The organism is Paenibacillus sp. MT124, assembly GCF_058792755.1.
Genome location: NZ_CM179500.1, coordinates 1,610,175 through 1,725,517 on the forward strand (window position 1 = coordinate 1,610,175; position 115,343 = coordinate 1,725,517).

Annotated in this window: 125 protein-coding genes and 2 pseudogenes (2 of these 127 cut by a window edge); 110 read left to right on the plus strand and 17 right to left on the minus strand. The window is 43.5% G+C overall.

What is annotated here, in order from left to right; translation table 11 throughout:
- From AC3RCI_RS07435 to AC3RCI_RS07450, 4 genes are all read left to right on the plus strand, one after another.
- A protein-coding gene (locus tag AC3RCI_RS07435) for an extracellular solute-binding protein (RefSeq protein ID WP_492528287.1) crosses the window boundary here: on the plus strand, positions 1-916 show its 3' portion. The gene continues 647 nt to the left of window position 1, outside the view; the window shows 916 of its 1,563 coding nt (coding positions 648-1,563); its start codon lies off the left edge, out of view; it ends in the stop codon at positions 914-916.
- A gap of 84 nt (positions 917-1,000) precedes the next feature.
- A complete protein-coding gene (locus AC3RCI_RS07440; protein WP_236414948.1) occupies positions 1,001-1,900 on the plus strand; it encodes an ABC transporter permease in 900 nt (299 codons plus the stop codon).
- Between the two features lie 19 nt (positions 1,901-1,919).
- On the plus strand, positions 1,920-2,789 hold the full coding sequence (locus AC3RCI_RS07445) for a carbohydrate ABC transporter permease (protein ID WP_183522861.1): 870 nt from the start codon (positions 1,920-1,922) through the stop codon (positions 2,787-2,789).
- A gap of 51 nt (positions 2,790-2,840) precedes the next feature.
- Complete coding sequence (locus AC3RCI_RS07450; RefSeq protein ID WP_492528288.1) at positions 2,841-7,349, plus strand: Ig-like domain-containing protein; 4,509 nt, start codon at positions 2,841-2,843, stop codon at positions 7,347-7,349.
- Positions 7,350-7,416: 67 nt separating this feature from the next.
- Here AC3RCI_RS07450 and AC3RCI_RS07455 read toward each other — a convergent pair whose 3' ends face one another.
- The 5 genes from AC3RCI_RS07455 to AC3RCI_RS07475 form a co-directional block, all read right to left on the minus strand.
- Positions 7,417-8,253, minus strand: coding sequence for an IS3 family transposase (locus AC3RCI_RS07455; RefSeq protein WP_492528290.1), 837 nt, complete (start codon positions 8,251-8,253; stop codon positions 7,417-7,419).
- A 52-nt stretch (positions 8,254-8,305) separates the two neighbouring features.
- Positions 8,306-8,566 carry a helix-turn-helix domain-containing protein gene (locus tag AC3RCI_RS07460; protein ID WP_492528292.1) on the minus strand — a complete coding sequence of 87 codons (261 nt, stop codon included), beginning with the start codon at positions 8,564-8,566 and terminating at the stop codon, positions 8,306-8,308.
- Between the two features lie 105 nt (positions 8,567-8,671).
- Entirely contained in the window at positions 8,672-9,643 is a 972-nt protein-coding gene (locus AC3RCI_RS07465; RefSeq protein ID WP_492528294.1) for an alginate lyase family protein, read from the minus strand.
- Positions 9,644-9,715: 72 nt separating this feature from the next.
- Positions 9,716-13,708 (minus strand): glycoside hydrolase family 2 protein, encoded by a 3,993-nt coding sequence (locus AC3RCI_RS07470; RefSeq protein ID WP_492528296.1) that lies wholly within the window; start codon positions 13,706-13,708, stop codon positions 9,716-9,718.
- A gap of 30 nt (positions 13,709-13,738) precedes the next feature.
- Positions 13,739-14,401: a hypothetical protein gene (locus AC3RCI_RS07475; protein WP_492528298.1), complete on the minus strand. Its 663-nt coding sequence runs from the start codon at positions 14,399-14,401 to the stop codon at positions 13,739-13,741.
- Positions 14,402-14,477: 76 nt separating this feature from the next.
- Between AC3RCI_RS07475 and AC3RCI_RS07480 the strand changes: the two genes are divergently transcribed.
- Positions 14,478-15,338 (plus strand): helix-turn-helix domain-containing protein, encoded by an 861-nt coding sequence (locus tag AC3RCI_RS07480; protein ID WP_492528300.1) that lies wholly within the window; start codon positions 14,478-14,480, stop codon positions 15,336-15,338.
- A 112-nt stretch (positions 15,339-15,450) separates the two neighbouring features.
- Here the strand turns inward: AC3RCI_RS07480 and AC3RCI_RS07485 are convergent, their stop codons facing one another.
- Positions 15,451-16,320: a helix-turn-helix transcriptional regulator gene (locus AC3RCI_RS07485; protein ID WP_492528302.1), complete on the minus strand. Its 870-nt coding sequence runs from the start codon at positions 16,318-16,320 to the stop codon at positions 15,451-15,453.
- 158 nt (positions 16,321-16,478) lie between these two features.
- Here AC3RCI_RS07485 and AC3RCI_RS07490 point away from each other — a divergent pair, with 158 nt between their 5' ends.
- The 34 genes and pseudogenes from AC3RCI_RS07490 (at position 16,479) to AC3RCI_RS07655 (ending at position 52,729) form a co-directional block, all read left to right on the plus strand.
- A complete protein-coding gene (locus AC3RCI_RS07490) occupies positions 16,479-18,452 on the plus strand; it encodes a beta-galactosidase trimerization domain-containing protein (protein WP_492528304.1) in 1,974 nt (657 codons plus the stop codon).
- Between the two features lie 26 nt (positions 18,453-18,478).
- Positions 18,479-19,621 carry a serine hydrolase domain-containing protein gene (locus AC3RCI_RS07495; RefSeq protein ID WP_492528306.1) on the plus strand — a complete coding sequence of 381 codons (1,143 nt, stop codon included), beginning with the start codon at positions 18,479-18,481 and terminating at the stop codon, positions 19,619-19,621.
- Positions 19,622-19,632: 11 nt separating this feature from the next.
- Entirely contained in the window at positions 19,633-20,436 is an 804-nt protein-coding gene (locus tag AC3RCI_RS07500) for a polysaccharide deacetylase family protein (RefSeq protein ID WP_492528308.1), read from the plus strand.
- A 63-nt stretch (positions 20,437-20,499) separates the two neighbouring features.
- Positions 20,500-21,687, plus strand: coding sequence for a glycoside hydrolase family 88 protein (locus tag AC3RCI_RS07505; protein WP_492528310.1), 1,188 nt, complete (start codon positions 20,500-20,502; stop codon positions 21,685-21,687).
- 412 nt (positions 21,688-22,099) lie between these two features.
- Positions 22,100-22,720, plus strand: coding sequence for a serine hydrolase domain-containing protein (locus AC3RCI_RS07510; RefSeq protein ID WP_492528312.1), 621 nt, complete (start codon positions 22,100-22,102; stop codon positions 22,718-22,720).
- Positions 22,645-23,898: a serine hydrolase domain-containing protein gene (locus AC3RCI_RS07515; protein WP_492528314.1), complete on the plus strand. Its 1,254-nt coding sequence runs from the start codon at positions 22,645-22,647 to the stop codon at positions 23,896-23,898. The genes AC3RCI_RS07510 and AC3RCI_RS07515 overlap by 76 nt, the downstream gene beginning before the upstream one ends.
- 138 nt (positions 23,899-24,036) lie before the next feature.
- Entirely contained in the window at positions 24,037-24,417 is a 381-nt protein-coding gene (locus AC3RCI_RS07520) for a hypothetical protein (protein WP_492528316.1), read from the plus strand.
- Positions 24,414-24,497: pseudogene (locus AC3RCI_RS07525) on the plus strand (hypothetical protein); the annotation flags it as partial. The gene AC3RCI_RS07520 and the pseudogene AC3RCI_RS07525, both read left to right, overlap by 4 nt.
- A gap of 12 nt (positions 24,498-24,509) precedes the next feature.
- Entirely contained in the window at positions 24,510-25,286 is a 777-nt protein-coding gene (locus AC3RCI_RS07530; protein ID WP_492529842.1) for a tyrosine-type recombinase/integrase, read from the plus strand.
- Between the two features lie 34 nt (positions 25,287-25,320).
- On the plus strand, positions 25,321-25,986 hold the full coding sequence (locus tag AC3RCI_RS07535; RefSeq protein ID WP_492528318.1) for a hypothetical protein: 666 nt from the start codon (positions 25,321-25,323) through the stop codon (positions 25,984-25,986).
- Positions 25,987-26,142: 156 nt separating this feature from the next.
- Positions 26,143-26,676: a hypothetical protein gene (locus tag AC3RCI_RS07540; RefSeq protein WP_492528320.1), complete on the plus strand. Its 534-nt coding sequence runs from the start codon at positions 26,143-26,145 to the stop codon at positions 26,674-26,676.
- A gap of 222 nt (positions 26,677-26,898) precedes the next feature.
- On the plus strand, positions 26,899-27,603 hold the full coding sequence (locus AC3RCI_RS07545; RefSeq protein ID WP_492528322.1) for a hypothetical protein: 705 nt from the start codon (positions 26,899-26,901) through the stop codon (positions 27,601-27,603).
- A 227-nt stretch (positions 27,604-27,830) separates the two neighbouring features.
- On the plus strand, positions 27,831-28,859 hold the full coding sequence (locus tag AC3RCI_RS07550) for an RES family NAD+ phosphorylase (protein ID WP_492528324.1): 1,029 nt from the start codon (positions 27,831-27,833) through the stop codon (positions 28,857-28,859).
- A gap of 198 nt (positions 28,860-29,057) precedes the next feature.
- Positions 29,058-29,756, plus strand: coding sequence for an HNH endonuclease (locus tag AC3RCI_RS07555; protein WP_492528326.1), 699 nt, complete (start codon positions 29,058-29,060; stop codon positions 29,754-29,756).
- 160 nt (positions 29,757-29,916) lie between these two features.
- Positions 29,917-30,264, plus strand: a complete 348-nt coding sequence (locus tag AC3RCI_RS07560) for an NIPSNAP family protein (protein WP_492528328.1) — start codon at positions 29,917-29,919, stop codon at positions 30,262-30,264.
- Positions 30,265-30,548: 284 nt separating this feature from the next.
- Positions 30,549-31,238 (plus strand): hypothetical protein, encoded by a 690-nt coding sequence (locus AC3RCI_RS07565; protein ID WP_492528330.1) that lies wholly within the window; start codon positions 30,549-30,551, stop codon positions 31,236-31,238.
- A gap of 163 nt (positions 31,239-31,401) precedes the next feature.
- Complete coding sequence (locus AC3RCI_RS07570; protein ID WP_492528332.1) at positions 31,402-32,154, plus strand: nucleotidyltransferase domain-containing protein; 753 nt, start codon at positions 31,402-31,404, stop codon at positions 32,152-32,154.
- A gap of 366 nt (positions 32,155-32,520) precedes the next feature.
- Entirely contained in the window at positions 32,521-34,050 is a 1,530-nt protein-coding gene (locus AC3RCI_RS07575; protein ID WP_492528334.1) for a PucR family transcriptional regulator, read from the plus strand.
- 130 nt (positions 34,051-34,180) lie between these two features.
- Positions 34,181-35,446 carry a cytosine permease gene (locus tag AC3RCI_RS07580; protein WP_492528336.1) on the plus strand — a complete coding sequence of 422 codons (1,266 nt, stop codon included), beginning with the start codon at positions 34,181-34,183 and terminating at the stop codon, positions 35,444-35,446.
- Positions 35,447-36,550: an S-methyl thiohydantoin desulfurase family protein gene (locus AC3RCI_RS07585; RefSeq protein ID WP_492528338.1), complete on the plus strand. Its 1,104-nt coding sequence runs from the start codon at positions 35,447-35,449 to the stop codon at positions 36,548-36,550.
- The gene (locus AC3RCI_RS07590) at positions 36,543-38,093 is read left to right on the plus strand and encodes a hydantoinase/oxoprolinase family protein (RefSeq protein ID WP_492528340.1); all 1,551 of its coding nucleotides are present in this window, start codon (positions 36,543-36,545) and stop codon (positions 38,091-38,093) included. Before AC3RCI_RS07585 ends, AC3RCI_RS07590 begins: the two co-directional genes overlap by 8 nt.
- Before the next feature lie 421 nt (positions 38,094-38,514).
- A complete protein-coding gene (locus AC3RCI_RS07595; protein ID WP_492529844.1) occupies positions 38,515-38,766 on the plus strand; it encodes a tyrosine-type recombinase/integrase in 252 nt (83 codons plus the stop codon).
- A gap of 176 nt (positions 38,767-38,942) precedes the next feature.
- Positions 38,943-39,836, plus strand: coding sequence for a TIR domain-containing protein (locus AC3RCI_RS07600; RefSeq protein ID WP_492528342.1), 894 nt, complete (start codon positions 38,943-38,945; stop codon positions 39,834-39,836).
- Between the two features lie 673 nt (positions 39,837-40,509).
- Positions 40,510-41,106, plus strand: coding sequence for a toll/interleukin-1 receptor domain-containing protein (locus AC3RCI_RS07605; protein WP_492528344.1), 597 nt, complete (start codon positions 40,510-40,512; stop codon positions 41,104-41,106).
- A 345-nt stretch (positions 41,107-41,451) separates the two neighbouring features.
- Positions 41,452-42,540 carry a hypothetical protein gene (locus tag AC3RCI_RS07610; RefSeq protein WP_492528346.1) on the plus strand — a complete coding sequence of 363 codons (1,089 nt, stop codon included), beginning with the start codon at positions 41,452-41,454 and terminating at the stop codon, positions 42,538-42,540.
- 445 nt (positions 42,541-42,985) lie between these two features.
- Positions 42,986-43,558: pseudogene (locus AC3RCI_RS07615) on the plus strand (nucleoside/nucleotide kinase family protein).
- Positions 43,559-44,258: 700 nt separating this feature from the next.
- Positions 44,259-44,795 (plus strand): serine/threonine protein kinase, encoded by a 537-nt coding sequence (locus AC3RCI_RS07620; protein ID WP_492528348.1) that lies wholly within the window; start codon positions 44,259-44,261, stop codon positions 44,793-44,795.
- Positions 44,796-45,152: 357 nt separating this feature from the next.
- Positions 45,153-45,344: a hypothetical protein gene (locus AC3RCI_RS07625; RefSeq protein ID WP_492528350.1), complete on the plus strand. Its 192-nt coding sequence runs from the start codon at positions 45,153-45,155 to the stop codon at positions 45,342-45,344.
- A 345-nt stretch (positions 45,345-45,689) separates the two neighbouring features.
- Positions 45,690-46,256 (plus strand): hypothetical protein, encoded by a 567-nt coding sequence (locus tag AC3RCI_RS07630; protein WP_492528352.1) that lies wholly within the window; start codon positions 45,690-45,692, stop codon positions 46,254-46,256.
- Between the two features lie 917 nt (positions 46,257-47,173).
- The gene (locus AC3RCI_RS07635; RefSeq protein ID WP_492528354.1) at positions 47,174-47,632 is read left to right on the plus strand and encodes a hypothetical protein; all 459 of its coding nucleotides are present in this window, start codon (positions 47,174-47,176) and stop codon (positions 47,630-47,632) included.
- The gene (locus AC3RCI_RS07640; protein WP_492528356.1) at positions 47,620-48,180 is read left to right on the plus strand and encodes a TIR domain-containing protein; all 561 of its coding nucleotides are present in this window, start codon (positions 47,620-47,622) and stop codon (positions 48,178-48,180) included. Before AC3RCI_RS07635 ends, AC3RCI_RS07640 begins: the two co-directional genes overlap by 13 nt.
- 108 nt (positions 48,181-48,288) lie before the next feature.
- Complete coding sequence (locus AC3RCI_RS07645) at positions 48,289-49,317, plus strand: toll/interleukin-1 receptor domain-containing protein (protein WP_492528358.1); 1,029 nt, start codon at positions 48,289-48,291, stop codon at positions 49,315-49,317.
- A gap of 137 nt (positions 49,318-49,454) precedes the next feature.
- On the plus strand, positions 49,455-51,473 hold the full coding sequence (locus AC3RCI_RS07650; RefSeq protein WP_492528360.1) for a TIR domain-containing protein: 2,019 nt from the start codon (positions 49,455-49,457) through the stop codon (positions 51,471-51,473).
- 425 nt (positions 51,474-51,898) lie between these two features.
- On the plus strand, positions 51,899-52,729 hold the full coding sequence (locus tag AC3RCI_RS07655) for a toll/interleukin-1 receptor domain-containing protein (protein ID WP_492528363.1): 831 nt from the start codon (positions 51,899-51,901) through the stop codon (positions 52,727-52,729).
- Positions 52,730-53,496: 767 nt separating this feature from the next.
- On the opposite strand, the gene AC3RCI_RS07660 is transcribed toward AC3RCI_RS07655, so the two are convergent.
- Positions 53,497-53,748 carry a helix-turn-helix domain-containing protein gene (locus AC3RCI_RS07660; protein WP_492528365.1) on the minus strand — a complete coding sequence of 84 codons (252 nt, stop codon included), beginning with the start codon at positions 53,746-53,748 and terminating at the stop codon, positions 53,497-53,499.
- A 164-nt stretch (positions 53,749-53,912) separates the two neighbouring features.
- On the opposite strand from AC3RCI_RS07660, the gene AC3RCI_RS07665 reads away from it, so the two are divergent.
- Positions 53,913-54,098, plus strand: coding sequence for an aspartyl-phosphate phosphatase Spo0E family protein (locus tag AC3RCI_RS07665; RefSeq protein WP_492528367.1), 186 nt, complete (start codon positions 53,913-53,915; stop codon positions 54,096-54,098).
- Between the two features lie 36 nt (positions 54,099-54,134).
- The gene (locus AC3RCI_RS07670) at positions 54,135-54,446 is read left to right on the plus strand and encodes a hypothetical protein (RefSeq protein ID WP_492528369.1); all 312 of its coding nucleotides are present in this window, start codon (positions 54,135-54,137) and stop codon (positions 54,444-54,446) included.
- Between the two features lie 130 nt (positions 54,447-54,576).
- On the opposite strand, the gene AC3RCI_RS07675 is transcribed toward AC3RCI_RS07670, so the two are convergent.
- The 3 genes from AC3RCI_RS07675 to AC3RCI_RS07685 form a co-directional block, all read right to left on the minus strand.
- A complete protein-coding gene (locus AC3RCI_RS07675; protein WP_492528371.1) occupies positions 54,577-56,256 on the minus strand; it encodes a type 2 periplasmic-binding domain-containing protein in 1,680 nt (559 codons plus the stop codon).
- 108 nt (positions 56,257-56,364) lie between these two features.
- Positions 56,365-57,972: a response regulator transcription factor gene (locus AC3RCI_RS07680; protein WP_492528373.1), complete on the minus strand. Its 1,608-nt coding sequence runs from the start codon at positions 57,970-57,972 to the stop codon at positions 56,365-56,367.
- 225 nt (positions 57,973-58,197) lie between these two features.
- Positions 58,198-59,988, minus strand: a complete 1,791-nt coding sequence (locus tag AC3RCI_RS07685) for a cache domain-containing sensor histidine kinase (RefSeq protein ID WP_492528375.1) — start codon at positions 59,986-59,988, stop codon at positions 58,198-58,200.
- Positions 59,989-60,266: 278 nt separating this feature from the next.
- Between AC3RCI_RS07685 and AC3RCI_RS07690 the strand changes: the two genes are divergently transcribed.
- The 5 genes from AC3RCI_RS07690 to AC3RCI_RS07710 all read left to right on the plus strand — a co-directional run bounded on the left by AC3RCI_RS07690 (position 60,267) and on the right by AC3RCI_RS07710 (position 64,398).
- Positions 60,267-61,124, plus strand: coding sequence for an ABC transporter permease (locus AC3RCI_RS07690; protein ID WP_236146791.1), 858 nt, complete (start codon positions 60,267-60,269; stop codon positions 61,122-61,124).
- Positions 61,125-61,142: 18 nt separating this feature from the next.
- The gene (locus tag AC3RCI_RS07695; RefSeq protein ID WP_492473941.1) at positions 61,143-62,015 is read left to right on the plus strand and encodes a carbohydrate ABC transporter permease; all 873 of its coding nucleotides are present in this window, start codon (positions 61,143-61,145) and stop codon (positions 62,013-62,015) included.
- Between the two features lie 177 nt (positions 62,016-62,192).
- Positions 62,193-62,849, plus strand: a complete 657-nt coding sequence (locus tag AC3RCI_RS07700) for a hypothetical protein (RefSeq protein ID WP_492528377.1) — start codon at positions 62,193-62,195, stop codon at positions 62,847-62,849.
- 138 nt (positions 62,850-62,987) lie between these two features.
- Positions 62,988-63,473 (plus strand): stalk domain-containing protein, encoded by a 486-nt coding sequence (locus AC3RCI_RS07705; RefSeq protein ID WP_492528379.1) that lies wholly within the window; start codon positions 62,988-62,990, stop codon positions 63,471-63,473.
- 283 nt (positions 63,474-63,756) lie between these two features.
- A complete protein-coding gene (locus tag AC3RCI_RS07710; RefSeq protein ID WP_492528381.1) occupies positions 63,757-64,398 on the plus strand; it encodes a FusB/FusC family EF-G-binding protein in 642 nt (213 codons plus the stop codon).
- Positions 64,399-64,489: 91 nt separating this feature from the next.
- Here AC3RCI_RS07710 and AC3RCI_RS07715 read toward each other — a convergent pair whose 3' ends face one another.
- Complete coding sequence (locus tag AC3RCI_RS07715; protein ID WP_492528383.1) at positions 64,490-65,071, minus strand: NAD(P)H oxidoreductase; 582 nt, start codon at positions 65,069-65,071, stop codon at positions 64,490-64,492.
- 335 nt (positions 65,072-65,406) lie between these two features.
- Between AC3RCI_RS07715 and AC3RCI_RS07720 the strand changes: the two genes are divergently transcribed.
- The 27 genes from AC3RCI_RS07720 to AC3RCI_RS07850 all read left to right on the plus strand — a co-directional run bounded on the left by AC3RCI_RS07720 (position 65,407) and on the right by AC3RCI_RS07850 (position 82,676).
- Positions 65,407-65,709, plus strand: a complete 303-nt coding sequence (locus AC3RCI_RS07720; protein WP_164764330.1) for a winged helix-turn-helix transcriptional regulator — start codon at positions 65,407-65,409, stop codon at positions 65,707-65,709.
- 96 nt (positions 65,710-65,805) lie between these two features.
- Positions 65,806-66,111, plus strand: a complete 306-nt coding sequence (locus AC3RCI_RS07725) for a hypothetical protein (protein ID WP_492528385.1) — start codon at positions 65,806-65,808, stop codon at positions 66,109-66,111.
- Positions 66,112-66,397: 286 nt separating this feature from the next.
- Positions 66,398-67,147, plus strand: coding sequence for a class I SAM-dependent methyltransferase (locus tag AC3RCI_RS07730; protein WP_492528387.1), 750 nt, complete (start codon positions 66,398-66,400; stop codon positions 67,145-67,147).
- 61 nt (positions 67,148-67,208) lie between these two features.
- A complete protein-coding gene (locus tag AC3RCI_RS07735; protein ID WP_492528389.1) occupies positions 67,209-67,739 on the plus strand; it encodes a hypothetical protein in 531 nt (176 codons plus the stop codon).
- Positions 67,740-67,826: 87 nt separating this feature from the next.
- Positions 67,827-68,249 carry an NUDIX hydrolase gene (locus AC3RCI_RS07740; RefSeq protein ID WP_492528391.1) on the plus strand — a complete coding sequence of 141 codons (423 nt, stop codon included), beginning with the start codon at positions 67,827-67,829 and terminating at the stop codon, positions 68,247-68,249.
- Positions 68,250-68,283: 34 nt separating this feature from the next.
- Positions 68,284-68,826, plus strand: a complete 543-nt coding sequence (locus AC3RCI_RS07745; RefSeq protein WP_492528393.1) for an AAA family ATPase — start codon at positions 68,284-68,286, stop codon at positions 68,824-68,826.
- A 42-nt stretch (positions 68,827-68,868) separates the two neighbouring features.
- Positions 68,869-69,864: a serine hydrolase domain-containing protein gene (locus tag AC3RCI_RS07750; protein ID WP_492528395.1), complete on the plus strand. Its 996-nt coding sequence runs from the start codon at positions 68,869-68,871 to the stop codon at positions 69,862-69,864.
- A gap of 71 nt (positions 69,865-69,935) precedes the next feature.
- Positions 69,936-70,310, plus strand: coding sequence for a hypothetical protein (locus tag AC3RCI_RS07755; protein WP_492528397.1), 375 nt, complete (start codon positions 69,936-69,938; stop codon positions 70,308-70,310).
- Entirely contained in the window at positions 70,307-71,071 is a 765-nt protein-coding gene (locus tag AC3RCI_RS07760) for a class I SAM-dependent methyltransferase (RefSeq protein ID WP_492528399.1), read from the plus strand. The genes AC3RCI_RS07755 and AC3RCI_RS07760 overlap by 4 nt, the downstream gene beginning before the upstream one ends.
- 158 nt (positions 71,072-71,229) lie before the next feature.
- Entirely contained in the window at positions 71,230-71,673 is a 444-nt protein-coding gene (locus tag AC3RCI_RS07765; RefSeq protein WP_492528401.1) for a GNAT family N-acetyltransferase, read from the plus strand.
- Positions 71,674-71,837: 164 nt separating this feature from the next.
- Positions 71,838-72,368, plus strand: coding sequence for a P-loop nucleotide/nucleoside kinase family protein (locus AC3RCI_RS07770; protein WP_492528403.1), 531 nt, complete (start codon positions 71,838-71,840; stop codon positions 72,366-72,368).
- 39 nt (positions 72,369-72,407) lie between these two features.
- Positions 72,408-72,929, plus strand: coding sequence for a GNAT family N-acetyltransferase (locus AC3RCI_RS07775; protein WP_492528405.1), 522 nt, complete (start codon positions 72,408-72,410; stop codon positions 72,927-72,929).
- A complete protein-coding gene (locus AC3RCI_RS07780) occupies positions 72,892-73,392 on the plus strand; it encodes a GNAT family N-acetyltransferase (RefSeq protein ID WP_492528407.1) in 501 nt (166 codons plus the stop codon). Before AC3RCI_RS07775 ends, AC3RCI_RS07780 begins: the two co-directional genes overlap by 38 nt.
- A 37-nt stretch (positions 73,393-73,429) precedes the next feature.
- Entirely contained in the window at positions 73,430-73,825 is a 396-nt protein-coding gene (locus AC3RCI_RS07785; protein WP_492528409.1) for a GNAT family N-acetyltransferase, read from the plus strand.
- Between the two features lie 39 nt (positions 73,826-73,864).
- Entirely contained in the window at positions 73,865-74,287 is a 423-nt protein-coding gene (locus AC3RCI_RS07790) for an NUDIX hydrolase (RefSeq protein ID WP_492528411.1), read from the plus strand.
- Between the two features lie 70 nt (positions 74,288-74,357).
- Positions 74,358-74,975 carry a DUF5071 domain-containing protein gene (locus AC3RCI_RS07795; protein ID WP_492528413.1) on the plus strand — a complete coding sequence of 206 codons (618 nt, stop codon included), beginning with the start codon at positions 74,358-74,360 and terminating at the stop codon, positions 74,973-74,975.
- Positions 74,976-75,241: 266 nt separating this feature from the next.
- Entirely contained in the window at positions 75,242-75,691 is a 450-nt protein-coding gene (locus AC3RCI_RS07800) for a GNAT family N-acetyltransferase (protein ID WP_492528415.1), read from the plus strand.
- Positions 75,692-75,839: 148 nt separating this feature from the next.
- Complete coding sequence (yqeK, locus tag AC3RCI_RS07805) at positions 75,840-76,460, plus strand: bis(5'-nucleosyl)-tetraphosphatase (symmetrical) YqeK (RefSeq protein WP_492528417.1); 621 nt, start codon at positions 75,840-75,842, stop codon at positions 76,458-76,460.
- A gap of 15 nt (positions 76,461-76,475) precedes the next feature.
- A complete protein-coding gene (locus AC3RCI_RS07810) occupies positions 76,476-77,024 on the plus strand; it encodes a GNAT family N-acetyltransferase (RefSeq protein WP_492473927.1) in 549 nt (182 codons plus the stop codon).
- Between the two features lie 101 nt (positions 77,025-77,125).
- On the plus strand, positions 77,126-77,668 hold the full coding sequence (locus AC3RCI_RS07815; protein ID WP_492528419.1) for an HAD-IIIA family hydrolase: 543 nt from the start codon (positions 77,126-77,128) through the stop codon (positions 77,666-77,668).
- 45 nt (positions 77,669-77,713) lie between these two features.
- Positions 77,714-78,181: an NUDIX hydrolase gene (locus AC3RCI_RS07820; protein WP_492528421.1), complete on the plus strand. Its 468-nt coding sequence runs from the start codon at positions 77,714-77,716 to the stop codon at positions 78,179-78,181.
- 79 nt (positions 78,182-78,260) lie between these two features.
- Positions 78,261-79,124, plus strand: a complete 864-nt coding sequence (locus AC3RCI_RS07825; protein WP_492528423.1) for a DUF4085 family protein — start codon at positions 78,261-78,263, stop codon at positions 79,122-79,124.
- A gap of 71 nt (positions 79,125-79,195) precedes the next feature.
- Positions 79,196-79,669 (plus strand): NUDIX domain-containing protein, encoded by a 474-nt coding sequence (locus AC3RCI_RS07830; RefSeq protein ID WP_492528425.1) that lies wholly within the window; start codon positions 79,196-79,198, stop codon positions 79,667-79,669.
- Between the two features lie 384 nt (positions 79,670-80,053).
- Positions 80,054-80,434 (plus strand): hypothetical protein, encoded by a 381-nt coding sequence (locus tag AC3RCI_RS07835; RefSeq protein ID WP_492528427.1) that lies wholly within the window; start codon positions 80,054-80,056, stop codon positions 80,432-80,434.
- Between the two features lie 130 nt (positions 80,435-80,564).
- Entirely contained in the window at positions 80,565-81,605 is a 1,041-nt protein-coding gene (locus AC3RCI_RS07840; RefSeq protein WP_492528429.1) for a UCP032817 domain-containing protein, read from the plus strand.
- A 15-nt stretch (positions 81,606-81,620) separates the two neighbouring features.
- Entirely contained in the window at positions 81,621-82,121 is a 501-nt protein-coding gene (locus AC3RCI_RS07845) for a DUF6985 domain-containing protein (RefSeq protein WP_492528431.1), read from the plus strand.
- 42 nt (positions 82,122-82,163) lie between these two features.
- A complete protein-coding gene (locus AC3RCI_RS07850) occupies positions 82,164-82,676 on the plus strand; it encodes a hypothetical protein (protein WP_492528433.1) in 513 nt (170 codons plus the stop codon).
- 530 nt (positions 82,677-83,206) lie between these two features.
- On the opposite strand, the gene AC3RCI_RS07855 is transcribed toward AC3RCI_RS07850, so the two are convergent.
- On the minus strand, positions 83,207-84,175 hold the full coding sequence (locus AC3RCI_RS07855) for a cation diffusion facilitator family transporter (protein ID WP_430198699.1): 969 nt from the start codon (positions 84,173-84,175) through the stop codon (positions 83,207-83,209).
- A 342-nt stretch (positions 84,176-84,517) separates the two neighbouring features.
- Here AC3RCI_RS07855 and AC3RCI_RS07860 point away from each other — a divergent pair, with 342 nt between their 5' ends.
- The 9 genes from AC3RCI_RS07860 to AC3RCI_RS07900 all read left to right on the plus strand — a co-directional run bounded on the left by AC3RCI_RS07860 (position 84,518) and on the right by AC3RCI_RS07900 (position 92,050).
- Positions 84,518-85,195 (plus strand): response regulator transcription factor, encoded by a 678-nt coding sequence (locus tag AC3RCI_RS07860; protein WP_095360412.1) that lies wholly within the window; start codon positions 84,518-84,520, stop codon positions 85,193-85,195.
- Positions 85,192-86,568, plus strand: coding sequence for a sensor histidine kinase (locus AC3RCI_RS07865; RefSeq protein ID WP_492528435.1), 1,377 nt, complete (start codon positions 85,192-85,194; stop codon positions 86,566-86,568). Before AC3RCI_RS07860 ends, AC3RCI_RS07865 begins: the two co-directional genes overlap by 4 nt.
- A gap of 65 nt (positions 86,569-86,633) precedes the next feature.
- Entirely contained in the window at positions 86,634-87,758 is a 1,125-nt protein-coding gene (locus AC3RCI_RS07870) for an ABC transporter permease (RefSeq protein ID WP_492528437.1), read from the plus strand.
- A complete protein-coding gene (locus AC3RCI_RS07875) occupies positions 87,755-88,432 on the plus strand; it encodes an ABC transporter ATP-binding protein (protein WP_492528439.1) in 678 nt (225 codons plus the stop codon). Before AC3RCI_RS07870 ends, AC3RCI_RS07875 begins: the two co-directional genes overlap by 4 nt.
- A 155-nt stretch (positions 88,433-88,587) precedes the next feature.
- A complete protein-coding gene (locus tag AC3RCI_RS07880) occupies positions 88,588-89,127 on the plus strand; it encodes an NUDIX hydrolase (protein WP_492528441.1) in 540 nt (179 codons plus the stop codon).
- 60 nt (positions 89,128-89,187) lie between these two features.
- Positions 89,188-89,700: a DUF4275 family protein gene (locus AC3RCI_RS07885; RefSeq protein ID WP_492528443.1), complete on the plus strand. Its 513-nt coding sequence runs from the start codon at positions 89,188-89,190 to the stop codon at positions 89,698-89,700.
- 226 nt (positions 89,701-89,926) lie between these two features.
- The gene (locus AC3RCI_RS07890; protein ID WP_492528445.1) at positions 89,927-90,661 is read left to right on the plus strand and encodes an alpha/beta hydrolase family protein; all 735 of its coding nucleotides are present in this window, start codon (positions 89,927-89,929) and stop codon (positions 90,659-90,661) included.
- A gap of 70 nt (positions 90,662-90,731) precedes the next feature.
- Positions 90,732-91,739 carry a phosphotransferase gene (locus AC3RCI_RS07895; RefSeq protein WP_492528447.1) on the plus strand — a complete coding sequence of 336 codons (1,008 nt, stop codon included), beginning with the start codon at positions 90,732-90,734 and terminating at the stop codon, positions 91,737-91,739.
- Between the two features lie 20 nt (positions 91,740-91,759).
- Complete coding sequence (locus AC3RCI_RS07900; RefSeq protein WP_492528449.1) at positions 91,760-92,050, plus strand: RNA polymerase alpha subunit C-terminal domain-containing protein; 291 nt, start codon at positions 91,760-91,762, stop codon at positions 92,048-92,050.
- A gap of 23 nt (positions 92,051-92,073) precedes the next feature.
- Here the strand turns inward: AC3RCI_RS07900 and AC3RCI_RS07905 are convergent, their stop codons facing one another.
- A complete protein-coding gene (locus tag AC3RCI_RS07905) occupies positions 92,074-92,346 on the minus strand; it encodes a hypothetical protein (RefSeq protein ID WP_492528451.1) in 273 nt (90 codons plus the stop codon).
- A 17-nt stretch (positions 92,347-92,363) separates the two neighbouring features.
- Positions 92,364-93,011: a hypothetical protein gene (locus tag AC3RCI_RS07910; protein WP_492528453.1), complete on the minus strand. Its 648-nt coding sequence runs from the start codon at positions 93,009-93,011 to the stop codon at positions 92,364-92,366.
- A gap of 357 nt (positions 93,012-93,368) precedes the next feature.
- Here AC3RCI_RS07910 and AC3RCI_RS07915 point away from each other — a divergent pair, with 357 nt between their 5' ends.
- The 8 genes from AC3RCI_RS07915 (at position 93,369) to AC3RCI_RS07950 (ending at position 100,469) form a co-directional block, all read left to right on the plus strand.
- A complete protein-coding gene (locus tag AC3RCI_RS07915; RefSeq protein ID WP_492528455.1) occupies positions 93,369-93,875 on the plus strand; it encodes a DUF2569 domain-containing protein in 507 nt (168 codons plus the stop codon).
- Positions 93,876-94,039: 164 nt separating this feature from the next.
- Complete coding sequence (locus tag AC3RCI_RS07920; RefSeq protein WP_492528457.1) at positions 94,040-94,648, plus strand: histidine phosphatase family protein; 609 nt, start codon at positions 94,040-94,042, stop codon at positions 94,646-94,648.
- A gap of 452 nt (positions 94,649-95,100) precedes the next feature.
- Positions 95,101-95,757, plus strand: coding sequence for a pyridoxine/pyridoxamine 5'-phosphate oxidase (locus AC3RCI_RS07925; protein WP_492528459.1), 657 nt, complete (start codon positions 95,101-95,103; stop codon positions 95,755-95,757).
- A gap of 81 nt (positions 95,758-95,838) precedes the next feature.
- Complete coding sequence (locus AC3RCI_RS07930) at positions 95,839-96,408, plus strand: GNAT family N-acetyltransferase (protein ID WP_492528461.1); 570 nt, start codon at positions 95,839-95,841, stop codon at positions 96,406-96,408.
- 31 nt (positions 96,409-96,439) lie between these two features.
- Positions 96,440-97,069 (plus strand): hypothetical protein, encoded by a 630-nt coding sequence (locus tag AC3RCI_RS07935; RefSeq protein WP_492528463.1) that lies wholly within the window; start codon positions 96,440-96,442, stop codon positions 97,067-97,069.
- Positions 97,070-97,316: 247 nt separating this feature from the next.
- Positions 97,317-98,279: a radical SAM protein gene (locus AC3RCI_RS07940; protein ID WP_492528465.1), complete on the plus strand. Its 963-nt coding sequence runs from the start codon at positions 97,317-97,319 to the stop codon at positions 98,277-98,279.
- Between the two features lie 178 nt (positions 98,280-98,457).
- The gene (locus AC3RCI_RS07945; protein WP_492528467.1) at positions 98,458-99,453 is read left to right on the plus strand and encodes a phosphodiester glycosidase family protein; all 996 of its coding nucleotides are present in this window, start codon (positions 98,458-98,460) and stop codon (positions 99,451-99,453) included.
- A gap of 2 nt (positions 99,454-99,455) precedes the next feature.
- Positions 99,456-100,469 carry a GtrA family protein gene (locus AC3RCI_RS07950; RefSeq protein WP_492528470.1) on the plus strand — a complete coding sequence of 338 codons (1,014 nt, stop codon included), beginning with the start codon at positions 99,456-99,458 and terminating at the stop codon, positions 100,467-100,469.
- Positions 100,470-100,620: 151 nt separating this feature from the next.
- On the opposite strand, the gene AC3RCI_RS07955 is transcribed toward AC3RCI_RS07950, so the two are convergent.
- From AC3RCI_RS07955 to AC3RCI_RS07965, 3 genes are read right to left on the minus strand one after another with little or no spacing between them, the layout of a single operon-like run.
- The gene (locus AC3RCI_RS07955; protein ID WP_492528472.1) at positions 100,621-102,078 is read right to left on the minus strand and encodes a PTS transporter subunit EIIC; all 1,458 of its coding nucleotides are present in this window, start codon (positions 102,076-102,078) and stop codon (positions 100,621-100,623) included.
- Positions 102,079-102,108: 30 nt separating this feature from the next.
- Complete coding sequence (locus AC3RCI_RS07960; protein WP_154892355.1) at positions 102,109-102,615, minus strand: PTS glucose transporter subunit IIA; 507 nt, start codon at positions 102,613-102,615, stop codon at positions 102,109-102,111.
- Positions 102,612-103,496 (minus strand): PRD domain-containing protein, encoded by an 885-nt coding sequence (locus tag AC3RCI_RS07965; protein ID WP_492528474.1) that lies wholly within the window; start codon positions 103,494-103,496, stop codon positions 102,612-102,614. The genes AC3RCI_RS07960 and AC3RCI_RS07965 overlap by 4 nt, the downstream gene beginning before the upstream one ends.
- Before the next feature lie 369 nt (positions 103,497-103,865).
- On the opposite strand from AC3RCI_RS07965, the gene AC3RCI_RS07970 reads away from it, so the two are divergent.
- The 20 genes from AC3RCI_RS07970 to AC3RCI_RS08065 form a co-directional block, all read left to right on the plus strand.
- Complete coding sequence (locus AC3RCI_RS07970) at positions 103,866-104,573, plus strand: AAA family ATPase (RefSeq protein ID WP_154892354.1); 708 nt, start codon at positions 103,866-103,868, stop codon at positions 104,571-104,573.
- A 39-nt stretch (positions 104,574-104,612) separates the two neighbouring features.
- On the plus strand, positions 104,613-105,353 hold the full coding sequence (locus AC3RCI_RS07975; protein WP_492528476.1) for a metallophosphoesterase family protein: 741 nt from the start codon (positions 104,613-104,615) through the stop codon (positions 105,351-105,353).
- A gap of 68 nt (positions 105,354-105,421) precedes the next feature.
- Positions 105,422-105,904 (plus strand): DinB family protein, encoded by a 483-nt coding sequence (locus tag AC3RCI_RS07980; RefSeq protein ID WP_492473899.1) that lies wholly within the window; start codon positions 105,422-105,424, stop codon positions 105,902-105,904.
- Between the two features lie 119 nt (positions 105,905-106,023).
- Entirely contained in the window at positions 106,024-106,512 is a 489-nt protein-coding gene (locus AC3RCI_RS07985; protein ID WP_154892351.1) for an isochorismatase family protein, read from the plus strand.
- A 98-nt stretch (positions 106,513-106,610) separates the two neighbouring features.
- Positions 106,611-107,072 (plus strand): NUDIX domain-containing protein, encoded by a 462-nt coding sequence (locus tag AC3RCI_RS07990; protein WP_492528478.1) that lies wholly within the window; start codon positions 106,611-106,613, stop codon positions 107,070-107,072.
- Between the two features lie 31 nt (positions 107,073-107,103).
- Positions 107,104-107,745 carry a hypothetical protein gene (locus tag AC3RCI_RS07995; protein WP_492528480.1) on the plus strand — a complete coding sequence of 214 codons (642 nt, stop codon included), beginning with the start codon at positions 107,104-107,106 and terminating at the stop codon, positions 107,743-107,745.
- A 363-nt stretch (positions 107,746-108,108) separates the two neighbouring features.
- Positions 108,109-108,591 carry a GNAT family N-acetyltransferase gene (locus AC3RCI_RS08000; protein WP_336780871.1) on the plus strand — a complete coding sequence of 161 codons (483 nt, stop codon included), beginning with the start codon at positions 108,109-108,111 and terminating at the stop codon, positions 108,589-108,591.
- A 55-nt stretch (positions 108,592-108,646) separates the two neighbouring features.
- Positions 108,647-109,156, plus strand: coding sequence for a hypothetical protein (locus tag AC3RCI_RS08005; protein WP_492528482.1), 510 nt, complete (start codon positions 108,647-108,649; stop codon positions 109,154-109,156).
- Between the two features lie 12 nt (positions 109,157-109,168).
- Positions 109,169-109,513 (plus strand): hypothetical protein, encoded by a 345-nt coding sequence (locus tag AC3RCI_RS08010; protein WP_492528484.1) that lies wholly within the window; start codon positions 109,169-109,171, stop codon positions 109,511-109,513.
- A gap of 215 nt (positions 109,514-109,728) precedes the next feature.
- Positions 109,729-110,175 carry a LytTR family DNA-binding domain-containing protein gene (locus AC3RCI_RS08015; protein ID WP_492528486.1) on the plus strand — a complete coding sequence of 149 codons (447 nt, stop codon included), beginning with the start codon at positions 109,729-109,731 and terminating at the stop codon, positions 110,173-110,175.
- On the plus strand, positions 110,172-110,582 hold the full coding sequence (locus AC3RCI_RS08020) for a hypothetical protein (RefSeq protein ID WP_492528488.1): 411 nt from the start codon (positions 110,172-110,174) through the stop codon (positions 110,580-110,582). The genes AC3RCI_RS08015 and AC3RCI_RS08020 overlap by 4 nt, the downstream gene beginning before the upstream one ends.
- Before the next feature lie 15 nt (positions 110,583-110,597).
- Positions 110,598-110,759: a hypothetical protein gene (locus AC3RCI_RS08025; protein ID WP_492528490.1), complete on the plus strand. Its 162-nt coding sequence runs from the start codon at positions 110,598-110,600 to the stop codon at positions 110,757-110,759.
- On the plus strand, positions 110,735-111,004 hold the full coding sequence (locus AC3RCI_RS08030) for a hypothetical protein (RefSeq protein ID WP_492528492.1): 270 nt from the start codon (positions 110,735-110,737) through the stop codon (positions 111,002-111,004). The genes AC3RCI_RS08025 and AC3RCI_RS08030 overlap by 25 nt, the downstream gene beginning before the upstream one ends.
- 34 nt (positions 111,005-111,038) lie before the next feature.
- A complete protein-coding gene (locus tag AC3RCI_RS08035; protein WP_492528494.1) occupies positions 111,039-111,542 on the plus strand; it encodes a GNAT family N-acetyltransferase in 504 nt (167 codons plus the stop codon).
- A 173-nt stretch (positions 111,543-111,715) separates the two neighbouring features.
- Positions 111,716-112,381 (plus strand): HAD family hydrolase, encoded by a 666-nt coding sequence (locus AC3RCI_RS08040; RefSeq protein WP_492528496.1) that lies wholly within the window; start codon positions 111,716-111,718, stop codon positions 112,379-112,381.
- Positions 112,382-112,426: 45 nt separating this feature from the next.
- Complete coding sequence (locus AC3RCI_RS08045) at positions 112,427-113,146, plus strand: class I SAM-dependent methyltransferase (protein WP_492528498.1); 720 nt, start codon at positions 112,427-112,429, stop codon at positions 113,144-113,146.
- Between the two features lie 26 nt (positions 113,147-113,172).
- Positions 113,173-113,679: a hypothetical protein gene (locus tag AC3RCI_RS08050; RefSeq protein ID WP_492528500.1), complete on the plus strand. Its 507-nt coding sequence runs from the start codon at positions 113,173-113,175 to the stop codon at positions 113,677-113,679.
- 57 nt (positions 113,680-113,736) lie between these two features.
- Entirely contained in the window at positions 113,737-114,603 is an 867-nt protein-coding gene (locus tag AC3RCI_RS08055; protein WP_492528502.1) for an adenylyl-sulfate kinase, read from the plus strand.
- Between the two features lie 127 nt (positions 114,604-114,730).
- The gene (locus tag AC3RCI_RS08060) at positions 114,731-115,222 is read left to right on the plus strand and encodes an NUDIX hydrolase (protein WP_492528504.1); all 492 of its coding nucleotides are present in this window, start codon (positions 114,731-114,733) and stop codon (positions 115,220-115,222) included.
- Between the two features lie 8 nt (positions 115,223-115,230).
- Positions 115,231-115,343 carry the start of a histidine phosphatase family protein gene (locus tag AC3RCI_RS08065; protein WP_492473885.1) on the plus strand. It continues 454 nt past the right edge of the window, so 113 of the gene's 567 nt are visible here — the first part of the coding sequence; its start codon is at positions 115,231-115,233; the stop codon falls past the right edge of the window.

Below are 115,343 nucleotides of genomic sequence, written 5' to 3' on the forward strand. Positions count from 1 at the left end.
TACGTCCACGTGGTCATCCGGGTTCTATTCCATCTTCGGTGCATTCGGTGTCGAGCCGACCATGTGGATGGAGAGGGATGGTCAGATTGTAAATGGATCGATCATGCCTGAGACCAAGGAAGCCTTGGCGAAGCTGCGTAAATGGTACGCGGATGGGGTCATCGATCCGGAATTTATTACAGATACACAGGATTCCTATCGTAAGAAACTGTATAACAATCGGATCGGTGTCATTGAAGAGCAGATCAGCAAAGGCGCCCTGCCGGAATCGGCAACAGTCAAGGAAATGCTGGCATTGAATCCGGATGCCAAGATGGCATTCTCCAAAAATCCGAAGGGACCTGGCGGTGACGGCTCATGGGATTGGGGAATCAAGAGCAATTTCTTGGTTATCGGCAGCAAAGTCAAGGATCAGCCAGAGAAGCTTGAGAAGCTGTTCGAAATTCTACAGGCCCAGAGCAATGATGAAGAGACCATCAATATGACCAGCCTTGGTGTAAAGGGGGAGCAATGGGATTTTACTGAAAGCGGTGCTACCTCGGGGGCGACGACATTCCTGCCTGGATTCGATAAGCAGGAGCAGCGTGATCAACTGGGAATCCGTCTGTTCTCTTTTGGTAACATTACCACTCAGGCTTATCGGGACAAATATTCCGATCCGAAGCTGAATGAGGCGGTCAAAACATATTCATCTGCTCCAAGATGGACCGATGCGCTGTTATTCTCTGTGCTGCCTTCGGACGGAAAATACAAACAGGAATTGACGTCACTCATGCAAAAATATTTTGCACAAATCATCAGCGGCGAAATTCCTCTGACTGATTTTGATACATTCGTAACGGAATGGAAGGCAAAAGGCGGCGATGAACTAACGAAGGAAGCCAATGAAATGTACCAAGCACAATTCAAAAAATAACTCGGACTTGGTCTGGACACCCGTGAGGGATTAATGATCCCTTGCGGAAGGTCTTCCAGGTTCGGTTTAACAAGGAAGTGCGTCATGAAAACAATAAAAAAACACGGAGAGCTGCTTTTATTATTTCTATTCGCCTTCGCATTCTTCGTCGTATTTAAATACGGCCCTTTATATGGCGTCGTCATTGCCTTCAAGGATTTCCGGGTAGTCGACGGGATATGGGGAAGTCCGTGGGTGGGATTCCGCCATTTCCAGGAATTATTTCAGAATGGGGACTTTTATCGATTACTTAAAAATACGCTGCTCCTGAATTTGTATCAGATGATCTTTGCTTTTCCCGCACCAATCATACTGGCGATTTTGCTTAATGAGGTGAGGTCAAGGTATTTCCAGCGGTTCATCCAGACGACCATGTACTTGCCTCATTTCGTATCGTGGGTCGTCATGTCCGGGCTGATTATTTATTTTCTCTCTCCAACGTCCGGCGTTGTAGGGGAAATTGTGAAGTGGTTTGGAGGGGAACCTGTCTTTTATATGGGAAAGAAGGAATATTTCCGCCCGATTGTGGTCATTTCTTCGATCCTCAAGGATATCGGCTGGGGCTCGATTATTTACTTTGCTGCTTTGGCGGCGATCAACCCGGAGCTGCATGAATCCGCCGTTATTGACGGAGCCAATCGGTGGCAGCGAATCATTCGAATTAATATCCCTTCCATTATGCCAACCGTCGCGATTATGTTCATCCTCAGTCTTGGTGGTTTCTTAAGCGCAAACTTCGAACAAATCATCAATCTGTTAAACCCGGTCAATTACGAAACGGGTGACGTCATCGATACTTATGTCTACCGGGTAGGTCTGCAGCAGTTTCAGTACAGCTACACGGCGGCCATAGGCTTGTTTAAATCGCTGGTAGGGCTCCTGCTAATTCTGGGGGCTAATCTGACCGTGCGAAAATTGAGCCGCGGCGAGAGCGGTCTATGGTAAAGGCAGGAGGAAGACAGTCATGAAAATAAAAAGATGGCAAGAGCTTATTGCACCCGCCATGATCTATCTTATTTTGTCCATCCTGGCACTCATCGTTGTGTACCCTTTCATTCATGTCCTGTCCGTCTCCTTTAGCGGTAGGGGAGAAGCACTTCGAAGCGGATTTCATTTTTATCCTCGGGATTTCGAGTGGGAAGCATACCGCGGGCTTCTGGACTATCCATTAATCTGGTCAGGATATGCGAATACGCTGTTTCGGATGGTCGTAGGCACGACCTTAACACTTCTCGTTACCGTCTGCGCCGCTTATCCGCTCTCCCGTCCCGATCTGCCCATGAAGCGGCTGTTGATCATGCTGCTGTTGTTCACGATGATCTTCGATGGCGGGATTGTCCCGCAATATCTATTAATCAAAGAACTGCATCTGCTTAACACGCACTGGGTCTATGTGCTGCCATCCGCTGCCAATGCTTTTCATGTACTTGTGATGATCTCGTTTTTCCGCTCCGTTCCGGATGCGCTGATCGAAGCAGCTCGTATCGACGGGGCAAGAGACTTGCGGATTCTGTTCCGCATCCTTCTCCCGCTGTCCATTCCGTCTCTTGTGACGATCGGGCTCTGGAATCTGGTTTATCACATTAATGCGTTTATGGATAATCTGCTTTACGTCACGGATTCATCCAAATTCGTGCTGCAGCAGGTTGTCCGCCAGATCCTCATCGAGAGCAAGCTCGACCCGTTTACTACGGCGACGCTTGCAACACCACCTGCTCCGGAGAGCTTGAAAATGGCGGCTGTCATTGTCAGCTCCTTGCCGGTAATCGTAATGTATCCTTTCCTGCTTCGATATTTCGAAAAAGGAACCATGATTGGGTCTGTAAAAGGCTAGTGATTGTGCACATTTTATCTGATTGATCTTATAAGGGAGGTATTTCCGAAGATGATGAGGAGACGGATCATTATTGCATTAATCCTGGTGTTGTTGGTGGGATGTCTGCCGGTTACGGGAGTGAATGCGGAAGATACGGTGGACCCTGGTGCTGTCTTTTATATTTCAAATGATGGTGATGATTCGAATCCGGGAACGGAAGCCGATCCATTCCGTACACTTGAGAAGGCCAGGGATGCAATCCGGCAATTGAAGAAGGGTTCCGGGCTGCCTGAAGGCGGTGTGACGGTCTATTTAAGGGGCGGCACCTATAATAGAAGCGAAAGCTTTCTGCTGGAGGAGCAGGACTCCGGTACGGAGAATAAGCGGATAACCTACAAGGCTTATCCCGGAGAAAGCGTACGGTTAAACGGCGGTCTGGAACTTCAGAAAAGCTGGTTCTCTCCGGTAACGGACACGAATGTCCTGGACCGAATCATCAGTGCGGATGCCAGAACGAAGGTTCTGCAGGCAGACCTGAAAGCTCAAGGCATCACGGATTACGGTGTAATGAGCCGGCATGGTTATTACAAAGCCAATGACGTCAGCCAAGTTCCGCCGATGGAGCTGTATGTCGAAGGTCAAGGCATGACCCTTGCTCGCTGGCCAAACAATGGAACGGTCCAGATGGGCACCATTACCGATCCCGGACCAACCCGCAGCGACCGGGATTTGCAGACACGCGGCGGGACCTTTACCTACAATTACGAAAGACCGGATCTCTGGGAAGAAGCCGATGACATCTGGTTGGATGGCATATTCGGTTACAGCTGGGAATGGTCGTACAACCAAGTCGCATCCATCGATACAAGTAACAAGACGATTACCTTGGCATACGGAGAGATGAGCGGTCTGTTTACCAACTGGTACCCGGACTTCCATTTTGCCCAAAACCTGCTTGAGGAGATCGATATGCCAGGTGAATATTATATCGACCGGAAGCAGGGTAAACTCTACTTTATGCCTACGGCTGCCTTTGAAAGTGATCACCCTGAGATCATGGTTACAATGCTTAAAACACCGATGATTAACGCGAATAATCTTTCGCATGTGACCTTTGAGGACCTGATCCTGGAGAATGGCCGGGACTCCGCAGCGGTTATTATGGGCGGTGACAGCGTCCGATTAGAGCACTGCGAAATACGTAATTTCTCCAATGGCGGTGTCTTAATTAATACGCAGAGCCGCTGGTTGTATAACGACTTTGCCAAAGTGGACGGAGTGAATCATGCGGTGATCAGCTCCCATATTCATCACATCGGAGGGACCGGGGTGATTCTGAATGGTGGAGATAAGAAGACGCTTGAGCCAGGAAACAATGTCGTGGAGAACAGCCATATCCATGATTTTGCTTACTACCATAAAGCCTATAATCCGAGCATCTTCCTGACCGGTGCGGGGAACAAGGTTTCACACAACGAAATTCATGACGCTCCCCATCCGGGAATGCTGATCTTCGGCAATGACCATCTCGTGGAATACAACAATATTTATGACGTCTGCAAAACCTTCTCGGATCTCGGTGCCATCTATATGAATCTGGGCGAGTCACCTCAGGAACGGGGATCGGTAATCCGCCGGAATTATTTCCACAATATCGGGGAAGGCAAGGCAGGGGTTCAAGGGGTATATCCGGATAACTTTACGATGGGCATTACCATTGAAGAGAACATATTTAAGGGTATGGGTAACGATGCCATTCTCAATAACGGCGGTGCCCATATCAAGACCCGGAACAATATTTTTATTGATGCAAAGGTACCGTATGAATATTCGGACATGTATCTAGGCGATCAACCGGATCAGCAAATCTCCAAAAACTATATGCCCAAATGGAAGGCGTTGTTTGAAAAGAACAACAATTTCGAAGGCACGCCGCATATGGAGAAATACCCGGAACTGGCGGATTTTTTCACGGAGAACCGGTATTATCCGGATACCAACACGTTTCAGAACAATGTGATCTATAACCCGACGAGGAAATTAAGCGGCACCAATAATCAGGGAGCAAATGACAAACGAAACCTGCTCCAATATGCGAACAACTGGATTACGGATCATGATCCTGGCTTCGTTAATCTCGCGAATGGGGATCTGAATTTGAAGGCGGATGCGGAAGTGTTCCAAAAGATCCCTGGTTTCCCGGCCATCCCTTTCAGTGAGATGGGAATCCAGGGGAAAGCCGGTCCATACCTGGCTCCGGATCATATTGCTGTAGATCGAATCCAATTGTATGACGAGAGCGTAACCATCGGGATTGGGAAGTCATTCGCTCTATATTCCGCAGTCATTCCCTGGAACGCAACGAACCCCGCTATTCAGTACACGTCGAGCGACCCTTCAATTGTTAAGGTGGATTCAAGCGGCAAGCTGAAGGGTGTTAGTATAGGGAACGCAACGATTACAGCCGTTTCTGCTGACAACCCGGCCTTAAAAGATGAGGTCCAGGTTACCGTTGAAGTTGGGGATGGCATTATCGATTATACCGATTTCGAAAACGGCAGGAACAGCTGGCCGACAGACCCGAACCGAAGCATTGTCGAGGTTGAAGGCGGCAACCATATGTATAAGCTTGTTAAAGGAGCAACAACGTTAAATGAGAACGAGTTTAATCATTATGAGCTGACTTTTAAGATGAAGACGCCGAAAATCATTGCAAATGATGCCACATTCTATGTGTTTGACCGGCTGAACTCTGGCGGAAGCGGCGGCAGGATTGGTTACCGGAAGTATGCAAACGGAACATCTGCCTGGCTCCTGTATAATGCGGCCTGGGCGGCAGTGAAGCAGAATACGCTGGCTGCTCCTGATCTGCAGCCGGATACGGTCTATAACATGAAAGTCATCGTTAAGGGTCCGGAGATTAGTGTTTACGTGGATAACAAATTGAAGCTAAAGGCGAGCGATTCGACATTCAATGCATCCGGCCAGGTTGGGTTCTATGCCGGCGGCTTCAGTGAGCTTCTGTTTGATGACATCAAATTTACCGTTCCAAGCAGGGAAGTATCGGGTTTGCTGCTGGGTGAGAGCCATGTCAACATGGTCAAGGGGGAACAAAAGCAGCTGCAAGTTCAATTTGATCCCCTTGACGCCGAGAATAAGGAGGTCATCTTTCATACCTCCCAACCGGGAATTTCCGCTGTGGATGAACATGGATTGGTAACTGCTTTGGCGGAAGGGGAGGCTGAAATCACCGTAACATCAGTCGCCAACCCGGAAGCTTCAGCATCCGTACGCATTCAGGTATCTGATGTGATGCACTTTACGGATTTCGATTCGGGAGCGAACGGATGGCCGGTGGACCCGAACCGCAGTATCACAACTGTAGATGGCAACAAAAAGTATAAAATTCTCAAAGGTGCCTCGGCCCTTCATTCAAAGACATATACCGACTATGACCTTACCTTCACGCTGAAGACGCCGGCGGTCATGCCGGATACGGGAACACTTTATGTATATGATCGTTCCGTCTCCAGCACATCCGGGAAAATTGCATACAAGAAGCTGGGAGACGGCACTTCACAGTGGATTCTTTACAATGGGGCATGGACAGCTCTGAAAACGACAAATCTTCCTGATCAGGACCTGAAGCCTAATACCGAGTATACCATCCGCATCCGGGCCGAAGGTGCCGACATCCGCGTGTACGTAAACGGGGAACTTCGACTTGAAGGTTCGGATACCAAGCACAATTCATCGGGAACGGTAGGCTTCTATGTAGGCGGGTTCAGCGAAATGTGGTTTGATGATATCAAGTTTTCCCTAATTGATACGGATCGAACTGCTCCTGAGACCACGGCCGTGATGAGTCCGGCAGAACCGGACGGCATGAATGGATGGTATACACAGCCTGTAACCCTTGCCTTGTCTTCTGAAGGTTCTGCATCCGCATCGACAGAATATAGTCTGGATGGAGGGGATACCTGGCTGGCCTATCAGGACTCCCTAACTTTCAGTCAGGATGGCCGTTATTCCATTCTATACCGATCACTGGATTCATCCGGAAACGCGGAGGAAGCGAAATCTCTGGAGTTTAATCTGGATGCCTCGGCTCCCATCATTTCGGTGGCAGAGCCGCTTGCTGGAGATTATACAAGTGCAGACTCCCTGAATCTGTCTTGGACAGCTGTCGATGAGGTATCCGGGGTTGATGAATTGAAGAGTACAGCAAGGCTCAATGATCAGCAGATCGAGCAGGGAGCGGCGGTGCTTCTCTATACGCTGCCCCTGGGAACTCACACCTTCACAGTAACCGCCACAGACGAAGCGGGGAATGAACAGGAAGCGGTTGTGACATTCTCAACTTCTGCAGACATCAGCTCACTGAAAGCGTTGGTAGCACTTTTTCAGGAAAAGTCCTGGATTGACAATAGCGGGATCGCTAACAGCCTGCTCAAGAAACTAGATAATGGGAATACGGAAGCGTTTCTCCATGAGGTTCAAGCCCAGAGCGGCAAACATATTACGGAGGAAGCGGCAGCCTACCTGCTTCGGGATGTGCAGGCTGTAACAACAGAATAGACGACAGAAAAAAAGCCTTTCCGATCATATGGTCAATACCCCATTTTCTAGACATTATAAAAAGACCCTAGGCTGCAAACTGGCGTCGGTACTCTACCGGCGTCAGTTTTTTTAGTTTCCGTTGTGGCCGCCTTCGGTTATAAAAACGGATGTATTTTTCGATTTTGCTTTGTGCTTCGGTAAGCGTTCGGATATGATAAGGATAGAGTCCTTCCGTTTTGAGATGCGAGAAGAAACTCTCCATAGAGGCATTGTCATAACAATTTCCTCGGCGAGACATGCTGATTCGGGCGCCAACCTTTGGCAGCATGTCGTGATAAGCATGAGACGTGTACTGGAACCCTTGGTCGCTGTGAACGACCAGTCCGGTCACGTCTTTTTGCTTCGCAAACGCTTTTCTGAATGTGCTGAGCACCAGTTCATTGTCGTTGCGTTCGCCTATTTCGTAAGCTACAATTTCGTTATTAAACAGATCCTTTATGGCTGAAAGATATACCCAGCGCTCGCCCACACGATACTGGGTAATGTCAGTTACCCACTTCTGATTGGGTTTTTCTGCACTAAAGTCCCGCTTCAAGTGATTCTCTGCTACGCGCTGAGCAGGTGCATACGAACTGCTGGAGCGCCGTTTACGACGAATTCGAGATTGGATACCGAGCATTTGCATGAGGCGGAGCACCTTCTTGTGGTTCATCCAAATGCCTTGATCTTGCCAAAGGAACAACTGGAGCTGTCGATAGCCATACTTGCCTTCATATCGTTGATACGTTTGAAGGACCTGTCTCTTTGCCTTTGCATCGCGATCGAATCGTTTGCGTTTTACATAGGCATAAAATCCACTCCGAGACACGCCAAACACATGGCAGAGTTTCTTGATGTCACCGTATCCGGCTACCTTTTCCATAATTTGAAATCTTTCTTGTTTGCTTCCTCCTTCCAGATGACCAAGCACTTTTTTAGCAACTCATTCTCCGTTTCAGTTTGTGCACATAGCGTTCTTGATCCAAGTATTCTTTCCGTCGACCTCGCTGATCCAACAGTCCAAACTCGCCTTGTTCCCGGTGTTTTCGCATCCAGCGCTTCATTCGTCCCGGGTCATGAATTCCCAAATGTTCATTGATCTTTCGGTAAGTCCACCCCTCAACGGTATGCAGACGAATAGCCTCTTTTTTTATCTTCTCCGAATACGTTTTATACTTTTGTCCTTTAATCGCCATAAAAAAATGCACCCCCTAGAATTTCATCGGTTAAACCCAGGGGTTTTTCCAATGTCTATTCTAAGGGGTGCACTTCACATATTCGGAAAGGCTCTTTTCTTATAGCTAACGTTGAAATTGCAGCTCGGGATAGATCCAGGCATAAGCATGATAATGGCCGCTATTGATATTAATATTGCCTGTGATCGGGCGGTAAGGGGCGACAAAACGTTCAAAGTCCGGATTCTTATAGATGTTCGCCATCGCCTCAACCAGATCGAGGGGCCATGTTCCGCCAGAGAGCTGTGCCGGGAAGATCGGATTATCGTCGTATGGCCATTCTTTCAGATGTCCGTTGACATAATGGAAGAATTGTTCGACGGCACAATGGAGGCTTTTGCCGCCCGGTGAGACCCAGCGGAACAAATCCTCTCCCGTTGTATCCAGGACGAGCTTGGCGGCGGCCGTTACCGGAGCGAGAGCGAAATAATGATACCACAGGGAATGCTTGCCTCTGGACGCTTCTTCCGGAATGAATCCTTCGATGGAGAGGGAGTGGTCGAGATGTTCTTTGAGCGCGGTCACCTCTTCTGCCAAACCAAGCTTATCATCCATAAAACGATACAGCGCTAACTGGGCATACAGACTCCAGCTCCACCAGTTGTTGCGGAGGGGGATTCGATCCCACTCCGGCAGGCACACCCGGGTCATCCATTGGGTGAACATTTCTCGCTCCTTTTCGCTCCAGTCCACGTATTCTTTGATTTCATTTGCCGCCAGAAGGAGTCCAACCCCCAGATAGGCGGATACCAATGGTCCGTCCGCACCTGTAATCTCCCGATTAACCACTGCCCAGCCCATGATGATTTCCTTCGCTTTGTCTGCATAAGCAGCTGTTCCTGTCAGCCGGTGGGCCAGTGCAGTCGTAAAGGCCGCTTGGGCATCCTTCTCCATCCGCTGCTTCGCGAGCGTGTGCCCCTCAGTATCCTGGTAAAAGCCGGGAATACCCCAAGTGGCAATCGCATGGCTGTTCGCAGATAGACTCCCGTTTGCTTGATCAAGAAGAACTTCAAGTGCAGTCGGATGATTCATATGCATGCAGCCCACCTCTTCTGAAATGGAATGATTCATTAATATCCTTGTTGTAGTAACAGATACAGAAAAGCAAACCTACTTGGGCTCTACATCATCCAAGGTCAGACAATAACGAAGATGCCTCATGTATGAACTGTCTGCGTTCCTAAATACCATACCGAACCGGATGTCCTCCCCGGCTCCTTGCACGATAGCGATCAGACGATTAATACCGGCACGCAGCTCGATATGTCTTACCGGATCGGGAACATGACTCCCGTTTATATAAATCTCATATTCGCAGTTTGTGTTGACTTGAAGCTTACCTCGAAGGATACCATCGACCGGATTACATGAAGGGTCCAAACCATGAACGAAACAGCTCAGGAACCAGTGCTCATCACCGGGATCCTGGATAAGAAAGGCACCGTCCGAAGAACTTCGTTCTTTCTTGAGCATCCAGCCGTAGAGCCCCTCGCCCAGATTGTTCAGCGAGAATTCCGGATCCGTATAGTAGGCCTTCATTTCCTCGTAATTGACCCAAGGCTTGCAAGGCAGAGCCATGACCTTTTCAACGGACCAGTGCGCGTCTGTTTTGGAGCTGTGAAGAAGACCGTCGTCTATGGCAGCCCCGAGATTGGCCAAGAGCCGGCTATATAAGCGTATGGACTTGGCGGAATCCGGTTCAAGGAGCAGTTGAGATAAAATGATACTTCCTTGTTCCTGTTCCGCTTGAAGTACGAAACTCCCGGCAGGACGCTGATGATCCCGGTTTAGCTCCACCAATGCCAGCCTGCTGTATTCCGACGTATGCCCATGCACAAAATAATCCTTCCATGCGGTCCCTTCTACGCTTGCACATAGTACTGCTGCATCGGTCGTATCCAGACTGTAAGAAGCCAAAGGACGATTAACGACTTCTCTGGGCGAGAGAAAAACCTTGTCGAAACCGAATAGGTCAACCGGACTTAATCCTTGTACCGCAGGCATATCGTAATTCGCCTGCAAGTGGTACGTTTCATGCTTCAGGATCGAGACAGGACGCTTCAACAGAGCAGATAGGGCGGCTTCATGACCTGGAGCAGCGGGAAGGATGACGAGTTGACCGCCATGCCGAACATATTCATGTAACAGGGCTGCGGAATCCGTACCCAAAAGGAGGTTTGGCTCCACGACAAGCAGTTGATATGTCCCGAGAAGGCTGCTCGTGATATTCTCGAGCACGTCGAAGGAAAGGCCAAGGGACCGCAGGAAATGCGCTGCTGCTCCTCCCGGTTCGACCCATGCAGCCGTTCGGATCGCTATCGTTTCGACGTTTCCTGCATAAGCGAGCATGTTGCGCAGCAAGCAGCAGGCCGCCGGGACGGTATCGAAGTGCTCCATGAGCTGCAATTGATTAGCGATGAAGAGGCCGCTGCCTTCGCGGTATTCCAGAAGAGGTGACCACAGATCGCCGCCGTCTCCAAAGTCCCCTGCGCTGCATTCCAAGATCATATTGAAGTTGCCCTTGATCGGTTTCTCGAAAGCGGCGTGGATGATAGGAGGGGGGCCATCCTCACGGATCTTTTCGTGCCAATACATCAAATCATCATTGTCCAAGCCCTGAAGGATGGGATGGGTATAGCTGCCCGCGTGGGCACGGATGAAATCCTGCCGCGACATCGTCAATTGACCCAGAGACAGATGAAGCTGTTCCAACAGCAGAAGACGCCCGCCCCTCCGCACATAATTTTGGAGCACAATCTCCAGTTGACCGCCCTCATCCTCCAGCCCGCTGCCTGCAACGACGAGGTGATTGGGTGAAAGCTCACCAAGCTGTTCAAGCGGGATTCGCCTGCATTCCGGGACAAGGCTGTTCAACAAATGGAAGTCTTCTTCCCGACCTATGTAGGCCACAGGTCGGCCTATAGAGACAGGGGTGGTTTTATAATGTGAGGGATACAGTTTGTACTGCAAATTCAGCTCATGAACGAGCTTGTCATCATGAAACATTACGGCATGAAAGTGTATAGCGGTTACGTCCGTGACAGGCTCAGGCTTCCAGGTTACGGTCACAATCTCATGATTCGCCGGTTCTTGGTTGAATAGGAAGAGCTCATGGTGAAGGAGTCTGCCTTCCTGACGTACTTCGCATTCAATCCGAGTCTGACTTGAATGGAAGGTATCGTTATAGACATCGAAGCTTCTGGAAATCGGCCCATCATCGAAGAAGGAACGATTGTATTCTGCCGGTATCATGGTAGCTGGCTTGAAAGAGGCTTCCATGATCGGGAAGGACGGGTTCTTCATATAAAGCGGATATTCCTTCGGAAGAAGACCGTTATTCAGCGTGAGCGCGTATTTGGGTATGACTTTTGGTTTCGGCCCCGACGTATCTGGAGCGGATGGAGGAAGCACAATATCTTGCTCCGGCATGGCCCGCATGAAATAATGGGCGAAGTTGAAGGTGGAGATTCCCGAAACGCCTTGCCGCCTCGCATATTCCACGAACAGCCGCTCCTTCTCGGCCAGACCTCGGATGCATTCATCCGTGTTTCGATACGCTGCCAAGCCTACGTACATGCTGCTGTTCTGAGGACAGACATACCACCAGCCGCCATGCTCGCCGAACACGAGAGGCGTCTTCCGATCCCACGCGTCAATGGTGCCGTCTATGTTATAGTGCCTGCTCTCCACCTCTGTGAGTTCTTGGGGGAGGAGACGGTTATCGCCTTCTGCGATGATCGGGCGGGTAGTATCCAACTCGCGAATGAGATTCATCATGGAAGGCATATGCTGCTTGAATATATCGCGGCCGTCCACCCATCGCATCTCGTTCTGCAAGCTCCACAGGATAATGGATGGATGATTACGGTCACGCTCTACCAGTCTGCGGACATGGGATTTGCAGTTTGCGATGTAATCGGGATGATCGGCAGGCATGGATTTGCTCGAACCGTAGATGGCCGTTTCATCCACAATCAGCATGCCCATCTCATCGGCGATATCCAGATAATAGGTCGGATGAGGCGCGGCATGCAGACGAACACAGTTAACTCCGGCCTCCTTGCACATGCCATACCAGGTGCGTACGTACTCCTGTGTTTGTTGAATGGCACCCTGGAAATGCCAGGAGTCACCGCGCAAGTTTATGGGCGTACCGTTAAGAATAAACTGCGAACCCTCGGTCCAGATCTCACGGAAGCCGAATGGCTGTTCCACCCGGTCGATAACCCGGTCACCGTCCAGAAGCACAAGCTCCAAGCTGTACAAGAAAGGCTGCTCCGGATTCCAGTACTTGGCGTCCTCCCAATCCAGGCGGAACGTGGGCCGGCTTGAATCCCCTTGGCCGCTCACGGCTAACACATCAGCTTCAGCCTGAAGAATGGGGGAGGACGCCGAATCACCGTTTTCGCGCACATGAAGAATAGCCTTGTGGGATGTCTTCAAGGAGGAAGCCAAGGGATGGATTACCGCAGCATCTACTTCCAGCCGATTCTCCCGTACCGACGTTCGGATCGTTACATCGGCAATCGAAATCTCCGGCCGACTTTCCAGATATACGTCCTGCCATATCCCTCTGGCAATCGAACCGAACCACGAGCCTGCAAGACCTGTGATTTTCTGTTGACCTGAAGGAATCTCCACCTTGTCAAAGCTGCCGCAGACTACATGAAGTTCGTGCTCCGTATCCTTTCTGACCAGTTTGGTAATCTCCACGAGAAGAGGCAGGTAACCATCCTCCCACATGGCTACGAGATGATGGTCGAGATACACGGCAGCCTTTTGCATGATCCCGTCCATACGGAGGAAGATGCGTGTCCCTGGTTCTTTCATGGATGGAGGTATCCGGAACGATCGATGAAGAACTCCCGCTTCGGCTTGCGCCCACTCCTTCGGATATTGAAATACATCATAAGGTGCATATTCGTACTCGGGAATGATCCCGAAGCTCTTTCCCGGAGGCCTTTCGTAGGAGCTTCTCCAGCTGGAGGGGACTTGAACCTTTTGCTCTTCGTAAACCAGCTCTGCAGGAAGCCCGAAGCCAGTGCCCTGCTCATACAAAGGCATGAAATTCCATTCACCGTTTAAGCAATATTGAGTTCGCATGGTAGGAATACTCCTTTCGTTTGACATTCGTTATGCCCGGATAACGAGCGGAATTTCCAGCCAGATCAGTGAGCTCCCATCGGACGAATCCCAGGGTATGAAGTGAGGCTCCATCGTTCCCGCCCAATCAGGCGGCGTATGGGATGTGGAGAGCTTGCCTGAATAGGACGGCTCCTCGATGGTTGCCGGATCTTCCGAGTAGAAGAACATCAGATTCTCATGCAGGGCAATCATCCCGTACTTATCGCCATCCCCCGGCTTCTCCTCCTGATACTGGTAATGGTAGAAGACATAACTGGCGACTTGATCCGGCTTGAGATGGGCGATTCTGGCATAAGGCCGGGCCGAAGCGTTTTGTCTTAACCATTGTTTCTCGCTGACCGGCTTGTGATAGTGGAATATATCGATCATCGGTACCCACCTTCTAGCACTGCTCGTTCCGGGCCAGATTTCCAAAGCGTCTTCACAGTGAGCGAACAGTTCATGAGGATCAACCGATTGGACCGGACTTTCATAATAAAGAAACAGCTGTGTCCCGAAATGGAACAGACTAAGTTGACAGGCCTCGAGTTCCTTCATCCGGGTTTGAAGTTGAAGTACGGGTAAAGCTTCGCGGAACAATTGCTTAAGATTCGAATTCTCGCGGCACTGCGCACGGAAATGATAGCGGTACATAAGCCACCTCAGTTTCAAGTCTTTTATCCCCATGTTACTGTAATTGGCTTCATAATTCCTTGACGATAATGACCTTCTTTAGCATAATAGCGACATGAATAGAAAAAGCCATTATCTGGACCTGGGGCTTGAACCGGATTTTATTTTTCGCATTGAGAAATGCCCTCTAACTCATGACTTTGATGTCCACCAGCATGACTATTCCGAGCTCGTTGTCATTCTTGGAGGTACCGCAACGCACATTATCGAAGGAAGGGAGTATCCGATCTCTGCCGGGCAGGTGTTCTTCATCCATGGCAATGTGTCCCATGGCTATAAAGACGTGGATCATATCGAGTACGTCAACGTCATGTTTCATCCTGACCAGATGACTCAGCTGCAGGAACTGAAGCTGATGGCCGGCTTCCAGGCATTATTTTATTTCGAGCCGTTCTACCGGAAGGAAATGAACTTCAAAGGGATGCTTACCTTAAATGATGAACAGCTGCGGCAGGTCATCGGTCTGCTGGATGTCATTCTGAGTGAGCATGATCAGAGGCCGGAAGGTTACCGAATGATGATCCGCTCCTACTTTACGGCACTCATGGGTGTGCTCTCCCGTTATTATGTGGCGAACAACGGGTGGCCTCAGAATAAAGCGCTGCGAATCGCCGAGTCCATTACGTACCTGGAGGAACACTTTCAGGAGCCTCTCAATCTGGATATGCTCGCGGAAAGGGCGTATTTGTCCAAAAGGCAGTTTCTTCGCGAGTTCGCAAGGAACTTCCAAACAACGCCCATGGACTATGTGATCCGGCGGAGGCTGGATTATTCCTGTACGCTTCTGCGTAATCCCAATTTGTCCATTCTGCAAGTGGCTCAAGAGAGCGGATTCCGGGATCAGAATTATTACGCCCGCCAGTTCAAGAAGGTTTACCTGTGTACGCCTACGGAATATCGGGAGAAATACGTCTAAACGTCTTGATAAGAAAACAACAGAGACTCATAGGAAAACAATAGGAACTCATAACAAAACAATATGAGCTCATAAGAAAACAGCAGGGACGATTACGTTCCTGCTGTTTTTGTCATGTGCGGCCCAAGCGGGTGCTTCGATATTGACCGGGTGTCATTCCCAGCTTTTTTCGGAATAGGCGAATAAAATAATTGGCGTTCTCAATCCCGATCAGCACACCGATCTCGGATACGGGAAGGCTCGTATTTTCCAAAAGAGATTTAGCTTTATTCATCTGCAGCTCGTGCAGGTATTGAAGTGGACTCAGCCCTGTGTATTTCTTCAGGCAGCGGGAGAGATAGTCCACATGGAAATGGAGCGTTTCTTCCATATGCTTCGCATCGAAGGGACGGGTGATATGCTCCTCGAGATAGCCTATCGTTTGATCGCACAGTATTCTTGAGCGTGGAGCATATTGCAGGCGCATAGCCGACTGCAGTTCGGTCAACAAACCAGCGAGCTGACCCTGCAGCGGCAAGGACGTTGCGGGCGACAAGCTATGGTGAAGCTCCATCATTCGCTGCAGGAAGGGAAGAATGCTTGGAGTGTGCAGGCTTGTGAATTTGGGAATATACATGACCTGCCGGTGCGGAGTGACATCCAGGTTGGAGCCTTTCGTGAAGGGAGTCGACCATGGAATTTGTCCGCTGTCCATCGTTCGGACAGGCGCAGGGTGGGCCAAGTGGAGCCAGTATATTTCGGTTTCTTCCTCGCAAGGGCGATGTCCGACATGCAGACGGTTCGGCTCAAGCACAAGCAAGGAGCCTGCTGTGATTTCGAATGGCACATCATCTTCCGTCATGTACAAGGTACCCTTCATTACAAAGAGCATGTCATACAAGTTAAACGAACGGCTCAGGTGCTGCTGCCCCGGATCCCAGATGGAGTGACCGATCGTCACTAACTGCGGAAGTGGGGGGATGGTTAGCTCAAGACAATTCATAAGGCCAGCCCTTTCCATTACTTCTTGGTGCACCTATTGTATCATGCACTGAATTACGAATGGTCGGAATTGTGCTATAAAAAGTCGTCTTTACACCTATTCGTTCAATGCTGGAAGGCCTATATTAGGGATATATGAACGAGAAAGGAAGCGAAATCATGCGATTCCGTCAAGTCCATCTGGATTTCCATACCTCGGAAGCCATTGTTCCCATTGGGGAGAGTTTTGACAAAAGGCAGTTTCAAGACATGTTGAAGCTTGGACATGTTGACTCAATTACGGTGTTTTCCAAGTGCCATCATGGCTGGGCGTATCATCCTTCGGAGGCCAATGAGATTCATCCGGGTTTAAGCTTCGATTTGCTTGCGGCACAGATCGAGGCAGCCCATGAAATCAACGTAAAAACACCAGTGTATCTTTCGGCCGGTTTGGATGAAAAGTTAGCCCGGCGTCATCCCGAGTGGCTGATCCGTGACATGAATGATCGAACGAATTGGGCTGAAGGCTTCATGCAGCCAGGCTATCATCAATTTTGCATGAACTCTCCTTATCTCGATATCCTGATCGAACAAATTCGGGAAGTGTTGCTCCGATATGATGTAGACGGATTGTTTCTTGATATTGTGGGTATACGCAAATGTTACTGTCATAACTGTGTGGATACCATACGACGTAAGGGGGATGACCCTCGCAACGAGGAAGCGATGAAGAGCCTATGGGAGAGCACATATGCCAATTACACAGCCAGGGTGAAGGAAACGGTGGAATCGATAAAACCAGGTCTGCCCATTTTCCATAATGGCGGACATATCAAGCGCGGTCGTCGCGATTTGGCTGCAATGAATACCCATTTGGAACTGGAGTCGCTGCCTACAGGTGGATGGGGTTATGACCATTTTCCTCTTTCGGCGAGGTACGTACAAACGCTTGGATTTGAATTTCTTGGCATGACCGGGAAATTTCATACCGCGTGGGGAGAATTCGGCGGATATAAGCATCCAAACGCACTCCGATATGAAACCGCTCTCAGTCTTGCGAATGGTGCAAAGTGTTCGATTGGGGATCAGCTTCAACCTGATGGCCGTATGGATCCGGCAACCTATGAATTGATCGGTACGGCTTACCGTGAAGTCGAAAGTAAGGAAGCATGGTGCGTGAATGCCGCGAACGTTGCAGATGTAGCGTTGTTGTCCTTAGAAGCAGCGGGTGTGCACCCTAAAGCCCAAGAAGACGCAAGTCGGAACGATTCGGATGCAGGCGCTGTACGCATGCTGCTGGAGGGCAATATCCTATTTGATGTGATTGATACGGAGCATGATTTTACGAATTATCAGGTGCTAATTTTACCGGATTATGTGGCGGTGAATGACGAGCTGAAGGATAAGCTGGATTTGTTTTTGCAGCAGGGAGGTAAGGTCCTCGCCACAGGCTGGTCGGGTCTGGATCAGGAGGGCACGTCCTTCGCCATTGATTTCGGAGTGAGATATGTGGGAGTGAATCCATACCGTCCGGACTTTTTTCATCCGTTGTTCAAGCCTGCAAGCCTGGGGGAAGCTTCCTTTGTCATGTATACGGAAGGCCAGAAGCTTGAACTTGCCGGCGGAACGGAGCTTGGAAGCAGGAAAGATCCGTACTTTAACCGCGATGTCTTTACCTTCTGTTCGCATCAGCATACACCAAGCAGCGATGTATATGGTGGACCAGGTATGGTAGAGAGCCGCAGCGGCATCTATCTGGCTTGGAACGTGTTCGAAGATTATGCGAACCAGGGAAGTCTGATCCTGAAGGAGACGATCCTGTATGCGCTGAACCGCCTGCTGCCTAATAAAACGCTGAACACCGATCTGCCTGCCCAGGGCGTAACCACCCTGCAAGATCAAAAGCAAGAGAAAAGGCTGGTCCATCATCTGCTGTATGCGTCCCCGGTCCGCCGCGGCAAACAGATCGAAGTGATTGAGGATATCGTGCCTTTATATGATGTTGAGGTGTCCCTCCGGACTCCCCATCAAGTGAAGAATGTGTATTTGGCGCCGCAAGTCCAGTCCATCCCCTTTAAGTGGGAGAAGGGTTCGGTTAGCTACACCGTTCCGAAGCTTGAATGCCATCAGATGGTAGTTATCGATTACGAGTGATATTGAGACAGGAAGGAAGCAAAGCGATGGACTTCAAACCGCTATCCATATTTATTGACCGCTTAACGGAATGGCGAATTCCATGGGCAGAGGTTTTGGTTTTGTACCGCAATCAAGAGGTCTTTCGCTACCGCAGCGGCTATGCTGACTTGGAACAACGTACTCCCATCCACGACAGGCAGATGATTCGGCTGTATTCACTGACCAAAATTCTGACCTGCACGGCCGCCCTTCAGTTGGTAGAAAAGGGAGCACTCCTGTTAAATGATCCGTTGTCGGACTATCTTCCTGAATATGGCGAGATGGCCGTGAAGGTGACCTTGCCGAGCGGTGAAATGGTATTGGAGAAAGCCCAGAGAGCGATCCGGGTACGGGATCTCTTTACCATGTCGGCCGGGCTCTCTTATGATATCCGTTCCCCTTCGATCCGGGAAGTCGTAAGACGCACAAGCGGAAGAGCGCCAACCCGCGAAGTTGTGGCGGCCATCGCCGAAGAACCGCTGTTGTTCGAACCGGGGGCGAGGTGGAGCTACAGTTTAAGCCATGATGTTCTTGCCGCTGTGGTCGAAGTTGTCGATGGAAGACGGTTCGGCGCCTATGTTCGGGATGAAATTACCGGCCCACTCGGGATGTATGATACCGGCTTCGATGTATCGGAAGAGAACCAAAGCCGTTTGGCTCCCCAGTATGAATATAGCGAGTCCTTAGGCAAACCTATTCGCAAGGAGGGGAACGATTACCGGATCGGTTCGGAATATGAGAGCGGCGGTGCCGGGATATTTTCCTCGGTGAATGATTACGCCGTCTTTCTGAATGCACTTACCCAACAAGGAACAAGCCCCGAAGGCGTTCGAATCCTGGCAGCCGAGACGGTGAATCTCATGAGAACAGATCATTTGACGGAGGCAACCCGCAGTCATTTCTCGTGGTCACAGCTTGCGGGGTATGGTTACGGGCTTGGTGTTCGCACCCATTGTTCCAAACAGACCAGCGGGTCGCTCAGTCCGCTTGGTGAATTTGGCTGGAGCGGCGCAGCCGGTGCTCTGGCGATTATGGACCCGTCTTCTCAGCTGACCGTCATGTATGCGCAGCATATGTTGAACAATCAAGAGCCCTATGTGCATCCACGCTTGAGAAATCTCGTTTACGCTTGCTTGAACCATCGTTAGGAGGAATTGGCATGAGAATTCGCTATGATCGCTTTCCGGGTGGGGTGCACAAGGCCATCACTCTGAGTTTCGATGATGGGCAGATTCATGACAGAAGACTTGTCGAGAAGTTTAATGAATATGGTCTCAAAGGCACGTTTCACTTAAACAGCGGTACGCTCGGAAAAGCGGGATTTCTTACACGGGAGGAGATACGTCCCCTGTTCACAGGGCATGAAGTATCTGCACATACCGTCAGCCATCCTTTTCTCGAACAGTCGCCGGTCGAACAAATGGTTCAGGAAATCACGGAGGACCGAAAGGGATTGGAGGCTCTGGTTGGTTATCCTGTGCGTGGGATGAGCTATCCTTTTGGTACATATAATGACCAGCTTGTCTCGCTGCTGCCTTCACTCGGGATAGAGTATGCCCGGACAGCAGCAAACGAGTTCGGGTTCAATATGCCTTCAGACTTCCTGAGATGGCATCCGACCTGCCATTATCGGCAAATGGTGGAGTACGCGCAGCAGTTACTTGCTTTAAAGCAGAGGCATACCAAGATGGCATTGCTGTATGTGTGGGGGCACAGCTATGAATTTGAGAACGACAACAACTGGGAGCTGATCGGTCAGTTTGGAGAACTCGTTGCCGGAAACGAAAATATCTGGTTTGCTACGAATGCTGAAATTGTTTCGTATATGCATGCATTGCGGCAGCTCCGATTCTCGGCAGATTACCGGATCGTCCATAATCCATCTGCACAACGTGTATGGGTAAGCGTGGAAACGGACGTCGTAGAGCTTGCGGCAGGCCAATTGACCGAGCTCGGTTCATGATCCTTTTTTGCTGTCATTCTCTGGTCAATTTCTCCTAATAGATGAAGAGAGGACTGAAGTGCGATGTCTACCGAGGGATTGCAAACAACGGAATTACAAGGAAAACAACATTATATACAAGCCATTGAGGACATTCTATCGAAAACGCTAAATAATATGGATAAGTTCGGGACCCGGTTTCCCCATGTGAGTCTGAATGGAACTTATATTTTGAATGATAACGATGACTGGACAGATGGCTTCTGGCCGGGGATATTGTGGTTGTGCTATGAATATTCACACGATGAACGCTACCGGAAGGCAGCAGAAGAGGCTGTAGCAAGTTTACGTCAGCGGCTTGAGCAGCATGTCTCCCTGGATCACCATGATATCGGATTTTTGTACAGCTTATCGGCCAAAGCCCAGTGGATCATCACTGGCGATGAAAGCGCTCGGGAGTTGGCTCTAGCTGCAGCTGATGTATTAGTGAAACGTTGGCGGACTACGAGTGACGGCAGCGGTTATATTCAAGCTTGGGGGGCCCCAGATAACGAGCAAGAAGCGGGGAGGATTATTATTGATTGCCTGCTTAATCTGCCGTTATTGTATTGGGCAAGTGAACAGACGGGTGATTCAACGTACGCTGAAATAGCACAGATCCAGGCAGAGAAAACACGGCGTTATATCGTTAGAGGGGATGATAGTTCGTATCATACGTTTTTCTTGGATACGAAGACGGGTGTTCCCATCGGCGGCGCTACACATCAAGGCTACAGCAATGGCTCGACGTGGACGCGGGGGCAAGCTTGGGGAGTATATGGGTTTGCGCTATCCTATCGCTATACTGGAATTACGGCATTTCTGGAGACTTCCAAGCGTATGGCCTGCTACTTCCTTGAACATTTACCCGAGGACAGTGTTGCTTATTGGGACTTCAATGCCCCTGTGGCTGAGGATACTTACCGGGATAGTTCAGCCTCAGCGATCGTCGCTGCCGGACTGGCGGAGCTCATCTCCCATTTGGCTGCTGGTGATCCGGATCGTCTGTATTTCGAGCAGATGTTGGCAACAAGCATGGAATCGCTGATCAATAACTATGCCACGATCGGTGACGATGAAGCGGAAGGCTTTCTTAAGCATGGGTCTTATCATATCCATGGCGGCTTATCACCTGATGATTATATGATCTGGGGCGACTACTTTTACCTGGAAGCGTTAATGCGTCTTGCGCATGGTATTCCTGGTTATTGGTATGAGCGTAGCGGGGAGTAACACTGTAATAACGGGTTATATAAGGCATTGGGGAACATGAATAAGAGACTTGGAAAAAACAACGTACTGACACATTGGGATGATGATCCTCGTTCAAACTTGGTTCTTTTGATAGGGCCGTGGGAGAGGGCATTGTCCCATACTCTTTTTTAAAACAATCAGCGATAATCTCCCCTTTAATTTTGTATACTTCCTATTTGAGACCCAATACGAAAACGCTTTATTTTGTAATAAAATTACTGTTATACTAAATGAAAGATTGAAGTGATACATATTACTAGAAATGTTTAAGTCAACTTAATGATCGTGATGAAATTCACAAAAAAGTGTGTATTCATAGACTTACATAGAATTAAGGTTTGAGGAGGGTGAGCTAGATTCGAACTTATCTGATGTTGAAGGAGAGTTGCTGATGCAGAAAAATCGCAAGAGAGATCCCAGGGTTAACACGGTAAACAAAGTTATAGCTTGTGTTTTGTCACTCGTATTCATCCTTATCGCATGTGCGTTACCTGTCTACGCTGAAGAACAGGTTCAGACTACACCATCCAGAATTCCTTTAACAGAGTTAGAGTACATGATTGATTCTTATGTTGCGTCGTATGAGAAGTATACCGCAGCCGTTTCTGTTGTGGCGATCAAAGATGGCGAATTCATAGTAAATAAGGCATATGGCTTTGCGGATATTGAGAATCAGCGAAAGGCGCAACCATCCACTGTTTTTGAATGGGCTTCCGTCTCTAAACTGTTGGTCTATACGAGTCTGATGCAGCTTGTCGAACAAGGGAAGCTTGATCTGGATACGGATATCAGAGAATATCTGCCAGAGGGATTTTTCAAAAAACTCAAATACGATGAACCGATTACCCTATTGAACCTGATGCATCACAATGCGGGTTGGGAAGATCAAACAGCGACCGAAGTGTACTATTACGACGAGAGTGAAAATTATGATTTATGCGTAAAAACGAGCCGAAACAGATATATAAACCGAATAGCGTCGTCGGTTATTCAAACTATGGCGTTGGACTAGCCGGTTACATCGTGGAATTGGTAAGTGGCCAACCTTATTATGAATATGTTAATCAACATATTTTTGAACCGCTTCATATGAACGACACTACGGTTCATCCAACGGGGCAGGATCGTCCAGACCTCGTGCAAAGAAGGAATGAGATTGAAGGGTATACGAAAGATTTGAAACGGATCCCTGAGAACAGAGTATATTTAACGTTTTATCCTACAGGGGCAGCCATGGGGACAGCAGAAGATTTAGGGAAATTCCTTGCAGCGCTGATGCCTGTTGATGCTAACAGTGTATTATTTGCCAAGAGAGATACGTTAGACGAAATGTTGTCAACCAGTCTATATTATGACGGGACTTCGACTCCGCGATTTGCGCATGGATTTGTTGAGATGGAGTACTGGATACCTACGCTGATGCATGAGGGGAATTTAAAAGGATTTTCAAGCAAAGTTGTCTTTGATCCAGAATCCAAATTTGGAATGGTGGTCATGACAAACATTGCGTTTGAGGAAGTCTATTATTATGGACTTATTAGCAAAATTTTCGGTAACAGCACATACGTTAATTCGGTTACTTCTGAGGGAGGAGGATATTTTCAATCCGCAAGGCGGCCCGCCTCTAGATTTACCGATTTATTTAGGCAGCTGGATATAACCAAATTTTCAAAAGCGGAGTTAAGTAGTCTTTATAATGTGGTCGAGCATAATGGCGTTGTTGAGAAAATTTCCTACACTCCTTACATGGATTACTTGCCTGTATCGAGTTTAAAGGTAAACTTGATTGCAATATCTCTTATTCCTGTTGCGCTAGTCATCATTTTCAGCTTAGGTGCTTTGATCGGTTACATAATCCGGATGCTTCTTTACAAACATAAAAAACGAGGAAATCCTTCAACCCATTTTGATAAATATTATCTTGCCATTAATTTCGCAGGTGGGTTACTCCTTCTTAATCTTTTTATCATCTTTACCAGACTTCCAAGTTACCCCGCTTATTCTTCAATACGGATTAATTTAGGGTTTAACCTACTTTATGTAGTTCTGGCGGTGGCGTATCTTGGCCTTCTTATTTACAAACTGCGGAAGAGCAGTTACGCCAAAAAGCAAAAGGTGATGTATATCATGTCTGGCATCTCGGCTTTCATCTTGGCTGCTTTTGTTGTGGGATGGAATTTGTATGTTTAGAAAAGTATGAAGGGATTTTAAAGATTATAAATGTTCCGAAATCATCAGAAGGTCATCTGACTCCCTATTTGGGTTGAAGAGTTTTTATTTTTTGAATTTCGAGGAAAACATAACTATGCAAATAAGGGAGAGTTTCCGATGAGTGAACATGCTAAATATGAAGAGAAGATTACTATAACGAAAGGCTCCATAGACTCACTGCACATTCGCATCCCATACAACCCAGCATATATTCAGCGTATTCGCCAGATTACGGGTAGACAGTGGGAATCCAAACTTAAAGTATGGATCATCCCCTACACTGTCGCTGCTGTTCAGGAGTTCATAACTCAGTTCGATCCAAATGATGTTCAGATTACCCCGGAGTTATGGGTTGAGAACGAAGATCTACAGCAATGGAAAGCTAGTAGAGGAAACAACAAGTCATGGAGCAAAGAACAGTTGGACAAGGCGCTAAAGTTACGAGGATACAGCCGCAAACGATTAAAGCGTATTGTAATCAGGTTGAACGTTTTCTGAGTAGCTTTCCACTTAAAAGTACGAATGTGACTACATCCAATGTTCAGACGTATTGTTTAGGTTTGCTTGAGCGAGGGTTCTCCCATTCAAGTATGAATCAGACGATTAGCGCGCTTTGCTTCAATTGCAAACAGGTGCTCCTTCACCCTACGGATATCCAGTATATTCGTCCCAAAAAGCAGATCAAGCTTCCACAAGTGCTGTCCGAAAAGGAAGTTGCTCAATTACTCAAATCCGTAACCAACCCTAAACATAAGGCCGTATTGTTTCTGACCTATTCTTCCGGGCTTCGTGTAGGTGAAGTTGTGCATCTGCGTTGCAGTGATCTGGATATTGAAAGGAAAACAATCATCGTGAGACAGGGGAAGGGGCACAAGGATCGGAGGACGCTTCTTTCAAATCTTGCCTGGGATATCGTGCAGAAATACATAGCTGAATATAGACCTAATCGTTGGCTGTTTCCGGGGCAATCTTCTGATCGACATCTTACCGAGCGGAGCGTGCAGAAGGTTTTTGAAGAAGCAAGACGACGTGCAGGTATTGAGAAAAAGGTAAGTATTCATGCACTGAGGCATTCTTTTGCCACTCATTTGTTGGAAAACGGGACAGACCTGCGCTACATTCAGGAGCTACTTGGTCATACGAGTGCACGCACAACTCAGCGATATACGCATGTAAGTACGAAAAATATCCAGCGTATTCAAAGCCCGCTGGATCGGATGATTTGGGGGATTGAGGGCTACTCTAAGTCTCCCTTTATCTCCAAACTTTTCTACGCAAATGTAACATTTTGGGTTATCATATACGTAGTTCGGATAACGTACAGGATGTGTGGTATTCACGAAGTACATAAATTAGATGTTATGTGAAACCAGCGAAAACTCTGATAAAGGAGTCATTATAATGATTGAATACAACCTTATTACAACAAAGAATAGTGTTAAGCCGAATTATGATATTAGCAATAAAGACTTTTATTTTGAGATATATGTTAGCCCTGGTGAAGAAGTATGCCTATTGGGAAAAATAGATAATAACTATATTTGCTGGTGTTCGATAACCAAGGTCACACAATTAAATACTAATGAAGAAATAATCAATTACTTGCTATCACACTCCACTGAGCGACTGTATTCAAGCCACTATCAAGTGTTAGGATCTCGTTATGAAGAAATTCGAAAGTGGCACTCTTTTATTGTTACAAAGCATTGGCACAAAGGTCAGTACTGGTATAGGTCTCCTGTAAGTAATTGCTTTTTCGGTACTCCTCCCTATAATAATGGTTCGTTTTTGGCGAGAGAAATACAGAAATTCTTCCTGATGGAGCTCAGTAAGTGTCAATATCGACTTATTGATACTGTTTATGTAAAGGTACTTAGTAGATATAAAGATATCTTAATGAAGGAGAATAGCCCGGAATATTATCTTGAGATGTTACCCATCAAAGAGATCATAAATTCAGAAAGTTATCTAAAGTTATGCTCTAATGATGGAATCAGAATTTTATATCTGGAATGTTTTGACCAATGTACTAATTTATATAATTTGTATATGACTGCTTCACGTTAGACCCATAAGTAATTCGAGGAAGTCGTTGGCATCACTTAACAACATATTTACGCATCGGGGCATTCGCCCCTCGGTCCGGCAGATGTAGTTGGCAGGGAAGCAGTGGCAGCCAGACACACTCGACTTCGTCAAGCGTCGTGAATACGAGAACGTTAAGTGAAATTACTAAAGAGGAGTGAGCTCTTGATCCTAGATTATTTAAAGAAGTATGCCCAGAAGGCATATAAAGAGATCCATTCGATAACTACCTCTCCCCATTTCTTATTTTCTAATGATCCTGAGCTAACTCAAAATGAAGCTAATTATAACTACTTATACATACATGGATTCAACAGATTGATTAAGAATGATCGAATATCATCGGAGAAATTAATCGAAGCTTTTTCGTATCTTGAGGAAGAAATCGTGCGATATCTCAAAAAACATTATAAGGGTAAGGACTTTATATTCTATTTGAAAGCGGATGCCTTAGTACCGGGATTCACAATGACATTGGTTTCTTATTATGGAGGTAAGGATCTGAAAGAAAATAGCTCTTTGCCTGAACTGATTGATTGGTATAAAGAAAATGCTTGTTTTAACGGATTAGAAATTATTGAGAATGAGACTGACGAAGAACATATAGAACCAGAATCAGAAGACGTTTTACCAATTGCAGCAAGAACATATATAAAACTGATAAGTACCTAGTTAGAATCTCAAAGAGGCCCGTAACTTCACTTATCATAATATTCACGCTGCGGGGCTTAAACCCCTTGATAGTCCGATGTATAATCATGGAAGATAACTCGGAAGACATACGAGCCGACCTAAGATATGAGCTATCTAAGGCCGGCTCGTGCCGTGAATAAGGGAACGTTATCCGAAATAAATCTAAAATAGACAAGATAAAGCATAAAGGAGGTTTTTTTAATGAAAGAAGTAATTATAAGGCATGGTGGAGATTATTTGCCAATTGACGATATTGACTTTTCAATAATAGCAAATGATCTTAGGTCTCTCCCATTCTATAGAGATGATTTATTTCTTGGAATGCAGGCAATGAATATTGGTATTATTGACCCTAACATTACTCAATTCGAGTCTGACTTATTAAAAACGTATTTTGAGAAAGAGAGAACACCATCTTATGAAGCAATGACTGTAGGAGCATTTTCTCAAATGTGGATTTTCGCATTATATGAAGTTCTACGTATGTGGCGGGAACGAAAGTATGATTTTTCTAAACTTTTCAAAAACGGTGGGATAGATTTAAAACTAAAATCACTTGCTGATAATGAAGATGATATGAATATAACATCACATGCTCGAAGGAGACAATTGGAGAAATATCGAGATGAACAGTCTTTTAGGGATGAAGTTGAATATTGCTGGGTTCAATTAGAACAAGTATATCGGTTGGTTGAATTATATAGAATGAATATGGCAAAACACGCGGCACCGGGCAAGAGCAACGCTATTCCAATGGCCCCCGGCTATGGGCGAATTAATATGCTTTGTGGCGCATTAGATTATGAGTTGCTTTTAGATAGAGATAGTTATGAATTGCTTAATAGAAGAGATGTTGCAGATAATTTGAGAGAAGCTCTGTTAGTTATTAGAGCTAATAAGAAATAAAGTTCTGTAGATTAATCGAGAAGTCGAATACTTCGGATAACAAAATATTCACGCTGCGGGCCGTTTGGCTCTAGATCATCCAGAAGTTAATACAAAGAAGTGAGTCAAGCTGACAACCCTGCAAGGCTAAGTCTTCGACCCGGCACTTACGTGGTGCCTTAAGCCTTTCGGGTTCGTGAATACAGGAACGTTATACGAAATAATTCTAAAACTAAAAGGTGATTGATTTGAGCGAAGATGAAATAACACTACAAGAAAAACTCCAATTGTTTCATTTAGTTTTCTCAGAAGAGTTTGATTCAATTTTCTCAGCTGATATTATATGCTGTGAAAATTGTGTAAACGAATTTATAAAGTATTGGCCGGGTGTCTATATTAACGATATTGATTTTCAAAGATATTCAGTACGAATTTCATCATTATATTCAATGATGCGATTTTCTGATTTAATATCTGAGGAAGAATTCAACAAATTTTCTTCTGAGTTGGTCTGTCCTCGGTGTAACCATGAATTAAATGGATTTATCTATCCCTACAATATGCCATTTGGTGTTCCACATGGATTTGAGCAACTCATAGAGGAAATTGCAAAAATAGCTTATGAGACACCTTTTTTACTTTTATCACATGTTTTTGCACTTGAGGTATTTCAAGAGATATCTAAAGTATCTCTAATAACTGAACCAAAATTTTCTTCTGATACAGTCTATAGAGCGCGGATAATTAATGATGAAACTGTTTATACAGCTATGGACTTTCTGGCTCCTCCTAAAGAGAAAGTTGGTGAGGGAAGATATAACCATGCTGGAAAACAAGTATTATACCTTTCCGAGGAACCAGAAACATGCTTTCATGAACTACGATCACCAAAAAAGGGTGTAATGATTGCAAAGATCAAAATAAAAGAACCCATCAAAATTTTGGACTTAACAATGCAATCTATTGAGTCAAACATAATTAACTTAATAAGATGGTCATCATTAATGAGTTCCCCTAGTGAAGGCGAAGGATGGCATAAACCTCATTATGTATTTACGAGATTTGTTGCTGATTGTGCTAAAGCAGCTGGATTTCATGCCATTAGATATCCGAGTGTGCGCTTTGAAGAAGGTATGAACCTTGCAATAATTAATTACGAAGAGTATATAAGAAATATCGAAGTTGATGAAGTATTTATATTCAATGAAAGTAACACTAAAAGTGAAGTGCTAATACAAAAATTAAGGGAGACTCTTAATTCAGCAAATTCACAGTAGAGAATTGCTCCGCATAACAATGCATTCCTGTAGCGTCGCTAAGGCTTCTTGGTCGCCAAGAGGAACATCTGAGAAGTGGACTCAGGCGACACATTCAACCGGCTAAGTCTGACGACCCATTCCATATGGTTACTTAAGCCGCTTGAACGTCAGGAATGCGGAAACGTTAGGCGAAATTAATCGAAAGAGGGAATAATCGTGGCTTTCTCAGAGAAGGTAAAATTAGAAGCAAAAAAGAAAGCATGCTTTCGTTGCGTTATTTGTCAAAAGGCTTTTGTAGAAATTCATCACATAGTTCCACAAGCTGACGGTGGGAGTGATACTATTGATAATGCCGCACCTTTATGCGCTTCTTGTCACGACTTATACGGAGGAAACCCAGAAAAACGCAAACAAATAAGAGAAATGCGAGACCACTGGTTTGATTTGATGGAGAGGAGGGTCAATGGAGAAATTAATATTTTAGATCCGATTACTGAAAATCCGAACAATATAAATATGCTTAAAAACAAAGCAATTGCACTATACCATGTAGTTTATGACCACGAAGGCTTCGAAATAACGTCAACTATACTCGTGAAATTGTTACAAAATGCTCAAAGACAATTCCCAAATCAAAAGAGATACCTATATTTAGATATTGAGGGACATAGGAATGATTTAGGTGGTTATGATCACGATATGTTCGAGCTGCAAAAAGACTTTGCACTTGGTTTTTTAATGCAGTACTTTACTAAAATCCATATGCCCCTTATTGGTGTAGAGAATAACAAGTTTCAGAGAAATGAAGTGCCTCAGGAATTTGAAATATATAGTGACGAAAAAGAAATGATAAAAAAATTAAAAAAAGAATCTAGTCACAAACATATTGAAGTATATCCACTAGAAGCCGATTAAATTCGCCTAACATAATATTCACGCTGCGGGCATACACCCTGGCTCCGACATTCGCCGGACACCCAGCTTGCGCTGGGTCGTGAATACAGGAACGTTATCGGAAACATCCGTAATGTGTAAGAACAAATCGAAATACGTATATACTCAAGGAGGCTCTGCTATGTTTTATCGAAGAAAGTTTTATATCGTTAGCAACGATTTTGTAGAGATCTTTAACCAGCATTTCAATGAAACCAACTTACCTAATCAGTTAAAGAACGGAGCTCGACTTATTGGTAGGTGGATGGTTCCACATTCAGAGAAAACAACTGAGATATTTGCTATCTGGGAATATGATAGCTATGAAAAATATGAAGAAATAGAGCACAATGTTAGAAGTGATAAAGAACATAATAAGAAGATAATTGATTGGTATGAACGATATGGCGGTAGAGATCATGTTTACAAGGAATATCTTTGTGAAGTAAGAAACGAAGAATTAATCACTACTCTGTCTGAGGAAAACTGACATTTTAGGACAATAGTATAAAACAATAGAAATTATATATTAGAGACAATTGTGTAGAAAATAAGCACTTGAGAGTTATTCGAGAAGTCGGATGCATCCGATAACATTATGTTCACGCACCGGGGAACAAGCCCCCCTCGGTCCGGCATAGAGATTCCGGGGAAGCATTGGCCGGACACATCCGCACAGACTTAAAGCCACTTCGTGGCTTTAAGTCTGTGCGACGTCGTGAATACAGTAACGTTATCTGAAATAACTATAAAACATAAAGAGGATTGAATTATATGTGGCCGAGTATTATCGGGTGGTCTTTATCTGCCTTAATAGCAATTGTTGGTTGGTGGATAGCTATAACTAATTTAAATAAACAGCATAGAAGAAATCTTGAATTAGATAAACAAAAGTTTGTTCGTGAAATACAAATTAAAACTGCTGATGAAGCCATAAATTTACTTGCAAAATCAAGAGACTCACTTGGAGAATTGAATTTATATTTAATTCTATTGCCTGGTGATTTGCGAACAAAATACGCAGTGAGTTTTGAAATTCATAATAGTCGTTGGGAAAAGCCAAATGAGCAAGTTTTAAAATTGTGGGATAAATCCTCTAAGTCAATTCTTGAATTCACATATTTTTTTGAATCGAGAGAAGTTGTACTTAATAAATTTGTAGGAATGAAGAACATATATTTAGAACAGCTAAGTGAAATAAGAGAAGTGATAGGTAGGTATAGTGAGTATTTAGGTAGGATTTATTATTCAAGATATTTAAACGGGATAATGCTTTCAGAAGAAGAACTGATAGATTTTGAGGATAAAACGAAAGAATTTAACGAGTATATTTTTGACTTTTTAAGCCACGTACATGATTTTATAATCGAACTACAAAATGCTTTTTTGAGTGAGCCATTTGGATATTCAATTCCTGTTAGACAACCAACAGACCCTAAATATAAGGTGCTAAAAGCGAAATAATAGATATGTGGGATTAATCGAGAAGAAAGTTACTTTCAGATAACACAATGTTCACGCATCGGTCATACGCCCTCGGTACGGCATTCGCCGCACACCCAGCATACGTGGATCATGAATACAGAAACGTTATCCGAAAGAAATTCTTAATTTAGGAGGAGTCTATATGATACTAGAAAAAGTTATAGATAGAATTGAAATACAAAGTGAATATAAGGATTTGGTTGATAAGTATATAGATCAGATCCTTACCGAATTTAAAGGTAAGATTCATAGCATTTATATGTGTGGCTCAATTCCCAAAGGAACTGCTACACCTTTTAAGTCAGATGCGGACTTTACTATTGTCTGTGTAAATCCCGGAGATATTGATTACGAAAGATTGACAAATATTAAAGACAGGCTTTTGAAAGAATACCCAATAGTCACTAAGATTGATACGATCATTTGCTCGATTGACGATGTATTAAGTAAACCGAATGAGTGGGGTTTTTGGGTTAAGATCATTTGTGTTTGCCTATATGGTGATGACATTGGTGAAAAAGTACCACCGATCATTATTTCTCCAGAGTTTATTCTAGACTTAAATATAGAGACCAAGGAAGAAGTAGATCGTATACGTCGTTCACTTTCTACTGCTAGTGATGACACGCTGAAAACTAGATATATTAAAGGGTATTCGAAGAGATTAATTCGTGCATTATACTCTTTGGTTATAGTAGATACAGGTGTATGGCAAGATGACATTGTTGAGATGAAGAATGCCATAATAAAGTATTGCGAGATTGACTCCGCTTTAGTTGAGTATCTGTATGCTTGTTACTTGGATAGTGATGTACTTGTTGAAGAGTTTCTGGGAATTGCAGATGAAGTATATAGCTATTTTGAGAACGCTTTAAATGCAATGAGAAAATCATAAAGCAGTTTAAAAATTGCGATGTCAGTACGGCTCGATACCCGATTCAGCATCTTAGTGGACTAAGCCGAGTATGCAATATATTTCATAGTTGGCCAAGGAACTTACTTGGTTACTTCTCATAGCCAGGGTTATACTAATATATAATGAAAGCTATCTTAGGCTGCTTCGATATGCCGCGCATCATAGCCTGGATTTAACAAGCTCTTACGAAGAGAAGCTCCTTCTGGATGAAATGATCTATTTATAGATATAAATTAAGGTACAGATTGAACAATAGGAGCAGCATGAATCGAACAAAAAAGTGGTGGTTGAATTGGGGTAACCGTTAAAGATTTACTGCAGCTTCCTTCATTTAGAGGAGCTCAGGTGGTCACAGGAACAAGCAGGCTTCATCAGACTGTTTCCTCTTTATCTGTGTTAGAAGTGGCGGATGTCAATTTCTTCTCGCAAATTATTCAAACCGTTCAAGAAGAATGGTATGCTGAAGAGCTGGTCATCAGCTCTTTTTATTCCATTAAGGACAGCGTGGAGCAGCAATGTAAAACGGTTCAATACTTGCATGACCTTGGTGAAATGGGATTGATTTTATACTATGTTGGCATTGTATTGCCGGATATCGCCGATGAAGTGCTTGAGCTGGCAGAATCGCTGAATTTTATTATCATTTGCATGCCGAGAAACGATTACTCGCTTAGGTATAATGAAGTCATTTATGAAGCCATGGAGGCAATCGTAAGCAATCAGAAGGTGAATGAGCATTTCGTGAATGAATCATTGGAAAAGGTCTCGCTGCTGCCGGAACATTTGCGGAGCGTGGAAATTACCCTTAAACTGCTATCGGACCGCATGAAAGCGAACATCGTTCTGACAAATAGCAACCTGGATATCATCAATCGTGTCATGTGGCCGCGCAATTCATCGCTTGATGTGACGAGTCTGATCCGGTCCATGGCGCCTTCTATTTTGAACGGCAGAATGGGAGAAGATGAGCTGGATTCGTCCTGCTTTGTTGAATACAAACGTGTTCATCAAAAAAACGGGGAGGTCCTTTACCTGTTTCTCATTAAAGAGAATACGAAGCTGCCTCCGAAGACGATGGATCAAATCAGCGAAGTGGTGCAGGTGGCCATCAATTTGTGGGGAGATAAGCATAACGAGGTCAGCGAGTACGCTTTGGTCAAAGCCATCGTGAATGACGAAAGCGAAAAAATGCGCAGATTGGCCAGTTTGCTCCATATTGACGTTTCCGGGATTCAAATGATGTGGCTCGTGTACATTCGGGATTTGTCGGAGGAAAGAAGGGTAAGGGAAGACTTAAAAGCGCATCTCCTGCAATATTATAAAACCGCGGTCATTCAAACGATCGATCACTGCGTTGTTGTGTTGCTAGGGAATTGTTCCTCTAAATACAATGAGTATGAAATCGCAGCTGAATATATCGAAACGACGAGTCTCATTGCTGACATATCAAGCATCGTTTATTCTCCGAGAATGCGTAACACACAGGACGTACGCCGAATGTATCAGCTCGTTAACGGGGTCTCTAAAGAGGTTCACCGCATTTATCATCACCGCAAACTATACACCGCGGCTGAAGTTCGTTCTATGAAACGAGCCATAGACCTCAGTAAGCAAGGGGAAGAAATCACTGAAGAATGCTTGTCCGTCATGGAACCAATTATGGACGACCCGGATGCGTTGAAAACCCTGATGACTTTTCTGCTGGATGCGAAGGGGAATATGGATGATTGCAGCAAGCTGTTGTTCGTCCACAAAAATACGGTTAAATATCGCATTAAAAAAATTTGCGAGCTCATCGGATATGATGTGACCATTAATTCCGAATCGTACGATGTTTATACCGCCTGCATGGTCTACCGTCTCATTCATGACTAAAAGTTCCGATGTTTTGTCCAATAAGACAAAAACATCGGATTTTTTTTTGTTTTCTGAAAAAGACGCTGACCTCCTTCATCTTTTACAATAAGAAAACAATATTCGAACGAACAGGATTGGGGGGGATCATATGAAGGCCGTTAAAGAGCATCAATCCTGGTTCAGTCTCGGGATCATCTGGGCTGGCGCAGTCATCAGCATCCCAAGTTTGTTGGTAGGGAATGCGCTGATTGCTGGCATGGGAGTATCGAAGGTATTACTTGTGACGTTAGTAGGTTACTCCATTATTGTGCTGCTCATGATTTTGCAGGGGATTCAAAGCACGGATTTGGGAAGGCCGACGGTTCAGGTCGCAGGTCAGGTGTTTGGCAAAACAGGGTCTCGAACGATTTTGTCCATTATCCTCGCTATTGCGTGTCTTGGATGGTTCGGGATCCAGGCGAATGTATGCGGGGAAGCTTTGGCGAATCTGCTTGCCGAGATCGGTATAAATATTCCTGTACCGCTGGCATCACTCATCTGCGGTCTCGTGATGGTTGTTTCGGCCATGTACGGCGTTAAAGTGCTGCGAGTGATCAGTTATATTGCCGTCCCTTTATTGATCGGAATCAGCGTGTACGGTCTGGTCGAAGCATTGACTGGGGACTCTCTGCAGATCATCCAAAATTATAAGCCTGCGGCCGTTATGAATTTTACCGACGGACTGGCAGTAACTCTAGGTTCATTTGCGTTAGGGGCAGTCATCGCGGGAGATTACTCGCAATTTTCGAGAAAACGGTCTGATGTCCTGAAAGCCGATCTATTCGGGATTGTTCCGGCAGGCTTGCTGATGATTGGTGCAGGAGCCGTCCTGACGATTGCTTACCAAGCCAGCGATATCACAGCAACCTTTTTGAGCATCATGACGCCATTTGTTGGCGGTGTGATTTTGATCTTGGCTACATGGAAAACGAATCTTGTGAATGTGATTTCAGGTGGTTTTGCCTTAATTAACGTGTTCAACGTTTCGAAGGAGAAGGAAAAGCGGGCTGTCGCCATTGCGGGAACCCTTGGGACCGTACTCGCTGTCGTTGGCATACTTAACTATTTTACTCCGATCATGTCCATTTTGTCGGCTATGATTCCGCCGGTGGCAGGCGTGATGATTGCTTCGTATTGGGTGCTTGGCAAAGGGGATAAGAGACTCTGGCAAGAGGTTGAGGGCGTGAACGTGTTGGGCGTTGTCTCATGGCTTGTGGGCGCGATCATAGCCTGCACGCCTGTCGTGTTATCCTTGTTCCCCAGCCTGCCGCAGGTACCCAATCAGCCGTTGACCGGAATTGTCATTTCTTTTGTCATATATTATATCGGCTATCGTTTATTTGCTCAGAAGACTGTTATATTGGAGGAATCATAAATGAGATATTTAGATGAAACAGCTGTTGAACATATTGCCGTCGGGGCAGCATTTCTGGGAACGGGTGGAGGGGGAGACCCTTATATCGGAAAATTGATGGCTCTCTCAGCCATTAAGAAGTTTGGACCAGTCAAACTATATTCCGTGGACGAGATTGGGGATGAGGACTTTTTCATTCCAGCTGCGATGATGGGGGCGCCTTCCGTATTAGTGGAGAAATTCCCTCGCGGGGACGAGTTTGTGAAGGTTTTTCAGAAATTAGCGAATTATTTAGGAAAAGACAAGATCGCGGGTACGTTTCCGATGGAAGCGGGGGGCGTCAATTCCATGATTCCTATTGTGGTTGCGGCACAGCTGGGGTTGCCTCTGATTGACTGTGACGGTATGGGCCGGGCGTTCCCGGAGCTTCAGATGGTGACGTTTAACCTGGACGGCATTCCAGCGACGCCGATGGCCATAACGGATGAGAAAGGGAATATTGGCATCTTTGAGACCATTGACAACAAATGGACAGAACGGCTCGCCAGGGTAGCTACAGTCGAAATGGGGGCCAGTTCTTTAGTCAGCCTGTATCCGGCAACGGGTGCACAAATCAAGCAGAGCGGCGTTCATGATATCGTAACCCTGTCTGAACAGATCGGAGCAATCATTACATCGAAGAACCGAGATGCCAAGGACAAGCTTCAGGAACTGTTGAAACGGGTATCCGGCTATGAGCTATTCCAAGGGAAAATTGTGGATGTCATCCGTGAAACCAAGGGCGGATTTAATCTCGGCTGCATGCATCTTGAAGGCATTGAGGCGTTTAAAGCCGGGGAGATGAAGGTTCATTTTCAAAATGAAAACCTGATTGCTGAAAAGAACGGTCAGGTGGTAGCGATGACGCCCGATCTGATCTGTCTGGTTGATTACGAAACCTTGTTGCCTGTGACCACAGAGAGCCTGAAATACGGTAAACGCGTACGGGTTATTGGATTGCCCGCTCATGAAAAGTGGAGAACGGATAAGGGAATTCAGACGGCAGGTCCAAGATACTTCGGTTATGATTACGATTATGTACCACTTGAGGAAATGGTGAAAAAGGCGGTGGCTGAGAATGTATAGAATCGGGATCGATGTAGGCGGCACCAACACAGATGCCATCATTTTGAACGAGATGCATCAGTTGATCCATGCGGTGAAATCCCCAACCAGCCTGGATATTCACACAGGGATTGAAACCTCGCTCCGGCAGCTGCTGCAGGGGGCGAATATTGATAAAAATCAAATCACACATGCCATGTTAGGCACAACCCAATGCACCAATGCCATTGTTGAACGAAAAAAGCTGGCCCAAGTCGGTGTCATTCGTCTGGGGTACCCGGCAACGGCTTCCGTTGCTCCGTACACGTCCTGGCCTGAGGATATGGTTCAGAAGCTGTCGGGTAAATATGCTCTCGTGCAGGGCGGATACGAATACGATGGCCAATTGCTTGGAGAAGTCGATGAAGGCGAAATCACAGCTCTTCTGGAGGAGTGGCGCGGTAGTATTGAATCCATAGCGGTCATCGGTGTATTTTCATCTCTTAAAAATGACCAGGAGTTCCACGTTCGCGATCTCATCCATCAAATGTACGGACCTGAATTTCCTGTTTCCTGTTCTTCATTGATTGGTTCGGTTGGTTTAATCGAACGGGAAAATGCGACCATCCTCAACGCAGCATTGTGCAAGGTCATTGAAACGACAACCGAGGGGTTTGTGCAGGCCTTAGAAGAAGAAGGCATATTGGATGCAGCGGTGTTTTTATGCCAAAATGACGGTACCTTAATGTCAGTAGATTACGCTAAACAGTTTCCGATCCTGACCATTGCCTGTGGACCTACGAACAGCATACGTGGTGCCTCTTACTTGGCAAAAATCAAAGATACTATGGTTCTCGACGTGGGCGGCACGACATCGGACATCGGCGTTTTGCAGGACGGCTTCCCCAGGGAATCGTCGGTTGCAGTCGAGGTGGGCGATATCCGCACGAATTTCCGCATGCCGGATATTATCTCAGTGGGACTGGGCGGCGGAAGCATCGTCCGCTCGGAGAATGGCAAAATTACAGTTGGCCCGGACAGCGTAGGATACAGGATTGGACAAGAGGCGCTTGTCTTTGGCGGGAATACGCTCACGACAACGGACATTGCCGTTCGGCTGGGTCTTGCAGATGTCGGGGATCAGAGCCTGGTAGCGCATCTGGATGAAGACTTTGCTAAACAGGTGCAGGGCGAAATTGCAGCCATCATTGAACAGACCATTGATAAAATGAAGACATCTTCAGGTGATGTTGAGCTTGTGTTGGTAGGCGGAGGCAGTGTCGTGATTCCGGACACCATTCGCGGGGTATCCCATATGATTAAGCCTGAGAACGGGGGCGTGGCTAATGCCATTGGTGCGTGTATTGCCCAAATCAGCGGACAATATGAGCAGATTTACATCTATTCTACAGAGCCCCGTGAGGCAGCATTAAGAGATGCTCGGGAAAAATCCGTGAAACAGGCGGTACTTGCTGGCGCCGATCCGGCAACGGTTGAGCTCGTGGAAGTGGAAGAAACCCCGCTCGCTTATCATCCGGGAAATGCGACAAGGCTTCGAGTGAAAGTCGTAGGAAACATGAAGTAGAAGAGGAGCTTCACATGAGTTGATACAACTTGTGTGGGGCTCTTTTTTGTTATCGATGAGGTGCAAGTTGATGAGCGGGAAAGCCTGAGCAGCGAAGCAGATGAAGGGGCATTTGATTGCTTGGTCTATGAGCTAAGTTGTAGAAAACAACGAAGTGGGTCAATCGTCTACTGTTATCCATCAGGTCCAATTGTAAATGTTCCGAAAGCATTGGAGAAGATCATCTATTCCCTATTTGGGGTGAAGGGAGCCTTCCTTTATTTTCAAAATTGCTGAGAAAGACATTGACTCAAACAAAGGAGAGTTTCCTATTTAAAGATGGTACTACAATCGAAGAGACGATCAGCATAATCGTCCCCAAAAGTAGACCAAGCTTCCACAAGTGTTGTCTGAGAAAGAAGCTCCTCAATTTCTCAAATCCGTGACCAACCCTAAACATAAAGCAATCCTGTTTCTGACCTATTCTTCCGGGACAATCTCCGAGCGCCATCTTACCGATCGTAGCGTGCTGAATTTGTTTGAAGAAGCTAGACAACGCAGAGGAATTGTGAAGGAGGTTAGTATCCATTTATTAAGGCATTCCATTGCCACTCCTTTGCTAGAAAACAGGACAGACCTTCGCTTCATGCAGGAGCTACTTGGTCATGTTACTGCGTTGGATTTGGGAGATTAGGTCCTCGAAGCGTCCTATTTTATTCCAATTTTTTCTTCGCAAATGTAACAATATGGGTTATCATATATGTAGTTCAGATAATGGTAGGAATGTGCTTTACTTACGAAGTACATAAATTAGATGTTAGCTGAAATACCTGTCTAAATATATTTAAATAAAAAGGAGAGTAAAGATAAATGAAATATGATTTATTTATTTCGCATGCTTCTGAAGATAAGGAATCTTTTGTCAGACCTTTAGCACAGGCACTTAGCAAACTAAAAGTAAATGTTTGGTATGATGAATTTTCACTAAAAGTGGGTGACAGTTTATCTAAGTCGATTGATATGGGATTAATTAATTCATCATTTGGAGTGGTTGTATTAAGTAAGTCATTTATGCAGAAAAGTTGGACAGACTATGAACTAAAAAGTCTCATTAGTAAAGAAATAGCTTATGGTAAGGTCATTTTACCTATATGGCATGAAATATCTAAAGATGACTTACTTAATTTCAGTCCATTTTTGGTAGATAAATTTGCTTTAAATTCTATGGGCACAGACATAAATGAAATTGCGCTTCAATTATGTGAAGTAGTCAGACCAGATATCTTTGAAAACCTCACAAGAAAAATGGTGTATGAATCTTTATATGAAGATAAAGGTGAATGGATAGATGTGAGCATAGGTGAAATAGAGAATATGTTTCCTGTTAGACATGAAGTATTACCACTTCAATTGATTAATAGAATTAAACTCATGCATAGTCTGTTTAAAGATTATAATGACATCTCACTTGAGACAACAATTAACAATTTTAAACATGATACAAACCCCGAAAGAGAAATAACTATTTGGGAAGCTATAGCAGCTACATACTTTGATTTGATTGAACGAGTACCTAATCCTCGAAATTTTTTGACTAAGAGAAACGTATATGGATTACTAGTACTTATATCATATTCCGAGAAAGAAAGAGTTTTAAAACAATTTAAGAAATTTGATGAAGAAATCATTGAACTAGCTTTTGAGTTGTTTGAGAAAAATTGCCCAATAAAAAACACTCATTTTGTTATGGCAGGAATGCAATAAATGATTATTAAGAAGAATCGAAGAAGCAGACTCATCAGCTAACATAATATTCACGCTGCGGATCGGCTGAAGCCGATCCTTAATCCGCTAAGGAGATTTTGACATGGAAGCAGAATCAGGCGGACAACCCTGCGAACCTAACCGCAGTTGCGGCCGGATCCCAAGGAGCCTTAAGGTTCTCGGGTTCGTGAATACGAAACGTTATATGAAAGGGTAGCAAGAAAATTTATGTGAGGGTGATATTATGAGAGCAAAAGAATTTAAAGAATACTCTGAAGAATTAAGAACCAAGTTAAAGGGAATAACGGAAAATTGTTTTTTTTACAGATCTTGAGTATCACCAAGATATACTTAAAGATCAAGGACAATACTGGGAGTATGAAATTAGTCTGTTAGATGAAAATTTAGAGAACGAAATTGTTAGAAGCGCGGGTTTTTCACCGCAAAGGGTATTCTGAAGAATTACAACTTATCAATAAGCGAGTTTTTTTCTAATAATGACAAGATCGTAAAAGAGTTTTTCGTTTTCTATGAATCTGATGAGTTTAATGATTTAATCCCAATATTTAATAAGTACAATCAGTTTGAGGAAAATGGGTATAGTTTCTCCTTAAATATAAATTCATATATTATCGGTGGCGACGAATGGTTGAGGCAAGTTTGTGAGGAGTATATGTTAGTTCTACATATACTTGAAGAAGATAAATCCCAGCTATATTTGGGTGTACAACAAAATGAAAGATATAAAATTAGAATTAGGGATGAATCAAGATCAACGAATATTATATTACCATTTGATAAGTGTAGGTATTTTAATAATTATGAAAGAATTGTTGGATATGATGACGATGAACAAAGAAACTACCATTATGAGGTAGCTCTATCCTTCGCTGGTGAAGATAGAGATTATGTTTATGAAGTAGCAGATCAATTAAATAAAATAAATATTAAGGTGTTTTATGATGTTTATGAAACAGTTTCATTATGGGGAAAGGATTTATATACACATCTAGATGATATATATCGTAATAAATCACAATATTGTGTAATGTTTTTGTCGAGATTCTATAAAGAAAAGGTATGGACAAATCATGAACGGGAGAGTGCACAAGCAAGGGCATTTAATGAACGACAAGAATATATCTTGCCAGTAAGGTTAGATAATACAGAAATTCCTGGTATAAGGCCAACTAACGGCTATATAGACGGTTCAAAATTTACACCCAAAGATATTGCTGATTTTATCAAAAGAAAAGTAAAAGAGAATTAATTAGTAAACCAATAAAGGCTAGCTCATCATATAACACTGTATTCACGCTGCAGTCCTGACGGCCCTTGGTCTGTAAGAGGCTTTTAGGGGAAGCGGATTCAGCAGACAACCCTGCGAGGCTATGTGGCGGAGCCACCCGGTCCTGACGGACCTTAAGCCTCTCGGGTTCGTGAATACAACAACGTTATATGCAACCTGAAAGACTAGGAAACCTTACAAAGAGAATGAATTGAAAGGAGCCGAATTCCTAGTGACGTTATATAGGTTACAAGGTGTATATTTATATCGAATTATCAGATGTTATCTATTATTTTAAATAAAATTAAAGTTTTTAAAGGAGTAAATATGAACAAAGACAGTTGTTCTTTTTATGGATTAGTAGTTCAAGTTTTCTTTGAAACCATGGAACAAATAAGAGAGGGGAAAGCAGGAGATAATTGGATTTTAAAAACGATGTGTCTAGATCTTGAGGAGCAAATAGAACAAGGAGAAATAGAACATCCTTGTCTAGAGTGTGAAAATTGTTTAATGTTTATGCATAGCAAACGGGTGGTCTATGGCTATTTATTTCATGGGAAAGAACAAAAATGGGTTATAGAAGAGGAGCAGCAATTGAGAAAATTAAAGGGAGTTATTAGGATTCTAAAAAATTTGGACTCCCTTCAGATAAGCTTTGAAGATTTCAATAGGAGTCCATACGTACAAAATAATAAAAAACTTGTCTATTTGGATCATAATGTAATGGATAAATTTTATAAAGAGGAAGAAAAAAGAAAAATATTAGAGCCTGGCTATGCTAATGTTCAATATGTATATAGTCCTTCTCACTTAGAGGAAATTAATCGAATGAATAATGAAGAACAAGAACAAAAGATGCTTTCTGCAATTCGCGTAATAACCGTATCTCTGTTCATATCCCATTTTGGAGATAACAAGTTAACTCTTGCTTATGAGGACCCAGATTACGGTATGCGCAGGGTCTTGAAAAATGAATTTGCACCGGATGTTGAGGCCTTTCGAGATATCATAAGTGATGATCGTAATATATTTTATCCCCAACATAAAGATGAAACCTACCTGCGAGAATTAAACTTTGATAAAGTATTTAATCATGAGACAGTTATTGGGGTATGCGAAGAATTTCAATTAGAAGAATTGCTCGATGAAAATGGCCGCCCTCAAAACTTTTTGCTTGTTCATCAAGCGATACATGCGCTTGTTCGAGCATTAGATAATCTTGGGTACAAAAATGATAAGACACGTGCAATAAAAAGTAGTGTGCATGATATTGAACATATAATCTATGCAGCAGGGACTGATATTTTTGTCACAATGGACAAAAAATTAAAAGCTCGCTCTGAACTCATATACCGACGACTTGGCATTAGTACAAAGGTTATGGATTGGAACGAATATATAGAGTTTATAAAATGAAGCGCCGAATTACTTATCGGCGTTTTTATTTATGATGAAAATCATTCGAAAAATCAAAGGGACTTCAAAGATATAAGGACAATTGAGTGATAAGGTCAAAATTCCAAATATGAAGCATGAAGTTGCTTCAGATCGGACAAATAAGAAAGAGAAATTGGAAAAAGATTCTCGAGCGAAAACAGATCCGAAAAAGATTGAGGAAGAGCTAAAAACGTTGTAGAAAGATAACAAGAAAGCATAGAATTGAAGAAGGAAATGATCAATTAAGATTAAAAGAATTTGAAGAGCACAGGCAGCATATAACAAAATATTTAAGTTGCAGACATACGTCCTTGGTCCGGCATTCGCCAGAAACTCAGCATACGATGATTCGTGAATACAGAAACGTTAGGCGAAACCCTTGAAAGGCCGTGAAAACATCGTCTAAAAATCGAAGGGAGTTCATATGAAACACCAACCTTATATATTTGCTGTTTCTGCGGTTTCTGGTGGTGGAAAAACAACAATGACCAACCGCTTGTCGGAACTGATGAAAAACTCGAAGGCACTATATTTTGATGATTATGAATTTGAGGGTGAGCCGGAAGATATTAGTAAGTGGGTTGAGGATGGATCTGATAGTAACCAGTGGAATCTGCTTCCATTGATTAGAGATATCCAATCCTTAATGAATGAACCAGAACTAGATTATATCATTCCTGATTACCCATTTGCTTATTCTCATAATGAAATGAGTAACTACATTAATCTTTCGATTTTTGTTGATACTCCTTTAGATATTGCGATGTCTAGAAGAATTCTTAGGGATTATACAGAACACAATATTGAAGAGATTAAGAATGACATGATGAATTATATTAACAGTGGGAGATTAGCATACTTAGGTATGTAACAAACAACGAAGCCGAATTCAGACATTATAATTGACGGTACATTAGGATTAGAAGAGATTGTCAAAAGAATCATAAAGTCAGTAGAAGAGAGAGAAGGACATTTTAAGCATAATCGAAGGGGTTAAGTGCATCGCTTAACACCATATTCAAGCTTCGGCTCCTTTGGAGCCTTGGTCTGCTGGATGCATTTCGGGGAGAATTTCAGCAGACAACCCCTTCGGGGTTCATGAATACAAGGAATGTTAGACGAAATATCACAATATTTTAAAACCAACAAAGGAGATAAATATGACATTTTCTGAGCCTACTCTATTTGAAATCGTTGAAAATCTGAAAGAAGGGCTAGTCTCATACTCTAGTGGTAATTCAACAGAATTAAATAATGATGAATATAAAAGATTAAGGAAAATCTTATTAAACACGGAGAAACTAAGTAACAAAATCCCAGAGTTTATTAAAAAATACAGGTGATTGGATGAGTTTTGAACCTACATTAAGGATGTTTCGGATTCATATGCTGGACGAAGGAAATATTTGGGCGAGATTTTTAATCCATTGCTAGATGAATTAGAGACTGGTAATGCAACAATGACAAATGATTATTCTGAATTAGAGGTAATTGGGTCAGGCGAATTCGGTGAAGTAAAAAGAATGAAACATAATCTGTTGAAGATGGATTTTGCATTTATTTTTTTCTCCCATCTTTTCAAATGATGATGAGAGGAACTTGGAACGATTTTTCAGAGAGGCACAAATACTATTTAGGTTAAATCACCAGAATATAATTAAAATCTATGATGTTGGACTTTTAAGCCATTTATTAGAATGGAATTATTTGAAGGAAAGAATTTAAATCAAGTACTTAAAGATCATGGGAGGTTTCCCATCAATAAATCTATTGATCTTATAATTGAATTAGCAGATGGCTTAAGCCACGCACATGGGATTGGAATAGTACATAGAGACATTAGACCGAGCAATATTATGATCGCTAGACCAAGGCAAGTTAGAGTTATTAATTTTGAACTTGGCATATACCTTGAGAATGAATTAACTTCGAGACTTACAAAAACCGGACATAACATTGCAGGAGGACACTTCACTGCACCTGAACTCATAAGTAATCCAAAACTAATAGATCCGAGAACTGATATTTATTCTCTTGGAGCAGTTTGGTACAACCTTATTACAGGAAGCCTTCCTGCTGGAAGCAAAATAAGAGAAACACTATATTCAGTTGAGGGAATAAATGAAGAGGTTGCTGAAATAATTCTTAAATATCTAGAAGATATTAGTGGAAGATATAAATCAATGCAAGAGCTAATTTTAGATCTAATTAAAGTTAAAAACGATTTATTTTAGTGAGTAGTTTCAAAGATTCGTGATACTTTGTCTAACAAAATGTTCACGCATTTGGTTGTATGGCCTTAGGTCTGCCTGAGGCATTTCAAGGAATCAGGCGGACACACCTACAAGGCTAACTGTACAAGCGCAGCCGGGGACTTCATCCCTTTAAGCCTTTCGACGTCGTGTACACCAGTAGAACGAAGGGTATTTTGAGGGTGGATCAAGGAAGTCGAAGGTGTCGGATAACAATATATTTAAGCTTCGTGTCATTCGACCCTCTGTCCACCCAAGTAATTTGAAGAAGTAATCCAGGAGGTTATGAAATTAATAAAATTGAAGGTAGTAAAACTGAAGAAGATATTAGGAGGTTACATGGGTACAGAAATTTGTTTTCTTTGTAGAGAAAAGCCCTACAGAAGAGAATATGAAAGGATTAATGGTGCTTTGAGAGAAATAACAAAGAGTGAGGAAGAATTGAATAGTACTGCTCGCTGGATCAGTGCGGATAAGTGGATAGTTAATCCTGATTACTATTTGTATCCAAAAGAAAGACTTCTAAATTGAAACCAAGTGATCCTCATAAAATTTATAGTGGGGCGGAACTATGATTTGTTTAGTGTTTTATTAAACACCAGGAATGATCAAGTCTGTCGTTCATATCTTTGCCACGAGAAATTCCGGTAGATGTTTCCCCAGAAATAAGTGAAATTGTATTTGAGGATAAAGAAGAGTTTTATGACCAAAGTTGGCTTTTACGGGAGGAGATCATTCAGTTCTATTGGGATCAAAATTATTATTGTGATCAATTTATGAAGTACAGGAATATTACAAATACATGCTCAGGGTTTATCAATGAAACCATTCCAAAGTTATTGAAATTAGGGAACGCGAAAGGTGTAAGAGTGATTTTTGGGTTTGGTTAGACCTATTTTGAAAACGCATACGAATCTCCAAGAGATCGTTGGAGATTATGAGGCTTCTAATGCAGGTGAGGCCCAAGCAAGTATCTGGGCAGCAAGGTTTGCTCCTGAACGGTATGCTTTATTAAGAAATGCCATGGTTAGACTTCGTAATGCCGATCTAAGGGAGAGGGATGTCAAAGGCGAGCTATTTATGGATCAGAGATATGCATGCCTTAGAATGGAAATCAAAATGCTGTTTGGCATGGAGCTAGTCTTCAATACACCAAAATCTTGGACCATCGTTATGGGGGCTAATGAAGAGTTGGATAAACTACGTCCTTCAACAATAAAAGAGTTGATCGGTGACCAGATTATCATTAAAAAATCGGACGGGGAAGAGCAAGTGTTTGGAGTTGTTTCTACTCAAATTAATCATTCTATAGCTGGTAAAAAGAATATCGGTGTATGTTTGGGAAAAAGACATACCCAGACTAAATATCTGCTGGTTCAATCATCTACTGTTATTCATCAGGACAAATTGATCAATAGTGCAGCTTGGGTAAAGATGCAATAAAGTAGCGACTTGTTATTGAATTTGCTGTGCTCATCTCTACTTCTAAACATCCTATATGATTCGAAAAATATCGGAAGGTCGTCTGATTCCCTATGGAATGAATAAGGGCCTTCCTTATTTGTTTTTCAAAATTTCGGAGAAAACATAACTATTCAAATAAGGGAGTGTTTCTGATGAATGAACATGTTAAATACGAAGAGGAAAGCTATAACAAAAAATTCCACTGATTCACTGCACATTCGCATCCCATACAACCCTGCATATATTCAGCGAGTGGGAATCCAAATTGAAAGAATGGATCATCCCCTACACCATCGCTGCTGTTCAGGAGTTCATAAATCAGTTTCGATCCAAATGATTTTCAGATTACCCCGGAGCCAAGAAGAAGGCATCAAAGTTACGAGGATAAAGCCCCAAAACGATTAAAGCATTTGATATATTCTCGAAAAAGTTGAGCATGAAATCAAGTCATATTGCATTAATTTGATAAATATCTGTACATATTTCTTGTTTTTTTATGTTTCTCGCTAAATCTATTTTTAAAATTTATTCTGGATAGTATAAAAATATTTTAAGTAAAAAAAGGAGGTGGGTCTATTGGTGTAGAAACAATTTAATGAAAGTAGTTCTTTAGTTCTGGAATTTGATAATTAGTATTTATATCCTAATAAATATCGACCGTGACTTGAGGATATTTATTGGAAAAACCATATACCATCATAAGTATAATATCACCCAAAAAAAGTTTGTGATTAGATGCTGATAACAATGAATGCTGAGGAGGGCATATAGTTATTGGAAAAAATTAGCTAATCTATCTATTCTCGAATCTTGTATAAAAGTAATTTTGCATCGCAGTTAAAGTCCGATATTTGTATTTTTCTATCATACTCAAGCGAGGATAGAAAGAGACTGTTATGACAATTGGAGAATATATTCAGAATGCGGGTTTCGATATCTATTTAGATGTATTTGATGAGAAGCTTCAGCAGGCAGTTTCCGAAGGAGATCCGAGTGCAATCACTAAAAATATTGAAAATGGATTATCTGTCTCAACTGATGTTTTTTGTACAGTTTCTGAAAAAATAGTGAAGTCATGGTGGGTGCCCTATGAAATAGGTTTTGGAAAGAGGGCAGATAAGTCATTAGCAACGCTTACTTTAAAGGATACTGTTACCATTCCCTCATATTTAAAGATAACTCGAATCTTAAGAGGAAATAAAAGTTTAAACAACTATTTGAATGAATTGGGTGAAAAATCTAGTATTCTATTGGAGTCAACGACGACTTTTACGAAAAGCAATCCCCACAATATGTCACAGCATCCACTTGATAATTATTTGAAATGGGAGGAATTGCACACATGCCCTATCTAGGTGTAAGAAGAAAAGTTTTCATATCACATTTTAGAGAAGATCGTCAAGAAGTAGATGCATTTATTAATAGATTTGCACACAAGGAGAAAGTTTTTATTCCGTATGTTCTTGGAGCTAATAATAATGATGAGTTCATAAAAAGCCAGAATCCCGAGTACGTGATGACACAAATTAGGAGAAAATACTTACAAGATACAACGGTTACAATTGTTCTGGTAGGAAGTTGTACTCATAGTCGTCGCTATGTCGATTGGGAAATTAAAACATCTTTGAGACAGGGTGAGTATACACCAAATGGTTTATTGGGGATCATTTTACCGAGCCAAGGCAATTCGGCATACCTTCCGCCTAGATTGCAAGCTAATTGGTGCTCAGAACACGAGAATTGCTATGCTCGCTTTAGGGCTTACCCAAATACAGCTGAACAGTTAGGGAACTATATAGAAAATGCGTTTAAATCTAGAAGCTTAAGAAACCATTTAATAAAAAATTCACAAGAGATGATGGGCTATAATGCGAAATGCAAAATCTGTGGCGTGACTCATTAAGGGTAGTTCTTTAAATAGTTCATAGATTAAGTTAATTTAATAGCTAGGAATAATATGATGTATTTTGTGTCTTTTAGATCAATGCTTGGAGTTTATGGGGGACATTCTATGAAGTGCTTAATAATAGGTGGTCTTAGCGTTGAAATTGGAAAAAAAGAAAAATTTTATTCAGCTTGCGTGAAATTAGGAGAGAGTATAGCGGAATTAGGTGCTTCTTTGGTAATTTGCAGTCCGTTTATTGATAGCGCTGATTATTGGGTATGCAAAGGGTACATTGGAAGTAAGATTCATCCAAATCCCCAAGTACATATTTATTATATCGATTTACCACAAATTAATGATGAAATAAATAAATTACAAAGTGAATTTGGCTTTAGTTCTATTAATAAAATTCCTTCATCCCCTCCATTAGACATTTCTCAAGAAACATTAAGTTATTCATGGTTATTATGCCAATTAAAAGCATTAGAGATGTGTCAAATTGTAGTTGCTATGGGCGGGAAAATCGAAGGTGCAGCCAATATGTTATTGTTGTTGGCTGAATCAAAAAACAAACCTATCTTACCATTACCTTATTTTGGAGGAGCATCTAAAAATGCGTTGGATAGGAAACGCTATGAACTTTCAGATAAACTAGGTGATAATTTCCACAACTTAAACGATTTAAAAAATTTAAAAGAAGCTATAATTAGTTTGCCCTGCTTGATAAATAAGAGTACTACTGCTGTAGAGCATATATTTCGTTTTCCTAATATCTTTATAAGCTATCCACGATCACGACCTCATGAAGCTGATTTTATAGAAACTTTATTGCGTCGACGAAATATCAAAGTATTTCGTGATGACTCTGACTTTGGAGCAGGGTATTCTATTCCTACCGCGATTGATGAAGCCATTTACGCATCAAATATTTTTCTGGCTACATGGTGTAAGGAATATGCGTGTAGTCCATGGTGTTTTGATGAAATGGAACTTGCTTTAGACCAAGCCGAAAAGAATTGTATGGAAATTTGGATATTTAATCTCGATGGAACACGGATTGTTCCTAAAAGAGCTCGAAATCTTAATATTATCGAAATAAAGACTAGAGATGAAATTGAAGGAAAGCTTTTGAAGTTACTTGATAGTTTTACCTAAGATGAAGTGTATTCTGAATGATTTTTCCTTTAATGAACCGAACAATAACTGATAACACTTCGTGAATCATTTAAATGAAATCTAAGATGTGAATTACAAAAATTGCGAGTATAAATTTTCATAAAGGAGCTGAGTTAATGAAAAATTTCATTCCACCGTTATCTATTTATTTTGTTTGGCATCCGGCGGATGACCAATTTGTTAAACCTATATATGATTATTGTTTCTCTCTACTGTCACGTGACGTCAATCAGCCATTTTCAAGAGCTATGAGTTTGCCTTTCTTTTACCGTACTTGTACGAAAAAAGGTGTACCAAAGCCAGTTAAGACTGTATCAAATAAAACAATAATTTATATTTTTGTCGGAACTGAAGTTGCTGCTGATGAAGAGTGGAATGAGTATTTGAAATTAATCCCAAAAGGAGAAAACGTAATAACTATTCCGGTGGCAATGGATTCGCTAGCGTTGAGCTTAAATGACATTTTTGAAGGGATTAATTTTGTTAGAGCATATGAATTTGATACAAAATTTATAAAAGAACAAATCTTTATAGCAATTTCACATGAAATTTATCGGTTCTCATTAAATGAATCGTTTGAAGAACTAGGGAAAGAAAACGCCTTGAAACTTTTCTTGAGTCATGCTAAAGATGGAAAGCATGGAGTTAAATTGGCGAAAGCTCTTAAGGAATTCATTGATAATAGCTCAATGAGAAATTTTTTCGATGCCACTGATATCGCGCCTGGCTATAAATTTGATGAGGAGATTTCTGGACACATTAGTGAATCTACTCTTATTGCTATTCATACGGATTCATATTCATCAAGGTATTGGTGCCAACGTGAAATCCTGTGTGCTAAAGAGAATAATCGTCCGATAATTGCGGTGGATTCCTTAGAGGAGTTTGAGGACCGAAGGTTTCCTTTTGCTACAAATGTTCCAGGGATTCATATCCAGATGGATTTTAATTCCCCTAGTACGATGGATTTACTTAGGATACTATGTTCGGCGTTATTAGAAACAATTCGTTACTTTTATTCTAAGATGCTTTTAGAAACGTATAAGCAAGCTGGATGGATTGATGATGAAGCTTTTATTTTAGCAAGACCACCAGAAGTATCCGATTTTGATAAGCTCATTGTCAATAATGGAACTAGTATCGAAATGATGTTTAGAAAAGTAATTTATCCTGAACCTCCTGTATATCTTGAAGAATTAAGTTTTCTGAGTAAATTAGGAATACAAACAAGCACTCCGATATCAATTGACCTTGGTTCTTTACAAGGCAGACATATAGGCATTTCTATTTCTGATCAATCATTGGAGGACTTTGTTGAGAAGGGACTAACAAACAAACATTTAGTACAACTCTCACAGGATATTGCGAGGCATTTATTGGCTCGTGGAGGTGTTCTGCATTACGGTGGAGATCTTCGTGAAGATGGGTTTACTGAGTTTCTATTCAATGAAGCTTCAGCGCTTAAAGCCAGAACTTTATCTACAGAGATCAATATTAACAACTATGTATCGTGGCCTATTTATCTAAATGATGACATACAAATGAAGGTTTGGAAAGGGAAATATAGAAGTATTGCTAAAATGATAGATGTTCCACCTGCTGATGATATTAGGGATTTGATACCTCAGTTAGATAAGTTCTTGCCCCCAACCAACGCTCAAAATTTGTTTGTTTGGAGTCGCTCTTTAAATCAAATGCGGAAAACCATGATGTCAAATTGTAATGTTAGAATATGTGCAGGAGGAAGACAAACAGATTACAAGGGTAGCATACCGGGAGTCCTTGAAGAGATCATACTTGCCATTGAAAATAACCTTCCAATATACCTTCTTGGTGGGTTTGGAGGTATAACTGGAAGTGTGTGTGAGATAATACAAGGAAATGAAATCCCCAAAGAACTGACAGAAGATTGGCAAGTGGAAAATAATGCGGGCTATAGTGAATTATTGAATTACTCAAGATCACGTGGGCAATCAATAAATTATGACACTATTGTGGAAACTTTGAGAAGTGCAAATTTCAATAATGGGCTGAGTGAGGAAGAAAACAATAGATTATTTAATACAATTATTATTGACGAAGCACTGTATCTGCTTTTTAAAGGTTTGGGAAATTTGTTTTCTAGCTCAAGTTAAAAATCTCTGAATGGAAATTCAATAATCTTATATCTGAAATATAAAAGTCAGAGGATAGCTGAGCGATAGGGAAATATTATTTTTAAATCTTGAGCTACATCAAACCTTGAGGGAGAAATTGGAAGAAAACCATTCTTATTTGCATTGAAACTGCATTGCCAAGATGAATATTAATCATCAAAAATAAACATTCAGGCCTTGAGTTGCTTCAAACTAATGCAATGAGTGAACTCCTTCATGGTTAGCAGTGCTGAGAGGATTACCTTAAGTCAAGAACATCATCTAACATAACATCACCTATGGGTTATCAATCTTTAAGATCAGATAATGTTTCAGTTGAAACTATGCACAAAATAGAGTTATATACGCTGTAAGGGGTGTAAATGAAACAGTTTCAAAATAATTATATTATTAGGAGGCATTGCATGTCAGAAAGAGGATATCTTTTCTCGCTAAGCTATCCAGAAAGAACAAAAGAAAAAGAATTTGTTAAAGAAATACTTCGGAAATATGACACCCAAGAATTAATTGGTGCAGGTATTTATGTTAATAATAATCCATACAATCTGCAACTATTGCTTCATCTAAATTTTGAAATTGATACAAAAGAGTTTGAAGAATGGCTTTCTGTTAGCTATGCAGATAAAAAAAGAAAAGTTAATTATTTTCATAATGATATTTTTCTATCTATGAGAAGTAAAGGATATAATGCAGTGACATTTACTGATGAAGAGATGGTGGATTTGGTTTTTACGGAAGAAGCAAATTCTATTTTTATGTTTCCTGAAAGAAAATTAATGAACTCAATTTGGAATGCTGATATTCTAGGTGATGATTTTACAGTTTTCCTATCACATTCAAGTAAAGACAAAGAGAAAGTTGATATTATTTTCAATGAATTACAAGTGCGCGAAATTAGAGCCTGGTATGATAAATACGAAATTAAACCTGGAGATAGTATAATAGATAAGATAAACGATGGGTTAGAGAGTAGCCACTTAGGAATTATATGTATTTCCGAAAACTTTCTAAACTCTTCGACTGGGTGGACGAAGAGTGAATTAAACTATTTTATTCAACGAAGAATGCGATCCGGAACGAATGATTTCATTTGTTTAAACTTCGATGTAAGACACGAGGACTTACCACCATTAGTTCAGGATTACAGATATATTGACATGAAAAATGATAATGCATTTGATTTAATTGTTGAAATTTTGAGAGAACATTCAAAAAAGAATGAAAGCTTTACCTGAATTAATTTATTTGAATTTAAGAGGAATCAGAGTTGTAGATAATTCAGATTTCTCAAAGATTAAAATTCTGATAACAATGTTTAAAAGTATTATTTTATTGAAGCCGTAATCCAGTTTTTTCAAGTGAACCATTAAAAGAAAACCTTACTTATGTATAAGATAATGCTCTACTTCGCATATTCTTTCCATATAATTGAGAGTCATAATAAAAGTAGGTTGTCTGAATTAAAGGACAACCTACTTTTATTTGAATCATGTGAGGAGTTAAGAGAGCGAAAAGGCCTTCAATCAAGATAAAAGTCTATATACGTCTTATGAATGCAGATGCTAAATGTCTATCGGAGAAGTAAAGTTTACGGGTATCTTTATTCACGCTACCCGTAAAGGAAAGATGAAAGATGTATATTATAAGCAGAAGAGAATTGTAACAGGTGAGTAGCCGCTTGAACGTCCGAAAGCATCGAACTCTAGGTTTAATGTCGCTGTCAACACAACATTTTGTATTTGGCACCTTTCTCTACTCTTTTTGGCGTTTGGAGGCAAGATCACTCAATTAATAGGAAAGCTGTTTTACTAGATGTAGGATTCATGGCTAATAAGGAGTTATTAATGATTGCTTCTGTTGCATTTGCTTTGACTACTCTCATAAAGTCCTCCATGGTTTAAAGGTTGGCAGAATGATATGTAATTAACATTCTTATATTACTAGGTATGAAGAGACAATTATTAGTCGTGTAAGAAAATATAGCGCTTTGTATAACCTTCTTTTACTCAGTATTTTCCCCAAGCAAATACCCTACCGAAATCTCCAAAGCTTTCGCTATCATCACCACTTCATAATCTTGGACTAGACGATACTGGCCCTCAAGACGGGAAAGGCTGGTCTGACTGATATCCAAACCCAATGTTTGCAATCTGGCGAGAAATTCTCGTTGTTTAATGCCCTTACTTTTACGAATAGATACGACTCGTGAGCCGATAATATTTTTGTCACCAGGTGGTTCTTGTCTATGCTTCATTATGTGCACCTCTCATTTCAACCAAATTGTATGAGAAATAATGGTTGTTTTAATGCGGATATCGAATTAAAATTAAATAAACCGATAATCGCATTAAAATTGACTAATCATGTCTAGCATTACCAAGTCATGACGTAGTTTAGACCCATCAGAGAGGTGGATGTATGAGCCGGTTGCTTGACTTATTGGAAGAGGAACGGCGCAAGCTTAATCAACTTGGAGAGGCATCCTTGAAGCAAGCGATTCCGTTGTGGGACAATCCTGCGGTTCAGGAACAAAGCCGGAGGGTGGATGAGCTGGTGGCACGAGTGAGTGAAATGAAGGCGAGACATCACCGAGTTGCACGATGATGAGCGAGGTACATAATGCGTAGGGCAGGGGAAGCAATGGATTTTCCACGGTGGATGCAACGAGCGATTCAAGCAAGACTGAATGAGGTGACTGCCCGGATCGAACATGATCCTGAACTGAGTCGAGTACGTGGGGGAACAGACGAAACGTTTGAAGTTTTGTTTGCAGGTAAGGATGTCGAGCAGACACCTGAATATATCGAGTGGGAGAATCGTTATATTGTCAGCAAAGGCATAGAAAATGAGCGGTTGTATTTACAGGGACTACGAGATGGCATTCAGCTCACAGTATCCTTGTTGGGTCAGTCAATGTTGACTGACAGAGATAAGGATAGACCGGATGGTTAATTGCTTGAAAATATGACTCATAAGAAGTGAGGGAAGCGACCCCGATCTTTAACTTAAAAACCGGAGCGGAAGCGTGAATCTATCGCTTCGGCTCCAGTTTTTAAAGCTTTACTTTTCCAAAATACAAATCTTACTTCCCACTTACCGACTTAAACCAATCATTCACTTCTTGAGTGATCTGATCTCCGCCGTTGGATTTCCAGTTGGCGACGAATTGGTCAAAGGCATCGATCGGCAGTTTGCCGTAGATGATTTTGTTGAAGGTTTCCATTTCGGACTGGCGAAGCAGGTTCCATTTGGAGACCATGGTTGGCGTTGCTGCGCCGGTGAAGTAGTTTTGTTTGCGAATGTCGAGCTGCGACATCACGACTTTGGCAGCGGCCCAGTTTTCAGGTTTGCGGAACTCGGCCATTTGTTTTTCGTATGGGGTTTCGGGCTTCTCGCCGTCAGCTAGCTTTACGAGGGTTTTCATATACAGATCTGGAATACGAGCCGGACCAGTCAGGAACGGGAACTCGTTGGAGAAGTCTTTGATCTTCTCTTTGTCACTGGTCGGTTGACCGTCTACGATATCCCAGTCGTATCCTTTGGCAAAGCCGTACTCATATGGACTGCCCGCTGCCGGGTTGGCCAGGTTATCGAGCAGGTAGTTGTAGTATAGGAAAATGGCTTCCGGATGCTTGGCATCCTTGTTGATCATGATACTGGCGTTGACGCCAGAGTTCTGCCACTTCGTACCGATCTTGCCGTCTGGACCAGCCGGAATAGGGTAGGCTTTGTATTTTGCCCCAGGTACGTTCTTGAGCAGGTCCGGTGCAGGCCAGTCGGGAACCCAGTTCGCGCCAGGCAGGATGCCAGCCGTGCCAGCAGTCCAGCTTTCAGCAGACTTGCCTTCATCCCACAGCGCGGAGTCGGTATGGATATACCCTTTGTTCATCCATTCATTCAGCTTCGCAAGGGCTTGTTTGGCACCGGGATTAATGGAGCCGTACTCCAGATTGCCGTTTGCATCTTTGTTCCATTGTTCCTGGATCGTGCCGTAAGCGCCGAATAACCAGTCGAGCGAGCCCATCCAGGTGTTGGTGTTATTTTTCAGCGAGATCGCCAGTGGGAATACTTTATCCGGAGACAGGCCGTCCGGGTTCTCGTTTTTGAATTTGTCCATGATATTCTCTAGATCTGCGATGGTCTTAGGTGCTTCCAGGTTCAGCTTCTCCATCCAGTCTTCTCTGAGCCAGAGCAGGGTATCGTCGTTATCGGTGTACTCCAGGATCGGCATGTTGTATCTCTTGCCATCCTTGGTGAACGGGTACCACAGCTCGGGATGCGCTGCAGCGTGATCCTTCAGAATTTTGTTGGCGTACTTGTCGAACAGTTCATCAATGGCGATGAATTGACCCGAGTCGATCAGCTGGTTAGTGAGTACCGCGTTTGTCGGAACGGATACAAAGTCAGGCAGCTTCTCGCCAGAGGCGATGGCCAGCTGCAGCTTTTGTCTGTATTGATCGTCATTGGCCGGATACCATGAATCCTTATGCTTCATGCCCAGCGTTTCGAGCATCCAGCGGTCGTGTACGTTATTTTCTTTGGTATCGCCCTGAACGTATTTCTTCGGCATACGAACCGAACTGAACTCAATGGGCGGATCATATTTTCCTTTGGCAAAAGCAGCTTCTGCTTCGGCTGACCCGACTGTCGCCGGCGTATCGTCCGTACCATTCTCACTGGCTGAATCGCCACTGCCGCACGCAGTGATGGTGATGAGTGCGATGACCATGAGCAAGGACCACCATGTTTTGAATTTGATCATTGTTCAATCCCCCTACGATGTATGATCTTTACAAGTGTAACTGTACCAAGTTGGGCGGGAGGGCATCTATATGAGTTTGTTAGTTTCGATAGGAGTCTATTATGCTGTTTAATGCTGGTCTCGATATTCCTGGGGCGTAACGCCGAACTGGCGCTTGAACACTTTGATAAAATACGCTGGGTCCATATAGCCAATCTCCAGGCTGATTTCATATACTTTTTTGGTGGTTGTGACCAGCTTGTGGCAGGCCCGATCCATGCGCAGGCGCGAGATATATTCACTTATTCCTTCGCCCGTTTCGATCTTGTAAATCTTGGACAGATGGGTCGGATGCAGATTGACATGATCGGCGAGCACACGCAGAGACACATCCAGATGCAGATTTTTATCCGTAAACTCCTGAATCTTCTTCACATATTCGGACCGGGTATCCTTGACCTCATTGGACGTGCCTTCCTTGAGTTTGGCGAGTACACCAAGTGACCATTTCCGCAATTTGCCGATGGTGGAGAAGGCTTCGCCGCTTTGAAGGTACTCGATATCGCTGCCCATGAGGTTCGTCAGGGTCAGCTTGTTCCGGTGGGCGAGGTTAGTGAACGAAGCGGTAATGAGAAAACCAGCCTCCATGCAATGCTCCCACGATTCCGACCATTTCTCATCCAGCTCTGCACAGACGGCGAGTATTTTCTCTTCGGCGGCATCCCATTGTCCACTCTCCAGCAGATGGATGAAGGTGGGCGGGGTGTACAGCACGTCCAGTGGACCTTGGGCCGCAGCCGTCTCCACATCGCTGACCCGCATCACGAATTCGCGCTCGTCTCCAACGATCTGCCGGAAATATGCGGAGGCCTGACGGAAGCGATCGTAGAGCTGATCCGGAAAGGTGAACCACTCGGTCATGACAATGGAGAGGGAGCCTTTGAGAAACTGTTTTACTTTGGATTGAAGCTGAATGGACAGCTTCTCCAGAATGGTCTCTTTTCCAATATCGTCATTCCGTTCCTTCAGCTGCAGTAAAAACACCACATATCCGTGTTCCTCCTTCACACCCCACACGTGCATAAACTCACCCATAATTTCCTCCGCCATATTGATAATGGCATATTCGATCAGGGTCTGATCATGGCTGTCATAGTGTCCGAATTCTTCATCCAACCGAACGAGCATGAGTGCGGCGTCCCCGGCGTGAAAGGGCAGATCATAATTGGTGAGTTTTCGCTCCCATTCGCCGGATGAAAACCGGTGTCCCTGCAATGCCTCCAAAAGCAGTCGACCGCGAAGATGGGGGAGGTTCTCCCGTAAGGTAAACTGGGTCCGACTCAGTGAACTGACGAGTTCCCATTCATTGTTTAATTGGTCGATAGCCTTCTGCACGGCGCCCATTAACTCATCGTCTGTCGGCGGTTTGAGCAGGTAGTCCACGGCCTCGTACTGGATGGCTTTTTTGGCATAATCGAATTCGGAATAACCCGATAACAGAATACATTTTATTTTTTTGTCCCGGATCCGGATGCGTTCGATTAGTTCTATGCCCGTCATTTCCGGCATCTGAATGTCCGAGATCACGATATCGATAGGGTGGGTGTCAATCAGTTGTAAGGCTTCATGCGCGGAGTACGCTCTATGTACCTGTTCGATCCCCAAGGTGTGCCAGGGCTTGGTCATGGACAGGTTATCGACCCAGTGTGCTTCGTCGTCTACGATCATCATTTGCATACTTCTTCGTCTCCCTTGGTGTTTAATTAAATAAACTAGCATCTCTGTATTACACGAAGCCACTCCGCAGTCAGAACCATCTTCCGATCGCTGTTATCCCCAGATTTTTTGAATCCCTATATAAAGGGGAAATCCGGGGATAAAGGCGAGCACTTCGTTTCTTCAGATTGCTTCTGCCCGCTCCGTTAATCGTGCAATATGATCAACTTATATTAAGTGGGTATCTCACTCAGAATCTGTATCGTCCTTCGGCAACTCCCAGACGATCTCGGTGCGGAATCCACCAAGCGGGGATGGGCAGAATCGAAGGTGGGACTGGCTGCCGAACAGATGCATGATTCGCTGGTTCGTATTCCAGAGGCCGCAGCCCATTTCCTCCTGTAGTGGCTCCTGCATTTTCATGTTCAGCGCTTCGTACTGTTCCGAGCTTAAACCCGGGCCGTCGTCGTCGATATAGATTTTGCCGTAACCATCCACGCTCTCGCCGGTAATGCGAATCTCCCCAGATGAATAGGACTTCGCTACGCCGTGTATAACGGAATTCTCGACCATGGGCTGAAGCATTAATCGCGGTACAGATTGGGCAAGCATATCCTCAGGGATATCGATATGATACTCAATTCGTCCATTGCGCAGCTTCTGAATATCCAGATAGTTGATAAGCAGCTTGATCTCGTCCCGAAGCGATGAGGTCTCCCGTTCCATGCGGGTGGTGTACCGATAATATGCACTTAGATTATGTGCCATGGACACGACAGCCTGCTCGTCCTTCATTTGAGCCATATTGATGATGTAGCCAAGACAGTTATATAGAAAATGGGGATTGATCTGCGCCTGCAGCTGCTTCAGCGTTGCTTCTTTGGCTCTAATTTTCTCATGGAATACATTCTCGATCAGGTCTTGAATCTGGTGAGACATATCATTGAATCGATGAAACAGGAATGAGAACTCATTCTGATCCTTGCTGTGCAGCCGTACGGAATAGTCACCGCGCTGCACGCGGCGCAGGCCCTGGATCAGCTTTTTGATTGGAGATTGAATGTTTCTGTACAGCAGAATCGAAGCAGAAATGCCCACGACAAACAGCAGCGTCATAAAGAGATAGAACAAATTTCGGCTGAGCGAAATCGGCTGTAGGATCTGATACAGCGGGACCACGTCAACCAAATGCCAATCCAGATAAGATGATTTGACTGCGCTAACCAGATACTTTTTCCCGTTCAGCTTCACAACGTCCTGTGTAGTATCTTCCGGGGAGTGTGTATCCAGATAATGAATAAGTTCCTCCGATAACTGCTTGTCTGCACTGCGATTCATAATGGGGTCATTGCCCTTGTGATAAAGGAAGGGATCTCCCTGCCCACCTGCCTTGTACGTATCAAGCATGTTCTGAATATTCTCATAACTGAAGCTGGCCTCAATGACAAGATTGCTTCCGGTCAACATCCCCGGTTGGGCCAAGGAATCGGTATAAAACCAGTAAAAGGACTGCATACCCTCCTGCGATTCTGCCCCTTGATCCCCATATGTCCATTGCCCGCTCATATTCCGTTTCAAGTAATCCTCGTCATACCCGGAAGAGCGGTTGTAGTTGGCGATAACATCCTGATTTTGCTGTGAGTATACGGCATACCGGGTGTTCCATATATCCGTGACGCCGGATTGGAGCACCATCTTCTCCTGAATGGCATAGCGGGTCTGCATCTGATCATACCGATCATCCCATATGTTCAGACCGTTAAATGCGCGGACATTGGGATCTCTTGAAAGGATCAGACTGAAATCCATCATCTGATTAATGCGGGAATCAATCTGACTGGCTAGAAACGTGAGTTGTTTCGTATTCGAAATCTGCAGTTCTTTGCTGACCACGTTATAGGTGACATTGTTCGAGTAGGTGTACATGATAATAATGGGGATGAATAACAACACGATTAAGCAGTTGATTTTGGCAAACAAGCTGAAGCGGGAACGGGTCCTTCTTTCGAATAATATAAAGCGCTTCCATATATGCATAAAAAGTCTCCTTCATACTCGTGTTTAACAAGGCAGGTTTTCACCAGATTCCTAACAAAACCCTATCCGGCCTAACAATGTTATATAGTCAGAGCTCAGAATGGCCTGATACTATTTATAGCAGAGAACCCCATTACACACAAAAACTTTTTTTGGGAACAGGAGAAGGCACTATGGAGGCTAAATTGGAGGGTCAACGGGTCCCGCAGGCGAATGTGGGGAACAAGCTGGAACAGAAGAGAAAGAAACGTTACAAACAGCCTTGGGTTCTGCACTTCATGGTGCTGCCGGCGGCCATTATGGTTTTTATCTTTTCGTATATTCCGATGTCCGGAATTTTGATGGCATTTCAGGATTACAAGCCTGCGCTTGGGTTCGCGGGTTCGGAATGGGTGGGACTGAAGCACTTCAGATACATGTGGGAAAATGATTATTTCCTGCAGATTACGTGGAACACGCTGTTTTTTGCCTGCTCCAAAATCATCATGAATCTGATCATACCGTTTGTCTTCGCGCTATTGCTTAATGAGGTACGGAAGATGGCGCTCAAAAGAACCATTCAGACACTCGTGTATCTGCCACACTTCTTGTCCTGGGTAACGCTGTCCGGTATCCTGATCGACATTCTGGCACAGACGGGCATTCTCAATCAGTTCCTGGTCTCGGTGTTCGGCATCAAGCCGATTTTCTTCCTGGGGGACGGTAACTGGTTCCGGTTTACGATCATTGCGAGTGATGTCTGGAAAGAGTTTGGTTTCAATACGATTATCTTCCTTGCTGCATTGTCCGGCATTAACCCATCACTGTATGAAGCAGCTGAAGTGGATGGGGCAGGACGCTGGAAGCAGACGATCTATATCACCATCCCGGCGCTGATTCCCATCGGAATCGTAATTGCCACACTGGCACTGGGGAATGTGCTTAACGCCAACTTCGACCAAATCTTCAACTTATATAGTCCATTAATCTACCAGCAAGCGGATATTATCGATACGTTCGTGTATCGTGAAGGTCTGCTGAGTGGGCAGTTCAGTTTCGCTACCGCGGTGAATCTGTTCAAATCGGTCATCAGCCTGATCCTCATCGTGATCTCTTACCGACTGGCCTACCGATTCGCCGGATATCGAATTTTCTAGAAAGGATGATGACGAGCCATGTATCATAAAACGTTACCCTATCGCATTTTCAGCATCTTCAACAATGTGTTCCTGACCATCCTTTCGGTGCTCTGCCTGCTGCCTCTTTATCACTTGCTGATGGTATCGCTTAGCGCGTCCGCACCTGCGAATGCCGGTCTGGTGACGTTCTGGCCAATTGGATTTACGCTCGAAGCATATGCCAAGACGTTCGATAACGCCAATTTCCTGTCCTCCCTGTGGGTGTCCGTGGAGCGGACGGTGCTGGGAACAGGGCTTGCACTCATCGTGAATACGATTGCTGCCTATGCGCTCTCCAAGGAGACACGTGTGTTCCGCGCACGTAACCTCTATCTGTGGTATTTTGTTGTCACGATGCTGTTCAGCGGGGGCCTCATTCCGGGGTATATCCTGATTCTGAAGCTCGGGCTGATGAACACATTGTGGGCACTCATTCTGCCGGGACTTGTGGCGGTGTTCAATATCATCCTGCTGCTGAATTTCTTCCGCACGGTGCCGAAGGATCTGGAGGAGGCTGCATTTATCGATGGAGCAGGACACTTTCAGTCGTTTATCAAAATCTACCTGCCTGTCTCTGTCCCCGTCATTGCCACCGTTTCCTTGTTTATGATGGTGGGACATTGGAACGCATATTTTGACGGGATTATCTATATCCGTGATTCGGAAAAGCTGCCACTCGCGACATTCATGCAGACGATCATCGTACAGGCCGATATGACGAAGCTTGATCCGGAAGCGATTGCGAACCTGTCGCAGCGGACGATTCGGGCGTCCCAGATCTTTATCAGTGCGCTGCCGATCCTACTCGTGTATCCGTTCCTGCAACGGTACTTTGTAACGGGGATTGTGGTGGGGGCTGTGAAGGAGTAGCCGCGTGGAGCGGATGGAATAGGGTTGTGAAAAGGGAGTTGCTGAACTGGCCTGAAGCCAGGGAGGTGGCTCTTTTTTGTTGTGAAAAAGAAGTATATTACCTTTATTTGAATAAAATGGTACTATGAGAAATGATTCTGAGCGTGAGTCATTCGTTAATAGGGAGATGGAGACAAAGTGAAGAAAATTATGGTTGTTACCCTTGCTTTGACGTTATTAAGTGCATCCATTGCTTTTACAGCTACAAGTGCACCAAAAAAGATCGACATATTATTTAATGAAAAAGAGCTAAAGACTCAAGCAGATGCAGAAGCCAGAATTATTGATGGTCGTGTGTACATCCCGGCCAACATTCTTCGAGGTGCGAGATTTTCAGTAGAGTATAAAAACTCAACACTCCATCTGGTGAATAGTTATTTTCTCTACACGAGAAATTTAATGGAGATGCATGTGTTGAATCAGGTTTTTACAACTCGGTTCAATAAAATCGACCAGGAAGTGGTTCATATTCTGGGCAAAGTGATATTAGAAGAGCCAGTGGACTTCTCAAGATTACAACAGAACATAGAGGAAGCTGAATCGAACGTCGGTATCCGTCCAGAGGTATTTACTCCAGTACAAGACTATAATTCCTTTGATTTTTCTCCTGCCAGGGAAAGTGTGGAAGCATATAAAAAAGCAAGTCGTGAGTTAATAGCTTATGTGGATACCGGAGACAAGGAAAGGTTGAAGTCTTTTTACCAAGAGAGAAAACAGGCACTTGAGTATTATGATTCGTATACAAATGTGTATGATCTAATTTTTAAAGCGAGTTTTACTAGTGCAGTAAGATAGTAACACATCAAGGAATATCACACACGAAAGGATTTGAGGGAAGCAGAAGGAGGCAGACTTTCCTGACATTTTGAGCATCGTGAATACGAGAACGTTATGGAAGTCAGGGAAACTCACTAAATTTGAGGAGATTATAGAATGAAAAAATCAATATTAATCATCATTGCGATTTTTCTATTTATTACTTGTGCCAATTCAATAAGTGCCGAAGCTCACCAAAACTCGATTGAGGCAAAAATTGACGAACAAACCTTCCACTTAGTAGAAGGAACTGATTATATCATCTCTGCAGGTCATATACTGGTTTCGCCAGTCTATATCAGTAGTGTGCTAGATTTCGCTGTGCCTGGTAAAGGGATATGGTGGGATAACAAAGCTAAAAGTGTAATTTTTGCATATGTAGACATAGATGATTACCTAAAGCCAAGGTTAACCTTCAAGGTGGGAGAAAGCCATTTTACCGAGTTCGACAAGGAAATTGAACTAAAAAAAGAAACAATGATGGTGGATGGTAGAGTTTATTTGCCGTTAAGAGCCATTAGTGAAGCATATGGCAAAAAGATTCATTGGGAATCCAATAACGGCCAGAGCATGGTCCGAATTACCACGAAGAATCAGCAGTGAGAGTTACAAATTGCGATGAATTGGAACGAATTCCGTTGCCCATACAATCCCAATCCTGTTATAATTCAGGTACATCTATCGCATTGGGGGTTATACCGTGGCAATATTGGCAGTGCCGGATTGCTCGTTCGCTAGAACGGCCTTACGCAAAGCCTGATTAGGGGCGGACTTTGTGTAGGGCGCGACGAGAAGAACATCGATCGCCCTGAAAGCAACATAATGTTTCATCCCGCAGGCTTTGCACCTTATTTGTTTTACCAATAAAAATAAGGGGCTGAAAGCCATGCAAACACCATTTATTCAAAATCATCAATTTAATGTGATTACAAAACAAGCCAATTTCCTGCTCAAAGCGCTGCGTACAGTCGCGGATCGCAAAGTCCTGGAAACCGTCCGTTATACGGCCGTAACGAATGCTATAGAAGTCTTCGATGAGCTGACTGCCGAACAGAAGCAGTTGTTGGAGCAGCTATCTACCTACGAGGCTGCGCATGAGCTGCAGGATTATCTGGACCGGTTGGAAGGATTCCTGATTCCATTCCCGCAAGTGTCGGCGAAGCAGATTCAGAAGCTGTTTCCCAAGGCGAAGAAGCTCAAGCTGCCTGATCTGGAAACGGTCGATTACGCACGTACGACCTATCTGAGATGGACGGATATTGCTACCAATCGTCTGTTCATTGTGTACCCGTACGAAGAGAAGTTTCTCGGCATCGAGGGACGGATTACAGCTACGAACAAAAAAGGGTACTGCATGTTCTGTAATCGGCATCAGGAGCTTGGATTCTTCAACGTGAAGACGAAGGGCTATTCGCCGGATAACTTGGCTTCCATTGGCCAGTACGTATGCATGGATAGCACGGCTTGCAACCATAGCATCACTGACGTCACCATGCTGGAGAAGTTTCTTCTTTCGACAGTAAAATAATGCTTAGAACAGACAGGGTCGCTCTTCGGAGCGACCTTTTTGGTTTCATTAATGCGCGGTGTCTCTTTTCGATTACCCGACTTGCGTATGGTTAGCGTATGTCCTTGTCATATTTCAGTCCCAATTGATACGCCTGGTTAAGCAGGTTCTCATAGTGCTCGGGCTTGGCATCCAACGTCTCGTACAGAAATTCAACACTGGAGTTAGAGACGCCGCAATAATCTGCAATACCCAAGTTGAGCAGGTTCGTGATCGATTCATCATAGTTTCGTTTCTTCATCTGATCTTCCGTCACGCCCGAAAGCGCAATCCACAAAATCTTATGATGGTGAAGCTTATTCGAACCGTAGGCAAACCCGTTGTTCATGACACGATCCACATACCCTTTCAGCATGGCTGGCAGATGCCACCACCAGAGAGGAAACACAAAAGCCACAGCATCATGCTTCTTCAATCGCTCCATCTCTGTTTTAACCTCAGGGGAAAACATTTGATTGGGTTGGGTGTAATCTGGTTCATCCATGCCTTGGAGAATAGGATCGAAGCCAATTTCATGTAAGTCCAATATCTCAACTTCGTGACCAGCCTCAGTAAGACCTTGCACAAAACGATCGGCAGCCTGAAATGTAAGGGAATCTTTTCTTGGATGAGACACAACAACTAATACGTTCATGTTATATTTCACGACCTTTCTACAGCGCTTGTTTGGTAGCCACGCTTCATGGCTGATGCTATTATAAACAGGGATGATATATTCTGGAAGAACGCACTTTGAAGTTCTATAGGAAGATTAGAGTGCTATAGGAACATGAAAGTACCCTAAATAGACCCGAATTGTGCCTTATTGTGGGGCTGAAATAATACACGAAAAGAAGGAAACCGCTATGTTTCACCTTGGATGTAGTCTTCGGACAATGCCTGATGAAGGAGAGATGAAAGTTGACAGAAGACCATAAAGCTGGCGCTCCCAAAAAGTATAAAGTAGGTGTGGAGGCGGCCTTGGAAGTAATGGGCGGGAAATGGAAGCCTCTGATTATTTACCACTTGATGACAGGAAGGAAACGCTCATCAGAGCTTAGGAAGCTGATACCTGAAATTACGCAAAAGATGCTGACGACTCAGCTAAGAGGCTTGGAAAAAGACGAGATTGTGCAAAGAAAAGTCTATTCGGAGGTTCCCCCTAGAGTGGAATATGAGTTAACAGACTACGGTTGGGGATTAAAACCGGCCTTGGACCATTTGTGTTACTGGGGGGAAGAGCATCTAGATAAGGTTTACGGGGATAAGTCGAAGGTATTGGAGGAATTTTGACTCTCCGGAATGTTGAAGAGTTACGGCTGAACTCGTTCAGCTTAAACCTGATAGTTTGTTGAACATGCCAATTATGATTATGAAGCGGTGTTATTAATGGATCCTTTTAGAAAACGGATGCATATTCTGCACGGCTTTGGTATCTCCTCTCCAACAGAGGAAGAATGTGTTCAGTGGATCATGGAGCAATTAGCCCAGGACAAGGAAAATATTATGTCTTATGTCGTTGCTCGTCTAACATTCAGTGAGCAGCTGGAAGATGACCCGGATGGGGAATTTCGGGAAGGCGAGGAGCTTGATGAGGGGAATAAATCTGAGGTAGTCGAGATTTTGGGCTTTACGAGATCAGTCATCGCTGACATCGTTATTGAGATCTGGTCAAAAATCATCCCAAACTGTTAACCGGATATTTCAAACGTACACGAATTCCAGGCGCAGCTAAATTCTCATCCCAAATTAAAAAAGTATATGCTTCAATCAAAAACTAAACCTAAACCGAGCAGCTGCACACATATTTGAGCGAGAAGTTACATTCGTTGTGTAGTTCCTGAAATTTGTAAACGTAGTCATTACAATTTATAGTTTTTCTCTTTTTTACTTCCAATGATTTGTTATGTTACGGACAAACTCGTGCACAACGAATAGTCAATGAACTACCAGTTATCATGATATTAGAGGAGGTCACCGAATGAACAAGCATGGTGTTTATGAGACAAACAGCTTGTATTGGAATACTCAAGGAAATGACTTTTTAGAAGCCATTGTACTTCCCTTGTATGGCGCATTCACCTCAGAAGATAAATGGCGACTATTTGGCGATGTTTCAGGAAAGAAAATGCTAGAGATCGGGTGTGGAAATGGTCAATCCTTGAAATACCATGGGGATCGCAACGCAGCTGAGTTATGGGGAGTGGATATCTCAGAGAAACAGATTGAAAAGGCGAAGCAGCATTTGTCGGCATACGGCCTTTCCTCAACATTAATCTGTTCCCCTATGGAAGAGGAGTGCGGCATACCTGTCCAATATTTTGATTTTGTCTATTCGATTTATGCCATAGGCTGGACAACCGATCTTGAAGGGACGTTCTCCCGTATTGCTTCTTATTTAAAAAAAGACGGCATTTTTATATTCAGTTGGTCTCACCCCATACATAAATGTATTGTTGAAGAAAATAATCGATTTATATTTAACAAGTCCTACTTCGATGAATCCTGGTATTCGGTATCGCCTGATTTTGTTCGGGGTGATCTCATCTTATCGGATCGCAAATGTTCAACCTATATCAATGCATTGGCTAGAGCAGGGTTTGTGATCGAACAAATGATTGAAGAAACCGACAATGAGATACTGCAAAGGCATGATGGAAGCAAGAATCATCTCGCAAACAGGGCGAAGGTGTTTCCCGTAACTTTTGTTATAAAAGCTAGAAAACTTTGACAGAGAGGAAATAACTAGAGTGAACAATACATGGACCATATGCATATCAGGAGATTATGACTTGAATTTTCTTATGTTTGTGGCAAGTGCACATGGACTGTTGACAGATGAATTCGGAGAAGATACGTGGCCTGGGAGTCAATTTTCTAATGGTGGACGAAGTAATGAAAAGTTCAAAGGGCAGTGGAATGAGCTATGGAATCAATGTATCTACAAAAAAGAACTTCTTAAAAGTGGAATCGAGAAAAGTTTGATTTTGGATCCCCCTGAATTTTCAATGATTACAGACAAGAACGTGAGGACTGTTCTGGTTAATATGTGGCCTTCATTTATTAAATGGTGGAACATGCCTGCGGGTGGCCAAGCGGCGATGCACTACTGGGAAGGTGCGCCGAATCTTTTGTCTTTTGTAAAGGAATTTGAAAGTCAGGTTGGAAGAAAAATCAAACCTTTTAAGTTAGATATTGATTTGGTGTATACAGGTTTAAGAGAACCCCTTGAAGTCAATGAACAGTTTATGATCATGCCAGTTAAAATTGATTATTTATTGAGCATGGATTGGTGGATAAAGAGATTTGAAGAGCGTTATTAAGTGTTTATGAAGAAGCAGAAGTAGTCATACTAGACCAGCTTCTGCGAATTGAATAATGATCTAACCATCTCGGAAGGAGATAGCTTAATGAGACGAGTAGACGTAGCCTATGCATTAATCCTGGATGATACCTCATCCAAGATTCTAATGGTCAAGAATAAAGGCAATTCCAGTTGGTCGCTTCCTGGTGGCGCGGTGGAAAAGGAAGAAACGTTGGATCAAGCAGCCATCAGAGAAGCCAAAGAAGAAACAGGACTTGATGTAAGAGTCCAAGGGATCATTGCCATCAATGAATGTTTATTTGAGGAAAAGCAGGAGCATGCCATCTTCTTCACGTTTAGAGCTGAGGTTATTGGAGGAAGGTTAGAGCTTATAAGGCCTCATGAAATATCTGAATTTGCCTGGATGGATGTGGATAAGGCTAAGGAGCTAATGCCCTATTATAAGAATGGCATACGGAGTCTAGTCGAAGGAAACGAGATTCCTCATTATGATCAAGGGAGAAAGTAATGAGGTTAAACTCTTCTAGAAAAGGAGTGATCATATGATCGTTATGATTAATGGAGCGTTCGGTTCCGGCAAAACGTCGGCAGCAAAGATGCTCCAACCCTTGATCAACAATAGTATGATATACGACCCTGAAGAAATAGGTTATATGATCAGAAAACTCATTCCGGAAGAATGCCGGGAAGAGAATGAGCGTACGGATGATTTTCAAGATATCGAACTATGGAGAGTTCTAACCGTGAAGACGGCTGTAGAAGTAAGGCGGAAATATAACAAGCACCTAATCGTTCCCATGACCATTTATAAGGAAGAGAACTTTAACCACATTTATAACGGATTCAAAGCCATTGACGAAGAATTATATCATTTTTCGCTTGTGGCTACTGAAGAAACGATATACAAGCGGTTAGCTAAACGCGGAGATGAATTTGGAGGCTGGCAGTATCAACAAGCGCCGAAGGTTGTTCATGCTCTGAAGGATGATAAGTTTGGGATACACCTAATAACGGATCATCTTGAAACTAGTGAGGTTGTAGATATCATATTGACGAAGGTAGACCAACATCATAATTATACCTAGTTAACTGATAGATAAAAGTGAAGAATGGTGGTGTGAGTCTCCTTGCTCAACTTACAGAAAACGGAGGATACAACATTCAATGAACTGAATGATTATGTTTTACGGGTTAAAAATGAGATATCTGCTACAGCAGCTGCAACCTGCATTATTCATCATGACCGAATCGTGAATGAATGGTACTCAGGAGTACATCGTAATTTTAGAGGCAGTCGATTAGTGGATGAGGAATCTCAATTTCATGTGGCATCGGTCCGAAAGACATATTTAGGACTTGCCATCAGTCTTGCCTTATATGAAGGGAAGATTTGCAGCATAGATGATGATGTTGCCATCTATTTGGATGATGTGGATACCGTGGTAGTGGGAAACACAACGATAAGACATCTGCTAACACACACCCATGGTTTAGGTGATCTCCATCATCGATTGTTTTTGCCAGGGACGGACTGGAAATACAATAATGTTGGAGTCAATCTGCTCATTAAGATCATCCGAAAATTATATCATATGCCATTATCTCAACTACTTGAAGAACGTGTATTTACGCCCATGGGTTTTAGTCATACCGGTTGGAGAAAGGAACCGAATGAAAAGTTAGTCTGGCTCAATGAACAATATAAAGATAATCAAGGCGATGAAGCCAACTTATTTGTGAGTACCAAGGAATTGGTATACTGGGGTTATTTGCATTTGAAAAGGGGCGCCATTCATGGGCAGCAAATACTGCCGAGAGAAGTTTTTGAGCAAGCAACGACAATCATTAGTCCTCCAGATCTCGAACGCCAATTACCGAGAAATGGTTTCTTTTGGTTTGTGCAGGATGAGCCGCGTGCTTCGACGGAACTCGGGGATGAGCTTCCATCCGGTTCTTTTCAAATCTTGGGCATCACCGGTTGTGCCTGTCTTGTCATTCCGAAGTATAGAACGGTAGCAGTAAGAATGTATAATCAAACCGGGCCCAATCCAGCAGGGTATGATTATTTAGAGGATATCAAAACATTTGGAAATCTGGTTAACAAATACGCTCAATATCTATAAACCCTGAAAGCTGATCTACAGAATCATACAAGGATATAGACAGACAGTGGCGAAAGGAGGACAGTCCTATTATGGAAAACGTACCAGAACGAATTCAATCGCAATCCATACAAGCCCTCGAATCAACCATCCGGAAATCCGAAAATGCCTTAACGCAGATGACTCAGAAAGGGGCAAATACAACTTTAATAGAAAAGCGACTTAAGGCTCTCCGTATTGGTTTAGCTATACTTGAACATGTGTGGCAACACAAACCTCATCCATATACCTCCGGAGATCTGATTGAAGCTCGCAGTGTTCTTACGGGTTTAATGCCATCCATTGACAACTCACTTGCTAAGGCTAAGGAAGGCAGTCCTCAGAGAACTCTTCTAATAAGGAGAATCCAAGCATTGGAACTGGCTGTTCAGGCGATGGATGATCTAATGAGGGAGGAACACCAGTGAACAGTTATTATGGAGAACTTTGCACGAAGATATATGAAAGTGACAAATCGTTAGCAGAAGGCAGAGAGCTTGATTTTTACCTTTCGTTTGTAGACAGAACAGATATGCGTGTGCTTGAACCCATGTGTGGAAACGGAAGAATGCTGATCCCTTTTATGCAGCGTGGAATACAGATAGAGGGATTCGATATATCCGAAGATATGCTGAAGGTATGTAGAGAAAAAGGTGAGCGATTAAATCTGAAGCCTCATGTATATTATCAAAAGATTGAAGATTTCGTAGGCTCCGAACAATTCGACTTGATTATGATTCCATTTGGATCATTCTCGCTGCTTCCCAGTGAATTAGTTAACCAGAGTCTGGCCAATCTGCAATCTGCGCTTAAGGCTGAAGGGAAACTTCTATTGACGATTATGTTAAAAGGGAACAACGTGGAAGAGATTCCAGAATGGAGAGAAACGGATCGCAAGGTTGTAAACGATGAATTAATTGTCTTATCCAAAAAAGTTCAGTATCGCAAAGAACAATCCATGCTCGTAACGGAGCTGAAATATGAGTTAGTCAAAAACGACAAAATCGAAAAGACCGAGGTGATGAACTTCCCTCTTCGTTTGTATGATATGAGGGAGTTTGAAGATATTCTTAGGACAAATGGTTTTCAACATATTCATTTGCATGAAGTGAAGTATGGGTATGGGGAAGGCACCTATTTTCATGTGTTTGAATGTTCCTTGTCTGATCTTAGCCAGGGAGCAACTTAGATAATCATGTATTATGGTCAAAAGATTTGAAAGGAGTGATGTGGTATGAAAAACATGAATTCGAGCAGCATTGACAGTGATCTAAGAGGTGTTTGGATTTAACGCAGGGGGAATGATGAAGTGATTCCTCTGCGTAATTTAGGTAGGAGGAATCTAATATGGAAATTAGTCTGAAGCCTGTAACCGTTGACAACTGGTATAGTTGCACCCAATTGGAAGTAGCGGAGGATCAAAAACAAGTATTCCCGGCCCCGGTCGTATACTGGATTGCTGAATCCAAGTTTGTCCCTGAATTTCAACCCATGGTGATAAATTTCGGTGCAATTATCATTGGATTTCTTGTGTATTGTACAATACCGGATCATGAAGGAAACTACTGGATACCAGCTCTAATGATTGATGGACAATATCAAGGAAAAGGTTATGGAAAAGAATCGATGAAACAATTGACCGCATTAATGAGAGAATCATTGAACTGCCAGAAAATTATGATAGGACATAGAGCTGAAAATGCTGTTGCAGGTCATTTATATGAATCTCTGGGATTTAAAAGAGTGAGTGAAGGATTAATTGACGGTGAAGTGGTTCGTGTTCTAACTTAAACGAAGGATTAATGATCTGAGAATTCAAAGGTTGTTGATTAGAGAGGTTAAAGAAGTGAGCACGTAGATCTCCCTAAGATAAGAGTCATCTAAGGGAGATCTGCATTGTGAATGCGATAAAGAATAACGAAAGACATTAAGCTGAAAAATTGGGAGATTACAAAATGAGTAAAAGTCTATACATCATATCTGGACCCGCAGGAGTTGGAAAATCTACAACGTCAAAAATGCTAGTTCAAACTTTAAATAAAAGTGCGTATATTTCTGGAGATGAGGTTAGTCATATCCCCGTGAAAGGACGGGGTAAACCCTGGTTAGACAAAGAAACAAACGACTTAACATGGAAAAACATATCCTCTTTGACAACGAATTTAATAGATTATGGTTATGATGTAGTTGTTGACTATGTGGCTTTTCCAGAAGACATCGATGGATTGATAAAAGAATTAGCAAATTATGATGTGAGAATAGTCTATGTGGTACTAATGGTGGATCGTCAAACGATTATGTATAGAGACAGTTTAAGAGCAGCTGCAAATCAAATGAAAGAAAGAAGCATAACACTGCTCAATGAATTTGAAAACAACTACAATCTAAAAGAAGAGAATAAATTATATACGAGCAATTATACGGAAGACCAACTACCTGAGATCGTTCATGAAATTATTAATAACGATAAGTACAGATTGAGATGATTTTAGTTCGAGGTTTAGCCCAATTAAGGAGGTATTTCATTGTCCATTCCTAAATTGCTGGTTCGAGAAGCCGTGAAAGAAGATGTACCATTTTTGATCGAATTGAATGATCAATTTAATGGAGTTCGTCGAAGCCGGGAAGAGGTGGAAACGGACCTTTTAAATGCAAGAGAAGTAATTGTAGTAGCTGTAATGGACGAGCGAGTCGTTGGATTTGCATGCGGACAGGTTTATAAATCGTTTTGCTATACAGAGCATCAGGCTGAGATCACTGAAATGTACATACAAGAATCTGCACGCATGAATGGATTGGCCGGAATGATGATTGAACGACTGGAAGGGATTTTTAATCATTCAGGAGTGAAACACATCAAAATTTTGACAGGAAATAAGAATGCTAAGGCGATAAAAACATATGAAAAAGCAGGTTATGACCGGGAGGATGAATTCGTATTTGCCAAGGAATTGAAGGGAATTTTCAGAATTGTATTTAAATATCTACTAAAGGAAGGCAGGTTGAAAAGTGTCTCGTTACCGTTTTTACCCCATGACCAAGGATAGAGCCTTGCAGATTTCAAAGTGGCAGTACGAATATCCGTATTCAATGTATGACATGGATGGGAGTGAGGACAGCCTTTTGGAGTTAATGAATGGAGAGTATTATTACGCGTTAGATGAACATGATGCTCTAATTGGTTTTATATGCGTAGGCGAATCAGCACGGGTCCCTGGCGGATATGCAGCTGGTATCTATAGAGATCTGAAGAAGTTGGACATGGGTTTAGGCTTGAAGCCTGATTTCTCAGGAAAAGGTAGAGGTCAGGGGTTTCTGACAGAGGTTCTTTCCTTTTTGAACAATCAATTTAGTGGTCGTGAGTATCAATTAGTCGTTGCAGCATTTAATGAGAGAGCTATCAAGGTGTATGAACGGATTGGGTTTGTGAAAGAAACACATTTTATGAGCAAGTATGAAGAGCAGGAATTAGAGTTCATTTCGATGAGCTATATTAAGAAGAGTGTGTAAAGGGATATACCAAATTTAATCATTTTGGAGGTTTATTATGGTAACGGTAAAACTACATACAGAGAAACCGATCTCACCATCCGATCTAATGAGTCTTTATCACGATGCTGGTTGGTGGCCTGATCGGGACAAAGACGGGATATTAAAATTACTTTCGTCTGGTATTGCGATAGGAGCTTGGGATGATAACAACCTAGTTGGTTTCTCTAGAGCTATCTCAGATGGAGTTTTTCGAGCATATATAGAGGATGTTGTTGTATTAAGCAGTTACCGAAATAAAGGAATAGCTAGATTAATGATCGAAAAGCTTTTAAATGAATTGAAGGATATTGATGTCATTAGTTTATTTTGCAGTGAAGATTTGGCTGGCTTTTACGAGGAGACAGGATTTAAAAAGATAAAACAAATTGTGATGCACTATAAAAAGGAGTAGCAAGCATCTTATGAATTTTTCTAAAAAGGAGACGTACAAATGCAAGGTTATAATGTGCTCATGATTTACAACAAAGATATGAATAAGCTGCTTATGTGTAAGCGATTAAGAAATCCGTATAAAGGTTTGAGTAATCTGGTCGGTGGAAAGATCGATCATGGAGAAACTGGCATTAAGGCGGCTTATCGCGAACTTTTTGAAGAGACCGGAATATCGAGCAAAGATATCGTCTTACATCATTTAATGGACTTTAAATACTACATTCAGGAATGTTATGTGGAGGTGTATGTTGGCAAGCTAAAACATGATGTAGCGGTCTTTGGAGATGAAAATGAATTATATTGGTCGGATCTGAATGAGGACTTTTTTGATATGTCGGTCTTTGCTGGTGAAGGGAACATCGGGCATATGATTGAACAAGTTAAAATGGCTGAGGGTCAAATTTTCACAGACCATCAATGATGATTAGGGTTTCATACTTCTGGATGATTTGAAGAGAGCTAATTAATCACTGTTTTCGAAAGGAGTATATATGATAAACGATGCAAGGCTCGATTTCATATTGAGTTCAAAAGAATATCTACAACACCTCCCTGAATTGCTGGAAGGAATCCAAGATATTAATTGGCCTAATGCATATCGTATCGTTGAATTTTTGAATAAGCATGATGTGGAAGTAGCTCCTTATGTGAAAACAATTTTATTAACTGAGGATACGATATGGAGATACTGGATGCTTACCAAGCTAGTCTCAAAGTGGTCAAAAAATACCGTTGAAATAGTCAAAAGTGAACTTCTTGTCATTGCGGAACTATTGGATATCTATGAAGAGACTGATCTGGAGTCTCTGGATATTCTATTGACAAAGGGAATCGTGGATTGGACTGATGTTAGATCAATGGTCGTAGCAAAAGAAGAAACAATACATAGTGGATTGTCAGGCTTCACGACAGAACAAATAGAAGAATTTAATGAGCTTGAAAAGCTTAGACAGGAAATAATACAAACAGACATTAGCTTAATTCCACGATATATCCAAGAAAATGAGCAAGCATTGAAAATGAAAGATAAATATGCGACATTATCAAATTACCTTGTTTCTTTAGACAGCTTGAAAATTAAACATATAGGTACCGATTTACCATTATAATCTTAAAATGATTGAAGTAACATTAAAAGTTATTGAATCCATCATTAGAGGAGTACTATATTGTCATATGTATAATAATGGAATAAAATGAATAAACGCCCCAACCATAGATCAGAGTCTAAGGCTGGGGCGTTTCCTTTATAGATTGATTATATATGTATACGATCTGCATACTGTGGAAGTAGACTTTCGAGATTCGCTTAGCATAATATTTGCACTGCATGTGATTCGGTCGACCCTAGATTGATGTTGGTGGAGGGATTAATTTGTTTCCGTTTCAAGTGAATGAATCGATAGTAATTAATTTAATTCAACCCCAAGAAAGAGATGAATTGTACACATTAATTGATGAGAACAGAATGCATCTTCGAGAATGGTTGCTATGGGTGGATAAGCGACAATCCCCAGAAGACTTAGATCCAGTAATAGAGATGTGGAAACAAAATTATGAAGATCAGAACGGCTTTGATGCTGGCTTGTGGTTCGATGGTAAACTGGTTGGAATGATTGCATTACATTATATTGATTGGAAAAATAAAGTGACTAGTATTGGATATTTTTTAGGGGCATCAGCGGAAGGTCAAGGGATTATTACGAAAAGCATCTCAAGGCTACTTGATGTCTTATTCAATGGAATGAAATTAAATCGTGTAATTATACAATGTGCAGAAACTAACCTAAAAAGCAGTACCGGAACGGGCTGGTTTCATCAATGAAGGGATTTCTAGAGAAGCACAATGGCTTCATGATCATTATGAGAATATTGTCACATATAGTATGTTATCGAGTGATTGGAATCGATAAATGTCACTAATCGTGTAGGGATGGGACTGTTAGCTAAATTAACGTATAGGTGGTCAAAACATGAATCCAATTCTTAAGCCATATGTATTGAATGTGGAATTATCCAGTGATCTAAGTCAAAATATTCATTCATTCTTGGAAGCACATAATGATCCAGAAACCCTGAAACACACATTAGACGTTGCCGCAGAAGCAAAGCGAGTAGCTGGATTATTTGGAGCAGACCCTGAAAAGGCAGAACAAGCAGGATTATTGCACGATATTAGTAATGTGGTTCCAGTAAGTGAAATGCTAAATCTGGCAAAGGCATTATCGATAGAAATCATGGATGAAGAATATAAGTATGATAGAATCATTCACCAAAAGTTATCCAAAGCTATGGCAAAAGAAATATTTCATATCAACGATCCAGAAATACTAAGTGCAATCGAATGTCATACCACGTTTAAACCACAAGCTAGTTTACTGGATAAAGTTCTTTTCATTTCAGACAAGATATCTTGGAATTTACCAGGAGAGCATGGTTACCTGCAAGAGATACGAGATAAAGTAAATGAATACAAACTCAATGATGGAATACTCATCTATCTGAACCAAGTATGGGAACAACGTTCCAAGCTTAAATTAGTACATCCCTGGCTTATAGAAGCAAGAGAAGAATTAATGGATATGAATAGATAATGAAAGGAGAAGGATATGCCTCAATTTCCCGTATTAGAGACAGAACGGTTCGTACTAAGAGAGATTAAACAAGAAGATTCAAGAGAGATATTTCGTTATTTTTCTTCAGATGAAGTGACGAGGTTTTATGATGTGGAGAGTTTTACGAGTGTTGAACAAGCGGAAGAACTCATTCAAAGATGGAATGATCGATTTAATCAAGAACAGGCCATTCGCTGGGGAATTACGTTGAAATCGGAGAACAAGGTGATTGGCACATGTGGATTTCATGGTTGGACGAAAAATCATTACAAAGCTCACATAGGCTATGAATTAGCACCTGAGTATTGGGGACAAGGGTATATAACCGAGGCGATCCGACGAATCATTGAATTTGGATTTAGTGATCTTGCATTAAACCGAATTGAAGCCTATGTAGAGCCAAAGAATACGGGATCCAGAAAGTTGCTTGAGAATATTGGATTCAGAGAAGAAGGAATTTTAAAGGAACATTATTATTGGAAGAATCAGTTTGTGGATACGGTTATCTATGCTCTATTGAAGAAGCGGTTTCTACATCCTTAATTTCTTCTGTTGTATTCCTTGGAAAATCAGCATGAACGCCATTAAGAAATGCAAAAATAACATGATTTTATTCCGGTAGTTAACGGAGAAGGGAATAAACCATGCTCAAACCAAATTTGGACATACAAGCTGTATTTATGGACAGAGATGGAACCATCGGTGGCACAGGCCACTTTATTCATCCTAGAGATTTTGAATTATACCCTAATGCACAAGAAGCTATAGCTCTTCTGAAGAAAAATGGAATCAAGGTATTTGCTCTTACGAATCAGTATCGGATATCGCGTGGAGAGGCAACGATCCAGGAGTTTGAAGAACAATTTAATGAATACGGATTCGATCAATCCTATATATGCCCACATGAACAAGAATGCGGCTGTCGAAAACCTAAACCGGGGATGCTGTTAGAGGCTTCACAGCAACACCATTTAGATTTATCAAGATGTATCGTTATTGGTGACGTAGGCGATACGGATATGCTTGCAGCTCACGCAGTAGGAGCCATAAAGGTTCTTGTAAGAACAGGCTGGGGGGAATCATCATTAACAACGTATAGAAACAAGTGGGCGGAAACGGAACCTGATTACATAGCAGAAGATATTTTAGATGCAGTTTATTGGATCATTAATAAAGGGAAACGTTAAGAAATACAAAAATACAATGGGTAGAGTGTATCCCGGAGGAGATCAATGATAAGAACGGTTTCGCTTTGTGTTATTAGAAGAGAAGACGAATTGTTAGTTGAAGAGACATTTGATAAGGATACGAGTACAATCTACTATCGTCCCATTGGCGGTACAGTTGAAATTGGTGAATGCAGCAAACAAACAGTAATTCGTGAGGTGAAAGAAGAAATCAATGCAGAAATTAGTGAACCAAAATTACTTGGTGTAGTTGAAAATATATTTAAGGTTCAAGACCAAATCGGGCATGAAATAGACTTCATATATGAAGCAACATTTATAGATGCGAGTCTGTATAAGCAGGAAGAAATCAAGGGCGTGGAAGGAGATAAAAAATACGAAGCTGTATGGAAATCTTTAAGTTATTTAAAAGACAATCAGAGCATTAAACTTGTTCCAGATGGATTGGCAGAACTTCTAGAAGGAGAAGAAAAGTCAATAAAAATATTGCATGTAACAACAAGACCATACTAGAAACTTCAATATAGAGAAGTCTGCAATTGAAGCATCGTAAGTAAGCCAAACTGAAGAATTGAAATAGGAGAGAGTGCGCATGAAATATCTTACAAAAGAGTGGTATGAACTTTGCCAACAAACACATCTTCACTTTGGTATGCGAGTACACAGCGGAGCCCAACAAATGGATGAAGATCTTTATCTTCGATTATATAAAAGAAAAGAAAAAGAACATGTAAAGTTTCAACGCGATGTTTACAATGTTGACCCTCGTTTCATGCTGGAGCAGGATGGTGCGGTTCTTGTGCGTGCAGAGAAATTTATTAGTGGGGATGAGGTATCGGAAGAGGATACGATGGTTTATCATATGCCGACTGAGGAAAGAGAGCATATAGAGAAATTAATTGAAGATTACGATGCGAGACAACCTTTTGACGAGTTAGGCAGCAAACATGAATTTAAAAGTAATCTGGAATGGAACTGCGAAAACAAGATTGCACAACTACCGAAAGAGATCTATGATCAAATTGCGGATATCCGTGTATTTTCCCTGGGTTATTGCACTAAAGAGGTCATGCAACAGTTGAAAAAACAGAGCAAATTAAATGAAGCTCAAATGCAGCTGATCTCGAAGGAATATAGAGAGGCGCAGCTAGCTGAACCTATTCCTGAACATATTCGTAACCAGATCCATTTTCATGATTGCACCGTGGCGGAATTGGTCTCGGATTCGGATTTGGTCATTCGATTCGATACCCGTGGAGGGTTCACGAATTTAAATAAGATTACGTTTATTGCACCTGAGATCATTCAGCAAGAAGGGAACATTGTCGGTAGGTACTGGCTCTATCAAGAACTGTATTGTATCGAAAATGGATATGAACTACATATGCTTTTTGATGGTGAGGAAATGTCAGAACTGACTATTCAGTGCCAGGATATTATTGTTGAAGAAGAGTAACATAGCACAAAGTGTGATTGTTGTCAGTTGTAGCATTGTATTAACGGCGTCTTGAGGGAGGTACAGCACTTATGAGCATGTCTGATTACTATAAGAACCTTAGAGCTAAGATGGGGAATGATCTCATATTTATGCCAGGTGTGGCTGGTATTATTCGAAATGAACATGGAGAGATCCTATTTGGACGTAAACACAATGAATCAACATGGGGGCTAATTGCTGGAGCGATTGAGATTGGTGAAACACCGGCACAAGCGATGGTCAGAGAAGCCTTGGAGGAGACAGGTCTTGTCATAGAGCCCGAAAAGATCATTGGTGTCTACGGCGGAAAAGGTCAACGTTTTACATATCATAACGGTCATCAAGTTGAATATTTAACCATTGTATTTGAATGCAGAATCCAATCGGGGCAATTAACATCAAATAATGAAGAGATGAAGGATTTGCAATTTTTCCCTGAGCATGAACGTCCACCTTTAGTCAATCATTACCCGGATTATATTTTCAGTTCCAATCAAGAAGAACGAGCTCATTTTGATATATAATCCAATGAATTTATATGCTAAGAAAATGGATGGAATCGAGATTGAATGGACGACCAGTACGTTTGGATATGTATCGATTCCGGTATTTGTGACAGGTATTGTGGTTTATTTCTTTCCTGATATTCTTTATAAACTATTTGTTTTGATGAGATATCGAGGAATAAAGCCGAATAGCGAATTTGAAGAAAACTTGCAGAGCATGGATATCCCTAAGACGATCGAAGTGATATTCAAAATATTAGGATGCATCATGGTGTTTCTGGGTCCCATATGGTTTTGGTTTTCAGAAGAATTTTATCGATTGTGGTTTGAAGAATACTGACCGATTTGCATCAATAAAGTATAAGGAAAAGAAACTACATTTAGATGTGGGGATGTGAACTGGTGATATTGGTGTCTTCGGTATTGTTCTCTGTCCTAATTCTGATTGTCATTCTCTTTCAAGTGGCCCTCGCTGCAGGTATGCCGTGGGGAGAAGTAGCGATGGGTGGGAAGTTTCCCGGGAAATATCCTACAACTATGCGTTATTCCTGTTTGCTGCAGATCACTATTCTCGTATTCATTGGTTTAGTTGTACTGAGTAGAGCGGGTATGCTATTGCCTGAGTGGTCTTCATTTGCAAATACAGCAATTTGGTTTATTGTTGGGTATCTGGTGCTGGGAACAATCCTAAATCTGATAACACGCAGCGTGTGGGAACGAAGAATCTGGGCTCCGGTAACGCTATTGCTTCTTATAACGAGTTTGATTATTGCCTTATCATAACAATGAGTAGCTAAACCAAGGGCCCTGGCATGTATGCCTAAGGGCTCTTTATTAGTTTCGAATCGTCATTTATACTAATGGTAGTTTCACCCATACATAGAAATGAACAACGGAGAGGAGAGGCTTTATTATGCCTATCTACTACTACATTGCAGCAGGGTTACTGGTGGTTGCAGCCTATGTTATTCGGCGCAGGATCAGAGTTTTTCGTTCGAAGGGAAGACGCAGCAAGTACTCGAAAGTTACGTATAGACGCAAAAAATTGCCTGTGAATCTGGGACTGCGTGATGACATTTCCTATGAGAAAACCGTTCGTCAATTGGAAAATAGCTTTAATAAGCATTTTTCGAATAAACTAAAGCTCCGTATGGAGCAGGAATATCCTCATATGAAAAAGCTGGAGTATCGATGGAAGCTGCTCGAACTTAAAAGATACTTCGTTATGGCTTCTCTGTTGAAACAGGTCCCGATGTTTAGCGATGAGGTAGACGAGTTATGGCACGAAATGCTGATGTTTACCAAATCCTACGCTGATTTTTGTGCAGAATTTATGGGCTCTACAGTGCATCATGAGCCGGCAGTTACCCGCCGTGAGAATCCAGGTGCAAGGGCATGGTTTGACTGGGTATACTGTCAATTGTTCGAGTTCACTCCATATAGCTCCGCAATCTGGGGAGAGTTCTTCAGCTACCCAATATCCGGTGACCTGCAGAAGCTGATCGCTCAGGGGGATCGAACTGAATTGGTGAATCAATTTTTCCACACTAGACGCATGCAGGAAGATCCTGAAGCTGCACAGGTTATTTCTTATTTGATGGATAGGCTGCAGAGATCGGCAAGTCTAAACGAACAAGAGCTATCCCTCGAATCCTCAGGTTCGGTCGATGTGGCTCTCATCATGGCGAGTGCCATGGTATATCACTCCATGCATCATGAGGCAACGTACGGAGTGCACATGGGTCGTCTCGAACAGGAACTTATCCCACCGGAAAAGGCAGCCCAAGGAGCTTCGTCAAGCAGCAGTTGTTCAAGCAGTTCAAGCTGTTATGCCGATCATTGTAACGACAGCAACGGCTCCTCGGGAAATTCCGGTTCATCGTGCAGTAGCTCCTCTTCTGACTCTTCCTGCAGCTCATCCAGCTGCTCATCTTGTGGCGGAGGCGGAGATTAATGAAGGAGGGATCGTATGACGGAAAGATTTCATTTGGAACGTGTTGACATAGAAGACCCAGCAGATGAGAATCGGGTGTCTGGATACGGGCTGCTTGAGTTATTCCAATCCGAGGTGGAGTATCGATTTAATACGGAAGACATCAGTGTAGAAGAAGCAGAGTGGTATATCCAAAATGTGCTGAATCACTTGCCGGACGAAACGGTTAACGACATATGCAACCGGGCATATGAATGGAAAACAGAGAAAATGTCAAGTGATACGATGGACTACCCTGCAGGCTTGGCCGAAGTGGGGGGCAGGGGGATTCTCGCGTTCATGGCGGTTGGCGAAGTTGAACTTTATCGGAATCCAGCTAATTCGGATGATCAGATCTTGGGAGCCATACTAGGTGGCAGCACGGATTGGGACACGGAGAATGGTATGGAGATTGTTATGCTTGGTCATCAGGTTCTTGAGGTACGTGAGGGTTTGGGGTATGGCGAATTTGCCATCTCGACTGAATCGGATGAGTAGTAATGGTTATAAGGGGTGAGCAGAATCGGAAATACCATTTCAATGCCTGAACATGTTGTACCAGTGATCGAATCCATCGGAATGTCCAATGGGTTAACATCAGTGTTTATAGAAGTGCTCTCCATCAGTGGCTCGATGCTAGCCAGGACGAACCGTGAGAGGGAAATGACCATCTGGTTGGCCCAGAGGGATCAGTCCGTCGTGGGCATCGGAACGGTTGGCTTCGACATTGATGAGATGCCTTGGTCCATAGATACCTTTGAAGAGGAAAAGGATTTTATGCTCCGAATGATTGCATATGCAATTGCTGAAAGGGGGTGGGAGAAGTTAAGTTATAAACCGCGCAAAGAGTCGCTCATACCCTGCTTGGAGCAATTTCAGACCATGATTCATGCGTTTACTAAAGGAGATGTTAATCTGGACAACTATCTGGAGTGGTCCGAGATTGAAGAGGATGATGATCAACCGACAATCCCGTCAGGATACCCGAAATGTGCAAAACATGATGTGTTCTTGTCATGCCATGGCTGCATTTTATGTAACAATGGAAGTTGAAGTACTTCTGCCAGCTGGTTAGAGCTATCACTCTTGTTATGGAGAGAGAAAAAAATTAAAAAAGAGGTTCGACGTGTAAGCTTGAGTAATGAGGACCCAGAAATTAAAAAACAAGCTTCTTCATCAACATCAGCGATCGTGTGTTATCCTTTTGTTCCAGTTTGGTTATGTCATGTTGTATTGGGATGAAGCTAATGTTTAGTCAAGGTTGTAAGATCGTGGTTAGTTAAACACACCTTCAATGATTATGCGCTGTAGTCTACTTATCTCTCTTAGTTCAAAATAGTTTAAAACCAGCAGCAGAGTTATTAGTACAAGGGTTACTGACAGTAATTTTTGAAATTTACTCATGATATGATCGACCCTCACTTTCATAATATCTCCATGTCAGGTGTATTTCCAGATACATTATGTTATTCGTCTCTAATACATAACAACCAATTGAAATGAAAGTTACACAAAACAAAACAGGGCATTCCCTCGAGGGAATCAGCCCTGTTTTTGATTTACTGCTATATCTTGCACCATTCTCAATGGTGATGATGTGCGTGCGCATCGGGTGCGTCGCCTTTAACCGTGCATAATACTGAACTGTCGTGCAGGTGCTTCTCGGACTCCACCTGCAAGGTGACATGCTTGATATCTTTGTGCTCCAGCATATGTTCAATCTTCTGCACAAGCGTTTCAGCTTCATAGATGGTCAATGTTCCATCGACCACAATATGAGCAGTCAGTGCATTCAGGTTACTTGTGATGGACCATACATGCACATCGTGAACGCCATGGACACCGTCTACTTTTTTAATCGTTTGCACAAGATCATTGACATCCACATTCGCCGGAGTGCCTTCCATCAAAATATGCAGGGAAGACTTCGTTACGAAGAACCCGCTTCGCAGCACCAGCACGGCCACGATTACACTTGCGAGTGGATCTGCCCAGCCCCAGCCGAAGAACATCATTAGCAGTGCTGCCGCTATGGCCCCGATGGACCCAAGCATATCGCTGATGACATGCAGGTAGGCACCTCGCATATTGAGGTTATTCTCCGTGTCGCTGCCGCGCATCATGATCCAGGCAACTAGAATGTTCACGAGCAATCCAACGATGCTGATGATCAGCATGCCGACCGTGGCTACTTCCGGCGGATGGATGAAGCGGCCGATTGCTTCGTAAAAGATGTACAGGGAGATGGCAATTAAGGTAATTCCGTTTAAGGTAGCAGCCAAAATCTCAAATCGTCTGTATCCGTAGGTTTTGCCCGTATTCACTGCTTTTTCCCCAAAGGTAAACGCCAGTAAGGCAATCCCCAGAGCGACTGCGTCTGACAGCATATGTCCTGCATCGGAGATGAGGGCCAGACTGTTGGTCACAAAGCCGCCTACAGCTTCTACGATCATATACAGCGTAATGATAATGAAGGAAAACAGGAGCACTTTCTTGTTATTGGGATGAGCATGTTGGTGTCCATGGTCGTGATTGTGGTGATGTCCGGACATACGAGATCCTCTCCTTTGGAGCATGGCTCCGTTATGTAATAATGATGATTGCTATTGTGGCTTAGGATATCCCTTGCATGAATCTAATTAATCAAATGAATATATGAGCGATCGTTCATATGTTATGGTTTTATTATAGATGTGCCTAATAATAGTGTCAACCAGATTCAACAAAATATAAACACGAAAGCATTGCTTCCTGTGGTGTGTGCTGGCGAACGCTTTGGCTTTTGTGCTACCATCTGTGCAGGATCCATGTGCGGAAGTACTCGTAACAAACTTCAAACCAATGGATATGATCATTATAAATTCAACTTAGAAACAGAGGGGCGGACAAACAATATGAAACACCTGCTTCTGGCGGATGATGACGCCAACATTAGAGCACTCCTTCGGCATGTCATGACCAAAGAGGGGTATCAGGTGCATGAAGCGCAGGATGGGATAGAAGCGGTCAAGCTAATCAAAGAAACACCGATTGATCTGGCGATCCTGGACGTGATGATGCCAGGTATGGACGGACTGGAGTTATGTGATTTCATCCGGCAGCAGTATGACATACCGATTGTGCTGCTAACGGCAAGGGACCAGCTATCCGACAAGAGGGAGGGCTATCTGAAAGGCACGGATGAATACGTGACGAAGCCGTTCGAACCCGAAGAGTTGATCTACAGGGTCAAGGCCCTGTTTCGCCGTTATCACCGCACGTCAAGTGATATCATTCGCATGAATCGCATAGTGATTGACCGGAATAACGTGGAGGTATCTGATGGTCAATCCATTCTGTTTTTGCCCATGAAGGAGTTCGAGCTGCTCTCCCAGCTGGCACAATATCCAGGTCGATTATTCTCGCGAGATGAATTAATTAGACTTGTCTGGGGCGCAGATTACGAAGGGGATGACCGTACGGTGGATGTGCACATCAAGCGGTTACGTGATCGGTTTGCCGATTATACAGATGACTTTGTCATTCATACGGTACGGGGGATCGGTTACAAGATGGAGGTGAAAACCCGTTGAGGACTTTGTATGTTCGAGTCTTCCTCATTACGATCGCTGTCATTGTGGTCAGCGGCATGCTGGGTTTTCTTTTATCCAATATCTATTATCATGCGAAGCTTAAGTCCTTCAATGACGAGAAGCTGGTCGGCATCGCCATGCAAATGAAGCAGTTTGTGGAGCGGGAGCCAGACATGATGCAGCCGTATCTGGACAACGCCGCAGCTCTCGGTTACGAGATTTATGTGACAGATGGCAAGAGGAATGATGAATTCTACGGTAGCGATTTTCGCGAGAAGGATCTGGACAAGCGAGCTGTAGATAGGGTGCTTGACGGTGAGGTCTACCATGGTGTTGCCCAGTTTCCAAGCAAACCCTTCATCACGGGTTTCTTTGACAATCAGTTAAGCAATACCGTTGGTGTTAAACTACAGATCGGAAATACAAGCTATGGCCTGTTTATGCGCCCGGACGTCATTTTGCAATTTGGCGAACTGCGTATCTTTTTTGCCCTGATTGGGGCGCTTACGGTAGGTATTAGCATCTTGATCTTTCTAATCAGTACTCGCTACTTGGTCAATCCAATTGAACGTCTGTCGGAGGCGACCAAGCGTATTGTACAGGGGAACTATAATCTGAAATTGCCCACGAAGAGACGTGATGAAATTGGACAGCTTGCTCAGCACTTTATGACGATGAGTCGTGAGCTGGAGCGGGTAGATCAGGCGCGTCAACAGTTTGTATCAAATGTCTCGCATGAGATTCAATCGCCGCTAACCTCGATTCAGGGTTTTGCCCAACTGCTCTCAGATCGGGATCTTCCTGAACAGGAGAGGGAGCACTATGCATCCATTATTGAGGAAGAAAGCCGTCATCTCTCGTTGCTCAGCAAACAGCTGCTTCTGCTGTCATCCCTCGAACAAGGCCAAGAGGATTTGGCCAAAGAAGAATTTTCTCTGCGGGATCAATTCCGTCAAGCCGTTCAGGTGCTGCAATGGCAGCTGGAAGAAAAGGAGCTGCTGCTCCGGATATCGATACCCGAATCGATCCAGCTGGTTGGGAATGAAGTACTGCTCATGCAGGTATGGATGAATCTGCTGGGCAATGCAGTGAATCATCTTCCGCAAGGAAGAAGCATTGAGATCCGAGCAGAGCAGACCGATACACATTGCGTAATCCAAATTCGGGATACAGGAGATGGGATTACGGCAGAGCATCTGCCATTCCTGTTCGATCGTTTCTATAGGGTGGACCGTGCACGGGAACGTTCTTCCGGTCGAACCGGGCTCGGGCTGGCCATTGTGCAGAAAATTGTCCGGATTCATGACGGTTCAATTGAAGTCTCCAGTTCGGCCGAAGGTACGGTCTTCACTGTGACTCTTCCGCAGATGTAATCTGTTATTCATTTGCCGTTCATTTTCACCTCCTATACTTGGTTTATCAAGAGGAGGTCAGAGATATGTACTTGGCTATTAGAGAGATGAGGTTTGCCAAAGGGCGGTATGCGTTAATTGCTACCATTATGGTACTGGTTTCATTTTTGGTACTGTTTGTTACAGGTCTTGCGCAGGGGCTGGCGTATGACAACGCCGCGTCGATCAAAAATATGGCAGCAACCCATTTCGTTCTCGAACAGGATTCTAATCATCGTTTTACCCGTTCGCAGGTGAATCAGGATCAGCTTGAACAGTCGCGCTCGGTGGTAGGGCAAGATAACGCAGAGCCGCTGGGTGTGAAAATGACAACCGTTAGCCCGGCTGACGACACCAAGAAAATAGATGTCACTCTGTTTATGGTGAACCCGGAAGGCTGGCTTGCGCCAACCGTCACTGAAGGAGTTCTGATGACGGATCAGAAGGACGGACAAGTTGTAGTAGATCAAAAGCTGTCAGAGTCCGGGGTGACCATTGGGACGGTTCTGGTGGATCAAGCGTCGGGGACGGAGTGGACAGTCGGTGGATTTGTGCAAAATGAGTCCTTCAGCCACTCACCGGTCGTGTTCCTGAATGAACAGGAATGGCTTGCTTTGCAAGGAAGTTCGCGTATTAGCCCAGATATAGCGGGCAATAATGCTTCGGCATACAATGCCATTGCCATTAAGGATGCAGGTGAGAAGGTGGATAGCCTGAGTGCTGCACTGCCGAATGCGGAAGTGATTACGAAGTCCGATGCGGTATCGGCCATTCCTGGCTATAAGGAAGAGCAGGGGTCGCTGCTTATGATGATCGCCTTTTTGTTTGTCATCTCGGCGTTTGTACTCGCGGTATTTTTCTACGTCATCACCATTCAGAAAACGAGTCAATTTGGCATTTTGAAAGCCATCGGGACGCGCAATGCGTATCTGGCTGGCAGTGTGTCATTACAAGTATTACTTTTGTCCGTCGGCAGTTTGGTAATCAGTGTTCTGCTGGTCCGTCTGTTTGAGTCCATCCTGCCAGCTTCGATGCCGTTTCAATTAGGCTTGTCCACCCTGGCACTAACCTGCATGTTATTTGTAATTATGTCTATGGCAGGTTCGTTGTTCTCGGTCTGGAAGGTTACCAAAATTGATGCGCTTGATGCAATTGGGAGGACAGCAGCATGAGAAACCGATTGGTATTGCAGGGAATTACACAGACCTTTGAGGATGGCGGGGTCAAACGTACGATTTTGGATCAGCTGGATCTTGAAGTTGCCGAGGGGGAACTTGTTGCGGTTATGGGTCCTTCCGGGTCAGGCAAAAGTACATTTCTGTCCATTGCAGGTGCACTCCTTGAACCAACGGAGGGGCAGGTTCTGCTTGATGGTGTATCCATCATGGGCAAAAACAAGCAGGACATTTCCGATGTGCGGCTTCAGCAGCTCGGTTTTATTTTTCAAAGTGCCAACCTCATTCCTTATCTGAAAGTGGAAGAACAGCTGATGGTCGTTGCGAAGCTTGCCGGAACGGACAAGAACAAGGCCGCGAAGCGAGTGGATGAGCTGCTTCATACGGTAGGTTTATCTCACCGTCGTAAAGCATATGGCGAGAAGTTATCTGGCGGGGAACGTCAGCGTGTTGCCATTGCGCGGGCATTGATCAATGATCCGGCTGTGCTGCTGGCGGACGAACCGACAGCCAGTCTGGATGCAGCACGGGGGCTCGATATTGTTGGCATGATTGCGAAGCTGGTTGCAGAGCAGGGCAAGAGTGCGGTAATGGTTACGCATGATGAGCGGGTTCTTCCGCTGTGTAATCGGGTTCTCTTTTTGGAAAACGGGAAACTGGTGCACAAATAAGGCGCATACCCTGAGACGAAATTGTTCTATGTATCTATTATGAGAAAGGTCACCTATTCCATGAGGGAAGGTGGCCTTCTTTCTATCCTTTCATCTATAATTGAAGAAAGAATGAAGTGGAAGATTTTACTTTATCTAGAGAGGGGCTGATGCGGATGCAAAGCTTAAATATTGAACATTTTCCGGCACTGAGTGCCTCTATTCATTGGGGGACGGTGACTGCGGAGTTCAGGTTGAACGATATCGTGGATGAAGCGCTGGTAAGCAACGTGAGCATTATCCCGTTCGTCGGGAAGCAGTGCGTCGTGTTTCAACTGGATAATGGCAAATGGGAGCTGCCGGGAGGAACATTGGAACCTGGAGAGAGATATTCGGATGCATTAAAGCGCGAAGTGATGGAAGAGCTGGGTGCGGAGCTGCAGTCCTATCAGATATTCGGTCAGTTCTATTGCACATCTGGTGCCGTTGAACCGTATCGACCACATATTCCGCATCCTCATTTTGTGAGATTGATTGGCTATGGAGATGTTGAACTTGTAGGCAATCCGCTGAATCCGGTTGATGGAGAGCAGGTTGTTGCCGTAGAGGTTGTAGAAATTGCTGAAGCTATTCGGAGATTTCAGAATCAGAATAGACATGACATTGCGGAGATGTACCAACTGGCTTATGTATTGCGGGAAGAAGCTAGACGGTAAGAAACAGGGATGTGGTTCAGGTCGAAGATACACCTAATTTCATATCAAACGGAGGTCAACGTGATTCGAGAACAAATTAACAAGATGTTAGACGTTTTGCCTGAAAGTGAACTGAATGTGGCGTACTCGCGGATCGAGCTTGTATATCGTAGATATATTTTTGAGCAAAATCTGGCGAATAAGGGAGTTCAGGTGACGGAGCTGTGTGAGGAATCGGAGGGCATTGTTAAGCAGTGGGATGAGGTATTTGCCGGCAATCTGGATGACGAGGCAAAAGACGCGATCTACTACAGCGAATATAAATGGCATATGTTTAGTTATAAGAAACAAGCGTGTTTAACGGGCGATTCAGCACGAGATGCGTTTAATGCCGAGCTCAAAAATGACCTATATGTCATGTATCAACATACGCCGTTTATCCAGGTCTATGAGAATGCGAATGCAGTCGTTGCAGCGGACTTTGATTCTGAACAAGATATCTATATCTTTGACTGTCAGTTTACCTGGACCTATGTACATACTCACGAAGACATGTGTGGGCCTTATTTTTATAAAATTAGTCCATTAAAGTAACAGTATTCAGCAGAATTCCATTTCAACGAGTCAGGAGAGATCGCAGTTATGTACCAACCGGAGGCGGAACTGGAACGGTTATGATCAATTTGATACCAGAGCAAATATCAATGTCAACTTCAGAATCGATAGCAATTGGACTTGAAGTCGGATCAAAAGAAGAGAATGGGAAAAGGATGATGGGTACGGATTCGCTTGAAGTCCCGCTACCCTTGAAAGAGGGATTATGAGAATAATAAATGAATGTACGATTGCTGGAGTGCCTTGCTTACAGATAGATCCATACTTACCGCCTGTAGGCACAATCATCCTATATCATGGCTGGGGGTCCACTATACGAGACTATCTGTTTTTTGGATCAATGATTTCGGATTGGGGATATAAAGTAATCATTCCTGAGCTGCCTCACCACGGTGAACGCGATAATCTAGCGTATTTTGATACCGGTATTTTACAACAACACTTTTGGTCAGTCGTGATTCAAGCGGTTGAAGAGGCAAGCGCTATTGTTGCAGATATCCTCAATACGGACCATGCTGTAGGCATTATTGGAAATTCGGCTGGTGGATTTATTGCAGGTGGGGTTTGCGCGACCGATTCAAATTTAAAGTCTGCAGTAATCATGAATGCTTCTTGTGCCTGGTTAAGGTCTGAGGAGATTTTCCGTGAACATGACGGGAGAAGACCGATGAGTGCAATTGAAGCTGAACATATCAGGAAATATGATCCTTTGTTCAATATTAACGATTCTAATGACCAAGCATTCCTCCTGCTGCATGGAAAAGAAGATAAAACCATTCCCATCGAAAGCCAGCGATACTTTATGGAACGCATGTCTGAAAAGGATAATCAAACATCACTTAAATTAGTGGAGTATGCAGGCGTAAATCATCACATAACGTTGGGGATGCTGCAAGAAGCAAAAGAGTGGTTGGAGAAACATGTTCATATAGATCGGTAACGCTTTGTTCGTTAATTTTTAACAGATATTTATGTGAAACAACAATAATTAACGGAAGGTATGTAACGTTATGAGCGATATTCAGTATAAACTAAATTTTGAGAAAGTGTGCGATCAATTAAATCTTGGTGAACTGATAAGTACACCCAAACCAATATTGGGTGGACTCTTACATCGAATGTATGTCATAGAGACAAGAAGAAATAAATATGCAATTAAGGCATTGAATCCACAGATTATGAATAGGCCTGAAGCTGTGCAAAATTATATGAATTCAGAGAAAATAGCAAATATGGCGAATAAACATGTCCCTGTACAACCAGCAAAAAGAATTAATAACTCTTCGGTCCATAACATAGATAATCAATTCTATCTTATATTCGATTGGATTGATGGTCGAAGTCTAGAGCATAATGAAGTTACCAACGAGCATTGTGATCAAATGGGTACGATTCTTGCAGATTTGCATAAGATCGATTTTTCACAACTTGATATGGCAAGGTCACAAATGGATATTTCGAAAGAAACAGACTGGGCTTTTTATCTGAACAAAGGAAAAAATGAGAGACTGGAATGGAATGAGCTTCTAGATTCAACGATCCAACAGTTGTATGAGTGGAATGCCAGGGCAAAGAGATCATCGCAACTCTTATCTTCAGATACAGTGATTAGTCACAGAGATTTGGAGCCCAAGAATGTGATGTGGCAGCAGAATAGCCCAATAATTATTGATTGGGAATCAGCAGGCAACATCAACCCCATGCATGATTTGATGGAAACAGCTATGTATTGGTCTGTAGACAACACTGGGAATGTAGACAAAGACAGATTCTCAACCTTTATCCATGGATATCGTAAACGAGTGAGCTGTTTAAGTGCCGACTGGCGTATGGTTTTGGAGAGTGGTTTTCTTGGAAAGTTAGACTGGCTCGAATATAGCCTGAAACGTTCGTTGTGGATTGAATGTACAGATCAAGATGAACAGCGAATGGGAACAGCACAAGTTATAGGTAATATAGAGGACTTAAAACGATATGATCGTATAATCCCGGAGGTTGAAAGTTGGATGAGTATGTAACTCGGAAGGAGAGATCCCAAATGACAAACGACAAAGGAACACGAAGAACATGTGAACATGGACATTCGTATTACAAAAAAAGTGACTGCCCAACTTGTCCGATCTGCGAATCTGAACGTAAACCGAAAGAAGGATTTCTGGCCTTATTGTCTGCACCTGCCAGACGTGCCTTAGAAAATGAGGGGATTACAACGTTGGCTATACTTTCGAGATATACCGAGAAAGAAATCCTGAAGCTGCACGGTATAGGGCCATCTGTGATGCCGAAACTTAGATATGCTCTTGAGGAAGAGGGATTGTCGTTTGCATGATAACCCTCTCCGCTCCATGACCATTAATCCAGACTAGAAATCAGCTCTTCGATTGTCAGCTGGTACAGTAAATTCCCTTCGCTAAGGAGCAGTCGTTGCTCACGAAAATCCTGCCTTGCTTGCTTGAAAGGCTTATTGAACTCATTAACCAATTCAATTTTTTGCCCCTTCGTCAGTCGTCCTGGCTTATCCATTTTTTTGAGAATAAACGTTCCGTGTCTACCATATCCAGCATCGAACAAGAAGTGATAACCATCCGTACTGAATCCGGAAGAGCCGGATATGCTCGGTTTCACAAACGTGACCTTGGAATCTACGATACCCCTGACACACAACCAAGTTCGAAATCGGTGTAATAATAAAACCAGACCTCATCCTCATTCACGACATTAAGTGCGTAACAATCGGCGATATCAGCTTCGCGGTTTTCATAGAGTTTGTTACCTTGCTCATCCCAAGCCAGCAGACCGCAGGAACCAATCGGATCGCTCCATCCGTAATTGCCGAAAATGCCTTCGTCAAAGTAACTGGTCCAGATTGTTCCATTCGCTGTCACCTGAACACTCTGAATCCCGTCCCCTAACAGGAAATCCCGAATCGGATTCCCCTTCATATCACACACTCTGGCATTCAGGTCATACTGATCATTGCCGTAGTGGGTACAGCGTGCACCGACAAGCAAAAGGTGATCATGCAGCGGCTGTACATAATGATAATTGTAGGTTTGTCCCCAGATCACGACCTCTTCCACATGTTGCTCAGACACAATCAGAACTTTGTAGGTGTAGGTTTGATTTAAATGGGTCTGAACGAACATGTCTCGTTCTCTCTCCGGCACTTGATTTATTAGCAGCACGTACACCTTCCCATCGGCACCCCACTGCGTGGAAACGATCTTGAAGCCACCCATATATGCTGAAAGATCAGCAAAAGGCATAAGTTTTATGTTTCGTTTGGACATATCCATGCCCTCCTTCATTCTGGTAGGCAGAGTCTACATCTGCACTTGATGAAGTAAAGTATGACGTACAAATGAAGGGCTGAACATGGCATAAGTATAGCGAAGAGGTCTTCTTTTGCCTCTACATTGTGGATTAATGGATGGCTGATATGCTGTATCGGTATATTCACACTTGTAGTATAATAAGGAATCTGTGTAAATTTTTATAATTGAGGAAGGTGAGGAACGTAGTTGTAATGAAGGAGTTAGTACATAGAACGTTCGAGAAGTAAGAAAAGGTAGGGGCAATTGTAGGTTTGAAAATGATGAGAAATGATTCATCTCAGAATGACAAAACAGTATAAGGACGTGTTATCCGTGGAACCACCTATTGAAGAGCAGAAGAGAGAATATCGACCACTGGGCGTGTCGGGATTAGGAGGATGGCTGATCCTCATCCAAATTGGTCTCTTTCTTACGATTGTTTTGCTCGCAGTGCAATTGATTCAACAAATTGTGCCCATATTTACGACAGAAACATGGGAGCTGCTAACTTCGAAACAATCAGATTATTATCATCCGTTATGGGGACCAGTACTCATTTTTGAACTGGTATATAACGTGTTATTTTTATTGTTTAGTTTGTATACGGTCTTTGCATTTTATAGTAAAAAGGCTATTTTGCCACGTCTTATGATTATCTTCTATAGTGTCAGTTTGGTCGTGGGCATCATTGATTATCTGTTGTTGCTTCAGATTCCGATGGCGAGAGATCTTGAGGATGGAAGCTCGATGAGAGAAATTGCGAAGTCAGTTCTCACTTGTGCAATCTGGATTCCTTATTTTATCAAGTCAGTCCGAGTTCGTAATACTTTTGTAAATTAAATTGTAAAAACCAAAGGCCCCGATCTTGGATAAAAGCCATCTGAGTTCGGGGTTTGTTTAGCAAATTTGAAAGACATAAAGGAGAAGTATCTTATTTATGAACTTCATAGATCCGTCTAGAGATGATTAAAACTAGCTAAAACATAGGTTAAGGAGGGATAGTCTTGAAGATCTTTCTAGTAAGACACGGCGCGGATGACGAAGGGTATCGAGGTGGATGGAGCCAGCGAGGGCTTACGGAACAAGGGATTATTCAATCAGAACAACTAGGTAATTATCTGCATCATCATGCTGAGCAGTATGATATCCATACGATTATAAGTAGTGATCTTCCTCGTGCAGTACAGACGGCTAGGGAGGTTGAGCAGAAATTAAATATTCCGAGCAGCTCTGTGAAAGATTGGCGAGAGATGAATAATGGTTATTTGGCGGGCATGCTCCATGAGGAGGCTGAAAAGAATTACCCAGGAGTTTATTTCAATGCTATTGAAATGGATTCGCCTTTTCCAGGAGGAGAAAGTCCACAGAATTTTTATAACAGAATCTGTGCCTCTTTCGATAGACTCTGCAGAGACATGGAGGAGAAAAAGATAAAGTCCAACGTTCTGTTGATTACGCACGGCGGAGTGATTAATATCCTCTATTATTTGCTCGATAAGCGGGAGTGGAGCAATAAATCCAGCTTTCATCCTATCGATCATACCAGTATGCACACGATTGAGAAGAGTGATAACGGTTGGATATTGAGCAGCATGAATATGGTGAGCCATTGAGATTGAATTTGGTCCAGAGAAGGATAACTCATAGGGAGATAAATGATAGTTGAAGTCATAGTAGAAAGGGATCAATTTTGTTGAAAAAAAGAATTGCAAATGTAGTCTTGGTTGTTTCTATAGTCGTGTATTTATATTATTTATGTATCATGCTGTTTAATCCGCCCACAGATTTTTCGGATATTGCACAATTGAAAATAAGGTCATCTGTATCAGCAGGAATTATGGCGATTGTTGCATTTATTAGGGTGAATATTAAGAGTAAGAAGTAGATATTCTCTAGTTAACTAGAAGGTCGATTAAGCTAAAGCCCTAACAAAACGTACTTATAGGTTGGGCAAATCTGCCGTCTTAGTTATGACGATATTTTATTGTATTATTCTAAAACTCTCTGTTTCCAGTACATTACAATTGCGCTACAATGGAATGAACTGGAAGACGGGAGTGAGCGTATGAGCGGTGAACCGAATGAGTTGTTGTGGAGCTTGCATGCATTGTCTGGGCCGTTTCCTCCGTGGGACATAAATCATTTACCAGACCGTCCTGGGGAATTATTTTTAGACTGGTTGCAAGGGGCAATTTCGGCCAATGTGAAGGAACCTCATGCCATGACAATTTCAACAGTAGATCAAGATGGCTATCCGGATGCGCGCGTATTGATTTTGAAAAATGTCATTGATGAGGCCTTTTACTTTGCATCCAGTTCCGAGAGTCGGAAAGGAAGGCAGTTGGAGGATAATCCGCACGTGGCACTGACATTTTATTGGCCTGCGCTCGGGAGACAGGTTCGTATAAGGGGTACAGCCGCGGATATGGGAAATGAAGCAGGAGCAGATGATTTCCGGAAACGCTCGGCTGGAGCCAGAGCGGTTGCCATGACAGGGCGCCAGAGTCAGGAATTGGAGAACGAGGAAGTATTGAATACTTCCATTGAAGCTCAGAAGGTACGGATTCAACGTGAACCGGATATGGTTACGCCCCATTGGCGGTTATATGCTGTGAATGCTCGAGAAGTGGAGTTTTGGCAGGGGGATTCGGGGCGAAAACATACACGAATTCGGTACGAGCTGCAGGACGGGCTGTGGAAGCAGCACAGATTGTGGCCATGATTTTCACATTAAAAGAACGTACATTATCTCAAACGAGTTTTAGTATGTTTCTTTATTCTAATATTCTAGGGAGAGACGTGTATGAATACGATTGAAAGCTATTTTGATCCATTTCCCGTTTTGGAAACGGAACGAACCTTACTTCGCCCTCTCACCTACGATGATCTGGACGATATGTACAGCTACTGCTCGGTTCCTGCAGTTGCCGAATTCACCACGTGGGAAGCTCACCAGAGCAAGGAGGATACCAAGGGTTTTATCGATTTTGTCATGAACCGTTATGAGGCTGACAAGCTCGGGCCCTGGGGGATTGAGGATAAACAGTCCAAAAGGCTGATTGGCAGCTGCAATTATTTGGGCTGTGATAGCAATAGTATGAGAGTAGAATTGGGCTATGTGTTGTCGGACAAGTATTGGAATCAGGGCATTATGACAGAAGTGGTAAGCAAGATCATCCAATTTGGATTCGAGGAAGTAGGATTGGAGCGAATTCAAGCCAGATGTATGGTGGATAATACAGGTTCGGCCAAGGTGATGGAGAAGGTAGGCATGAAGTTCGAGGGTATATTGCGAAATTATATGAAGGTGAAAAATGAGCTTCGGGACTTGAAGATGTACGCCATTCTAAAAGAAGATATCCATTCGGTATAGTACATGAGCGTGCTTGAGAGGGCTGTTATAGTTGAGCAAAGGCATTTTATATTTTGTTTTATTAATCACTTTACTGAGTAACACAAACACAGAAGTATCCAATGAAATTTCACTGGATTCAAATCAATCTCTTGCGTCAGGTGTTTTTACCGAATCAGAGTTTCAAATTCAAAACAAAACGAAGGACGTTACTGTGAAAATCGGTGATACCCGAGAAGAGGTTGAGCGAAAACTAGGAAATTACGTGGATTACTATGCTCATACCAACGTATATGAGTATCGTAATAATGTGAGCATCCACTATAAAACTGGTATTGTGGACGGGATTATGATCTATGATACAGCTATGAACCCCCGAAAATTCAAAACTCTAAGAGGAATAGGCTATGGCAGTACATATCAAGATGTAATCCATCAATACGGAAGAAAAGCTTTTATGGAATCCAAAAAAGGAAAAGTCAGCAGTATCACATACGCTTTTGAGAAAAATAAACAAGGACAATACAACACGATAACATCATTCGATCACCTCATTCTGGAAGGTGGATACGAAAATGTAAAGATCTTATCCATGGCTTTCGATCAGAAGGGGCGCTTGTTATTTATGATGATTGCAGATCATGAATTTGCATACCATCCTGAATGGAATCACATAGAGTAAGGAGGTAACAAGGATGGCCATAATCGGGCAGTATATGGCGGTATCTCAAGCGGAGATCCTGGAGCTCTCATTTTATATGATCTAATCCACAGTACATACGAACCTGACCCACTCCCGATGATTTCGGAGAAGTGGGTTTTATTTTTTTTAAACATACTCAGCGTACATAATGTCATATCCGAACCCTGCATACTTCCGCTATAATCTCCAGGTTGTAATCACATGGGATGAAGGAACCAGGAGGTATATGGAATTGACCGCAAAAAACAGATATAAATCACTCGAGCTGGAAACGCCCGGGTTATACGAGCTGGAGGGGCTGGAAGTCGGGGTGACTTCCAATTGCAATTTCAAGTGTGACTATTGCTGTGCCTATAACCGGGATGATGGACAATGTATTGATGCACAGGAAGTTATTCGGATCATCGGTGACCTCCCAAGGTTGAAACGCGTGCGTTTGTCCGGGGGAGAAGTAACCCTCAAGTATCAGGATTGTCTGGATATTGTTACGTATTGTGCAGCTCATGGAATTGATACGCAATTGAATACAAATGCCAGTTTACTGACGGAAGAGCGAATTCATGCGCTGCGTGATGCAGGGTTGTCCAATATTCATATTTCGTTCAACTATACCGATGCGAATGCCTATTCCGCCTATTATCATGTTCATCCCAGCATGTATGAGAGGCTGGAGCGGAATATCCGGTTGTGTACAGAAGCTGGTCTGGAGACGGTGCTAGAAACCTTGCTGTTTGAGGGAACACAAGCGAACATGTTGGCTATTAGTCAAAAGGTCTATGATCTTGGTGTGCGGATTCACGAGATTCAGAACAGTATCATGATGCCGCACAGCGATTGGAGCAGCATTGTTTCCAGGGAATCACTTGTTCGATCTGTAAAAGAGTTGATTGAATTCAAGAAGGAAGACACCACGTTATACTTCACCTGCATGGATCGCTTTGCTGATTTGTTGGGGCTACACGAGCAGCCAGGCGTGTATTTCTCCAATTGTGTGGATGGAACGAAGCAGCTGCATTTGCATGGCAACGGAGATATTCTTATCTGTGAGCTGTGCCATCCGGTCGTCATCGGCAACATCTACCATGGAACATCATTGAACGAAATTTACGCCAAGCAGCCGCCTGCATTAGCAGATTTCCTGGAGAACCGACCATGCCCTGCGTATGATGCACTATTTACAGGAGAGTAGGTGAAGACAGGTCTTATTTCGAAGTCTTTCATAAATGTATCCATTCGTTTGAAGGTTATCTACCCCCTGAAAGGGAGGAGGTGACCTTCTTTTTTTGCCTTTGGATAGGTTTCAGATTCATTTAAGCTATCCCGCCTATCATGGCCTTAAGAACTTAGATGATGAAGAGGTGGCTTCAATGATGAGAATGTATGATAAACCCAATCCGAAAGATCCACATAGAAAAGCAATCCCGAATAAAAGGCGTAAATGGCTGGTTGCCACGCTTGTCGTTATCCTTGGAATCAGCGGAATTGTCTATAGTCTGGCTGACCGTTACCTGATCCGGCATGTGGAAGTAGTCGTGGCGGATGATAACGCTTCGGCCACTAGCAGCAGTGCAAATGATGCGTCAAACGCAGCGGTAGAGGTCAATGCAACCTCAGATGACTGGAACTATTCCAGTGATGATATGCAGGTGAGCATCGAGAAGGTGCAGACCGGCTCCGGTGCAGATCTAATTACGTATTACGTGGCAGATGTACAGATGACGGACGCAAGCAGCCTGAAATCGGCTTTGGCGGATAACAGCTTCGGCACCAATATTACGGAGAACACCTCAGAGATTGCTGCAGCGAACAACGCGATATTCGCCATTAATGGTGATTACTACGGCTTTCGTAGTGATGGCGTCATTATTCGTAACGGTACGGTATACCGGGATGATCCGGTTCGTGATGCGATGGCACTGTTCGCTGATGGGACGATGAAGACGTACAACGAGACGGAAGTTTCCTCTTCGGAGCTGCTGGCCGAAGGTGCAACCAATACGCTGTCGTTTGGACCCATTTTGATTCAGGACGGGGAGATTGTAAGTGATTTTAGCCGTGTGAAAATCGATAACAACTTCGGCAATCGTTCCATTCAGGATGCGAATCCGAGAACGGCCATCGGCATGCTTGCCCCGAATCATTATGTATTTGTTGTCGTGGACGGACGACAGGATGACAGCCGAGGGATGACGCTGGCAGAGCTCGCGGACGTGATGAAGGGCCTCGGAGCAACAGAGGCCTATAACCTGGATGGCGGTGGTTCATCCACGATGTATTTCATGGGCAGAGTCGTGAATAATCCTCTGGGCAGAAATCAGGAACGCGGCGTAAGTGACATCCTTTACCTCAAGGAGGGACAATGATCATGACCATATTAATTCCATCCTACGAACCGGATGTGCGCTTATTAAATCTAATTTTGCAATTACAGACGTTCCAACTGGGGCCTATTGTGATTGTGGATGATGGCAGCGGCCAGGAATTCCGGGGGATTTTCGAGACGGCTAAGGCGTATGGCTGCACCATACTGACTCATCCTGTGAATTTGGGCAAGGGACGAGCACTGAAGACAGGGTTCCAGTACATCAAGGAATTCGGACCACAAGGTGGAGTCGTATGTGCAGACAGTGACGGGCAGCATCTGCCGCATGATATCCGGCGTATTTTCGATGTGCTGCTGGAGCAGACCATCCTAGGGATCGTACTCGGCAGCCGTCGTTTTAGCGGGACGATTCCTGCACGCAGTCGTTTTGGCAATACAGTTACCCGGGCGGTCTTCTCTATCACAACGGGGACCAAAGTATATGATACACAGACAGGTCTGCGTGGTTTTCCCTATTCGATGCTGGACTGGTTATGCCAGATCCAGGGGGATCGGTTTGAGTATGAGATGAACATGTTATTAACCGCACGCAAAGAGGGATACGAAATCACCGAGGAGTTTATTGACACCGTATATCTGGATCATAACAAATCTTCTCATTTTCGCCCGCTGGTAGACTCGTTCCGCATTTATATGCCGATTCTCATGTTCAGTACATCATCGGTACTGTCCGCGCTGATCGATTTTGGACTGCTGTTCGTTATCCAGTACTTCACGCATAATCTATTTCTGTCGGTCGTTGCAGCGAGATTATGCAGCTCCATCTTCAACTATACGATCAATCGGAAATATGTATTTTCAGCCGGGAAAACGTCCAAGGTGCGCCAGTCATTACCGAAATACTTTTCACTGGTCATTCTGGTACTGCTATTAAATTACGGACTGCTATATTTCTATAACGAAAAACTGATTATCCCGCTGATCGCAGCCAAGGTATTGACGGAGGTGTCCATCTTTTTGTTCAGTTATTGGGCACAGCGAAAATTTGTCTATTAACAACGAGAGAGTGAGCGTAGAGCTTGCTCTCTTTTTTCAATCAAAACCGATTCAATAGAATATCCTTCGCTTCTTGGTTAACAAAAAAAGGTCGAGAACAGGGTAACAATACCCTTGTTCTCGACCTTTTAAACTCAAAGGAGGACGAGCGTTACATCAGCCTCTTAATCTCATCCTTCAGGATTTCGGACTGGGTGCCGAAGATGACCTGCACAGCTCCGCCACCGAGTCTCATGACGCCGGAAGCGCCAAGCTGTTTGAGCGCCTGGTCGTTGACCGCTTTGTCGTCCCTAACAACTAGCCGGAGGCGAGTGATGCAGGCGTCGATGCTCTCGATATTGTCTGCGCCACCGATCTCCGCGAGCACTTTGCCAGCCTTGGTGTCGGCAGACGCCGCTGCCACGGCGGAAGCATGGGCGGGGGCATCGGCATCATTAGCGTCATCCTCGCGTCCCGGCGTTTTCAGGTTAAACTTGAGAATCATGAACCGGAAAAGGAAATAATAGACGACCGCAAATGCGAGACCGACCGGGATCAAGAGCAGCGGATTGGTCGACAGCTTCATGTTTACGAGGTAATCGATCAGACCTGCCGAGAAGGCGAAGCCAAGCTTAACATCCAGCAGATACATGATCAAGGCCGCTGCACCAGTAAGAATAGCATGTACCACGTACAGCAGAGGCGCCGCGAACATGAAGGAGAACTCGAGCGGCTCCGTAATACCCGTTAAGAACGAAGCCACCGCTGCGCCGATAAAGATCGAAGCGACCATTTTGCGCTTTTCAGGCCGGGCTGTATGGATCAAGGCAAGCGCCGCCGCCGGAAGAGCGAACATCATAATGGGGAAGAAGCCAGACATGAACATGCCTGCCGTAGGGTCTCCGTTGAAGAAGCGGGTCAGGTCGCCGTGCACGACTTCCCCGGCTGCATTGGTATAATCTCCGATCTGGAACCAGGCAATGGAGTTGAGGACATGATGCAGGCCAAGCGGGATAAGCAGGCGGTTGGCGATCATGAATATCATGGAGCCAACGCCGCCAAAGTCTACAATCCAGGCGCCGAAAGCGCCGATGGCATCCTGAATCGGGCTCCAGACCATGCCAAACAGGATGGCCAACACCAGCATGGAGCCGGCGGTGACCATCGGCACAAAGCGTTTGCCGGAGAAGAAGCCGAGCCAGTCAGGAAGCTTGATATTATGGTATTTTTTGTACATATAGGCTGCAAGCAGTCCGGCAAATATCCCGCCCAATACGCCCATATCCAGCTTGACATCGTCAGGTATATAGCCGAATACACCTGGAACGGCTCCCAGAATCCGCGTCAGCACCATATAAGCGATCAGGGCTGAAAGTGCGGCTACCGCATCCCCCGCCAGTCCGATTGCCACCCCAATGGCGAAGATGAGCGCAAGATTGCCGAATATCGCTCCCGCCCCCTCATTCAGGAATGGAACTACATAGTGATTAAGGAATCCCCCGATCACGGGACCGAGCGGAATGTCCGTTTCATAATTAAGAAGACCGAGGCCTTGAAGAATTCCCGCCGCAGGCAGGGTTGCTACAGGAAGCATCAAGGATCTTCCCAGCTTTTGCAGTGCTTTCAGCATATGGTTCTTCCTTTCTTTTTTTGATTTAGGTTATTTGGACAAGCTGACCTTCATGATCGTGCCCATGCCTGCTTCTACGCTGCCATACTCCGGGTGCGACTCCCACGGCTGTTCAGCCGCATTCGCAACGATGACAGGGGTAATGACTGGATAACCGGCCGAAGCGATCGCATTCAGGTCAAATTCAATCAGGGTCTGACCGACAGTGACCTGATCCCCGGTCTGCACTTGGGGGGTGAAGCCCTGTCCTTTCAGGCTGACCGTATTCATACCGATATGCAGCAGCAGCTGCAGCCCGGAAGCGTGCTCAATCATTACGGCATGGTGCGATTTGATCAAGTGCACCACAGTGCCGTCGATAGGGGCGACCAGCCTGCCCTCCTGGGGAATCACTGCAACTCCCGGTCCCATAAGTCCTTGCGCGAACGCTTCGTCAGGCACTTCTTCCAAACTGACACAGGTTCCGGTGAGCGGGGAGGCGACAGATATCGTTTCAGATATTTTGGCAGATTTGTTGTTTTTCCATTTCCAGATCATTGTGTGTTGTCCTTTCTGTTGTTGGTTTTGGCATGGGTTTGAAAAAGCCGATATAAATGCATGGCGAGAAAAGCCGTTTCTTCCTCGGGTACCTCTGTATCCAAATCCTCGGCCATTACAGCGCTCAGTTTTCTGGCCAGCTGGTATTCGGACGGATATTCATTTTTCACATATTGCGCGAAGGTGGGGGCCGCCATCGGCTGCTGATACAGGCGTTCCATGGAGAAGCGCAGGTGTATCATGAGTCTTGCCTGGCTAAGGCTGCCCTGGTCAAATCGAACGCCACCCTCCTCTTCAATAATGGACTGAAGCTTGCTGATCACATTGGATACCTTAACCAGCTGTCCGACAGGGACGTGATTTACGGAGGAGTACACATGGTATGTCAGGAACCCGGCCTCATCCTCCGGTACCTCTACGCCAAAGGCCTCTCCGATCATGGCCGCTGCTTTCGAGGCAAGTTCGAACTCTTTCGGAAAACTGAGCTTTGTCTCCGTAAGGAAAGGATTCAGAATCTCCATCCCGTTGCGGATACGATATAAGGTGAACTGAATATGACTCGGAAGAGCAAGGTAGATCTTGTCATTCAGCTTGCCGGGAAATTGATCAGCGATGAGACGGATAATCCGGTCAGAGATGTCGATGACATTGGGGTCCAAGTCCTTCATCAGCTCCTGCGCCTGCCCCCACTCCTCCCGGTCTTCCAGCCGGAACCTTTTCTCAATCCGCGGATCATCGGCCTGGATGGTGCTTTCCACCTTGAATGCAAATCCCAACCCTTTGCCGATCAGTACATACTCCTTGGTATTCTGGTGCGACCGGGCCAGAACAATATTGCTGCCGACGACCCGCTCTACCTGCAGCATCATTTCTTTACTCACGGTTCACCGCCTCCTCGTTTCTAAAGTTAACGCTTTCAGACCTCCGGAACGCAAAAAGAGCCAAGAAGCGAATATAGTCTCATGTTCGCTTCTTGGCTCATGCCCTCTGGGGTGGTAACACGCCAATTCATTTTATGTTTTATGCAGAACGTTCTTCCTACATAATATAGAACCAGATCCGCCACCGTCAACCATAATTTTGTCATCCGTCTATTCGTCGTTTAATATAGGGAATGTGTAAATGAAAGGTACCTGCCGTATTGGATAAAAAAGGAGCCATGATCACCTTTTAAGGTGAAATGAGCCCAATCCGTTGTTGATCATGTTCGGGTAGATGGAGCCAAATCTTACAAGAATAGGAGTATGCCTATGTATCTTCGAAGTGTGGAGCTCATGATGGATAAGGTCGAGAATCGCAAGAAGTATCCGTTTGATATACCAGCCATAGAATCCTTAGAGCGGTTGGAATTCAGAAATAACATTACTTTTTTTGTCGGCGAAAATGGATCGGGCAAGTCCACTCTGCTGGAGGGAATTGCTCATCAATGTGGGTTTAATACAGCCGGGGGCGGCAGAAATAACGTTTTTGCGATGCATGCTTCCGAATCCTCATTAGGGGATTATCTGCGGCTGGCCTGGCTGCCCAAAATTTCGAATGGTTTCTTCATGCGATCGGAATCCTTCTATCAATTTGCATCCCATGTTGATGAGGTGGGTTCTCTTGAATACTATGGGGGACGCTCGCTGCATGAGCAATCCCATGGGGAGTCCTTTCTCAATCTGTTTGTGAACCGCTTCAGCTCGAAAGGCATCTACCTGCTGGATGAGCCCGAAGCCGCGTTATCTCCTGCCAGACAGCTATCCTTGCTGCGCATTCTCCATGATCTGTCTGGAACTTCTCAATTCATTATCGCAACACATTCTCCCATTTTGCTGGGTTATCCGGATGCAGACATATTGAATTTTGATGATAGCTGTATTCAAAAGATGGCTTATGAAGATACGGAACATTACCAGATCACCCGCAGCTTTTTGGAGAATCGCCATCGCATGCTGGACGAGCTGTTCAAGGACTGACTTAGGTTGGTACTATTGAAAAAAAAGTGGAGGGATGACATGCATAAGTCTGTTGCCATTATTTCAGATGTTCATAGTAATTACTTGGCATTAGAGGCCGTGTTACAAGATATTGCTGCCCGCAACATAGACCTTATCGTCAATTTGGGAGATAGCCTGTTTGGTCCGGTTGATCCGCTTGCGACTGCGCGATTATTAATGGACCAGGAGAATATCGTACATGTGATGGGGAATTGTGACGAGGTGCTTTTGCAACAAGAAAGCTCATCGGAAACCTTTCAATTTGTAAGACCCCTTCTTGATCAGAGGATTGAAAAATGGATCAGATCATTCCATCGTACATGGGCATACGAAGAGTTACTATTTTGCCACGGTACACCGTGGGAGCATGATCAGTATTTGCTGGAAGAAGTAACGGCGGGAGGGGTCCGGTATAAAAATACGGTTCAATTGGCTAACGAACTTCTGGATGTACCGCAGCGTTATATTTTTTGCGGACACAGTCATGTGGTTCAATTGAAATATTTGCCGACAAACAAGGTAATTGTGAACGTAGGCAGTGTCGGTTTGCCTGCTTATCATGATGATTTGCCCTATCCGCATGTCATGGAATCCAACTCGCCTCACGCGGACTATGCGATTGCTTATCGTAATGCGCAGGGGAACTGGAATATGGAACATGTCATGGTTGAATATGATTGGGAGAGGGCCAGTTTCATGGCTCAAACCAATGGCCGAGAGGATTATGCTGTTGCAATCAGGACAGGAAGAATGGCGTGAAACTGCATATAGGACAGGTATTTGAATGATTTTGTAGAGGCGTTTTGGAACAAGGAGGAGAGTTGATCATGAGTTTCAAATTAGTATTGCTGGACCAACTGGCTGCCTGTCATCATGATAAGAGCTGGTTTATACCGCTGGATGAGATGTTACGTGATGTAACCGCTGCTCAGGCTGTATGGACGAATGATGAAGGTCAATCCATCTGGAGGCTGGTGCATCATCTGATATTCTGGAATGAGCGATGGCTGGATCGTTTTATCCAAGGTGAAGTAAGAATGGATCATCATATAAATAATGATGAAACGTTCTATGTTGACCCTTCCTGCGTTAGCGAAGAGGAGTGGCAGAAGAGTATTGAACGAGTCGGCTCTACTTTTCTTAAATGGATTCAGGCCGTACAAGAAAGTGATGATACAAAATTGGCACTGACCATCCCTTCCTATTTCAATGCTCCGTGGTGGAACGTCATATCGAATGTGTGCATTCACAATGCGTATCATATTGGGCAGATTATGATGCTGAAAAAGAAAGTCATGACCTCAGCATAACAATAAGCTGCAGCAGATTTAGAGGAGTCCCGCCTGCAAAACCGAATACATATGTTGGGAGCATTCTTCATTTAGAAGCACCAATAAGGTTATAAATCAAAATTTCAAGGAGTGTTCGGATGAAAATAGGTTTTCTGATTGTGGATATGCAAGAGAGTGTTGTGCGAGGTCGAGTGGAACAAAAAGGTATAGACCACGCATGTGAGTATATCAACCATGTTGCAGATGTGCTTCGTTCAAGTGATCATGTGGTGGTCCATGTGCAAGACGTCGAAGGTATGGAAGGATCATCTCCGGAGGAATATCGGATTATTTCCGAGGTGAATGTCAATGAGAAGGATCTCATCGTTACCAAAGAAAGCTCGAATGCATTCTGGCAGACAGAGCTAGAACCCATATTGAAGAGGCATGGCATTGAGCTCGTGATCATTTCCGGATTTGCCGCAGAGGAGTGTGTTTTATTCACTTATAATGGAGCGATGGAGCGAGGCTTCAGGCCCGTTATGCTGCAAAATGGGATTCTCAGCACACATCAGGAAGCGGTGACTTCTACCTATAGAGATCGGAATGTGATCTCATATCCTGTGGTAGACTATCTCATCAAATAAATGAGAATATCCATGGATGCGACGAGGTCGTATCCATTTTTGCTATACTTGGCTGATCCGTCAGACAGGACTACAAGTTTAAAGAAGGAGCAGCGGAGATGACAAGTCGAATTGTGGTTACAGGCGGGGCCATTATCAGAGATGATCATGGGAGAATTCTGCTGCAGCGTAGATCCGATTACGGTGACTGGGGATTGCCTGGTGGCGGTATGGAGCCCGGAGAGCGTATCGAAGAAACCATGATCAGAGAAGTGAAGGAAGAGACTGGTCTGGATGTGATTTCGTATGAACTGGCTTCCATCTACACGGGTGAGAGAATGAAGTATACCTATCCGGATGGCAATGAGGTTGTATTTGTCATGTTTCTGTTTAACGTCAGAGTTAATTTAGACGGAAAACTAGCTGAGGATGGACGAACACTATGTTTTGAGGACGAGAATAAAGAGTCGTTGCAACTAACATTTACAAGTTTGGATGAAATCGAGATCGATATGATTAATAAGGTGCAGAGGCCGACTATTATAGATTTGATTCAAGAGAAGCAGGGGATTCTGCGTTAAGGAAAACAAAAAACAAAATGGAGTGATAGGTATGCCTTGGCCCATGGTACATTTTGCGGTTGCATCTGAAATCAGTTCTAATCCATCCCCGGAATTCTTGCTGGGAAGTCTGGCTCCTGATTCAATTCACGTGAGAAGTAATGAGCGAAGTGAGAAGGCAAAAACACATCTAATGATCGAAGAAGGCAGATTCGCAACAGATGAAGAGCTTCGGACGTTTTGGGAGTCCCATAGGCAGCAGGCGGAACTTGATCCTGCATTCTGGCAGTATTTGTGCGGATACATCGCCCATATTTATACGGACCGTGTGTGGACCTTTGATATCTACCCTGCATATGAAGAACATCCTGATGGCAGGAAGCGGTATACGCAGGAGGTAACGAAGCTGGAATTTATGATTTTGCGTAATCGTTCTGGGTCTCATGAGCTGCTGAATAAACTGAATGCGGGTAAGGCCTATGATCTGGGAGGTTTGCTTGAACAAGAGGTGGTTCAGTACAGGAAAGTGAAAGTGGATTTCTTGAATAATCCTGCGCATGAGCCCGCGGAAGATTTGAGCATTTTATCTATGGACGTTCTAGAACATTTCATTCATACAACTGCTCTAAGACTAAAACAATTGTTTGCGGAATGGAACGTATTTGAAGATTTACACACCAAAACCTCAAGCTAGGGAGTGCTTTGTTGAAGGTATATAAGAAAGAAGTCCGTAAAATGACGGTCAATGAGGTTTTATTCCTCTACGTGGTGGATGAGCAAGCATACAATATTACTATTCGTATATATTCGAATGCGTTCAAATCTACCTTCGTAGAGTTTATGGTTTTTTGGGAAGAATCATGGGATATTTTACTCTATCAGCCCAAGCTGATTTCCAAACTCGTTCAATATGCGATAAACCAAGGATGGGACTTCCATCAGAGAAATAATCAAATGAAATTCGACGACGCAACACGTATCATAAGAGTATTGATGGCAGAGTAGAGTAGATCCATTAGGAAAGTGCTGCGCTACATAAAAAATGAGGTGACTGCTTATGCATCAAGTTATTCGCCTTACCGAATATCACGAGAGATATGATGAGGCATTAGCCAATTTTTCACTGACCGGAGAGCAGTTCTCGTTTACTGCATTACCTGCAGAAGTGATCGAGGAGGCCATCTCCAACCCGGATAAGGTTCCCATTGTGATTTTAAAAGAGGAGACACCGGTGGGCTTCTTTATTTTACATAAAAAATCGGAATACGCCGAAGGAAAGAAATATTCGAATGCAATCTTAATAAGAGCATTATCCATTACGTTGGAACATCAGGGGAGAGGGTATGCACGAGCTGCCATGCAGGCAATCGGTCCACTGCTTCAGCAGATTGAGCCAGGTATGAAGGAAGTTATCCTCGCTGTAAATGAACAGAATGTGGCAGCACAGAGCCTGTATTTGAAGGTGGGTTTTCGTGACACGGGCATTCGCAGGATAGGAGCACATGGTCTTCAGTTCGTTTTTCATAAACGAATGGATTGACCATAGCCATGCCGAAAAGTATATGAATCATTAGAGGAAAAGAGAGGAGAATGTTATGCGAGCGAAAATCAAACAGGCGGACTTGGGTTCATCGCAACTTAGCTGGTTGTGTGTCCAGCCGATGCTCATTTCCGTTCGAGGTAAAGATGTTGCAGCCAAAACAGAGATGTACCGTCAGTTAAATGAAGGCCAACAAGCACTATTCCTGTTCTACTCCTACCATAACCATACGAAAAGTCTGGCGGAGTTTTACTGGTTCTCGGCTTACAATATCATGGAGATGAAGAGCTGGAGCGGCATCCGAAATGGAATGCGTTTTTTTAACCAGACGGAGATGGTAGCTCTGCTGGACAACATCGAGCATGTGGTTATAGATAAAAATAGAATCGGAGATCAGTGGCGTGAGGTTACGACAACAGATCTGGAGCAAGACCCCCACCTGTATCAATTAATCAATGATCTGTATATTCAATATTGCGCTCAAGCTGAGAAAGTGATCGCGAGTATAAATAAGGAGATTCTGCAACATCAGGAGATGTATTTTGAAATTGAGGATAAGGGGTAAGGAGACCGGGAATTGAAATTCGAATATCTGAAATTTTCGTGCAATGTAGATGTGTTTCATAGAGATCTGGACATGATCGTTAGGTTTTATGATGGATCAAGAGAACCTGCGGCAGAGGACATTGTTGATCTGGTGATCGCTGATCCGGGTTATGGCTACCTTATACTGAAGTATAAAGGGAATGCCGCGTTATTGAGTGGATTTCTGAATGAGTCGGTTTTTGCATCGGATGAGATGGTAGAAGCTGCAATTGATTATGTTGAACACTTGTCACCACATTCTCAAAGTGTATATATGCCGTATCACGTGTCTCGATTCAAGCCAACAAGTTATGTGGAATACAATGGGGAATACTGATCATTCCCCATGCAGCATTCTTTAGAATACATAAACAATGGATATAAATTCACATAACAACGTTAATTGATGGTTAAAAAGAAAAGCGATTTATTCGAACTTCGTACATTAGTCAGCTGATGTGCAACAAACCTGCAACTTCTTGCAACAAAACGCAATTCAGTATGCTGGTTATTGCTTTGACTGTAATATGAGTGATGAGAGGAGGGTAACACGTGAAAGTGACATTTGAAACAGATGCATCCATGGAACGAAGTCTCGCCAAGATAGTGACCAACCCTGCCGAACAACAGCGTTGGGATGAGATTGATAAAGCGATTAGCCACTTGGAAAGACAGCTGGTCGTCATCAATCCGAAGAATAATCGCAATGTCCAGATCCAGCCAAGCTCAATTCTTGCCATTGAGTCCGAGGATCGAATGTGCAATGTACGTGTGATTTCGGGAGAGAGCTATCTGCTTGGCAAACGTCTTAAATATGTGGAAGAAGACATGGATTCGTCCCAGTTTCTGAAGATTAACAACTCAACGATGATCAATGTTAAACACATCCAGACGTTCGCCGCCACAGATCATGCCAGAATCCAAGTTGAGCTTAAGGATGGATCCAGCTACTACGTCAGTCGGTACTATATCAAAAATTTCAGGGGGAAATTATTATGATCGCAAATCTCAAGCATTCGTTTTTTCAGGTATTTACAATAACTTCGCTATGGGTCACGCTGCTGATCACCTTGTTCTTCAAAGACCAGACAATCCAGATGGGGTATCTATGGAACCTCGCCGGAATTGCGTTCATCGCAGCCGTGGTATTTGGAGTCATGTACGATGCGCTGTGGAACTACTTTACGTTGAAACCGATCTGGAATATTGTGATCTCTTCTACCATTAACATTCTCGGAGGTACGGCGGGTGTGTGGTTGTTCTCAGAGGAGATGTTCCACTTTATCGCACCGTGGTTCCCTGGCATGTGGCTTTTGTCGATTGTGCTGCACACCGTTGCCTTTTATTTTTATGCTAGAATGGATAGCAAGAAAAAAGCGGAAGAATTAAACAAGATCCTGAAGTAGACAAGGAGAAAGCATATGAATGAAGAAAAGGCTCTTGAGGAGTTCGGCTTGGAGCCGGACTCCCGGGACAGGGAGCGCATTCGTACACTGCTGCAGCAAGAAATCGACAATCCAAATGTGATGGACAATGATTATCTCAGAACCTATGTATCATGTTGTTTGCAATCGGTCATGTAGAGGACACTCAGCTCATCTGGCAAGCCAAAAGAAAGAATCAGGATACGGGCAGTTATGTGGATGTACAGCTGCTGTGTGGTGCCGGGTTCGAGGAGACGATAATATACCTGGAGCAATTGGGTGAGCAGCAAGCAGAAGAGCAGCTGCAATATCTCAAACAGTGTGAGTCCTATGACTTTGTAGATTTTTCCAAAGAGGAATGGATTGCCCAGTACAAGCAATATTATGGCGTTATAGAGGGATGATTCTCATTATGACGACGCCTAAGGAGATTACATCATGAATAACCCTACTATCGATATACAAGAGTACACTGCCGAGTATCAATCCCAGGTAATCCGTTTGATTTTGCAGATACAGCAGCAGGAATACCAGATCTCCATTACCAGAGAAGATCAGCCGGATTTGCTTGAAATTGAAACCTTCTACCAAAAAGGAATCGGGAACTTCTGGGTCGCGGTTGTGAATGAAGAAGTGGTGGGTACGATCGCTCTGCTGGATATTGGAGAGGAGCAAGCTGCGCTCAGGAAGATGTTTGTAGCCAAAAATTACAGAGGCAAGGAACTTCAAGTTTCGAGTCGTCTGCTGTATCAGGCATTTCAGTGGGCCAAGGAGAAGGCTGTGCATGATATTTACCTTGGAACGACACAGCAGTTTGTGGCAGCACATCGATTTTACGAGAAAAATGGATTCGTTTCGGTTACACGCGAGGCACTACCGGATGCTTTTCCGGTGATGAAAGTAGATAGCAAGTTTTATCACCATACCACGCCCTTTGCATGAGGCAAGTCATGCAGAGCAGCGTGTTTTTTATTCTATAGAAAGAAAGATAGCATACTTGAACCGTTCGCAAATTCCACATTATGGGTTATGATGTATCAAAAGAGAAATTGTAACATACATAGGAAGTTCGAATTGGATTATATGGGGATTTTTGACACATCGGAGGGAATAGGATGAAGGCCATTTTCCTTGATTTCTATGGGACAGTTGTGCATGAAGACGACGATATACTTCCAGTGATCTACGAACAAATACAAGCTGCAGCGCGTGTTGAATGTACAACAGCCGAAATAGGTGATTATTGGTGGAGGGCATTTTCCGAAATGTTCTATGCAAGCCACGGTAGTCAGTTTACGACCCAACGAGTACTCAATGTACAGTCCCTGACAGCAACACTCCTACATTTTCAAGCAGATGGTATTGCGGAGCTGCTTAATCAGGAGCAATTGGCTCACTGGCGTGATCCCGGGATATTTGAGGACTCCATTCCCTTTTTGCAATCGGTAGACATCCCTGTGTACATCCTCTCGAATATCGATACAGATGATGTAAGAGCTGCAATGGAGAAGCATGGCATCGATGCGGCAGGGGTGATCACCAGTGAAGATGTCCGTTCTTACAAACCAAGACCCGAGATGTTTAATGAAGCATTAGCCAGATATGATCTGTCCCGGCAAGATGTCATACATGTCGGCGATTCGTTGACAAGTGACGTACAGGGAGCTCAAAACGCTGGCATACAGGCTGTCTGGTTAAACCGCAAAGGCAAAACCAAGCCCCGGCATATCCATCCGGAATTTATGTGCAGGGATCTGACAGAAGTTCTGAAAATCTTGTAGAGTTCTGAAAGCTGGGGGAAGGTCATAACGGGGACGGTGTAATCCATGGATGAGTTGAAAAAGCAGTTGGCAGCGTATCAGGCAGGTCAGATGTTGGAGGTTGGTACAGGCTCAGGAAAATACATTCCTACCCTACTTGAAATTTTCAGTGGTATCGAACGGATCACGTGCATTGATAACGATACGGATTCTTTACGGCAGGCAGAAGCCGCATATGCGTGGCATGAAAAGATCCAGTTTATGCAGATGAACGCAGCAAAGATGGATTTTGCGGATCAAACGTTTGATACCGTCTGCATCTCAAATGCATTGCATCATCTGCCCCCGGGCGTAAATGTCATTGAAGAAATGAAACGTGTAGTGAAAAGGAACGGATTATTTCTCATAAATGAGCTGGTCAGTGATGATCCCAATGAAGCTCAGCTATCGCACATCCTGTACCATCATTTTGGTGCAGATGTAGATCAGCGGTTGGGAAAATATCATCGTCACACCTATACACGCCAAGAAGTTATGGATATCATCTCTGCCAGTGGTATTATCATCCGCTCAATCTATGAGTTCAATGAGCCAAAAGAAGATGTCATGGAAGAACGGGACATTCGGTTGGTCTCGGAGGCCTGCAAACAGCATATGGAACGGGCTAGGGCGTTTGAAGATTATGAAGCGTTCGCCGAACGCAGCCTTTACATCATGGAGCGTCTGAACAATGTTGGGATTCAGCGTCCAACGCAGATCGTGATTTTGGGAAGTTTAGGGGAATAGACAAAAGGATAATGAGAGGGCTGGATATGAGAAAGCTAACCGTTATGCTTGGATTATTTCTGTTCTTGATCGCATGTCAGAATAAAACCAGTATGAAAGACACACAGAACCCGGCGAAGCCTTCGCTAGCAGTTACGACAGAAGAAGCAGTACAAAATGAAGAAGTAGCGACACCAACAGAGCCCCAAGACATCCCGCCAGTGTACATTGATGAAGCGAATTATACAGGTGATGAACTGGAGATCGTTAAACTTATGAATGCCCGCCTGCGTTATATATGGGAAAAGGATGAGGAGGGGTACATGAGCCTCATAGATTCGCAGTCGCCCGTATCGGGCATGACCAGAACCAAAGTTCGCAAGATTGTCTCCATGAGCGACATTATCATTCGTGAACAAAGGAAGCTTTACGAGGGAGTAGTGACGGTAACGGAATTAGATGAGAACGATGATGAATCCAGCCTCACCATGGTTTTTTGGAAAAAGAAAGAAGAGGGGGGTTCGGAACAGTGGATTATTGCAGATATTGATTGAAGATAGGTCACGATACCGAAAGTCTATTAAATTTAAAACAACTCAGGTGATGTAATTATGACGAGACAATTAATTCTGGTTGAAGGCTTACCCGGTTCAGGGAAGTCTACCATTGCCAAAATGGTATCCTACATCCTGATTCAGCGAGGGCTGCGAGTAAAGCTTTTCCAGGAAGGGGATCTGAATCATCCAGCTGATTATGAAGGTGTAGCCTTTTTCTCTGAAGATGAATTTGGAGATTTATTGGATGCTCATCATTCATGCAGATATATATTGGAGAGCAGAGCCATAGTTTATCGTAATGGTTATCTGATTCCTTATCGCAAAATAAAAGAGGAACTGGGAGAGGCGTTTCCTGACCATACGGTGCAGGAGATTTTCAGCCGGGATATTTATGAATTATCTTTTGAACAAAATAAAGATCTAATCACTTCAAAATGGCGAAGCTTCACCGAAAGCGTGTTAGCGGCTAATGAGGATACCGTCATTATCTTTGAATGTTGTTTTATCCAGAACCCATTAACAATGGGGCTTGTGAAATGCAATCAATCCCGAGAAGATAATGTCAACTATGTGCTGGAGCTGGAACGCAAGGTTCAAGCACTGAACCCGCTATTATTCTATATTGATCAGAAGGATATTGCGTATACCTTTGATAAAGCGGTTAAGGAAAGACCCAAGGAATGGTCTGACGGTTTTATTCGGTATTACACGAACCAGGGGTGGGGAGCTTCAAGAGGATATCATGGGGTTCCAGGCACCGTGAAGGTGCTTCAGGCAAGAAAGGAGCTCGAAACCGAGATTTATCAGATACTGAAGATGGACAAATATTGGCTGGATAATTCGGAATATAACCTGTCTGCTTGTCAGATCGAACTGGAGAACATTCTGAATGAGGCGTTTAAAGGTGTGGAAGGAGAATGACGCAGGAAATGAAAAAGACCTTATTCGAGCTTGTCAACGAAGTTGAGAATGAAGCTCTATATATGGCAAGATCTATGAGTAGAGTGAATAGGGATATATCAATACATAACGGAGGTTTGCTTGTAAAATGACAAATCCCAATCACAATAACATATCATATGAGCGAAATAACAGTAAGTTCAACTTCCGCGTGGCAGGCATTGTGATGGATGCAGGACGAGTTCTGCTGCATAAGGCGGAGCAGGACGATTTCTGGAATCTGCCCGGGGGACGGGTCGAAATGAGTGAGGCGACTGAAGCGGCTATCGTGCGAGAAATGATGGAGGAACTGGGCATCCATGTTGAAGTGCAGAGGCTTGCATTTGTTAATGAAGATTTTTTCGATTACGACGGCCAGAAGTTTCACGAGATTGGATTCTATTATGTCATCGCTTTACCGGAAGCTCATAAGCTGTATAGTGAAATTGAATTCAAAGGGCTGGAGGATAACGGAAAGTTAACGTTCCGTTGGTTTCCCTTGGATGAGCTTGAGCACCTGAAGGTCTACCCGGTATTTTTGAAAAAGGAACTGCATAATCTGCATGATGCGAAGAGCATCCAACATTTCATTCAGAAATAGAGGGATATATGGACATTACATTTATTCGTCATGGTCATGGTGAACATTTGATAGATTACCCGAACCGGTTAAATGAGCTTCACCCGGGTCTCACCGAACTGGGAAAGAGTCAGGTGACAAC

Bases quoted from the DNA above. Each gene is read 5' to 3' on its own strand.
- AC3RCI_RS07440 (WP_236414948.1), top strand. From the start codon at position 1,001: ATGAAAACAATAAAAAAACACGGAGAGCTGCTTTTATTATTTCTATTC.
- AC3RCI_RS07445 (WP_183522861.1), top strand. From the start codon at position 1,920: ATGAAAATAAAAAGATGGCAAGAGCTTATTGCACCCGCCATGATCTAT.
- AC3RCI_RS07450 (WP_492528288.1), top strand. From the start codon at position 2,841: ATGATGAGGAGACGGATCATTATTGCATTAATCCTGGTGTTGTTGGTG.
- AC3RCI_RS07455 (WP_492528290.1), bottom strand. From the start codon at position 8,253: ATGGAAAAGGTAGCCGGATACGGTGACATCAAGAAACTCTGCCATGTG.
- AC3RCI_RS07460 (WP_492528292.1), bottom strand. From the start codon at position 8,566: ATGGCGATTAAAGGACAAAAGTATAAAACGTATTCGGAGAAGATAAAA.
- AC3RCI_RS07465 (WP_492528294.1), bottom strand. From the start codon at position 9,643: ATGCATATGAATCATCCGACTGCACTTGAAGTTCTTCTTGATCAAGCA.
- AC3RCI_RS07470 (WP_492528296.1), bottom strand. From the start codon at position 13,708: ATGCGAACTCAATATTGCTTAAACGGTGAATGGAATTTCATGCCTTTG.
- AC3RCI_RS07480 (WP_492528300.1), top strand. From the start codon at position 14,478: ATGAATAGAAAAAGCCATTATCTGGACCTGGGGCTTGAACCGGATTTT.
- AC3RCI_RS07485 (WP_492528302.1), bottom strand. From the start codon at position 16,320: ATGAATTGTCTTGAGCTAACCATCCCCCCACTTCCGCAGTTAGTGACG.
- AC3RCI_RS07490 (WP_492528304.1), top strand. From the start codon at position 16,479: ATGCGATTCCGTCAAGTCCATCTGGATTTCCATACCTCGGAAGCCATT.
- AC3RCI_RS07495 (WP_492528306.1), top strand. From the start codon at position 18,479: ATGGACTTCAAACCGCTATCCATATTTATTGACCGCTTAACGGAATGG.
- AC3RCI_RS07500 (WP_492528308.1), top strand. From the start codon at position 19,633: ATGAGAATTCGCTATGATCGCTTTCCGGGTGGGGTGCACAAGGCCATC.
- AC3RCI_RS07505 (WP_492528310.1), top strand. From the start codon at position 20,500: ATGTCTACCGAGGGATTGCAAACAACGGAATTACAAGGAAAACAACAT.
- AC3RCI_RS07510 (WP_492528312.1), top strand. From the start codon at position 22,100: ATGCAGAAAAATCGCAAGAGAGATCCCAGGGTTAACACGGTAAACAAA.
- AC3RCI_RS07515 (WP_492528314.1), top strand. From the start codon at position 22,645: ATGCGTAAAAACGAGCCGAAACAGATATATAAACCGAATAGCGTCGTC.
- AC3RCI_RS07520 (WP_492528316.1), top strand. From the start codon at position 24,037: ATGAGTGAACATGCTAAATATGAAGAGAAGATTACTATAACGAAAGGC.
- AC3RCI_RS07530 (WP_492529842.1), top strand. From the start codon at position 24,510: ATGAATCAGACGATTAGCGCGCTTTGCTTCAATTGCAAACAGGTGCTC.
- AC3RCI_RS07535 (WP_492528318.1), top strand. From the start codon at position 25,321: ATGATTGAATACAACCTTATTACAACAAAGAATAGTGTTAAGCCGAAT.
- AC3RCI_RS07545 (WP_492528322.1), top strand. From the start codon at position 26,899: ATGAAAGAAGTAATTATAAGGCATGGTGGAGATTATTTGCCAATTGAC.
- AC3RCI_RS07560 (WP_492528328.1), top strand. From the start codon at position 29,917: ATGTTTTATCGAAGAAAGTTTTATATCGTTAGCAACGATTTTGTAGAG.
- AC3RCI_RS07565 (WP_492528330.1), top strand. From the start codon at position 30,549: ATGTGGCCGAGTATTATCGGGTGGTCTTTATCTGCCTTAATAGCAATT.
- AC3RCI_RS07570 (WP_492528332.1), top strand. From the start codon at position 31,402: ATGATACTAGAAAAAGTTATAGATAGAATTGAAATACAAAGTGAATAT.
- AC3RCI_RS07580 (WP_492528336.1), top strand. From the start codon at position 34,181: ATGAAGGCCGTTAAAGAGCATCAATCCTGGTTCAGTCTCGGGATCATC.
- AC3RCI_RS07585 (WP_492528338.1), top strand. From the start codon at position 35,447: ATGAGATATTTAGATGAAACAGCTGTTGAACATATTGCCGTCGGGGCA.
- AC3RCI_RS07590 (WP_492528340.1), top strand. From the start codon at position 36,543: ATGTATAGAATCGGGATCGATGTAGGCGGCACCAACACAGATGCCATC.
- AC3RCI_RS07600 (WP_492528342.1), top strand. From the start codon at position 38,943: ATGAAATATGATTTATTTATTTCGCATGCTTCTGAAGATAAGGAATCT.
- AC3RCI_RS07605 (WP_492528344.1), top strand. From the start codon at position 40,510: ATGTTAGTTCTACATATACTTGAAGAAGATAAATCCCAGCTATATTTG.
- AC3RCI_RS07610 (WP_492528346.1), top strand. From the start codon at position 41,452: ATGAACAAAGACAGTTGTTCTTTTTATGGATTAGTAGTTCAAGTTTTC.
- AC3RCI_RS07620 (WP_492528348.1), top strand. From the start codon at position 44,259: ATGGAATTATTTGAAGGAAAGAATTTAAATCAAGTACTTAAAGATCAT.
- AC3RCI_RS07625 (WP_492528350.1), top strand. From the start codon at position 45,153: ATGGGTACAGAAATTTGTTTTCTTTGTAGAGAAAAGCCCTACAGAAGA.
- AC3RCI_RS07635 (WP_492528354.1), top strand. From the start codon at position 47,174: ATGACAATTGGAGAATATATTCAGAATGCGGGTTTCGATATCTATTTA.
- AC3RCI_RS07640 (WP_492528356.1), top strand. From the start codon at position 47,620: ATGCCCTATCTAGGTGTAAGAAGAAAAGTTTTCATATCACATTTTAGA.
- AC3RCI_RS07645 (WP_492528358.1), top strand. From the start codon at position 48,289: ATGAAGTGCTTAATAATAGGTGGTCTTAGCGTTGAAATTGGAAAAAAA.
- AC3RCI_RS07650 (WP_492528360.1), top strand. From the start codon at position 49,455: ATGAAAAATTTCATTCCACCGTTATCTATTTATTTTGTTTGGCATCCG.
- AC3RCI_RS07655 (WP_492528363.1), top strand. From the start codon at position 51,899: ATGTCAGAAAGAGGATATCTTTTCTCGCTAAGCTATCCAGAAAGAACA.
- AC3RCI_RS07660 (WP_492528365.1), bottom strand. From the start codon at position 53,748: ATGAAGCATAGACAAGAACCACCTGGTGACAAAAATATTATCGGCTCA.
- AC3RCI_RS07665 (WP_492528367.1), top strand. From the start codon at position 53,913: ATGAGCCGGTTGCTTGACTTATTGGAAGAGGAACGGCGCAAGCTTAAT.
- AC3RCI_RS07670 (WP_492528369.1), top strand. From the start codon at position 54,135: ATGGATTTTCCACGGTGGATGCAACGAGCGATTCAAGCAAGACTGAAT.
- AC3RCI_RS07675 (WP_492528371.1), bottom strand. From the start codon at position 56,256: ATGATCAAATTCAAAACATGGTGGTCCTTGCTCATGGTCATCGCACTC.
- AC3RCI_RS07680 (WP_492528373.1), bottom strand. From the start codon at position 57,972: ATGCAAATGATGATCGTAGACGACGAAGCACACTGGGTCGATAACCTG.
- AC3RCI_RS07685 (WP_492528375.1), bottom strand. From the start codon at position 59,988: ATGCATATATGGAAGCGCTTTATATTATTCGAAAGAAGGACCCGTTCC.
- AC3RCI_RS07690 (WP_236146791.1), top strand. From the start codon at position 60,267: ATGGTGCTGCCGGCGGCCATTATGGTTTTTATCTTTTCGTATATTCCG.
- AC3RCI_RS07695 (WP_492473941.1), top strand. From the start codon at position 61,143: ATGTATCATAAAACGTTACCCTATCGCATTTTCAGCATCTTCAACAAT.
- AC3RCI_RS07705 (WP_492528379.1), top strand. From the start codon at position 62,988: ATGAAAAAATCAATATTAATCATCATTGCGATTTTTCTATTTATTACT.
- AC3RCI_RS07710 (WP_492528381.1), top strand. From the start codon at position 63,757: ATGCAAACACCATTTATTCAAAATCATCAATTTAATGTGATTACAAAA.
- AC3RCI_RS07715 (WP_492528383.1), bottom strand. From the start codon at position 65,071: ATGAACGTATTAGTTGTTGTGTCTCATCCAAGAAAAGATTCCCTTACA.
- AC3RCI_RS07720 (WP_164764330.1), top strand. From the start codon at position 65,407: ATGGGCGGGAAATGGAAGCCTCTGATTATTTACCACTTGATGACAGGA.
- AC3RCI_RS07725 (WP_492528385.1), top strand. From the start codon at position 65,806: ATGGATCCTTTTAGAAAACGGATGCATATTCTGCACGGCTTTGGTATC.
- AC3RCI_RS07730 (WP_492528387.1), top strand. From the start codon at position 66,398: ATGAACAAGCATGGTGTTTATGAGACAAACAGCTTGTATTGGAATACT.
- AC3RCI_RS07740 (WP_492528391.1), top strand. From the start codon at position 67,827: ATGAGACGAGTAGACGTAGCCTATGCATTAATCCTGGATGATACCTCA.
- AC3RCI_RS07745 (WP_492528393.1), top strand. From the start codon at position 68,284: ATGATCGTTATGATTAATGGAGCGTTCGGTTCCGGCAAAACGTCGGCA.
- AC3RCI_RS07755 (WP_492528397.1), top strand. From the start codon at position 69,936: ATGGAAAACGTACCAGAACGAATTCAATCGCAATCCATACAAGCCCTC.
- AC3RCI_RS07765 (WP_492528401.1), top strand. From the start codon at position 71,230: ATGGAAATTAGTCTGAAGCCTGTAACCGTTGACAACTGGTATAGTTGC.
- AC3RCI_RS07770 (WP_492528403.1), top strand. From the start codon at position 71,838: ATGAGTAAAAGTCTATACATCATATCTGGACCCGCAGGAGTTGGAAAA.
- AC3RCI_RS07785 (WP_492528409.1), top strand. From the start codon at position 73,430: ATGGTAACGGTAAAACTACATACAGAGAAACCGATCTCACCATCCGAT.
- AC3RCI_RS07790 (WP_492528411.1), top strand. From the start codon at position 73,865: ATGCAAGGTTATAATGTGCTCATGATTTACAACAAAGATATGAATAAG.
- AC3RCI_RS07795 (WP_492528413.1), top strand. From the start codon at position 74,358: ATGATAAACGATGCAAGGCTCGATTTCATATTGAGTTCAAAAGAATAT.
- yqeK (WP_492528417.1), top strand. From the start codon at position 75,840: ATGAATCCAATTCTTAAGCCATATGTATTGAATGTGGAATTATCCAGT.
- AC3RCI_RS07810 (WP_492473927.1), top strand. From the start codon at position 76,476: ATGCCTCAATTTCCCGTATTAGAGACAGAACGGTTCGTACTAAGAGAG.
- AC3RCI_RS07815 (WP_492528419.1), top strand. From the start codon at position 77,126: ATGCTCAAACCAAATTTGGACATACAAGCTGTATTTATGGACAGAGAT.
- AC3RCI_RS07820 (WP_492528421.1), top strand. From the start codon at position 77,714: ATGATAAGAACGGTTTCGCTTTGTGTTATTAGAAGAGAAGACGAATTG.
- AC3RCI_RS07825 (WP_492528423.1), top strand. From the start codon at position 78,261: ATGAAATATCTTACAAAAGAGTGGTATGAACTTTGCCAACAAACACAT.
- AC3RCI_RS07830 (WP_492528425.1), top strand. From the start codon at position 79,196: ATGAGCATGTCTGATTACTATAAGAACCTTAGAGCTAAGATGGGGAAT.
- AC3RCI_RS07840 (WP_492528429.1), top strand. From the start codon at position 80,565: ATGCCTATCTACTACTACATTGCAGCAGGGTTACTGGTGGTTGCAGCC.
- AC3RCI_RS07845 (WP_492528431.1), top strand. From the start codon at position 81,621: ATGACGGAAAGATTTCATTTGGAACGTGTTGACATAGAAGACCCAGCA.
- AC3RCI_RS07850 (WP_492528433.1), top strand. From the start codon at position 82,164: ATGCCTGAACATGTTGTACCAGTGATCGAATCCATCGGAATGTCCAAT.
- AC3RCI_RS07855 (WP_430198699.1), bottom strand. From the start codon at position 84,175: ATGTCCGGACATCACCACAATCACGACCATGGACACCAACATGCTCAT.
- AC3RCI_RS07860 (WP_095360412.1), top strand. From the start codon at position 84,518: ATGAAACACCTGCTTCTGGCGGATGATGACGCCAACATTAGAGCACTC.
- AC3RCI_RS07870 (WP_492528437.1), top strand. From the start codon at position 86,634: ATGTACTTGGCTATTAGAGAGATGAGGTTTGCCAAAGGGCGGTATGCG.
- AC3RCI_RS07875 (WP_492528439.1), top strand. From the start codon at position 87,755: ATGAGAAACCGATTGGTATTGCAGGGAATTACACAGACCTTTGAGGAT.
- AC3RCI_RS07880 (WP_492528441.1), top strand. From the start codon at position 88,588: ATGCAAAGCTTAAATATTGAACATTTTCCGGCACTGAGTGCCTCTATT.
- AC3RCI_RS07890 (WP_492528445.1), top strand. From the start codon at position 89,927: ATGAGAATAATAAATGAATGTACGATTGCTGGAGTGCCTTGCTTACAG.
- AC3RCI_RS07895 (WP_492528447.1), top strand. From the start codon at position 90,732: ATGAGCGATATTCAGTATAAACTAAATTTTGAGAAAGTGTGCGATCAA.
- AC3RCI_RS07900 (WP_492528449.1), top strand. From the start codon at position 91,760: ATGACAAACGACAAAGGAACACGAAGAACATGTGAACATGGACATTCG.
- AC3RCI_RS07910 (WP_492528453.1), bottom strand. From the start codon at position 93,011: ATGTCCAAACGAAACATAAAACTTATGCCTTTTGCTGATCTTTCAGCA.
- AC3RCI_RS07925 (WP_492528459.1), top strand. From the start codon at position 95,101: ATGAGCGGTGAACCGAATGAGTTGTTGTGGAGCTTGCATGCATTGTCT.
- AC3RCI_RS07930 (WP_492528461.1), top strand. From the start codon at position 95,839: ATGAATACGATTGAAAGCTATTTTGATCCATTTCCCGTTTTGGAAACG.
- AC3RCI_RS07940 (WP_492528465.1), top strand. From the start codon at position 97,317: ATGGAATTGACCGCAAAAAACAGATATAAATCACTCGAGCTGGAAACG.
- AC3RCI_RS07945 (WP_492528467.1), top strand. From the start codon at position 98,458: ATGATGAGAATGTATGATAAACCCAATCCGAAAGATCCACATAGAAAA.
- AC3RCI_RS07950 (WP_492528470.1), top strand. From the start codon at position 99,456: ATGACCATATTAATTCCATCCTACGAACCGGATGTGCGCTTATTAAAT.
- AC3RCI_RS07955 (WP_492528472.1), bottom strand. From the start codon at position 102,078: ATGCTGAAAGCACTGCAAAAGCTGGGAAGATCCTTGATGCTTCCTGTA.
- AC3RCI_RS07960 (WP_154892355.1), bottom strand. From the start codon at position 102,615: ATGATCTGGAAATGGAAAAACAACAAATCTGCCAAAATATCTGAAACG.
- AC3RCI_RS07970 (WP_154892354.1), top strand. From the start codon at position 103,866: ATGTATCTTCGAAGTGTGGAGCTCATGATGGATAAGGTCGAGAATCGC.
- AC3RCI_RS07975 (WP_492528476.1), top strand. From the start codon at position 104,613: ATGCATAAGTCTGTTGCCATTATTTCAGATGTTCATAGTAATTACTTG.
- AC3RCI_RS07980 (WP_492473899.1), top strand. From the start codon at position 105,422: ATGAGTTTCAAATTAGTATTGCTGGACCAACTGGCTGCCTGTCATCAT.
- AC3RCI_RS07985 (WP_154892351.1), top strand. From the start codon at position 106,024: ATGAAAATAGGTTTTCTGATTGTGGATATGCAAGAGAGTGTTGTGCGA.
- AC3RCI_RS07990 (WP_492528478.1), top strand. From the start codon at position 106,611: ATGACAAGTCGAATTGTGGTTACAGGCGGGGCCATTATCAGAGATGAT.
- AC3RCI_RS07995 (WP_492528480.1), top strand. From the start codon at position 107,104: ATGCCTTGGCCCATGGTACATTTTGCGGTTGCATCTGAAATCAGTTCT.
- AC3RCI_RS08000 (WP_336780871.1), top strand. From the start codon at position 108,109: ATGCATCAAGTTATTCGCCTTACCGAATATCACGAGAGATATGATGAG.
- AC3RCI_RS08005 (WP_492528482.1), top strand. From the start codon at position 108,647: ATGCGAGCGAAAATCAAACAGGCGGACTTGGGTTCATCGCAACTTAGC.
- AC3RCI_RS08020 (WP_492528488.1), top strand. From the start codon at position 110,172: ATGATCGCAAATCTCAAGCATTCGTTTTTTCAGGTATTTACAATAACT.
- AC3RCI_RS08025 (WP_492528490.1), top strand. From the start codon at position 110,598: ATGAATGAAGAAAAGGCTCTTGAGGAGTTCGGCTTGGAGCCGGACTCC.
- AC3RCI_RS08030 (WP_492528492.1), top strand. From the start codon at position 110,735: ATGTTGTTTGCAATCGGTCATGTAGAGGACACTCAGCTCATCTGGCAA.
- AC3RCI_RS08035 (WP_492528494.1), top strand. From the start codon at position 111,039: ATGAATAACCCTACTATCGATATACAAGAGTACACTGCCGAGTATCAA.
- AC3RCI_RS08040 (WP_492528496.1), top strand. From the start codon at position 111,716: ATGAAGGCCATTTTCCTTGATTTCTATGGGACAGTTGTGCATGAAGAC.
- AC3RCI_RS08045 (WP_492528498.1), top strand. From the start codon at position 112,427: ATGGATGAGTTGAAAAAGCAGTTGGCAGCGTATCAGGCAGGTCAGATG.
- AC3RCI_RS08050 (WP_492528500.1), top strand. From the start codon at position 113,173: ATGAGAAAGCTAACCGTTATGCTTGGATTATTTCTGTTCTTGATCGCA.
- AC3RCI_RS08055 (WP_492528502.1), top strand. From the start codon at position 113,737: ATGACGAGACAATTAATTCTGGTTGAAGGCTTACCCGGTTCAGGGAAG.
- AC3RCI_RS08060 (WP_492528504.1), top strand. From the start codon at position 114,731: ATGACAAATCCCAATCACAATAACATATCATATGAGCGAAATAACAGT.